The sequence below is a fragment of the Modestobacter italicus genome (genome assembly GCF_019799965.1).
Lineage (GTDB): Bacteria > Actinomycetota > Actinomycetes > Mycobacteriales > Geodermatophilaceae > Modestobacter > Modestobacter italicus_A.
The window spans coordinates 506424-619262 of sequence record NZ_JABGCJ010000001.1 but is presented as its reverse complement, the minus strand read 5'-3'; the positions used below and the strand labels follow the sequence as shown (position 1 = coordinate 619262).

Annotated in this window: 105 protein-coding genes, 4 tRNA genes, 1 other RNA gene and 1 pseudogene (2 of these 111 running past the window's edge); 55 read left to right on the top strand and 56 right to left on the bottom strand. The window is 74.7% G+C overall.

Features of this window, described 5'->3' with window-relative positions; genetic code table 11:
* Both HLA93_RS03100 and HLA93_RS03095 read left to right on the top strand, forming a co-directional pair.
* Nucleotides 1–138, top strand: the 3' end of a protein-coding gene (locus tag HLA93_RS03100) for a glycosyltransferase family 4 protein (protein WP_222192782.1). 948 nt of this gene lie to the left of the window's left edge; 138 of the gene's 1086 nt are visible here — the last part of the coding sequence; the start codon falls outside the window, past its left edge; it ends in the stop codon at nucleotides 136–138.
* Nucleotides 128–643 carry a hypothetical protein gene (locus HLA93_RS03095; protein WP_222192781.1) on the top strand — a complete coding sequence of 172 codons (516 nt, stop codon included), beginning with the start codon at nucleotides 128–130 and terminating at the stop codon, nucleotides 641–643. The genes HLA93_RS03100 and HLA93_RS03095 overlap by 11 nt, the downstream gene beginning before the upstream one ends.
* Before the next feature lie 4 nt (nucleotides 644–647).
* On the opposite strand, the gene HLA93_RS03090 is transcribed toward HLA93_RS03095, so the two are convergent.
* From HLA93_RS03090 to HLA93_RS03080, 3 genes are all read right to left on the bottom strand, one after another.
* Nucleotides 648–2198, bottom strand: a complete 1551-nt coding sequence (locus HLA93_RS03090; RefSeq protein WP_222192780.1) for a glycosyl hydrolase family 28-related protein — start codon at nucleotides 2196–2198, stop codon at nucleotides 648–650.
* A 468-nt stretch (nucleotides 2199–2666) separates the two neighbouring features.
* The gene (locus tag HLA93_RS03085) at nucleotides 2667–3902 is read right to left on the bottom strand and encodes a glycosyl hydrolase family 28-related protein (protein WP_222192779.1); all 1236 of its coding nucleotides are present in this window, start codon (nucleotides 3900–3902) and stop codon (nucleotides 2667–2669) included.
* Nucleotides 3899–5014 carry a glycosyltransferase gene (locus HLA93_RS03080; protein ID WP_222192778.1) on the bottom strand — a complete coding sequence of 372 codons (1116 nt, stop codon included), beginning with the start codon at nucleotides 5012–5014 and terminating at the stop codon, nucleotides 3899–3901. The genes HLA93_RS03085 and HLA93_RS03080 overlap by 4 nt, the downstream gene beginning before the upstream one ends.
* 347 nt (nucleotides 5015–5361) lie before the next feature.
* Between HLA93_RS03080 and HLA93_RS03075 the strand changes: the two genes are divergently transcribed.
* From HLA93_RS03075 to HLA93_RS03065, 3 genes are read left to right on the top strand one after another with little or no spacing between them, the layout of a single operon-like run.
* Nucleotides 5362–6864, top strand: a complete 1503-nt coding sequence (locus HLA93_RS03075) for a sugar transferase (protein WP_246625496.1) — start codon at nucleotides 5362–5364, stop codon at nucleotides 6862–6864.
* Nucleotides 6833–7135: a hypothetical protein gene (locus HLA93_RS03070; protein ID WP_222192776.1), complete on the top strand. Its 303-nt coding sequence runs from the start codon at nucleotides 6833–6835 to the stop codon at nucleotides 7133–7135. Before HLA93_RS03075 ends, HLA93_RS03070 begins: the two co-directional genes overlap by 32 nt.
* 16 nt (nucleotides 7136–7151) lie before the next feature.
* A complete protein-coding gene (locus HLA93_RS03065) occupies nucleotides 7152–7919 on the top strand; it encodes a 3'(2'),5'-bisphosphate nucleotidase CysQ (RefSeq protein WP_222192775.1) in 768 nt (255 codons plus the stop codon).
* On the opposite strand, the gene cysC is transcribed toward HLA93_RS03065, so the two are convergent.
* Both cysC and HLA93_RS03055 read right to left on the bottom strand, forming a co-directional pair.
* Nucleotides 7901–8929: an adenylyl-sulfate kinase gene (gene cysC / locus HLA93_RS20680; protein ID WP_246625495.1), complete on the bottom strand. Its 1029-nt coding sequence runs from the start codon at nucleotides 8927–8929 to the stop codon at nucleotides 7901–7903. The genes HLA93_RS03065 and cysC overlap by 19 nt on opposite strands.
* 44 nt (nucleotides 8930–8973) lie before the next feature.
* Nucleotides 8974–9114: a hypothetical protein gene (locus HLA93_RS03055; RefSeq protein ID WP_222192774.1), complete on the bottom strand. Its 141-nt coding sequence runs from the start codon at nucleotides 9112–9114 to the stop codon at nucleotides 8974–8976.
* Between the two features lie 272 nt (nucleotides 9115–9386).
* On the opposite strand from HLA93_RS03055, the gene HLA93_RS03050 reads away from it, so the two are divergent.
* A complete protein-coding gene (locus HLA93_RS03050; RefSeq protein WP_222192773.1) occupies nucleotides 9387–10079 on the top strand; it encodes a hypothetical protein in 693 nt (230 codons plus the stop codon).
* Between the two features lie 41 nt (nucleotides 10080–10120).
* Here HLA93_RS03050 and HLA93_RS03045 read toward each other — a convergent pair whose 3' ends face one another.
* Complete coding sequence (locus HLA93_RS03045; RefSeq protein WP_222192772.1) at nucleotides 10121–10264, bottom strand: hypothetical protein; 144 nt, start codon at nucleotides 10262–10264, stop codon at nucleotides 10121–10123.
* 47 nt (nucleotides 10265–10311) lie between these two features.
* Nucleotides 10312–11502: a hypothetical protein gene (locus HLA93_RS03040; protein WP_222192771.1), complete on the bottom strand. Its 1191-nt coding sequence runs from the start codon at nucleotides 11500–11502 to the stop codon at nucleotides 10312–10314.
* A gap of 100 nt (nucleotides 11503–11602) precedes the next feature.
* Between HLA93_RS03040 and HLA93_RS03035 the strand changes: the two genes are divergently transcribed.
* On the top strand, nucleotides 11603–12472 hold the full coding sequence (locus tag HLA93_RS03035; RefSeq protein ID WP_222192770.1) for an ATP-grasp fold amidoligase family protein: 870 nt from the start codon (nucleotides 11603–11605) through the stop codon (nucleotides 12470–12472).
* Here the strand turns inward: HLA93_RS03035 and HLA93_RS03030 are convergent.
* The 5 genes from HLA93_RS03030 to HLA93_RS03010 form a co-directional block, all read right to left on the bottom strand.
* Nucleotides 12437–13486, bottom strand: a complete 1050-nt coding sequence (locus tag HLA93_RS03030; RefSeq protein WP_222192769.1) for a PHP domain-containing protein — start codon at nucleotides 13484–13486, stop codon at nucleotides 12437–12439. The two genes, HLA93_RS03035 and HLA93_RS03030, sit on opposite strands and share 36 nt — an antisense overlap.
* A 9-nt stretch (nucleotides 13487–13495) precedes the next feature.
* Nucleotides 13496–14044, bottom strand: coding sequence for a DoxX family protein (locus HLA93_RS03025; protein WP_222192768.1), 549 nt, complete (start codon nucleotides 14042–14044; stop codon nucleotides 13496–13498).
* A gap of 110 nt (nucleotides 14045–14154) precedes the next feature.
* Nucleotides 14155–14340 (bottom strand): hypothetical protein, encoded by a 186-nt coding sequence (locus HLA93_RS03020; RefSeq protein WP_222192767.1) that lies wholly within the window; start codon nucleotides 14338–14340, stop codon nucleotides 14155–14157.
* Between the two features lie 57 nt (nucleotides 14341–14397).
* Nucleotides 14398–14580: a hypothetical protein gene (locus HLA93_RS03015; protein WP_222192766.1), complete on the bottom strand. Its 183-nt coding sequence runs from the start codon at nucleotides 14578–14580 to the stop codon at nucleotides 14398–14400.
* A gap of 170 nt (nucleotides 14581–14750) precedes the next feature.
* A complete protein-coding gene (locus HLA93_RS03010) occupies nucleotides 14751–14918 on the bottom strand; it encodes a hypothetical protein (protein ID WP_222192765.1) in 168 nt (55 codons plus the stop codon).
* Between the two features lie 272 nt (nucleotides 14919–15190).
* Between HLA93_RS03010 and HLA93_RS03005 the strand changes: the two genes are divergently transcribed.
* Entirely contained in the window at nucleotides 15191–15640 is a 450-nt protein-coding gene (locus HLA93_RS03005; protein ID WP_222192764.1) for a hypothetical protein, read from the top strand.
* A gap of 85 nt (nucleotides 15641–15725) precedes the next feature.
* Here the strand turns inward: HLA93_RS03005 and HLA93_RS03000 are convergent, their stop codons facing one another.
* The 5 genes from HLA93_RS03000 to HLA93_RS02985 all read right to left on the bottom strand — a co-directional run bounded on the left by HLA93_RS03000 (nucleotide 15726) and on the right by HLA93_RS02985 (nucleotide 18902).
* Entirely contained in the window at nucleotides 15726–16079 is a 354-nt protein-coding gene (locus HLA93_RS03000) for a hypothetical protein (protein ID WP_222192763.1), read from the bottom strand.
* Between the two features lie 548 nt (nucleotides 16080–16627).
* Complete coding sequence (locus HLA93_RS02995; protein ID WP_222192762.1) at nucleotides 16628–17200, bottom strand: DUF6318 family protein; 573 nt, start codon at nucleotides 17198–17200, stop codon at nucleotides 16628–16630.
* A 130-nt stretch (nucleotides 17201–17330) separates the two neighbouring features.
* Nucleotides 17331–17459 carry a hypothetical protein gene (locus tag HLA93_RS21375; RefSeq protein ID WP_281424997.1) on the bottom strand — a complete coding sequence of 43 codons (129 nt, stop codon included), beginning with the start codon at nucleotides 17457–17459 and terminating at the stop codon, nucleotides 17331–17333.
* Between the two features lie 229 nt (nucleotides 17460–17688).
* A complete protein-coding gene (locus HLA93_RS02990) occupies nucleotides 17689–18315 on the bottom strand; it encodes a phosphatase PAP2 family protein (RefSeq protein WP_222192761.1) in 627 nt (208 codons plus the stop codon).
* A gap of 56 nt (nucleotides 18316–18371) precedes the next feature.
* Nucleotides 18372–18902, bottom strand: coding sequence for a CGNR zinc finger domain-containing protein (locus tag HLA93_RS02985; RefSeq protein ID WP_222192760.1), 531 nt, complete (start codon nucleotides 18900–18902; stop codon nucleotides 18372–18374).
* 102 nt (nucleotides 18903–19004) lie between these two features.
* Here HLA93_RS02985 and HLA93_RS02980 point away from each other — a divergent pair, with 102 nt between their 5' ends.
* From HLA93_RS02980 to HLA93_RS20675, 5 genes are all read left to right on the top strand, one after another.
* Nucleotides 19005–20213, top strand: coding sequence for an MFS transporter (locus HLA93_RS02980; RefSeq protein ID WP_222192759.1), 1209 nt, complete (start codon nucleotides 19005–19007; stop codon nucleotides 20211–20213).
* 90 nt (nucleotides 20214–20303) lie between these two features.
* A tRNA-Ser gene (locus HLA93_RS02975) sits at nucleotides 20304–20392 on the top strand.
* Between the two features lie 23 nt (nucleotides 20393–20415).
* Nucleotides 20416–20488: transfer RNA gene (locus tag HLA93_RS02970), tRNA-Arg, on the top strand.
* A 134-nt stretch (nucleotides 20489–20622) separates the two neighbouring features.
* Nucleotides 20623–20856, top strand: a complete 234-nt coding sequence (locus tag HLA93_RS02965; RefSeq protein WP_222192758.1) for a hypothetical protein — start codon at nucleotides 20623–20625, stop codon at nucleotides 20854–20856.
* A 58-nt stretch (nucleotides 20857–20914) separates the two neighbouring features.
* Nucleotides 20915–22054: a glycosyltransferase gene (locus HLA93_RS20675; RefSeq protein ID WP_222192757.1), complete on the top strand. Its 1140-nt coding sequence runs from the start codon at nucleotides 20915–20917 to the stop codon at nucleotides 22052–22054.
* Here HLA93_RS20675 and HLA93_RS02955 read toward each other — a convergent pair.
* The 3 genes from HLA93_RS02955 to HLA93_RS02945 form a co-directional block, all read right to left on the bottom strand.
* Nucleotides 22003–23193: a glycosyltransferase gene (locus HLA93_RS02955; RefSeq protein ID WP_222192756.1), complete on the bottom strand. Its 1191-nt coding sequence runs from the start codon at nucleotides 23191–23193 to the stop codon at nucleotides 22003–22005. The two genes, HLA93_RS20675 and HLA93_RS02955, sit on opposite strands and share 52 nt — an antisense overlap.
* A complete protein-coding gene (gene asnB, locus HLA93_RS02950; RefSeq protein ID WP_222192755.1) occupies nucleotides 23193–25127 on the bottom strand; it encodes an asparagine synthase (glutamine-hydrolyzing) in 1935 nt (644 codons plus the stop codon). Before asnB ends, HLA93_RS02955 begins: the two co-directional genes overlap by 1 nt.
* 78 nt (nucleotides 25128–25205) lie before the next feature.
* Nucleotides 25206–26738 (bottom strand): right-handed parallel beta-helix repeat-containing protein, encoded by a 1533-nt coding sequence (locus tag HLA93_RS02945; RefSeq protein ID WP_222192754.1) that lies wholly within the window; start codon nucleotides 26736–26738, stop codon nucleotides 25206–25208.
* 68 nt (nucleotides 26739–26806) lie between these two features.
* On the opposite strand from HLA93_RS02945, the gene HLA93_RS02940 reads away from it, so the two are divergent.
* Nucleotides 26807–27349 carry a YdcF family protein gene (locus tag HLA93_RS02940; RefSeq protein WP_222192753.1) on the top strand — a complete coding sequence of 181 codons (543 nt, stop codon included), beginning with the start codon at nucleotides 26807–26809 and terminating at the stop codon, nucleotides 27347–27349.
* Nucleotides 27350–27374: 25 nt separating this feature from the next.
* Here the strand turns inward: HLA93_RS02940 and HLA93_RS02935 are convergent, their stop codons facing one another.
* The 6 genes from HLA93_RS02935 to HLA93_RS02910 all read right to left on the bottom strand — a co-directional run bounded on the left by HLA93_RS02935 (nucleotide 27375) and on the right by HLA93_RS02910 (nucleotide 35130).
* Nucleotides 27375–28451, bottom strand: coding sequence for a GNAT family N-acetyltransferase (locus HLA93_RS02935; RefSeq protein WP_222192752.1), 1077 nt, complete (start codon nucleotides 28449–28451; stop codon nucleotides 27375–27377).
* Between the two features lie 6 nt (nucleotides 28452–28457).
* A complete protein-coding gene (locus HLA93_RS02930) occupies nucleotides 28458–29777 on the bottom strand; it encodes a lipopolysaccharide biosynthesis protein (protein ID WP_246625493.1) in 1320 nt (439 codons plus the stop codon).
* A gap of 27 nt (nucleotides 29778–29804) precedes the next feature.
* The gene (locus tag HLA93_RS02925) at nucleotides 29805–30485 is read right to left on the bottom strand and encodes a sugar transferase (protein WP_308127911.1); all 681 of its coding nucleotides are present in this window, start codon (nucleotides 30483–30485) and stop codon (nucleotides 29805–29807) included.
* On the bottom strand, nucleotides 30482–31639 hold the full coding sequence (locus HLA93_RS02920; protein ID WP_222192751.1) for a DegT/DnrJ/EryC1/StrS family aminotransferase: 1158 nt from the start codon (nucleotides 31637–31639) through the stop codon (nucleotides 30482–30484). The genes HLA93_RS02925 and HLA93_RS02920 overlap by 4 nt, the downstream gene beginning before the upstream one ends.
* Complete coding sequence (locus HLA93_RS02915) at nucleotides 31636–33549, bottom strand: nucleoside-diphosphate sugar epimerase/dehydratase (RefSeq protein ID WP_222192750.1); 1914 nt, start codon at nucleotides 33547–33549, stop codon at nucleotides 31636–31638. Before HLA93_RS02915 ends, HLA93_RS02920 begins: the two co-directional genes overlap by 4 nt.
* Before the next feature lie 111 nt (nucleotides 33550–33660).
* The gene (locus tag HLA93_RS02910; protein ID WP_308127910.1) at nucleotides 33661–35130 is read right to left on the bottom strand and encodes a polysaccharide biosynthesis tyrosine autokinase; all 1470 of its coding nucleotides are present in this window, start codon (nucleotides 35128–35130) and stop codon (nucleotides 33661–33663) included.
* A 513-nt stretch (nucleotides 35131–35643) separates the two neighbouring features.
* Here HLA93_RS02910 and HLA93_RS21940 point away from each other — a divergent pair.
* Nucleotides 35644–37014: a hypothetical protein gene (locus HLA93_RS21940; RefSeq protein ID WP_222192748.1), complete on the top strand. Its 1371-nt coding sequence runs from the start codon at nucleotides 35644–35646 to the stop codon at nucleotides 37012–37014.
* The gene (locus tag HLA93_RS21935) at nucleotides 37011–38027 is read left to right on the top strand and encodes an NAD-dependent epimerase/dehydratase family protein (RefSeq protein WP_222192747.1); all 1017 of its coding nucleotides are present in this window, start codon (nucleotides 37011–37013) and stop codon (nucleotides 38025–38027) included. Before HLA93_RS21940 ends, HLA93_RS21935 begins: the two co-directional genes overlap by 4 nt.
* A gap of 84 nt (nucleotides 38028–38111) precedes the next feature.
* Here the strand turns inward: HLA93_RS21935 and HLA93_RS02895 are convergent, their stop codons facing one another.
* A complete protein-coding gene (locus HLA93_RS02895; protein ID WP_222192746.1) occupies nucleotides 38112–39710 on the bottom strand; it encodes an FAD/NAD(P)-binding protein in 1599 nt (532 codons plus the stop codon).
* On the bottom strand, nucleotides 39707–40417 hold the full coding sequence (locus HLA93_RS02890; RefSeq protein WP_222192745.1) for an acetyltransferase: 711 nt from the start codon (nucleotides 40415–40417) through the stop codon (nucleotides 39707–39709). The genes HLA93_RS02895 and HLA93_RS02890 overlap by 4 nt, the downstream gene beginning before the upstream one ends.
* A gap of 301 nt (nucleotides 40418–40718) precedes the next feature.
* Between HLA93_RS02890 and HLA93_RS02885 the strand changes: the two genes are divergently transcribed.
* On the top strand, nucleotides 40719–41483 hold the full coding sequence (locus tag HLA93_RS02885; RefSeq protein WP_222192744.1) for an MBL fold metallo-hydrolase: 765 nt from the start codon (nucleotides 40719–40721) through the stop codon (nucleotides 41481–41483).
* 6 nt (nucleotides 41484–41489) lie between these two features.
* Here the strand turns inward: HLA93_RS02885 and HLA93_RS02880 are convergent, their stop codons facing one another.
* The gene (locus tag HLA93_RS02880; protein ID WP_308127909.1) at nucleotides 41490–41909 is read right to left on the bottom strand and encodes a PaaI family thioesterase; all 420 of its coding nucleotides are present in this window, start codon (nucleotides 41907–41909) and stop codon (nucleotides 41490–41492) included.
* 252 nt (nucleotides 41910–42161) lie between these two features.
* On the opposite strand from HLA93_RS02880, the gene HLA93_RS02875 reads away from it, so the two are divergent.
* A complete protein-coding gene (locus HLA93_RS02875) occupies nucleotides 42162–44894 on the top strand; it encodes a penicillin-binding protein (RefSeq protein ID WP_222192742.1) in 2733 nt (910 codons plus the stop codon).
* A 244-nt stretch (nucleotides 44895–45138) separates the two neighbouring features.
* Here the strand turns inward: HLA93_RS02875 and HLA93_RS02870 are convergent, their stop codons facing one another.
* From HLA93_RS02870 to HLA93_RS02860, 3 genes are all read right to left on the bottom strand, one after another.
* Nucleotides 45139–46050 (bottom strand): universal stress protein, encoded by a 912-nt coding sequence (locus tag HLA93_RS02870; protein WP_222192741.1) that lies wholly within the window; start codon nucleotides 46048–46050, stop codon nucleotides 45139–45141.
* Complete coding sequence (locus HLA93_RS02865; RefSeq protein WP_222192740.1) at nucleotides 46047–47453, bottom strand: amino acid permease; 1407 nt, start codon at nucleotides 47451–47453, stop codon at nucleotides 46047–46049. Before HLA93_RS02865 ends, HLA93_RS02870 begins: the two co-directional genes overlap by 4 nt.
* A gap of 90 nt (nucleotides 47454–47543) precedes the next feature.
* Complete coding sequence (locus HLA93_RS02860) at nucleotides 47544–48830, bottom strand: alpha-hydroxy-acid oxidizing protein (protein WP_222192739.1); 1287 nt, start codon at nucleotides 48828–48830, stop codon at nucleotides 47544–47546.
* A 144-nt stretch (nucleotides 48831–48974) separates the two neighbouring features.
* On the opposite strand from HLA93_RS02860, the gene HLA93_RS02855 reads away from it, so the two are divergent.
* The 12 genes from HLA93_RS02855 to HLA93_RS02800 all read left to right on the top strand — a co-directional run bounded on the left by HLA93_RS02855 (nucleotide 48975) and on the right by HLA93_RS02800 (nucleotide 61790).
* Nucleotides 48975–50111 (top strand): alpha/beta hydrolase-fold protein, encoded by a 1137-nt coding sequence (locus HLA93_RS02855; RefSeq protein ID WP_222192738.1) that lies wholly within the window; start codon nucleotides 48975–48977, stop codon nucleotides 50109–50111.
* A 163-nt stretch (nucleotides 50112–50274) separates the two neighbouring features.
* Nucleotides 50275–50490, top strand: a complete 216-nt coding sequence (locus tag HLA93_RS02850) for an SEL1-like repeat protein (protein WP_222192737.1) — start codon at nucleotides 50275–50277, stop codon at nucleotides 50488–50490.
* A 36-nt stretch (nucleotides 50491–50526) separates the two neighbouring features.
* Nucleotides 50527–51804, top strand: coding sequence for an Nramp family divalent metal transporter (locus tag HLA93_RS02845; RefSeq protein ID WP_222192736.1), 1278 nt, complete (start codon nucleotides 50527–50529; stop codon nucleotides 51802–51804).
* A gap of 153 nt (nucleotides 51805–51957) precedes the next feature.
* Nucleotides 51958–53019 (top strand): hypothetical protein, encoded by a 1062-nt coding sequence (locus HLA93_RS02840; RefSeq protein WP_222192735.1) that lies wholly within the window; start codon nucleotides 51958–51960, stop codon nucleotides 53017–53019.
* Between the two features lie 63 nt (nucleotides 53020–53082).
* Nucleotides 53083–53598 carry a MarR family winged helix-turn-helix transcriptional regulator gene (locus HLA93_RS02835; protein WP_222192734.1) on the top strand — a complete coding sequence of 172 codons (516 nt, stop codon included), beginning with the start codon at nucleotides 53083–53085 and terminating at the stop codon, nucleotides 53596–53598.
* A 323-nt stretch (nucleotides 53599–53921) separates the two neighbouring features.
* Nucleotides 53922–55421 (top strand): HAD-IIIA family hydrolase, encoded by a 1500-nt coding sequence (locus HLA93_RS02830; protein WP_222192733.1) that lies wholly within the window; start codon nucleotides 53922–53924, stop codon nucleotides 55419–55421.
* A 26-nt stretch (nucleotides 55422–55447) separates the two neighbouring features.
* Nucleotides 55448–56500 carry a glycosyltransferase family 9 protein gene (locus HLA93_RS02825; RefSeq protein ID WP_246625492.1) on the top strand — a complete coding sequence of 351 codons (1053 nt, stop codon included), beginning with the start codon at nucleotides 55448–55450 and terminating at the stop codon, nucleotides 56498–56500.
* Nucleotides 56497–57462, top strand: a complete 966-nt coding sequence (locus HLA93_RS02820; protein ID WP_222192732.1) for a glycosyltransferase — start codon at nucleotides 56497–56499, stop codon at nucleotides 57460–57462. The genes HLA93_RS02825 and HLA93_RS02820 overlap by 4 nt, the downstream gene beginning before the upstream one ends.
* A complete protein-coding gene (locus HLA93_RS02815; protein WP_222192731.1) occupies nucleotides 57459–58727 on the top strand; it encodes a glycosyltransferase in 1269 nt (422 codons plus the stop codon). Before HLA93_RS02820 ends, HLA93_RS02815 begins: the two co-directional genes overlap by 4 nt.
* Nucleotides 58724–59419: a D-sedoheptulose-7-phosphate isomerase gene (locus HLA93_RS02810; RefSeq protein WP_222192730.1), complete on the top strand. Its 696-nt coding sequence runs from the start codon at nucleotides 58724–58726 to the stop codon at nucleotides 59417–59419. The genes HLA93_RS02815 and HLA93_RS02810 overlap by 4 nt, the downstream gene beginning before the upstream one ends.
* Nucleotides 59416–60777 (top strand): D-glycero-beta-D-manno-heptose 1-phosphate adenylyltransferase, encoded by a 1362-nt coding sequence (rfaE2, locus tag HLA93_RS21370; protein ID WP_222192729.1) that lies wholly within the window; start codon nucleotides 59416–59418, stop codon nucleotides 60775–60777. Before HLA93_RS02810 ends, rfaE2 begins: the two co-directional genes overlap by 4 nt.
* A 95-nt stretch (nucleotides 60778–60872) precedes the next feature.
* Complete coding sequence (locus tag HLA93_RS02800; protein WP_222192728.1) at nucleotides 60873–61790, top strand: glycosyltransferase family 9 protein; 918 nt, start codon at nucleotides 60873–60875, stop codon at nucleotides 61788–61790.
* 61 nt (nucleotides 61791–61851) lie between these two features.
* Here the strand turns inward: HLA93_RS02800 and HLA93_RS02795 are convergent, their stop codons facing one another.
* The 7 genes from HLA93_RS02795 to HLA93_RS02765 all read right to left on the bottom strand — a co-directional run bounded on the left by HLA93_RS02795 (nucleotide 61852) and on the right by HLA93_RS02765 (nucleotide 70114).
* Entirely contained in the window at nucleotides 61852–63531 is a 1680-nt protein-coding gene (locus HLA93_RS02795; RefSeq protein ID WP_222192727.1) for a VWA domain-containing protein, read from the bottom strand.
* Between the two features lie 171 nt (nucleotides 63532–63702).
* Nucleotides 63703–64695, bottom strand: a complete 993-nt coding sequence (locus tag HLA93_RS02790; RefSeq protein ID WP_222192726.1) for a UDP-glucuronic acid decarboxylase family protein — start codon at nucleotides 64693–64695, stop codon at nucleotides 63703–63705.
* A 210-nt stretch (nucleotides 64696–64905) separates the two neighbouring features.
* Nucleotides 64906–66237 carry an ABC transporter substrate-binding protein gene (locus HLA93_RS02785; protein WP_222192725.1) on the bottom strand — a complete coding sequence of 444 codons (1332 nt, stop codon included), beginning with the start codon at nucleotides 66235–66237 and terminating at the stop codon, nucleotides 64906–64908.
* Nucleotides 66238–66350: 113 nt separating this feature from the next.
* The gene (locus HLA93_RS02780; RefSeq protein ID WP_246625491.1) at nucleotides 66351–67517 is read right to left on the bottom strand and encodes a branched-chain amino acid ABC transporter permease; all 1167 of its coding nucleotides are present in this window, start codon (nucleotides 67515–67517) and stop codon (nucleotides 66351–66353) included.
* A 2-nt stretch (nucleotides 67518–67519) separates the two neighbouring features.
* Nucleotides 67520–68404: a branched-chain amino acid ABC transporter permease gene (locus HLA93_RS02775; protein WP_222192723.1), complete on the bottom strand. Its 885-nt coding sequence runs from the start codon at nucleotides 68402–68404 to the stop codon at nucleotides 67520–67522.
* Nucleotides 68405–68448: 44 nt separating this feature from the next.
* Nucleotides 68449–69219: an ABC transporter ATP-binding protein gene (locus HLA93_RS02770; protein ID WP_222192722.1), complete on the bottom strand. Its 771-nt coding sequence runs from the start codon at nucleotides 69217–69219 to the stop codon at nucleotides 68449–68451.
* Nucleotides 69212–70114, bottom strand: a complete 903-nt coding sequence (locus HLA93_RS02765) for an ABC transporter ATP-binding protein (RefSeq protein WP_222192721.1) — start codon at nucleotides 70112–70114, stop codon at nucleotides 69212–69214. Before HLA93_RS02765 ends, HLA93_RS02770 begins: the two co-directional genes overlap by 8 nt.
* A 172-nt stretch (nucleotides 70115–70286) precedes the next feature.
* Here HLA93_RS02765 and HLA93_RS02760 point away from each other — a divergent pair, with 172 nt between their 5' ends.
* Nucleotides 70287–71504: a PucR family transcriptional regulator gene (locus HLA93_RS02760; protein ID WP_222192720.1), complete on the top strand. Its 1218-nt coding sequence runs from the start codon at nucleotides 70287–70289 to the stop codon at nucleotides 71502–71504.
* Between the two features lie 67 nt (nucleotides 71505–71571).
* Here the strand turns inward: HLA93_RS02760 and HLA93_RS02755 are convergent, their stop codons facing one another.
* Both HLA93_RS02755 and HLA93_RS02750 read right to left on the bottom strand, forming a co-directional pair.
* Complete coding sequence (locus HLA93_RS02755; protein ID WP_222192719.1) at nucleotides 71572–71805, bottom strand: DUF2630 family protein; 234 nt, start codon at nucleotides 71803–71805, stop codon at nucleotides 71572–71574.
* An 83-nt stretch (nucleotides 71806–71888) separates the two neighbouring features.
* Nucleotides 71889–72833: a prephenate dehydrogenase gene (locus HLA93_RS02750; RefSeq protein WP_222192718.1), complete on the bottom strand. Its 945-nt coding sequence runs from the start codon at nucleotides 72831–72833 to the stop codon at nucleotides 71889–71891.
* A gap of 12 nt (nucleotides 72834–72845) precedes the next feature.
* On the opposite strand from HLA93_RS02750, the gene HLA93_RS02745 reads away from it, so the two are divergent.
* The 4 genes from HLA93_RS02745 (at nucleotide 72846) to HLA93_RS02730 (ending at nucleotide 74641) form a co-directional block, all read left to right on the top strand.
* On the top strand, nucleotides 72846–73370 hold the full coding sequence (locus tag HLA93_RS02745; protein ID WP_222192717.1) for a tRNA adenosine deaminase-associated protein: 525 nt from the start codon (nucleotides 72846–72848) through the stop codon (nucleotides 73368–73370).
* On the top strand, nucleotides 73367–74005 hold the full coding sequence (locus HLA93_RS02740) for an HAD-IA family hydrolase (RefSeq protein WP_222192716.1): 639 nt from the start codon (nucleotides 73367–73369) through the stop codon (nucleotides 74003–74005). The genes HLA93_RS02745 and HLA93_RS02740 overlap by 4 nt, the downstream gene beginning before the upstream one ends.
* A 70-nt stretch (nucleotides 74006–74075) precedes the next feature.
* A complete protein-coding gene (locus HLA93_RS02735; RefSeq protein WP_308127908.1) occupies nucleotides 74076–74546 on the top strand; it encodes a nucleoside deaminase in 471 nt (156 codons plus the stop codon).
* 10 nt (nucleotides 74547–74556) lie between these two features.
* A tRNA-Ser gene (locus HLA93_RS02730) sits at nucleotides 74557–74641 on the top strand.
* Nucleotides 74642–74746: 105 nt separating this feature from the next.
* Here HLA93_RS02730 and HLA93_RS02725 read toward each other — a convergent pair.
* On the bottom strand, nucleotides 74747–76513 hold the full coding sequence (locus tag HLA93_RS02725; protein ID WP_222192715.1) for a serine/threonine-protein kinase: 1767 nt from the start codon (nucleotides 76511–76513) through the stop codon (nucleotides 74747–74749).
* A gap of 35 nt (nucleotides 76514–76548) precedes the next feature.
* On the bottom strand, nucleotides 76549–76896 hold the full coding sequence (locus HLA93_RS02720; protein ID WP_222192714.1) for a hypothetical protein: 348 nt from the start codon (nucleotides 76894–76896) through the stop codon (nucleotides 76549–76551).
* Nucleotides 76897–77033: 137 nt separating this feature from the next.
* On the opposite strand from HLA93_RS02720, the gene HLA93_RS02715 reads away from it, so the two are divergent.
* Nucleotides 77034–77118 (top strand) — tRNA-Ser (locus tag HLA93_RS02715).
* A gap of 66 nt (nucleotides 77119–77184) precedes the next feature.
* On the opposite strand, the pseudogene HLA93_RS02710 reads toward HLA93_RS02715, so the two are convergent.
* Nucleotides 77185–77985, bottom strand: a pseudogene (locus HLA93_RS02710) (DMT family transporter); the annotation flags it as partial.
* An 84-nt stretch (nucleotides 77986–78069) separates the two neighbouring features.
* On the opposite strand from HLA93_RS02710, the gene ffs reads away from it, so the two are divergent.
* The 3 genes from ffs (at nucleotide 78070) to HLA93_RS02695 (ending at nucleotide 81352) form a co-directional block, all read left to right on the top strand.
* Nucleotides 78070–78165: signal recognition particle sRNA small type (ffs, locus tag HLA93_RS02705), an RNA gene on the top strand.
* Between the two features lie 72 nt (nucleotides 78166–78237).
* Complete coding sequence (locus HLA93_RS02700) at nucleotides 78238–78906, top strand: YceI family protein (protein WP_222192713.1); 669 nt, start codon at nucleotides 78238–78240, stop codon at nucleotides 78904–78906.
* Nucleotides 78907–78955: 49 nt separating this feature from the next.
* Entirely contained in the window at nucleotides 78956–81352 is a 2397-nt protein-coding gene (locus HLA93_RS02695) for a DNA polymerase III subunit gamma and tau (RefSeq protein ID WP_222192712.1), read from the top strand.
* A gap of 4 nt (nucleotides 81353–81356) precedes the next feature.
* Here HLA93_RS02695 and HLA93_RS02690 read toward each other — a convergent pair whose 3' ends face one another.
* From HLA93_RS02690 to HLA93_RS02680, 3 genes are read right to left on the bottom strand one after another with little or no spacing between them, the layout of a single operon-like run.
* Entirely contained in the window at nucleotides 81357–82538 is a 1182-nt protein-coding gene (locus HLA93_RS02690; protein ID WP_222192711.1) for a cation:proton antiporter, read from the bottom strand.
* The gene (locus tag HLA93_RS02685) at nucleotides 82538–83020 is read right to left on the bottom strand and encodes a cation:proton antiporter regulatory subunit (protein WP_222192710.1); all 483 of its coding nucleotides are present in this window, start codon (nucleotides 83018–83020) and stop codon (nucleotides 82538–82540) included. Before HLA93_RS02685 ends, HLA93_RS02690 begins: the two co-directional genes overlap by 1 nt.
* Nucleotides 83021–83076: 56 nt before the next feature.
* Nucleotides 83077–84327 (bottom strand): MFS transporter, encoded by a 1251-nt coding sequence (locus HLA93_RS02680; RefSeq protein WP_222192709.1) that lies wholly within the window; start codon nucleotides 84325–84327, stop codon nucleotides 83077–83079.
* A 78-nt stretch (nucleotides 84328–84405) separates the two neighbouring features.
* Here HLA93_RS02680 and HLA93_RS02675 point away from each other — a divergent pair, with 78 nt between their 5' ends.
* The 5 genes from HLA93_RS02675 (at nucleotide 84406) to HLA93_RS02655 (ending at nucleotide 88359) form a co-directional block, all read left to right on the top strand.
* Nucleotides 84406–84747 (top strand): YbaB/EbfC family nucleoid-associated protein, encoded by a 342-nt coding sequence (locus HLA93_RS02675; protein WP_246625489.1) that lies wholly within the window; start codon nucleotides 84406–84408, stop codon nucleotides 84745–84747.
* A 42-nt stretch (nucleotides 84748–84789) separates the two neighbouring features.
* Nucleotides 84790–85389 (top strand): recombination mediator RecR, encoded by a 600-nt coding sequence (recR, locus tag HLA93_RS02670; RefSeq protein WP_222192708.1) that lies wholly within the window; start codon nucleotides 84790–84792, stop codon nucleotides 85387–85389.
* A gap of 347 nt (nucleotides 85390–85736) precedes the next feature.
* A complete protein-coding gene (locus HLA93_RS02665) occupies nucleotides 85737–86843 on the top strand; it encodes a methionine ABC transporter ATP-binding protein (protein ID WP_222192707.1) in 1107 nt (368 codons plus the stop codon).
* The gene (locus HLA93_RS02660) at nucleotides 86840–87499 is read left to right on the top strand and encodes a methionine ABC transporter permease (RefSeq protein WP_222192706.1); all 660 of its coding nucleotides are present in this window, start codon (nucleotides 86840–86842) and stop codon (nucleotides 87497–87499) included. The genes HLA93_RS02665 and HLA93_RS02660 overlap by 4 nt, the downstream gene beginning before the upstream one ends.
* Before the next feature lie 38 nt (nucleotides 87500–87537).
* On the top strand, nucleotides 87538–88359 hold the full coding sequence (locus HLA93_RS02655) for a MetQ/NlpA family ABC transporter substrate-binding protein (RefSeq protein WP_222192705.1): 822 nt from the start codon (nucleotides 87538–87540) through the stop codon (nucleotides 88357–88359).
* Nucleotides 88360–88373: 14 nt separating this feature from the next.
* Here HLA93_RS02655 and HLA93_RS02650 read toward each other — a convergent pair whose 3' ends face one another.
* Nucleotides 88374–88727: a Rieske (2Fe-2S) protein gene (locus tag HLA93_RS02650; protein WP_222192704.1), complete on the bottom strand. Its 354-nt coding sequence runs from the start codon at nucleotides 88725–88727 to the stop codon at nucleotides 88374–88376.
* Between the two features lie 173 nt (nucleotides 88728–88900).
* Between HLA93_RS02650 and HLA93_RS02645 the strand changes: the two genes are divergently transcribed.
* From HLA93_RS02645 to HLA93_RS02620, 6 genes are all read left to right on the top strand, one after another.
* Nucleotides 88901–89659, top strand: a complete 759-nt coding sequence (locus tag HLA93_RS02645) for a VOC family protein (RefSeq protein ID WP_222192703.1) — start codon at nucleotides 88901–88903, stop codon at nucleotides 89657–89659.
* Between the two features lie 115 nt (nucleotides 89660–89774).
* The gene (locus HLA93_RS21365; protein WP_222192702.1) at nucleotides 89775–91889 is read left to right on the top strand and encodes a TPM domain-containing protein; all 2115 of its coding nucleotides are present in this window, start codon (nucleotides 89775–89777) and stop codon (nucleotides 91887–91889) included.
* A 183-nt stretch (nucleotides 91890–92072) separates the two neighbouring features.
* Complete coding sequence (locus HLA93_RS02635; protein ID WP_222192701.1) at nucleotides 92073–93713, top strand: ABC transporter substrate-binding protein; 1641 nt, start codon at nucleotides 92073–92075, stop codon at nucleotides 93711–93713.
* Nucleotides 93714–93830: 117 nt separating this feature from the next.
* Nucleotides 93831–94937: an ABC transporter permease gene (locus HLA93_RS02630; RefSeq protein WP_222192700.1), complete on the top strand. Its 1107-nt coding sequence runs from the start codon at nucleotides 93831–93833 to the stop codon at nucleotides 94935–94937.
* A 1-nt stretch (nucleotide 94938) separates the two neighbouring features.
* On the top strand, nucleotides 94939–96015 hold the full coding sequence (locus tag HLA93_RS02625) for an ABC transporter permease (RefSeq protein ID WP_222192699.1): 1077 nt from the start codon (nucleotides 94939–94941) through the stop codon (nucleotides 96013–96015).
* Nucleotides 96012–97700, top strand: coding sequence for a dipeptide ABC transporter ATP-binding protein (locus tag HLA93_RS02620; protein WP_222192698.1), 1689 nt, complete (start codon nucleotides 96012–96014; stop codon nucleotides 97698–97700). The genes HLA93_RS02625 and HLA93_RS02620 overlap by 4 nt, the downstream gene beginning before the upstream one ends.
* Nucleotides 97701–97797: 97 nt before the next feature.
* Here HLA93_RS02620 and HLA93_RS02615 read toward each other — a convergent pair whose 3' ends face one another.
* Nucleotides 97798–98763 (bottom strand): pirin family protein, encoded by a 966-nt coding sequence (locus HLA93_RS02615; protein WP_222192697.1) that lies wholly within the window; start codon nucleotides 98761–98763, stop codon nucleotides 97798–97800.
* A 271-nt stretch (nucleotides 98764–99034) separates the two neighbouring features.
* On the opposite strand from HLA93_RS02615, the gene HLA93_RS02610 reads away from it, so the two are divergent.
* Complete coding sequence (locus HLA93_RS02610) at nucleotides 99035–100354, top strand: glycoside hydrolase family 6 protein (protein WP_222192696.1); 1320 nt, start codon at nucleotides 99035–99037, stop codon at nucleotides 100352–100354.
* Nucleotides 100355–100471: 117 nt separating this feature from the next.
* Here HLA93_RS02610 and HLA93_RS02605 read toward each other — a convergent pair whose 3' ends face one another.
* The 7 genes from HLA93_RS02605 to HLA93_RS02575 form a co-directional block, all read right to left on the bottom strand.
* Entirely contained in the window at nucleotides 100472–101419 is a 948-nt protein-coding gene (locus HLA93_RS02605; protein ID WP_222192695.1) for a glycoside hydrolase family 88 protein, read from the bottom strand.
* Between the two features lie 71 nt (nucleotides 101420–101490).
* Entirely contained in the window at nucleotides 101491–102213 is a 723-nt protein-coding gene (locus HLA93_RS02600; protein WP_222192694.1) for an SDR family NAD(P)-dependent oxidoreductase, read from the bottom strand.
* Nucleotides 102210–103607, bottom strand: coding sequence for a GH1 family beta-glucosidase (locus tag HLA93_RS02595; protein ID WP_222192693.1), 1398 nt, complete (start codon nucleotides 103605–103607; stop codon nucleotides 102210–102212). The genes HLA93_RS02600 and HLA93_RS02595 overlap by 4 nt, the downstream gene beginning before the upstream one ends.
* Nucleotides 103608–103728: 121 nt before the next feature.
* On the bottom strand, nucleotides 103729–104826 hold the full coding sequence (locus HLA93_RS02590; protein WP_222192692.1) for an ABC transporter ATP-binding protein: 1098 nt from the start codon (nucleotides 104824–104826) through the stop codon (nucleotides 103729–103731).
* A 49-nt stretch (nucleotides 104827–104875) separates the two neighbouring features.
* Complete coding sequence (locus tag HLA93_RS02585; RefSeq protein WP_246625488.1) at nucleotides 104876–105784, bottom strand: carbohydrate ABC transporter permease; 909 nt, start codon at nucleotides 105782–105784, stop codon at nucleotides 104876–104878.
* A gap of 9 nt (nucleotides 105785–105793) precedes the next feature.
* On the bottom strand, nucleotides 105794–106786 hold the full coding sequence (locus HLA93_RS02580) for a carbohydrate ABC transporter permease (RefSeq protein WP_222192691.1): 993 nt from the start codon (nucleotides 106784–106786) through the stop codon (nucleotides 105794–105796).
* Nucleotides 106787–106958: 172 nt separating this feature from the next.
* Complete coding sequence (locus HLA93_RS02575) at nucleotides 106959–108278, bottom strand: extracellular solute-binding protein (RefSeq protein ID WP_222192690.1); 1320 nt, start codon at nucleotides 108276–108278, stop codon at nucleotides 106959–106961.
* Between the two features lie 201 nt (nucleotides 108279–108479).
* Here HLA93_RS02575 and HLA93_RS02570 point away from each other — a divergent pair, with 201 nt between their 5' ends.
* The 4 genes from HLA93_RS02570 to HLA93_RS02555 form a co-directional block, all read left to right on the top strand.
* Nucleotides 108480–109508: a LacI family DNA-binding transcriptional regulator gene (locus HLA93_RS02570; RefSeq protein WP_222192689.1), complete on the top strand. Its 1029-nt coding sequence runs from the start codon at nucleotides 108480–108482 to the stop codon at nucleotides 109506–109508.
* A 222-nt stretch (nucleotides 109509–109730) separates the two neighbouring features.
* On the top strand, nucleotides 109731–111401 hold the full coding sequence (locus HLA93_RS02565; protein ID WP_246625487.1) for a circularly permuted type 2 ATP-grasp protein: 1671 nt from the start codon (nucleotides 109731–109733) through the stop codon (nucleotides 111399–111401).
* Nucleotides 111395–112345, top strand: coding sequence for an alpha-E domain-containing protein (locus HLA93_RS02560; protein WP_222192688.1), 951 nt, complete (start codon nucleotides 111395–111397; stop codon nucleotides 112343–112345). The genes HLA93_RS02565 and HLA93_RS02560 overlap by 7 nt, the downstream gene beginning before the upstream one ends.
* Nucleotides 112342–112839, top strand: partial view of a transglutaminase family protein gene (locus HLA93_RS02555; RefSeq protein WP_222192687.1) — the 5' portion only. It continues 426 nt past the right edge of the window; 498 of the gene's 924 nt are visible here — the first part of the coding sequence; the start codon lies at nucleotides 112342–112344; its stop codon lies off the right edge, out of view. The genes HLA93_RS02560 and HLA93_RS02555 overlap by 4 nt, the downstream gene beginning before the upstream one ends.

Below are 112839 nucleotides of genomic sequence, written 5' to 3'. Positions count from 1 at the left end.
CGCCGACCGGAGGTCTGGGCGCGGGCGATCGTCGCCCACCTGCGCCGTACCCGCCCGGCCGCGGCGGTCCGGCCGGCCCGCCGCGGCTGGGACGACGTCGTCGAGGAGACCCTGGAGGCGGTGCGCCGTGCCGGTTGACGTGAGCGGGGTCCTGTCCACCCCGGTCTACGCCGAGACGCTGACCGTGGTGCACGTGGCCGCCGGAGCGGACGCGCCGACCGCCACCGCGACCGCCGCGGTGCAGACGGCGGCCGGCTGGCACGCCCGGGTGCACCCGCCGGCCGAGCTCGCCGGGGTCGACCTCAGCTACGTCGACGTCGTCGTCCTGTGGGGCGCAGCCGCCGCCGGACGCGACGTCGTGGCCGGTCGCCGGCCCACCGTGGTCGTGCTCGACGCCGCCGAGGTGCGGGCCGTGCTGACCCGCCCCGCCCGCTGGGCCGCCGAGCTGCGCCGGGCGGCCGACACCAACCTGCTGCTGGTGCCCGCCGGCCTCGCGGAGCGCTACACGCGCTGGGGCCCGCCGGTGCCGCTGGCCCACCGGCCCGAGGGCCTGCCCGGCGACGACGCCGTCACCGTGCTGTCGGCCTGGACCGCCAGGGCCTACGCGTTCGGACGCCGTCCGGCTGCGCAGCCCGCCGGCTGAGCCGTCACCAGCCGCTGCGGAAGGACGACGGCGCGCCGTCGTCCACCAGCCCGGTGACCCGGACGGCCGCGGGCGTGCTGGTGTAGATCGGCATCGCCGGTCCACCGGCGAGCGAGATCCGCGTCAGGCTGACCCGGCTGAGGCCCGCGCCCGGGTTGGCGAGCACGCCGATGTTCCAGGTCGCGCTGCTGCGGGTGTCCCGCACCGTCAGGTCCTGCAGCGTGACGTCGCTGGTCTGGGGGCCGGTGTTGCCGGAGTAGACCATCAGCGCGCCGTGGTCCTTGGCGGTGTTCCTGTTGGCGCCGGTCACCGTGCCGCCGCGGACCAGGACCCGCTGCGAGGGGTACGTGTCGTACTCGGCCTCGCTCCCGAGGTAGACCGCGGCGGCATCGGTGTCCCGGATCGTGACGTCGGTGTAGCTGATGTCGTTGCCGCCGACCACCGAGATGCCGCGGCCCCAGGTGGTGCCGTTGACCGTCGGCGAGGTGACCTGGATCCGGGCGCTCACGACGCCGTCGGACCTGTACGACACGACCGCGACCCCGTCGTCCCCGGTGCGGTTGGTGACCGGGGAGACCACCCGGCCGTCCCGCGCACCGTTGCTCATGTGGATGCCGTCGGCGCGGCTGTCGGACACGATGACCCGGTCCAGCAGGAAGCGCGCGGACCCGTCGATGAAGATGCCGGCGGCGGCTGCGCCCTCGACGCGCACGTCGCGCAGGACGACGTCGTTGCCCCAGACCCGGACCTTGTCCTGGGCTGGGGCGTCCCAGCGGCGGGTGGAGGAGGTCAGCGCGAAGGTGACCCCGGTGACCTGGACCCGGGAGCCGGTGACGTGGAACGACGACCGGGCCTCGCTGGTGGCCAGCAGGGTGGCGCCGGGCCCGGACACCGTGACGTCCGACCGGGTCAGGCGCAGCACGTCGGAGTGCAGGTAGGTCGCGCCGGCCTTGAGCTGCAGGACGCTGCCGACCGGCACGCTGTCCAGCGCCTTCTGCAGAGCGGCGGTGTCGTCGGTGCGCCCGTCGCCCGTGGCGCCGAACTTCTCGACGGGCAGGACGCCCCGGGCCGTGGACACGGCCTGCGGTGCGGTCGGGGCGGGCGCGGCCGGCAGGGCGGCGGTGCCGGCGGGGGCGACCGCGGCGGGCTTGGCCGGCGCAGGTGCGGCGACGGGCTGGACGGCGGCGGGCTCGGCGCCGGCGGCCGGGCTCACCACGGCCGGGGCGGCGCCGGTGGCCGTGGTCGAGGCGCCGGCGGACGCGGTCGAGCCGGTCGGGGGGACCGCGGAGGCGCTCGGGGCCTGCGCGGTGGAGGTCGGGGACGCGGCCTGCAGTGCGGCGGCGCGCGGCGAGGCGGTGACCACGTCCGGTGCCGGCGTGTCCGCCGTCTGCACACCCTGCACGGACAGCACGCCGACGGCGGTCAGGCACACGGCGAACGCGGTGCCCAGCACGGCCACCCGCCGGCTGCGACCGCGGGGCGCGGCCTCCTCCGGGGTCGGGTCGAGGAACACCAGCTCGTCGACGTCGGGGCCGGCGTTGTGGAGCGAGGTCATCGGGCCTCCAGGAGGCGGAGCGCGCGGCTGTGGGCTGAGCCGGCTGTGCGTCGGGGTGACACGGTCGCGGTCCGGGCGCGAGGCGCCCCGGTCCGGTCGACCGCGGAGGAGCCGACGGCGCTGTGCGGCGTCCCCACGCACCCAGGATGGGCGGCGTACGAAGACGCTCCGTGAACGACGCGCTACTTGCTGCACACAGTCAGCTCACTCGTCACACGAGTCCCAGCAACCCCTGGCGCACGGTCCTCGGCTCTGTCATCGGCAGCCCCGGCGCCCGGTGTGACCACCGGGACGCGACGTCCGCGACCGTCACCGGATCGTGCCGTCGGGGCTCCCCTGCCGGCGCCCGCCGGCCCGCGTCCCCCTGCACCGACGGCTGTCCCCCCGCACCGACGCTGGTGCAGGGGGACGGACGGTGATCAGGTCACCTGGTCCACGTACGGGACGGCGACGACGGGACGCGCCGGGTCACCAGCCGCCCTGGTCGGGCACCGCGGCGCCGTCGTCCTCGATCCCGGTGAGCCGTACCGCGGCGGGGTCGTTCGTGTAGAAGGGCACGGCCGGACCCTCGCTGATCCGGAACTCCTCGAAGGTGACCTGCTCGACCGCGGAGTCGGGGTCGAGCAGGACGCCGACGTCCCAGGGCGAGCTGGGGCGCGTGCCGCTGATGGTCAGGTCGCGCACGGTGACGTCGCTGGTCGTGGTGTCGTCGTTGCCGGCGTAGACCAGGACGGCGCCGTGGTCCTTGTCGGCGTTGGTGTTCGCGCCGGTCACCGTGCCGCCGTCGACGAGCACGCCGACCGAGGCGTAGGTGAAGTACGGGTCGCCCTCGCTGCCGACGTAGATGCCGGCCGCGTCGGTGTCGCGCACCGTGACGTCGGTGTAGGTGATGTCGTTGCCGCCGACCACGGACACGCCCCGGCCCCACGTCGTCCCGTTCACGGTGGGGGACTCGATGGTGATCCGCTCGGAGGGGCCGCCGTCCTTCATGTACGACACGACCGCGACGCCGTCGTCCCCGGTGCCGGTGGTGACGGGGGAGACCACCCGGCCGTCGTGGGCCTGGTCGGTGATGTGGATGCCGTCGGCCCGGCTGTCGGTCACGGTCACGCGGTCGAGCAGGAAGTCGCCGGCGCCGTCGGTGACCGCGATGCCGGCCCCGCCCGCGCCGCGCACGTGCACGTCGCGCAGGACGGCGGAGTCGGCGGCGACCCAGACCATGGTGGACTCGAAGGGGTCCCACCGCTGCGTGATGGTGGGGGTGGTGAGGGTCAGCCCGGTGACCGTCACGTCGTCGGCCACGATCTTCAGTGCGGAGGCGGTCTCGTCCGACGCCTCCAGCGTCGCGCCGGCGCCCTCGATCGTCAGGCCGGGGGTGCTCACGGTCAGGACCTGCGAGTACCGGTAGGTGGCGCCGTCCCGGAGGACCAGCGTCCCGCCCTCGGGTGCGGTGTCCAGCGCCTGCTGCAGGGCCGCGCCGTCGTCGGCGACGCCGTCACCCACCGCCCCGAAGTCTGCCACCGGCACCTCCCGGTCGCCGCGACCCACGATGGCCAGCACCCCGACCAGGACGGCGACGGCCACGGCGACGGCGCCCAGGACCAGGACGAGCCGGCGACGTCCGGGCCGACCGCCCGGACCACCGCTCGTCGCGCCGGCGTCCGGTCCGGTCGGCGCCGGCGGGCCGGCGGGCAGCGAGGTCATCCCGGCTCCAGGAGGTCCAGCAGGGCAGTGGCGGTGATCTCGTGGGAGGTGGCCGCGGCGAACCGGGTGGATGCGACGGTACGGCCGATCGCGGCCTCGTGGGCGGCGAGCGCCGGGTCGAGCAGCCGGGCGATGACCTCCCGGGCGAACCCGGCGACGTCGAACGGGGGCACCGCGGTGCCCGATCCGCCCAGGTAGGTCCCGATCCCGGCGACGTCGAAGGCGACGACGCTGCGCTCGCTGGCCATCGCCTCCATCGCCACCAGGGGCAGGCCGGCCTCCCAGCGGGAGGGGACGGCGACCACGTCGGCGGCGGCGTACCAGTCGGCCAGCCGCTCACCGGGGGCGAAGTGCACGCCGTCGCCGGCGGCGGCGCGCAGGGCCGCCTCGTCGGGCCCGCCACCGACCAGCACGAGCTGTGCGGTGGGGACCGCCCGGCGCACGGCGGTCCAGGCCTCCAGCAGCATGTCCTGGCCCTTCTGCCGGGCCAGCCGCCCGACGCAGACCACCGTCGGCGCATCGGGGGAGGCCAGGCCCAGGGCCGCACGGCTGGCCGCCCGGTCCCGCGGCGTCCAGGCGTCGGGATCGACCCCGTTCGGGATGACGACCGCGCGGCCGGTCAGGCCGGCTGCCCGGCCGGTGGCCAGCTCGGCCTGGCTGACGTTGAGCGTCAGGTCGGTCCAACGCTGGGCGGTCCGCTCCCAGAGCCGGGTGGCGACCTGGACCGGTCCGGTGACGGCCTCGAACGACCAGGCGTGCGGCTGGAAGACGGTGGGCCGGCTGCCGCGGAGCGCGAGCCGGCCGGCCAGGCCGGCCTTGGCGCTGTGCAGGTGCACGACGTCGGGGGCGACCTGGGCGATGACGCGGCGCAGCGCCAGCGTCTCGCGGGGCACCGTCGGGCCGGGGGAGCGGGTGGCCTGCCACGGGACCAACCGCGCACCGGCCTCCTGGACGACGCCGGCCAGCCAGCCCTCCGGCGGGCAGGCCACGGCCACGTCCCACCCACGCCGGCACTGGTCACCGACGAGGCCGGCGACCACCTTGGCGACCCCGGCCTCGACGGGCTGGCTCACGTGCAGGACGCGCACGGTCCGGTTGTCTGCAAGGCCCACGTCCCGAGCATGACCACATCGGCGGGCCCGGCGCTCGCTGACACCGGAAAGTGACTAAACGTGAGCCATTTCACGAAGAGTCCACCAGGTCGCCCACAATTGAACGGCATGTTGCGACCCCTGCGCGTCGCGACTGTCCGTGAGTGAGCGACCAGTCTGCCGTGGTCGCGGGTGGCGAGATACACACGGTGACGATCCGCGTCACCGTTCGCCACATGGACAGGGGGCAGCGCGTTGAGCTGCGAGACCGTACGTTCCCCAGGGTCGGTCGAACAGCGCGGTTCCTGACGGAAGACGACGAGAAGCCGGGGACGACGAGCCGGCTGGAGCGCACTGGGAGTTACACATTGTCACTGCTCGACTCCACTGACGAGGTCGCCGAGCTACGCACCGACGTGGTCGCCCGGCGCCGCTTCTGGTCCGTGGCCCGGCTCCGCGGCGAGGGCACGGCCGCGCGCCGCGCCTGGCGCAGCACCTACGTCCGCCGGGTCGTTGCGGGTGACGCGATCGTGGCCGTCCTCGCCGCCCTCGTGGGCCGCCTGCTCCCCGACACCGGTCCGCTCTCGGCGACCACGGTGCCCTGGCCGGTGCTCGTCATGCCCCTGGTCTGGGTCGGCGCCATGGCGATCGCCCGCACCTACGAGGAGCGCTTCCTCTGGGTCGGCCCCGAGGAGTTCCGGCGGGTCTTCTTCGCCGCCGCGCTGCTGCTGGCCGCCGTCGGCACCATCTCCTGGGCGTTCAAGCTCGAGCTGGCGCGCAGCTTCGTCGTGGTCGCCCTCCCGCTGGCCACCGTGCTGACCCTGCTGCTGCGCTACGCCCAGCGGGCCTGGCTGCACAGCCAGCGGGTGCACGGCCGGTTCCAGCAGACCGCCATCCTGGTCGGCCACCGCAACGGCACCGCCGAGCTGCACGCCCAGCTGGAGCGGCAGGCAAAGCACGGCCTGCGGGTCATCGGCGTCTGCCTGCCCGCCGCCGAGCCGGCCGGCACCGTCTTCGACGGCCTGCCGGTGCTCGGCAGCTTCGCCGACGTCGTGGACGTCGTCCGCCGGTACGAGGTCGACACCGTCGCCGTGCTCCCCTCGCCGGAGCTGGACGGGGCGAGCCTGCGCCGGCTGGGCTGGGACCTGGAGACCACCGAGGCCGAGCTGCTGCTGGCCCCCGCCGTCACCGAGTTCGCCGGCCCGCGGGTCGGCATCCGGCCGGTCAGCGGCCTGCCCCTGCTGCACCTGGAGCGCCCGGAATTCCGCGGCCTGCGCCGGGTGACCAAGGACGTGTTCGACCGCTCGGTCGCCGTCATCACCGTCGTCCTGCTGCTGCCGGTCCTGCTCGGCCTGGCGCTGGCGGTCAAGACCACCAGCCGCGGCCCGGTGTTCTACCGGCACGAGCGGATCGGCAAGGGCGGCGAGCCCTTCCAGGTGCTGAAGTTCCGCAGCATGGTGCCCGACGCCGACAAGCGGATCGAGGCCCTCATGGAGCTCAACGAGGGCAACGCCGTCCAGTTCAAGATGAAGCGCGACCCGCGGGTCACCCGCGTCGGCGCGGTCATGCGGCGCTTCTCCCTCGACGAGCTGCCGCAGCTGTTCAACGTCATCGGCGGTTCGATGTCGCTGGTCGGCCCCCGGCCGCACGTCACCCGCGAGGTCGAGCAGTACGGCTTCGACATGCGCCGCCGCCTGCTGGTCAAGCCGGGCATCACCGGCCTGTGGCAGGTCAGCGGCCGGTCGAACCTCTCCTGGGACGACTCGGTGCGCATCGACGTCCGCTACGTGGAGAACTGGTCGCTGGCGATGGACCTGATGATCCTGGGCAAGACGCTGGGTGCGGTGGTCCGCGGTTCCGGGGCGTACTGACCCCACGCCGGTCCGGCCCGCCGGCCGGGCCGGCACCCACCCGTTCTGGTCCGCGCTGCGCTGGCTGGGTGCGTCGGTCGCCCTCGGCGTGCTGACCGCCTTCGCCTGCCTGCTGGTCACCGGCCGGTACGCCGACGAGGGGCCGGTCCTCCTCGTGCTGCGGCCCGGACGGGGTGTGCACCGCGGCGACCTCTTCGTCATCGCCGGCTGGGCGCTCGGCGTGTGCGCGGTGCTGACGGCCGTGGCCTCGGCGGGGCGGCGCGAGCGGTGACTGGGACAGTGGTCCGGTGACCGCCCCCGCCGCCGACCCCCGCTCCGACGCCGTCCTCGCCGCCGAACTGGCCACCGCCGCCGGGGAGCTGCTGCTGCGCGTGCGGGGCCGGGACCTCCCTGACGCGGCCGCGCGCAAGGCGGCCGGTGACGCCGAGTCCCACGAGTTCCTGCTCGAGCGGCTGCGCGCCGCCCGCCCCGGGGACGCCGTGCTGTCGGAGGAGGGTGTCGACGACCGTGCCCGGCTGACGGCCGACCGGGTCTGGATCGTCGACCCGCTCGACGGCACCCGGGAGTTCGCCGAGCTCGACCGGCGCGACTGGGCGGTGCACGTGGCGCTGTGGGAGCGCGGTGACCTGGTCGCCGGGGCCGTCGCGCTCCCGGCGGAGGGCCGCACGCTGAGTACCGTCGCACCGTCGCCGGCTCCCGCGCGCCGGCCGGGACCGCTGCGCCTGGCGGTCAGCCGCAGCCGGCCACCGGCCCTCGTACAGGAGCTCGCCGCGCGGCTGGGGGCGGAGCTGGTGCCGATGGGCTCGGCCGGGGTCAAGGCGATGTCGGTGCTGGACGGCGTCACCGACGCCTACGTGCACGGCGGTGGCCAGTACGAGTGGGACTCGGCGGCGCCGGTCGCCGTCGCCCGGGCCGCCGGCCTGCACACCAGCCGGCTGGACGGCGCCCCGTTGCGCTACAACCAGCCCGACCCGTACCTGCCCGACCTGGTCGTCTGCCGCCCCGAGCTGGCCGGCCAGCTGCTGGCGGCGATCGCTCAGCTGCCGGTGAGGTAGTCGAGCACCAGCCGGGCGCTCTCGTCGACCGAGCTGCGCCGGGTGTCGATGGTGAGCTCCGCGTCGGTCGGCTCCTCGTAGGGGTCGCTGATCCCGGTGAACTCGGCGATCTCGCCCCGCCGGGCCTTGGCGTACAGCCCCTTGCGGTCCCGGGCCTCGCACTCCTCCAGCGGGGTGGCCACGTGCACCAGCACGAAGGAACCGGGCCCCGCCTGGGCCTCCACCAGCTGCCGCACCTCGGCGCGGGTCGCGGCGTAGGGCGCGATCGGCGCGCACACCGCCCAGCCGCCGTGCTTGGCGATCTGCGCGGCCACCCAGCCGATCCGCCGCACGTTGGTGTCCCGGTCGGCGCGGGAGAAGCCGAGCCCGGCGGAGAGGTGGGTGCGCACCTCGTCGCCGTCCAGCAGGGTCACCGTGCGGCCGGCCTCCAGCAGCAGCTCCACCAGCCGGCCGGCGATCGTGGACTTCCCGGCCCCGGACAGCCCGGTGAACACGACCACCCGCCCGCCGGTCGACAGCGGGTCCGGCTCGACCCGGCTGGCCACCGGGCCGGCGCCGTAGGCGGTGGCCAGCTCCGGCCAGCCGATCTCCGGGCCGGCCGCGGTCACCGGTACCGGCACGACCATCAGCTCGCGGCCGCCTGCCCGCTGTGCCCACGCCGCGGCGGTCAGCGAGATCTCCGCGGCGTCGGGGGCGGTGCCGGCGACCGGCAGCAGCACGAGCAACCGGTCGGGCAGCCCGCCGGCGTCCTCCGGGGGGCGGCCGACCCAGGCCGCCGGCTGCGCCCAGCCCCGGCGGTCCAGCTCGGCCCGGACCTCGGCCGGCGAGCGCCAGCGGGGGATCTCCCGGACGGCCAGGCCGTCGGTGCCGGTGCTGGCGACCAGCACGCCCTCGGCGTCCTCGAAGTCGGTGTCCGCCGGCAGGTCGGGCGGGGTGGGGCTCAGCCCGAAGGCGTGCCGGGCCAGCTCAGCCAACTGGGCGTGGGTGAGCCGGGTCCGGGTCTGCGCCATGGCAGCAGTCTGGCAAGCGCCGACCGGGCGCGTCGCGGGCCGGGTCAGAAGCCGGTTCGGACGACGCCGCACCGGCAGCCGTAGTGGCTCCCGCCGCTGAACGGGTCGTCACCGAGCCGGCGGAAGCGGTGCACGTGCAGCGTGCGCCGGCGGGTGTGACGCGAGGCGTCGGGGAGCAGCGGCACCCCAGCATGGTGCCCGCGGCACGTTCCACGGAGGTCCTGTCCTTGCTGCGCGAACGTGAACACTGTGCGGACAGCTGGCGTCGCCCGACGGGTCGACCTCAGCACGGACCGCAGTGCTCGCTGCACCGCCCCAGGATGCTGCCCTCCACGCCCAGCCGCCTCATGAGCCGCATGAACACCAACGGTGACGATGTCCCGCTGGGACGGGGCGGTTCGTCCGGTAGACACGTGCCGTGGCCACCAGTCGAACTCTGAGCGAGGTGCGTCGGCGTGTGCCCGTACCCCGCTTCGCCGTCGTCCTGGCCAGCACTGCGCTCGCCCTGGAGTTCGTGGGTCTGCTGACCCTCGCGTTAGACGCGCCACCGTCCATCGCCATACCGCTGTCGATGGAGGCACCCTTCTCGTTGGCGCGGCTGTTCGTCGCCGGGGTGTTCGTCGCTGCAGCCGTCGCCGCCGGTCTCGGTGCCTCGCGCATGCCCGGGCGGCGGACCTGGTGGACCGCGGTAGCGGCGGTCGCGGCCGGGATCGCCGTCGTGAAGGTCGGCGGCAACCTGCACGTCACCGTGCTCCGCGCAGTCGCAGGCGACGACCCGGTCCGTGGGCTGCTCCTCTCCGCCCCCCTCGCGCTGGCCACCGTCGGTTGGCTGTGGTGGCTCAGCCGACACGAGCGCCGCGACCGACGGCGGCTGCTGACCTGCCTCGGGGCGTACGCCGTCGCCGCGGTCGGCCTGTCGGCGGTGTCGACCGCCGTCACGCACATGTGGGGACTCCGGGCAGCGGCTCCCGCGATCTTCGTGGAGGAGAGCGGCGAGGCACTGGCCGGCGTGGCCTTCCTCGTCGCCGTCCTGATCGGTGTCGCGCCGCGCCTCGTGCTGCCGGCCGGCTGGACCCGCCGGGCCGCCGACGCCCACTCCCTCGAGCTGCCGGTCGTGCAGCCCGGCCGGGTCACCGAGACCGGTCGCTGAACTCCGGTCGCCCGGGGCGGTGGCCCCGGGCGACCGCTCGGTCAGGGGACGGCGGGGCGGCTCACCGGGATCTTGGTGCGCTGGTGGGCGGCCCGCTGGGCGGCGAAGCCGGCCTGGAGAGCGTCGGCCAGGGCGATGGCGGGGTCGGTGGACCCGGCGACCGGAGGAGTTGCGGTCTGCGTCATGCCGGAAAGCTAGGGCGACGCTGTGTCCCGACCCGGTCGACACACGGTCAGCCGGCGTTGCGAGTCCGTGACGCATGCACTCCTGTCACACCCACCGGTCGATTCCCCAGCGCAGCGTCCAGCCAGGCGTCGGTGCGCCGGTCCCAGGTGCGGTCGGCCGCCCACGCCGTCCGGGCCTCGGCGTACCCGGCCGGCTCGGCCGCGGCGGCCACCATCGCCTCGGCCATCTCCGCCGCCGAGCGGACGACGGCGGTGTGCGGTGGCACGTCGCTGGAGTGCTCCAGGTGGCCGGCGGTCGAGACCACCGGCACCCCGCGGGCGCAGTAGTCGTAGGTCTTCATCGACGACTGGCCCAGCGCCCGGCTGGCGACGTCGGGGATCAGCCCCACGGTGGCCGCGTCCAGCACCGCGGGCAACCGGTCGCGCCCGAGCAGCCCGGCGTAGGTGAACCGCCCGGGGAACTCCCGCTCCAGCGCCAGGAAGCGGTCGGCCGCGGCCTGCGCCCGCTGGGGGAACACCAGCTGCCCGTGCACGGTGAGCGTCCAGTCCGGCAGCGTGGTGAGCACCTGGCGGACCAGCTCCACGTCGAACCGCTCGGCGACGCTGCCGACGTAGACCGCGTGCCGCTCCCGCCGCGGACCGGTCCGCGGCGCGGAGAGCAGCACCTCGTCGGTGCCGTTGGGGACGACGACCGGCGTCCGGCCGGGGAACAGGTCGGCGAGCACCTGGTTGACCACGACCACCTCGTCGGCCTCGTCGGCGATCCGGCGCAGCTGGTCGGGCAGGCCGCGCGCCTGGGGGAGCAGCCGTGCCCAGTCGTCGGTGCAGTCGAAGACCACCCGGCCGCCCAGCGAGCGCGCCGCGCGCCACTCCCACGGGAACATCAGCACGGTCAGCGCCGGCGCCCAGTCCGAGCGCCGCAGGAAGCCGCCGAGCAGTGCCGCGTCGACCCGCTCGGCCACCGGGCCGCGCAGGCCGGGGACCAGCGTCGAGCGCTCGGAGACGGTGACGCCCGGCGCGGCCGGCAGGAAACGCCCCCGGAGCAGGTGGCGCCGCCAGTTGCCGGGATCGGTGCGCAGCCGGCGCCAGTCGCTGGGCGCCTGGACGAACCGCACCGGTGCGCCACGGTCGACCAGCTGGCCGGCGATCATGTGCTCGCGGCGGATCGCGGGGTGCCACGGGTCCTTCGCGACGAAGCCGACGCCGGCGGCCAGCTCGGGGTGGTCGATCGAGGTCAAGGGGCCGCTGCCGTGCTCACGCCCCGACCCTAGGAGCCGGTCGGTGCGGGCGCTGGCCCAGACTGTGTGAGCTGTGTCGATCGCACGAGGAGGCGCCCCGGTGGCCCCACTGCTGCCACCGGCCGCCGTCCGGCGGCTGCCGCTCCTGGCCAAGCGCGCCGTCCTCTACCGGCGGGCGCACGGCCGCTGGCCGGGTCGTCCCCCGCGGACGTTCACCGAGAAGGTGAACTGGCGGGTGGTGCACGACCGGCGTCCGCTGATCGGCCGGCTGGGCGACAAGCTGGCGATGAAGGATCACGCGTCGACCGTGCTGCCCTCGCTCAGCGTGCCCCGCGTGCTGTGGACCGGGACGGACGTCGCCGAGCTGGCGGAGGTGGCGCTGCCCGACCGGTGGGTGCTCAAGCCCAACCACGGGACGATGCGCGTGCACCTGGGCGCCGGCCGGCCCGACGTCGCAGCGCTGCGCCGGCTCACCACCGGCTGGCTGGACGAGCCGCTGTTCCGCGACCGCGGTGAGTGGGTCTACAGCCAGGCCCGCCGGACACTGCTGGTCGAGGAGTTCATCGGCTCGGCGGGAGAGGTGCCGGCCGACCACAAGCTGCTGGTCTTCGGCGGCCGGCTGGAGCTCGTCCAGGTGGACACCGGCCGGTTCGGCCAGCACCGACGCCGGCTGTACACCCCGGACTGGACGCCGGTGGACGTCGTCGAGGCGGTGCCGCCCGGCCCGGTGACGCCGCCGCCGGCGTCGCTGCCGGAGCTGACGAAGGTCGCCGAGGCGCTGGGGGAGGGGCTGGACTTCATCCGGGTCGACCTGTTCGACGTCGCCGGCGAGGTGTGGTTCGGCGAACTGACGCCCTACCCCGGGGGCGGGCTGGACCGGTTCGACCCCGACCTGGACCGCCGGCTCGGCGCCCTGTGGCAGCTGCCACCGCGGTCAGCGGTGCGTGCGGGTGAGCAGCTGCTCGGCTGACCGGGTGTTGATCACCCGGTCGGTCGGCACGCCGCAGTCCACGGCCCGGGCGCACCCGGCGTCCTGCCAGTCGAGCTGACCGGGGGCGTGGGCATCCGTGTCGATGGCGAAGTCGCAGCCGAGCTCCACCGCCCGGGTCAGCAGCCGGCGCGGCGGGTCCAACCGCTCCGGCCGGGAGTTGATCTCCACCGCCGTCCCGTGCGCGACGCAGGCGGAGAAGACGGCGTCGGCGTCGAACTCGCTCTCCGGCCGCGGCCGCTGGGTGCCGTTGCGCTGCCTGCGGCCGATGACCAGCCGGCCGGTGCAGTGGCCGAGGACGTCGGTGTGCGGGTTCTCCACCGCGGCGAGCATCCGCTCGGTCATCTGGGCCGCGGGGGCGCGCAGCTCGGAGTGCACGCTGGCCACGACGACGTCGAGGCGGCCGAGCAGCTCGTCGGTCTGGTCGAGGGAGCCGTCGACGTTGATGTCGCACTCGATGCCGGTGAGGATCCGGAACGGGGCCAGTTCCTCGTTCAGCGCCGCGACCACGTCCAGCTGCTGCTCCAGCCGCGCGGGGGAGAGGCCGTTGGCGACGGTGAGCCGGGGCGAGTGGTCGGTGAGCGCGAGGTACTCGTGGCCGATGGACATCGCGGCCTCGGCCATGTCCCGGATGGGGCTGCCGCCGTCGGACCAGTCCGAGTGCGCGTGCAGGTCGCCCTTGAGCGCCGCGCGCAGCGCCGCGGCCTCGTCGGCCAGCGGGGTCAGCTCGGCGTAGGACTCCTCGAGCCGCTGCAGGTACGCGGGGACGTCGCCGCGGTGTGCCTCGACGACGACGGTGGCGGTCTTGTCGCCGATCCCCTTGAGGTCGGTGAGCGACTTCGTGCGCACCCGGCGTTCGAGCTCTGCGTCGTCCAGGCCGGCGACCACGGCGGCGGCCGTGCGGAAGGCCTGCACCCGGTAGGACGGCTCGCGGGCGCGTTCCAGGAGGAAGGCGATCCTCCGGAGCGCGCCCGCGGGCGTGTGTGCCGTGCTCATGCGGTCAGATCAGTGCTTGAGCTTCTTCGTCTGCTTGGCGGCACGCTTCTGCGCCTTGGCGGCCTTCTTCGAGGCCTTCTCGTAGCTGGCCTCGGCCGCGGCGGCGGCTGCCCCGGCGGTGCGCTTGGCCCACCAGCCGACCGACGGCTTGCCCTCGGTGTCGACGGCGGCGATCAGCAGCCCGCCGAACATGCCGACGTTCTTCAGGAAGTTGCTGGTCTGCCCGAAGCGCTCCTTCGGGTCGGTGTGCTCCCAGAAGCGGTGCCCGGCCAGCGTGGTCGGCACCAGCGAGGTGGCCAGGGCCAGCGCGGAGAAGCGGGGGAACTTGCCGAGCGCGAGCAGGGTGCCGGCACCCACGTGCACGCCGGCGTTGATCTTCACCCACTGCTCGACGTCGTGCGAGACCTCGACCGGCAGCTGCTTCTCGGCGATCTCGGTGATCTGTTCGACGACCGGTGCTGCGCCAGGAACGCGCGACTGCGGGTTCCGGAGGGTGTCGACACCCCCGTAGATGAACGTGGCGGCGAGCATCGGCCGGGCGATCCGGCGGACCAACATCTGTGACCTCTTCCCATCGGTGACGTCAGCAGAGCAGTGCCCTGGTCAGTGCCAGGACAACCTCTGATCCGTGACCGTAGTGAGAAGCGACGATCATCGCTGGGCGAGCGTCAGGCGCTGTGCCGGCCGTCCTCCGGCTGGGAGTCCGGGGCGGCATCGTCCTGGGCGGCGCGCTCACGCTCCAGGCGACGGCGTTCGCCCTGGTCGGCGCGGCGCATCGCGGCTCCGACCCACAGTGCGGCGATGACCGCGACGATCACCCAGACGGCGGCGATGAGCAGCAGCGTCGTCGTCACTCCCTGGTCATCGACCAGGGGGGCCGGTTCCTTGAGTCCAGGGTGGGCCCGTGCGGGTCAGTGGCTGGGCTGGACCGGCCGGACGCCGAGCACGTCGTCGACGGTGAGGTCGGCCGGGAGCCCGGCGAGGTGGTCGGTGAACGGGGCGCGGCGGTCGGCGAGACGGATCCCGCCACCGACGGCCAGGGCGAGCCCGGCAGAGACGATGACCCAGCTGAGGGAGACCACGGCGACGACCACGAGTTGTTTTTAGTCGTCCAGGCTTGGTGTCCACGCCGACTTGCGTGGGCAACAGCTGACAACGTGTCGCACGACCGTTGGTTGATCATGGGCGATGTCAGCCAAGGTGATCGCTCGCTGGACACAGTTGATGTGGCAGTGGCTGATGTGACACGTGGGTCACCCGAAGCTCAGCCGGCGAGGCGGTGGTCGGCGGCAGGTTGCTCGAACGCGGCGATGTGCCGGTCGAGGTCCTTCTGCTCCTGGCGCTTGACCGCCAGGGCGGCCTGGCCGAGCCACAGCGCGCCACCTGTCGCGACCAGTGCCCACGCCACCAGTACCCATGCCCACCAGGGCATCTCGTCCACCTCCTCGTTGAGGTGGACGGGATCATGCCCGTGGCGAGGGGCTTGCGCAATGGCCGAGCCGGGCACTTCCCCGCGGCGACCGTCGGACCGGCGGCTCGGCGTGCCGGAACGCGAGCAGGTGGTGGCGGGCCGCCAGCTGCTCTCGCCGTGGGAGGTCGGTGGCGCGAGGGTGGCAGCGTCCGACATCCTCGGCCGTGTCCGGGTGCATCGACGCGCCCGGCGGCTCGTGGGTCGGCCTGAGCCCCGAGGTCAGGAGGTCTGGAGTGCCGCGAAGACGGGTTCTCCTCGGCTGGGGCGTGATTGTGCTGGCGCTGACGATCCTCGTGGCCGGGTGTGCTGATCGACTGCCGCACGTAGCCGCCTTCGGCCTGGGTGACGGCAGTCCGGAGGAGGAGCGGTTCCCACTCGGGTCGATCGCGGAGTCCGCGTTCTCCTATTCGGTGCCTGGCCCGACGGTGGCGTGGACCGAGGACGGTTCCCACCTCGTCGTCATCACCTTCGGCAGCAGCAGCTGTCCGAGCGAGCCGGACGAGGTCACCGTCGTCGACGAGCAGGAGATCGAGGTCGGCATCAGCGGGTCGTTCGAGCAGTCCGACTGCACCGCGGACATCAGTCCTCATGCGACCGTCCTGCACGTCCCCGACGGCATCTCCTCCGCCGACCCCCTGGTGGCCCACATCGGCGGCCAGCAGCTCACCTTGCCCCCGGCCTGAGCGGTCTCCGGACGTCACGTCCTACGACGCTCCCGGATGGCGTGCGTCCACGTGGAGGCGCGCTCGACGTCCCGAGACCTCGCGGTCAGTCGTACGGGTCGGTCAGGACCGAGCGGGCCTGCCGGACGGTGAAGGTGGCTGGGTCGCCTTGGGTGGTGGTCGTGCCGGGGACGTCGGCCTGCACGCCACCGTCGACGGAGTAGGTCGCGGCCCATGTGGTCGTCAATGACGCCGTGTAGGTGCCAGCGGCGTAGTCGTGGGTGATCGTGTGGTCCGGGTAGGGGGCGCCGGGTTGGGTCGTGGTGAGGACGGTGCCGTCGCCGGTGTCCCACGCATAGCTCTGCACCCTGGCGACGATGACGACGGAGAAGCCGCGGATGTCCACCGTGAAGGTCTGCGTCGTCGGGCTGTCGGTGAAGAAGACGACCGGCAGGCCCACGAGAGCCTCTCCAGGCGGCTGCTGGCGGGTGGTCAACTCGGGGAGAGGCAGCGTTTGGAAGTAGCGGAACACTTCCGCCGGCGACGGCGGCGGGTTCAAGTCCGTGACGTCGACGCACGTGCTGCCTTCGTTGACCCAGGTCCCATAGCCTTCGCCGATCGGAACTCCGGGGCTAGGGGCGATGCCATCGACTTCCGTCGCGCCTGGCTGGGCTAGTCGTTGACGTCCAACCTCGTAGAGCACGACCACGGCACCTGAAATCTCCGGACATGCTTGCGCCCCAGGCTGACACGCCCCCAAATCTTGATCGTCGGCCTGGCATGGGGTCCGGAGCCGCCACCGATAAGGGGCTGGTTGAGGCTGTGCAGCATAGGCCTTGCGGAGTCCGGATCCCGGGACGCCATCCACGAAACTGACCAGCAGTGCGCCAGTGCCAACCGAGGTAGTCGGCGTGGGCTCCGCCGGGCAGCCGTAACAGGGAGCCGCAAGGGCATCCTGCGCAGAGACTGCCAACAGGACGCCGACAATCAGTGCACAGAGAGTGGCTCTCAAGTGATGGTCAACTGGTTGACGAGCCAGGCTTGTAGGTCCGGACTCCAGGTCGCCGCAAGCGCAGTGAATGCGGTGAAGCTTGGCTGTGCACGTGATGCTATGGCTTCGTCGTCAGGCCCGATCACGGAAAGGCTAGTCTGCTCGACTGTGAACGCCGTTTCGGCGGTCTCGCCAGTTAGATAGGCCTGACCCGGGTCGGCGAACGATACATCGCCGCCGGTGATACGGTTCCCGGCCGCCTGATCCTCATTGACCGCATCGATCAGGGCTTCGCAGTATTCGCAGTCGCGACTAAGAGTGCGGACTGGTTCAGTGTCGCCTTGCTGATAGGCGCGAACAGTCAGTTGAATGAAGTACTGACTAGCAGCGATTGCGCCGGCTTGGGTCTTCTCGCGGGCTTCGATCGGCATGGGGAAGTCGGCTGGGCCGAGTGGGGGGAGCGACTCGCTGGCTTCCGTGGCTGACGACGACGCCGACGGCAGCGTCTCGTTGGCCGTCTGGCCGTTCGAGCAGCTGGTGAGCAGCGCGATGCCCACGGCCGTTGCGGCCGCCGTCCTGACCAGCCGCATCCGTCGTCCTCCTCGAGCCCTGAGCAGAGTCGTTGCGGAGACTACGCAGGTCAGCGGGCTGTCGCGTCCCCCGAAAGCCGTACCTGTGGAAGCTAGTGCTCTGCTGCCTGGGTGGCAGCAGAGCACTAGCTCACCGGGAGCAGTAGACGGTCAGCCGTTCGCGCTTGCGTAACAGGAATTCCGTCGCCGCCTCGCCGGTCTCGCCGTCGTAGGCGATCCGCTGGGCACCCGACAGCGCTGGCACCCGCAGTTCCGGCACCTGGGATTCGGCGTGGTACCGGCCTGCTCGCTGAGGCCGAACAGTGTCGCGAGCACCGCCCGGGTCCGGCTGGACAGCAGGTACTGCACGTCGAGCAGCCCGTCCTCCAGTCGCGGCCGTCACGTGGGAGAGACCCGCGCGGCACGTAGCGGCCGTTGTCGTCGGCGTCCTCGGTCGTCTCCAGGAGCTCGGCCCGCGGCAACAGCTCGGCGATGTCCGCGGCCGGGTCCTAGTCCTCCCGCCCTGACCGGGGGGCGACCGCGACGACCAGGCCGGCGGCGTCCGGCAGCGCGGGCGCGTCCCAGGCCCGCCACACCCGAGCCGGGCCGGTGGGCCGCACCCGCCACCAGTGCTGGGTGGCCAGCGCGACCCCGCTCCCGACGGCGATCCCGGCCAGTACGTCGCCCGGGTAGTGCACGCCCACGTGCACCCGGGAGTAGCCGACGCCCAGCGCCACCGGTGCGAGGAGCGCGCCGGTGAACGGGCTCTCCAGGGCCACCCCGGTGGCGAAGGCGGCCGCGGACGCCGAGTGCCCGCTGGGGAACGAGGCGGTGTGCGGCGCCCGCCGCAGGCTCCGGTCGCCCGGCACGCCGGCCAGGTCCGGCCGCACCCGGCGGAACGACCGCTTCAGGACGGCGTTCACGAGGGCGCTGGACACGAGCATCGACCCGGCTCCGCGCGCGGCGGCCCGTCGAGACCGACCCGGCCGTAGTCCGAGCAGGGCGGCCACCAACAGCCAGAGCTTGCCGTGGTCGGCGAAGGTGGACAGTTGGCGCAGCCAGCGGTCCACCCGCGTGGTGGGCAGCCGGGCGATGCGCGCGAGCAGCATCGCGTCCCAGTCGCGGGGGTGAGGCACCCGCGGAGGCTAGCTCCCTGTCGGCCCCTGTGAGTACGAAGAGGAGGGGGCCTCGCTCAGGTGCGCTGGCGGGCGCGGTAGGCCGCGACCGTCGAGCGGCTGGCGCAGGTGTTGGAGCAGTAGCGGCGGCTGGCGTTGCGGGAGGTGTCGACGTAGACGTGCCCGCAGCCCTCGGCGGCGCACACCCCCAGCCGCTGCCAGCCGTGCTGCACCACGACCTGGGACAGGCCCATGGCCACGGTGGTCGTCAGTTGCTCGACCGCGTCGGCGTCCGGACGTGCGTAGTGCAGGTGCAGATCGCCGTCGTGGGCGGTGGCGTACGGCTTGGGGGAGGCCAGGTCGAGCAGGGCGTTGAGCCGGGCCATCACCTCCGGCTCGCTGTCGGCCAGCGCGACGTCCCGCACGAGGGTCGCCGTCCGCTCGACCGACCCGGCGTCCGGAGCGGTCAGCCCCAGGGGCGTCCCGTCGGTGAACCACTCGACGTGGGCGTCGAGGAACACCTGCACCCACTGCGGGTCGTCACGGTCGGCGTTGGCCAGGTCGATGGCCAGCTCGACGGCGTTCGACCCGTAGGTGTCGTAGTCCATTTGACTCCCTACCGCCGTGATACCGTTCGGAATCTGTAGGGGGTCAACTGCGGTTGGCCACCTACGATTCCCTGTCTCGCACGTCCTGAAGTGAGTCCAGTCATGCGTTCGTACCTCACCGTGTGGCGGCTCCCGGCCGCCCCGGTGCTGCTGCTCTCCGGCTTCGCCGGCCGTCTGCCGTCCTCCATGGTGCCGCTCGCGCTGCTCCTCATGGTGCAGGACCAGACCGGCTCGTACGCGGTGGCGGGCGCTGTCTCGGCGACCTACGGCATCGCGACGGCAGTGCTGGCGCCGGTTCTCGGCCGACTCGCCGACCGGCGCAGCCCCCGCCGGGTGCTGATCGCCCAGTCTGCGATGTACCCGCTGCTCCTCGCCACGGTCGCCCTCGTGGTCCTCGCCGACGCCCCCGTGGCGCTGATGCTCGCCGCGGCCGGCGCGGTCGGCGCGAGCACCCCGCTGGTCTCGGGCACGGTGCGCGCCCTCTGGTCCCGGGTCGACCCCCGGGTTCGGCCCACCGCCTACGCCCTGGACGCGACCGCCACCGAGCTCGTCTTCGTCGCCGGCCCGACGCTGGTCGCCGCGCTCACCCTGCTGGCCAGCCCCGCGATCGCCCTCGCCGTCGCCGGCGTGCTCGGGGTGGGCGGCGCGCTCGGCATCGCCACCAGTGCGCCCATGCGCGCCTGGCAGCCGGTCGCCGCTCCGCGGCGCCCGCTGCTCGCGACCGTCACCACCCCGGGCATGCCGCGCATCCTGCTCAGCGGCACCGCCCTGATGTTCGGCATCGGTGGCCTGGAGGTCGCCGTTCCGGCCTTCGCCGACGCGGCCGGCTCGCCGGGCATGTCCGGCGTGCTCCTCGCGGTGTGGGCGCTGGGCTCGGCCGGCGGTGGCCTCTGGTTCGGTGCCCGGGTGGTCAGCGCCTCGCTGCCCCGGCAGTACCGCTGGTGCTTGCTCGGCGTGACGATCGGCCTGGCCCCGCTCGCCGCCGTGTCCAGCCCCTGGCTGCTCGGTGCCCTGCTCTTCCTCGGCGGGACGGCGATCGCCCCCACGCTGACCGTGCAGAGCTCGCTGGTCGGCTCGATCGCCCCGGCGTCGGCGGTGACCGAGGCGTTCACCTGGCTGTCCACGGTGACCTTCGGCGCCTCGGCCATCGGCGCGGCCGTGGGCGGCTGGCTCATCGAGAGCTCGGCCGGGGTGGCCGGGGCCCTGGTGATGGCCACCGCTGCCGCGGCGCTGGCCGTGGCGGTGACGCTGCTGCCCGGACGCCGTCCCGACCTGCCCGCGGCGTCCCGGCGCGACGTCGTCCCGGCCTGACCCGCTGGGCGGCTCCCGACCCCCGTTGGGAGCCGCCCAGCGGCGCTGGTAGCCTTCTCTCTCGGTGGTTCCGGGGAGACCCGGTCCCCGGGAGGCTTCGCCTAGTCCGGTCTATGGCGCCGCACTGCTAATGCGGTTTGGGTTAATCCCCATCCCGGGTTCAAATCCCGGAGCCTCCGCGCAACAACTGAACACGCACCACGCGCCCGTAGCTCAACGGATAGAGCATCTGACTACGGATCAGAAGGTTAGGGGTTCGAGTCCCTTCGGGCGCACGTCTGGTTGAGACAGCGCAACGGCCCCGCACTCCTGGTGAGTGCGGGGCCGTTCGTGTTCCTGGGGACCCTGTGCCGCACACGCACAGGCACGGCTCAGGTGTCCTCGGTCGCGGATGGGTTACACATGGGAGATGACCTGGGTGGTGGCCGGCGCGATCGCCTGTGCGGTGCTCGTCGTGCTCGCCGGCCTGCTGATCGGCCGGGCCATGCGCGCAGCCGACCGGCAGAGCGAGCGCGTGGGGCAGGCCGGGCAGTGCGGCAACGGACCGTCGACGGCGCGCCAGGGATGCGTCTGCGACCGGGGTGACTGCGCCTGGCGGGAGGCCGGTGCGCCCAACGGCGAGACCGGACGGGACGCTCACTGAGGATCACGGCGTGAAGCAGGTCTCACCTCGGGGCCCGGTGCGGCCCTAGGGTGGCGCGGTGGCCGTCCCGAGGCTGTCCCGCCGCCGCCCTGCCCCGCTGGCCGTCGCGTCGTCGTACGGTCCGTCCGGGGCGAGCACCCGGGTCCGGGTCCTGGACTGGCTGCGGCACCTCGACCTGGACGCCGAGGTGCACGACTACCTGGGCGCGGCCGACGTCCGGCCCCGCACGCTGGCCCGTGACCCGCTCGGCGTCGTCCGGGCCGAGGCCCGGCTGTACCGCTGGCGGGTGCGGCCGGCTCCCGAGCGGCTGCTGCTCTCCCGCTCCCTGGGCCCGCTCACCGGCGGCCACCTGGACGCCGCGATGCTCCGCCGCGCCGGGTGGGGCGTCTACGACTTCGACGACGCACTGTTCGCCGACCACCGGGGCGGGCTGCACCGCCACCTCGGGGAGGCGGCCGGCTGGGCCCGCGCGGTGCGCGCCGCCGACCTGGTGGTCGCCGGGAACGCGCACCTGGCCGAGGCGGCGGCCCGGCTCAACCCGCGGGTCGAGGTCGTGCCCAGCTGCGTCGAGCCGGACGCCTACCCCCGCAAGCGGGACTACGCCGTGGGCCCGGTGCCGCGGCTGATCTGGCTGGGGTCACCGTCGACCGAGCCCTACCTGCAGCCGGTGGCGCCCGCCCTGCTGGAGGTGCACCGCCGCACCGGTGCCCGGCTGACCGTGATCAGTGCCGGGCAACGCCCGCTGGGTGAGCTGACGGCGATGACCGATCGGGTCGCCTGGGCCGGCGCCCGCACCGACGCGCTGCTGGCCACCGCCGACTGCGGGCTGATGCCGCTGCCCGACACCCCCTTCACCCGGGGCAAGTGCGCCTACAAGCTGCTGCAGTACGGCGCCGCCGGACTGCCCGCCGTGGCCTCCCCGGTGGGCGTCAACGAGGGCGTCCTCACCCAGCTGGGTGGGCTGGCCGCAGCCGACCCCGGCTCCTGGGTGGACGCGGTGTGCCAGCTGCTGGGTGAGTCCGAGTCGGCCCGCCGGGCCCGCGGCCAGGCCGCCCGGGAGGGCGTCGAGCGGCACTACAGCTACGCCGCCTGGGCGCCGACGTTCCGCCGCGCGCTGCGCCTGCCGGCAGCCGCCGAGCCGGGTGCTCAGGCGGCACGCAGTGCGGGAGCCGGCGCTGCCGCGGAGCCACCGAGGTAGAGCGACTGCAGGCCGCTCCAGATCGTCTGCGGCCGGAAGTCGCTCAGCGCCCGGGCGCGGGCCGCCCGGCCCGCCGCGCGCACCCCCTCCCGGTCGGCCTCACAGGCCCGGATCGCGTCGGCCAGCTGCGGCACGTCGCCGGTCTCCACCAGCCACCCGGTCACACCCGGGACGACGGAGTCCCGCGCGCCGGTGGCCGTGGTGGTGATCGTCGGGACCTGCGCCAGCGCCGCCTCCAGCACGACGTTGGGGAAGCCCTCGCGCCGGGTCGGCAGGCAGAACACGTCCATCCCGGTGAAGACGTCGTAGGGGTCGGAGGTCCACTCCCCGCTGCTGACCACACGGTCGCCCAGCGCGGCGATCTCCGGTCGGAGGTCGTCGTCCTCGACCGGGCCGACCAGCACCAGCCGCACCGGCAGGTCGGTGAGCCGCTCGGCGGCGGCGAGCAGGTCCTGGACGCCCTTGACCCGGGCGATCCGGCCGAGGAACCCGACGACCAGCTCGCCCGGCGCCACGCCCCAGTCCCGCCGGACCGCCTCGCGGTCCACGCCGGCCAGCCCGGCGTCCCAGCGTCGGGGGTCGACGCCGTTGCTGCTGCCCCGGGCCAGCACGACCGGGTGGTCCCGCCGGCCGAACAGCCGGCGGCCAGCCGCCTCGTCGCGCAGGCTGTGGCTCACGCACACCACCTCGGTGGCCAGCGCGACGGTGAGCCGCTCGGCCAGCCACAGGACGGCGTACTGCAGCCGGCTGCGGGAGCTCTCCAGCCGCAGTCCGCGCATGACGTAGACCCGCACCGGCACCCGGGTGAGCCAGCCGGCCAGCACCCCGAGCAACCCGGCCTTGGGGGTGCCCACGTTGAGCACGTCGGGCCGCAGCCGCAGCAGCAGGAGCACCCAGCGCACCAGCGCCACCAGGTCCCGCAGCGGGCTGGTGTCGCGTTCCATCGGCAGCGGGTGGACGGTCACCCGTTCCCGCTCGGCCACCGTCCCCAGCTGGGCGCCGGGCGAGGTGACCAGGTGCACGTCCCAGCCCTGCTCGCGGAACCAGCCCAGCTGCCCGCGCAGCAGGGTGGCCGCCGACTGGGGCACGGTGATGCCGTACACCACCCGGCCCGGTCGCCCGCCGTCCGTTCCGGTCATCAGGACCCCCGTGTCTCGGCCAGCCAGGACTGGAACACCAGCAGGTTCCAGACCTCGGTCGTGTGGTTGCGCCGGCCGCTGCTGTGCGAGGCCCAGACCGTGCGGACCTGCTCGACGTCCAGGAAGCCCTGCCGGCGCAGCAGCCCGGCGTCCAGCAGGTCCTCGGCCCAGGGGCGCAGCGGGCCGCGCAGCCAGTCGGCCAGCGGTGGCCCGAACCCCGACTTGGGCCGGGCCATCAGCTCGGGCGGCAGCAGGGTGTCCACCAGCCGGCGCAGCACCAGCTTGCCCAGCCCCCCGGCCACCTTGTGCTCCAGCGGCAGCGACCAGGCCAGCCGGTAGACCGCCGGGTCCAGCATCGGCACCCGGGTCTCCAGCGACGTCGCCATGGCCGCCCGGTCGACCTTCACCAGGATGTCGTCGGCCAGGTAGCCGATCGTGTCGGCGAGCATGAAGGCCTCGACCGGGCCGTCGACCGCCGGCAGCCGCGGCGCGGCCGGTGCGACGTCGCCCAGCACGAACCGCCGTCCGGTCGAGGAGACCAGTCGGGTGTAGAGGTCGGCGACGTCGGTGAAGTCGGCGATCGCGGCGACCTTGTGCACCCGGGCGCCGAGCCCGCCGCCGGGGGAGCGCATGCCGGCGGCGTGCCCCACGGCGTCCCAGACGTCCGGGCGCACCCGCAGTGCCGTGCGACCGGCCAGCCGGCGCGCGGCACCGGGCACCCGGGACAGCGGCCGGTACAGCCGCTGCGAGGTGATGTGCCGGTTGTAGCCGCCGAACAGCTCGTCGCCGGCGTCGCCGGACAGCGCGACCGTGACGTCGGCCTGGGCGACCCGGGCCACCAGGTGGGTGGGCAGCTGGGAGGGGTCGGCGAACGGCTCGCCGTAGAGCGCCGCCAGCTGCGGGACGACGGCCAGCACGTCGTCGGCGGAGAGGGTGACCGCGGTGTGCTTGGTGCCGAGCTCCGCGGCGACGGCGGCCGCGTAGCCGGACTCGTCGTACCGGGGGTCGTCGAAGCCGATGGTGAAGGTGCGCACCGGCAGGTCGGAGGCCTCCTGCATCAGCGCGGTGACCAGCGAGGAGTCGATGCCGCCGGAGAGGAAGGCCCCCACCGGGCGGTCCGCGACCGTGGCGGCCTGGACGCTGGCGCGCAGGGTGGCGTGCACGGCCTCGACGGCGTCGTCCAGCGAGCCCTGGAACGGGGACATGCGGGCGTGCAGCGCCTCGCCGACGGCGTCCCAGTGCACGTGGTGGGTGACGTCGCCGGCGGTGACCCGGTCGCTCAGCTCGACGCAGACGGCGCCGCCGGGGGGCACCTGGTGGACGCCCTGGCAGATGGTGGCCGGCTGGGCCATCGCCCCGCGGGCGAGGAACGTGGCCAGCGAGCCGCGGTCGACGTCGGGGAGGGTGCCGGTGAGCGCGGTCAGCGCGGGCAGCTCGCTGGCGAAGGCCACCGTGCCGCCGGTGTGCGTCCAGTACAGCGGCTTCTCGCCGAACCGGTCGCGGACCAGCCACAGCCGGCCGCGCTGCCGGTCGGCGTAGGCGAAGGCGAACATCCCGTGCACCCGGCGGGCGGTCTCCAGCGGGCCCCACGCCCGGCAGGCGGTCAGCAGCACCTCGGTGTCGGAGCTGGTGGTGAAGCGGTGGCCGCGCCGTTCGAGCTCGGTGCGCACCGCCCGGTGGTCGTAGACCTCGCCGTTGTAGGTGAGGACGTGCGCGCCGTCCTCGGTCGCCATCGGCTGGGCCGCGGCCGACGACAGGTCGATGATCGCCAGCCGCCGGTGACCCAGCGCGACCGGCACCCCCGGCGCCGTCCAGGTGCCCTGCCCGTCGGGGCCGCGGTGACGCAGGGCGTCCAGGCTGTGCTCGAGCAGCCGGACGACTTCGTCGACCGGCTGCACGGCGAGCTGACCCGCGATCCCTGTGATGCCGCACACACGGCGGAAGCTAGTGCAGCGGGCAGGGCGCGACAATGCCCCGACCGGTCACCCAGCGTCACCGCCGGGCCGGGTGGCTCACTCGGTGACCTGGGCGGCCCGGTAGCCGGAGAACTCGTTGCCGCCCACGTCCATCCCCTCCACCGACTCGGTGCGCAGCCCCACCGGGTCACCGCAGCTGGGCCCCAGCCGCGTCGCCGTGTTGTCCCGCACCGTGACGTCCGAGGCGAGCCGCACCAGGATCGCGTCGGTCCGCGACCGGAGGCTGTTCCCGGCGATCAGCACGCCCTCGGCGGGGATCTTGCTGTCCCGGAAGCTGATCGCCGGCAGGCACTCGTCGGTCGCCGTCCCCGGCTGGGTCACCAGGTTGTCGGTGATCTCCACGTCGGAGAGGTCGTTGTCGAACGTCTGGAACGGCGTCCCGACCGAGACCGCTGCCCAGCCGTGCTCCTCCACGGTGTTGCCGCTGAAGGTGACCTCCCGCCCGGGCCGCCCGTCGCCCTCGATCTCCAGGTCGAAGGCGTGCAGGGCGACGCCGTTGAGCACGCTGCCGGTCACGCTCATCCGGTCGCAGGCCACGCAGGCGATGCCCATCCGGCCGATCGTGTCGGCCGAGACGTCCCGGATGGTGATGCCGGTGGGGATCGTCTCGCCGTCGGCGCCGTGCGCCACCGAGATGAAGTCCCCGTGGGCGTTGCGGCCGTGCACGTTCTCGATCAGCACGTCGGAGGTGCCGCGGATGAACAGGTTGTGGTCGAACTCCTGGTCCTCGTCGAACCGCACCTCGGGGTTCACCCCGACCAGGGTCATGTCCCGCAGGGTGATCCCCGCGCCCAGGTCCAGCCGCCACTGGGCGCGCTCGGTGGTGCGGGTGGGCACCCGGGTGGTGGCCCGGAAGGTGGCCCCGGCCCCGGACACCACCAGGTCGCTGCGCTCCTCCAGCCGCAGCGAGCCGTCCACCCGGTAGCAGCCGTCCCGGGCGAAGCGCAGCTCGCTGCCGTCCGGCACGCCCGCCAGCCAGCGGTTGAGCTCGTCGGTCACGTCCACCGAGCAGTCGGCGGCGATCTCCTCCGGCACGTCGAACCGGGGCAGCCCGGTGGGGGCCCGCTCCGGCGGCTCGGCCGGCGCGCCGGTCAGCGGCACCACCAGCGGCACGCCGGCCGCGTCGTCGGTGCCGACCCCGTCCGGGCCGGTGGCCGGTGCCGCACCCGCCGGGACGTCGAGCGCCTGCTCCTGCCGCACGTCCCCGGAGCTCGCCGACACCGCGACCTCCCCGGTGAAGCCGTCCGGTGGCCGCAGGACCAGGTCGAAGCCCCCGTCCTCACCGGTCGTCGTCCAGGCCGACCCGCCACCGCCGGCGGTGCGGGCGGAGAGCCGGACGGTCGCGGCCGGCGGGAAGCCCGCACCCGTCACCACCACCTCGCCCGCGCGGGCGGTCAGGTCCAGCGCCGGGCTGCCGGCCGGGGCGCTCCCGGACGCGTCCTCCCGGGCGATCGTCCAGCCCACCAGGGCGGCGACCAGGACGGCGACCCCGGCGAGGACCAGCGTCACCCGGCGGCGCGGCGCCCGGTGCCGGCCCGGTGCGGCGGGCGCCGTGGGCGGGGGCGTCACGGCCGGGCCCCGTCCACCCGTGCCGGTCGCCGAGGCGGGCGCGGGAGGGCCCTGCGGAGGGTGCTCCGGTGGCAGACTCGCCGACCGTGCGGAGGTGGCCCGTCGCGGTCCTGCTCGGCCTGGTGCTGCCCGCCGTCGTGGTGCTCCGCTTCTTCGTCTGGCCGATGCCCGCTCCGGTGCAGTCGCCCGAGGCCGTCGTCGTCCTGGCCGGTGACGCGTCGGCCCGGCTGCCCGCCGCCCTGCGGCTGGCCCGGGAGGGCGCTGGCGTGCTCGTCGTCTCGGTGGCCGACGGCGCGGACAACGCCGCGACCCGGGCGTTGTGCGACGAGCCGGGGGAGCTGACGGTGGAGTGCTTCACCGCGCCCGGCGGTGACACCCGGGCAGAGGCCCGAGCCCTCGGTGAGCTCGTCGCCGAACGCGGCTGGACCCGGATCGCGGTGGTCACCAGCAGCTACCACCTGGCCCGCGCCGGGCTGCTGGTCGACCGGTGCACCGACGCCGACGTCCAGCTGGCCGACGCGCGGGCGCCGATGTCCCTGGAGCGCTGGGGGAACGCGGTCCTGCACGAGCTGGGCGGCCTGGCCGCGGCCGTCGTCCGGCCGTCCTGCTGATCCCCGGCGCCGGCCCGGGCGCCGCTCAGTCGCCACGGCGCCACGGCGGGAAGAAGCCCGCCGTCGAGTCGGTGCCGGCCAGCTCCCGGTACCGCTCCCGGTCGTGCACCAGCTTGGCGACGTGGAAGGGCAGCGGCTCGTCGGCCGGGGCGAAGCGGTGCTTGAACACGAACAGCGGCGAGTCGGGGCTGCCGCCCAGGCCGCCCCCGAGGTGGAACACCGACACCCCCTCGGCCTGGCCCCAGGTCGCCGCGGCGAGGAAGCAGCGGTTGGAGGCGCCGAGGGTCCGGGCGACGTCCGCCGAGGCGCCCAGGTGGTAGTGCAGCCGGCGGCCGGCCCGGAAGCACAGCAGCGCAGCGACCAGCTCGCCGTCCAGCCGGCCCTCCACGAGCACGGGCTCCAGCGCGTCGCCGGCCTCGAGCAGGGCGTCCCAGTAGGCCTGGGGGAAGTAGAAGAACGGATCGGCGGACTGGCGCCGCATGGTGACCTCGTACAGCGCGCGGAACTCGGCGAGTGACGCCGGGCGCCGGACCACGTCCACCGTCAGCCCGGCCCGGTCGGCACGGCGGGCGGCGCGTCGGTGGTGCGGGTGCATCCCGGCCGCCAGGTCCTGGCCGGCCGAGACGTCCCAGGCCACCGTCGAGCCCACCGGCACCAGCTCCGCGCCGGACGGGACGGCGCCGGCGTTGCCCAGCAGCGGGTGCAGGCGCAGGAACGTGGCGACCACGCCGTTGACCCGGGCCCAGGAGTCCAGCGCCGCGCCGAGGCCGGGCACCCGCCGCCCGCCCCGGGAGACCGGCCCGCCGTAGCCGTAGGCGCTGAGGGCGTCCCAGCCCTCGCCCCCCGGCAACGGGCGCAGCAGCAGGGGGAGGGCGACCTCGCCGCCCGCGGCCCGGTGGTGCAGCAGCACCGGGCGGGTGCCCGGCGGCTCGAGCAGGGCGGAGACCGCGTGGTACGCCGAGCTGGTGTAGGTGTCCCGGCCGCCCAGCCGGGCGATGACCTGGTCCCAATCCACGGCCGGGACCACCCGCACGTCGCCCACCGGGACCAGCGGTACCGGCCAGGTGTCGTCGGGGAGGAGGGGGGCGCTGACGGTCGTCATGGCAGTTCAACGCCCGAGCAGCGCGTCGGGTTGCGCGTTCCGCCCGCGCGTCATCAGCGCCCGCACGGTCATCGCCATCACCAGGTACGTGGCGAGCACGCCGTAGGCGATGCCGACCGTGCCCGCCAGCCAGTGGCCGGCCACCGTCGCCACCACCAGGACGCCGCACCCGACCAGCGCGCCGAGCGCGCCGGAACGCAGGTCGCGCAGCCCGGCCCGGGCCGCGGTGTCCAGGTGGTAGCTGGCGTAGGGGACGGCGGCCGCGCACAGCACCGGCAGCACCTCGCGGCCGGCGGTGAACTCCGGGCCCAGCAGCACCGGGATGGCGATCCAGCCCAGCACCGCCACGATCACCGCCAGCACGCCGGTCAGCAGCAGCACGGGGACGTGCAGCCGGCGCCAGACCGCCAGCGACCCGTCCTCCGCCGTCCGCCGGGTGAGCAGTGCGGTCAGCGCCACCGGGGCCACCCAGGTCAGCTGCGCGAGCGAGGAGGCCGCGGCGTAGACGCCGACCTGCGCCGAGGTGCCGACCGCGCCCAGCAGCAGCCGGTCGCCGTTGACCACGAAGGACTGGCCCAGCGCGGCGACCAGGGCGAACCGGCTCACCCCGAGGAAGCCCCGGGCCCGCTGCCAGAACTCCTGGGCCCCCACCGGTGGGCGGCCCCGGTCCAGCACGTCGGTGGCCCGCCCGACCAGCACCTGGGTGGTGATCGCCGCGGCGTAGCAGCCCGCGCCGATCCACAGCGCGGTCGCCGGTGTCAGGTGGCCGGTGGCGTGCGCCGCGGCGATGCCCAGCAGCTGCACCGAGGCCGCGGCCACGTCGATCGCCATGGTGGTCCGGTGCCGGCCCAGGCCGTGCAGCCCCTCCCGCAGCAGATGGGCGCCGAGCGCCGTCGCCGAGTAGACGACGAAGGGGGCGACCACCGCCGGGCCGCTGCCGGACAGCTGCACCAGCAGGGCCAGCCCGAGGGTCGCGCTGAGCAGCACGTGCGGCACGGTCAGCACGGCGGCCAGGCGCACGTACCGCGACCAGGTCCACCACCGGCCGGGCTCGGCCAGCAGCACCCGGGAGGCCGCCCCCGCCCCCAGGCTGCTGACCAGCAGCAGCAGCGTGGCGATGGTGGTCGCCAGGACCAGGTCACCACGGTCGCCCGGCCCGAGCCAGCGGGCCGACAGCAGCGCGACCAGCATCTGCACCGCCACCTGGACCCCGGACCAGGCCGGCAGCTGGAGGCCGCGCAGCACCGGCCGCAGCCGGCTCACGCGCCGCGGCGGAGGCGGGGTCCCCGCCGGGGCGGGCGTCGTGCCGTCGGACACCGACGTCATGGCGCCGTCCCCGGTGCGGGTCCCGCCTCAGGCGGCATGGTGCTCGGCGGACGACGGCGTCCGCCGGTCGGGCACGGGAGCGGGGTCGACGGCGGGGTGCTCCTCACCGGTGAACAGGTGCATCGTCGCCACCCCCGGCGCGGAGATGCCCTGGCGGCGCAACACGGTCACGGCGGTGGCCAGCAGCACCCGCGCGTCGAGGGCCGGACCCAGGTGGTCGACGTACTCCACGTCCGCCGCGAACTTCTCCGGCCAGGTCAGCGCGTTGCGGCCGCGGACCTGGGCCAGCCCGGTGATGCCCGGCCGCACCTCGTGCCGGCGGGCCTGCTCCGGGGTGTACCGCGGCAGGTACTCCATCAGCAGCGGCCGCGGCCCGACCAGGCTCATGTCCCCGCGCAGCACGTTCCACAGCGTCGGCAGCTCGTCCAGGCTGGTGCTGCGCAGCCACCGGCCGAACGGGGTCAGCCGCTCGGCGTCGGTGGCCACGCCGTCGTCCGGGCCCAGGGACCGCATCGTGCGGAACTTGACCAGCTCGAAGGGCGCACCGCCCCGGCCGGGGCGCTGCTGGCGGAACAGCACCGGGGAGCCCAGGTCGCGGCGCACGGCGACCGCGACGGCGACCGTCACCGGTGCGGTGACCAGCAGGCCCGCGCCGGCGACCAGGACGTCGACGGCCCGCTTGACCCGCAGGTAGGCGGCCCGGCTCACCGGCGTGCCGCCAGGAACCCGAGGACGGCGTCGGTGACGACCTCGACCTGCTGGGGGGTCAGCGCCGATCCGCTGGGCAGCGCCAGCCCGGTGGCGAACAGCCGGTCGGCGGTGCCGTCCAGGAACGAGCGCGCGCCGGCGAACACCGGCTGCTGGTGCATCGGCTTCCACAGCGGGCGGGACTCGACGTCGGCGGCGTCCAGCGCGGCCCGCAGGTCGTCGGCTGACCACCCGGCGGTCTGCGGGTCGACCAGCACGGCGGTCAGCCAGCAGTTGTCGTCCTGGTCGCCGGGGTGCTGGAAGACCCGCACCCCCGGCACGCCGGCGAACAGCTGCACGTAGCTGCGGCGCAGCGCCCGGCGCCGGCCGATCATCTCGTCGAGCCGCTCGAGCTGGGCGATCCCCAGGGCGGCCAGCAGGTTGCTGAGCCGGTAGTTGTAGCCGACCTCCGTGTGCTCGTAGTGGACGGCGGGCTGCCGCGCCTGCGTGCTCAGGTACCGCGCGCGGGCGGCCACCGCCGGGTCGTCGGTCAGCAGCATCCCCCCGCCGCTGGTGGTCATGATCTTGTTGCCGTTGAAGGAGAGCGCCGCGCTCTCCCCGAACGAGCCAGCCGGCCGGGCACCGAGGGAGGAGCCCAGCGCCTCGGCGGCGTCGGAGACGACCGGGACGTCGAACCGCCGGCAGGTCCGCTCCAGTGCGGGGTAGTCCGCGCAGCGGCCCAGCAGGTCCACCGGCACGACCGCGGCGACCCGGGTGCCGGCCTCCCGCAGCTCGGTGAGCGCCCGGTCGAGCAGCTGCGGGTCCAGCGTGCCGGACTCCTCGGTCGCATCGACGAAGACCGGCTCGGCGCCGGTGTAGACCACCGCGTTGGCGGTCGCGGCGAAGGTCAGCGTCGGGACGACGACCGCCGTGCCCGGCCCCGCCCCGGCCTGCAGCAGCGCCAGGTGCAGCGCCGCCGTGCCCGAGGAGAGGGCCACCGCGTGCCGCCGTCCGCAGCGGTCGGCCACCCGGGCTTCGAACTCGTCGACCATCGGCCCGAGCGGGGCGATCCACCCCGAGCGGACCGCCTCGCCCACCAGCTGCTCCTCGCGGGGCCCGACGTCGGGGGAGGAGAGCAACACCCGGCCCCGGGCCGGCGCCGCGGTGACGGTCACCGGTTCACCGCGCCGTCGCCGACCACGTCGACCGGGACCCCGAGCGGCCGGGACTGGTGCACCACGACCTGCTCGACGGAGTTGGCCGGCAGCTGCTCCGCCGGGCGCGCAGGTGCGGCGTCGGTCGCGGGGGCCCGCACACCCGTCAGGCCCTCCACCGCCAGCGGCCCCTCCATGGCCGCCAGCACCGCCGGGTCCAGCGGGGGCACCGGGACGTGGCTGATCATCGGGTGGATGGGGCGGGCGTCGCCCTCCCCGGCGCCGAAGAGGTCCTCGTGCAGCTTCTCCCCGGGCCGCAGCCCGGTGTAGACGATCTCGATCGGCCGCTCCTCGAGGCTGACCAGGTGGGCCGCCACATCGGCGATCCGCACCGGTGAGCCCATGTCGAGCACCAGCGCCTCGCCGCCCACCCCGATGGCCCCGGCCTGGACCACCAGCTGGACCGCCTCCGGGATGGTCATGAAGTACCGGGTGACGTCCGGGTGGGTGATCGTGATGGGTCCGCCGCGGGCGATCTGGGCGGCGAACGTCTCCAGCACCGAGCCGCGGCTGCCCAGCACGTTGCCGAAGCGCACGGAGAGGAAGCGCCGGGCGCCGTCCTGGGCGTAGGTGGCGGTGAGCTGCTCGGCCATCCGCTTGGTGTGGCCCAGGACGTTGATCGGGTCGGCGGCCTTGTCCGTGGAGATGTTGATGACGTGGGTCGCCCCCACCGCCGCCGCCGCGGCCAGCACGTTGCGGGTGCCGAGCACGTTGGTCTTCCAGCCCTCGTCCGGGTACTGCTCGAGCATGTTGACGTGCTTGAGCGCGGCCGCGTGGAAGACCACCTCCGGCCGCCGCTCGGCGAACAGCGCCTGCAGCGCCGCCCCGTCACGGATGTCGGCCAGGATGGCCTGCGGCAGGTCGAGCCGGGCCTCGCCGAACATCGTGAGCTGCAGCGCGTGCAGGGCGGACTCGTCGCGGTCGAGCATCAGCAGCTCGGCCGGGCCGAAGCTGGCGATCTGCCGGCACAGCTCCGACCCGATCGACCCGCCGGCGCCGGTGACCAGCACCCGCTTGTCGCGCAGGTAACCGGCGATCTCGCCGACGTCGGTGTCGATCTGGCGCCGTCCGAGCAGGTCGGCCACGTCGATGTCCCGGACGTCGCGGATGCCCACCCGCCGGCTGAGCAGGTCGGCGACCCGGGGGAGCACCTTCACCGTCAGGCCGATCTCGCCGGCCCGCTGGGACAGGTCCCGGACCAGCTCGGCGTCGGCGGAGGGGAGCGCGATCACCAGCAGCTCGGCGCCGGTGGCCGAGACCGCCATCGGCATGCACCGGCGGTCGCCGTACATCCGGACGCCGCGGATCCGGGCGTGGCGCTTGGTGGGGTCGTCGTCGAGCAGGCCCACCGGCAGGTACTCCCCGGCCGGGTCGCCCAGCATCGAGCGGATCAGCTGCTCACCGGCGTCACCCGCGCCGAACACCAGCGTGCGCCGGCCGGTGCGGGGGCGGGCGGCCCCCTCACGCTGGCTGCGGATCGCCAGCCGGCAGCCGATCATCAGCACGAAGGCCAGCACGGCGGCGATCGGCGGCACGCTCAGCGGGAGCAGCCGCGGGGTGCCGGCGGCGGCGTCCAGGCCCAGCAGGGCCAGTGCGGTGAGCGCCACCGCCGCGCCGAGGGCCTTCACCTCGTCGGCGCTGCCGACGGCGTAGCGGCCCTGGTGCAGCCGGAGCGCCGTGGCGGCGACCGGGAAGACCACGGTGACCAGGGCCATGCCGAGCAGCAGGCCGGTGGTGTTCGCCTGGTCCAGCGCTCCGTCGTAGCGGGCGGTCGTGGCCAGCACGATGCCGGCGTGCAGGGCGGCCACGTCGACGGCGAGCACGGCTCCGCGCAGCAGCCTCCAGCGGGCAGCGGGGTCCTGGACGATCACGACGACCTCCTCGACTCGAATCGACCGATCAGTGGGCGGACGCGGCAGCACCGGGCGGCCGACCCGAGGCGGGTGGTTCGCGTGCGGAGCCGCATCCCGGGGGCCACCGGCTCACTCCGGGCCGGGCGTCGAGGACGCCACCGGGTCGGCCGAGGCGTCACCGTGGCCGACCGGCCGGACCTCGTCGCCCCGCCGGGCCGCGGCCGAGGACCGGTCGGGGTCTGCCCGGTAGACCGAGCCGCCCGACCGGGCCAGGGCGGCCGACCGGGGGAGCCGGTTGAGCACCACGCCCAGCAGCTCGGCGTGCACCCGGCCGACCGAGTCCACCGCCTCGGCCAGGTGCTCCCGCCGGGTCCGGTCGGCCCGGGCGACCACCAGCACGCCGTCGGTCAGCGGGGCCACCGCCGCGGCGTCGACCACCGAGAGCATCGGCGGCCCGTCCACGACGACCATGTCGTGCCGTTCGCGCAGCGCGGTGAGCACGGCGCGCATCCGCGCGGAGCCGAGCGCCTCGTCGGGCTCCTGCGGCAGCGGGCCGGCGGTCAGCACCGTCAGCCGGCCGTTGCCCCAGTGCTGCCCGGCCTCGCCGACGTCGACGCGACCGGCCAGCACGTCGGTCAGGCCGGGTGCGTCCTCGTCCAGGTCGAGGTACCGCGCCACCCGGGGTCGCCGCAGGTCGGCGTCCACCAGGGCCACCCGGCTGCCGTTCCGGGTCAGTGCGACGGCCAGGTTGACCGCCACCGTGCTAGCGCCGTCGTCCGGCAGTGCGCTGGTCACCAGGACCACCCGCGGGTGCGAGGCGCCGTCGAGGTGCTGCAGTCGCAGGCGGACCGCGCGCAGGGCCTCGGTCGCCTGGGACTGGTGGTCCCGGTGGCTGAGCACGTGCTCCCGGGCCAGGTGCCGGTTCTCCGGGACCAGGGCGACCGGTTCCGTCCCGGTCACCTCCCGGACGTCGTCGGCGGTGTGCACCGAGTGGTCCGCCCGGTCCCGGAGCAGGGCGAGGGAGAGCCCGATCAGCAGGCCGAGCGCACCGCCCAGCGCGAGGTTCCGGGCGACCAGCGGACTGACCGGCTCGGTGTCCAGGTCGGGTGCCTGGATGGTCTGGACGTCCACGGTGGAGCCGACCGCTCCCGGCGGGGTCTCCAGCTCCGTGACCCGGTCGGAGAACTCCTCGACCACCGCCGCGGCGATCTCCTGGGCCTGCGCGGCGCTGCGGTCGGTGACGACCACCTGCAGCACGACCGTGCCGGGCAGCGGGGTCGCGGTGATCGCCTCACCCAGCTCGCGCGGGGTCATCGACAGCCCCAGCTCGGCGGCCACCGCCTCGGCGAGCTCGGCGCTGGTGAGCACCTGCACGTAGGAGACGACCCGCTGCTGGGAGAACAGGTCGTCGTTGTAGGGGTCCTCGGGGCTGCCGGTCGTGGAGACGAACAGCTGGGTCGTCGAGGCGTAGGTCCGTGGAGTGGCCCAGCTGAGGAGGGCGGCGACCGCCAGACCCACCACCACACCCAGCACGACCAGCCGGCCTCGTCGCCGGATGACCCGGAGCACGTCGTTCAGTGGGATCGCCCCCGTTCGCACTCGGCCGGGCCCATCGGATGACCCCGGCCGTCCCGACGACCACCCGGGGACGGGCGGCCGATGACCACGGACCGTAGTGCTGAACGTCGGCCTGTCACCCCCCTTTACACTTGAAACCTGAAGCGACCGTGACCCCACTCACATCGTTGCGCCGAGGGAAACGTGCAGGTCAGAGGCGGTTTGACCGACTCGTGTCATCGTTCGGGCGCGAAGCGTGACCACGGCCTGTCGTCCCGGACGGTGAGACCCCGAACCACCCAGGGTGAGCGATTCGGCTCTCGAGGAGCCCGGTAGCCCACCCGGCCTCGGGCTCGCCGGGTGGACCTGGCACGGCGGTGACCAGGCATTAGGGCCAATGCCCCCATCGCGATCGCTCTGTGAGGGGGTGTTCGGCGTCCGGCGGTGGGAACGATCCCCTAAGGGCCGAGGCGGCATGGGGGTGCTTCCCCCTCTCCTGAGGTGACAGCGCGTAGTCCCTGTCGCCTCCGTCACACCCTCGCTAGCCTCCGCCGCGTGACCGGAGCAGGGCGGGGACCGTGGCGGTGGCTGGCGCTGCTGCTGTTCGGTTACGTGCTGGCCCGGCCGGTCTCCAACAACCACGTGCTCGTGCCGGTGCTCGGGCTGATCGGGCTGCTGGCGGCCGGCACGGTGCTGCTCTCGCGCCGCCGGCTGGACGCCGCGTTCGTCCCGGCGCTCCTGATCACGTTCCTGTTCGCGTTGGTCGGGCTGGCGGCCGGGCCGACCAACCCGGGGTTCACCGGGGCCGCGCTCGTCTTCGTCGCCGCGCCGCTGCTGTGGTGGACCTGCGCCGTCGCCGTCGACGAGCGGACGCTGCGGGGGCTGTTCACCACCGCCGCGGTGGTGACCGTCTTCGTCGGCGGGACGATCGCGCTGTACGTGGGCCAGAACACCGGCGCACTGCCCGCGCTGCTGCCCGGGTGGCTGCTGGAGCAGTACGGGGCCGGCTACGGCGAGCTCGCCGGCTCTGGGCTGGGCGGGGCCGACTACACCGAGGTGCGGTTCTACGCGCTGTCCACGCTGGTGGCGACCGGGCCGATGTGGATCGCCTCGCTGTTCGTCACCCGCGACCAGCTGCTCCCGCCGTGGTGGCTGCGGGCGTTCGCCGCCGCGGCCGCCACGGCCGGGACGCTGTCCGGGGGCCGTCGGGCCATCGCCCTGGTCCTGGTGCTCGCCCCCGTCATCCTCTGGGTCCTGCGCTGGGCGGTGACCCGGACCGGGGTCCCGACCACGCCCGGTCGCGGTGGGCCGCTGCTGCTCCTCGGCGGGCTGGCCGGCCTGCTCGCTCTGGTGTTCGACCCCGGGCTGCTCGGCCGCGGGGTGGTCGGGGCGGCGCTGCTCAGCCTGAGCAGCTTCGTCACCGGACGGGCCTTCGTGGGTGCCAGCGCCGGGGAGGACCAGATCCGCGCCCACGAGTCCGACGTCCTGCTGGAGGCCTGGGCCGAGTCCCCGGTGTTCGGGCACGGGCTCGGCGCCACCATCTCCGGTTACTGGCGGGACCCGGTCGAGCCCTGGCGCTGGGAGCTGCAGTACCACGGCCTCCTGCTGCAGACCGGCGTCGTGGGTGTGCTGCTGGTGCTGTTCGGTGCTGCCGCCACCTGCGCCGCGGTGCTCCGCGCCGTCCGGGCGCGACCCGAACTGACCCCCAGCCTCCTGGTCGCCTGCACCGGCGCGGCCGGGATGTTGATCGGCAACGCCTCCAACCCGTACCTGCAGGCGCCGGGTCACGTCTGGGCGATCTTCCTCCCGGTGGCCGTCGCCAACCTCATGCTGCGCAGCGCCCAGCGGCCGCCGGGAGCGGACCGCGATCTCCACCCCGCGCCGGTCGGCGCCGGGGTCCAGCACCGCGAGGGGAGTGCACCGTGACCGTGCTCGTCACCGGCGTCGCCGGTTTCGTGGGGAGCGCCATCGCCCGGCGTCTCATCGCCGCCGGAGAACGGGTGGTGGGGATCGACTCGTTCACCGACTACTACGACCCGGTGCGCAAGCGGGCCAACCTCGCCACCGTCCCCGCCGAGGGGCTGACCCTCGTCGAGGCCGACCTGATGACCGCCGACCTGGACGCGTTGCTGACCGGGGTGCGCGTGGTCTTCCACGAGGCCGGGCAGCCTGGCGTCCGCAGGTCGTGGGGGACCGACTTCGCCACCTACGTCGAGGCCAACGTGCTCACGACCCAGCGGCTCCTGGAGGCGGCGACCCGGGCCACGGACCTCCGCCGGCTGGTCTATGCCTCGTCCTCGTCGGTGTACGGGAACGCGGTCAGCTACCCGACGACCGAGCAGCACCTGCCCCGGCCGCACAGCCCCTACGGCGTCACCAAGCTCGCGGCCGAACACCTGTGCACGCTCTACGCGGACAACTTCGGCCTGCCGACCGTCTCCCTGCGCTACTTCACCGTCTACGGCCCCGGGCAGCGGCCGGACATGGCCTTCCACCGGTTCATCCGGGCCGCCCTGGCCGACGAGCCGATCCGGGTGTTCGGCAGCGGGGAGCAGGTGCGCGACTTCACCTTCGTCGAGGACGTGGTCACCGCCAACCTGCTCGCGGCCGAGGCCGACGTCCCGCCCGGCTCGGTGTTCAACGTGTCCGGCGGCGGCAGCATCACCGTCAACGAGGTGCTCGACGTGCTCACCGGCATCGCCGGCCGGCCGCTGCGGGTCGAGCGGGTCGACACCGTCGCCGGCGACGTCCGTCGCACGGGTGGGTCGTCGGAGGCGATCCGGGCGGCCCTCGGCTGGCAGCCGACGGTCGACGTACCGACCGGGCTGTCCGCGCAGTGGCACTCCCTGGCCGGCGTGCAGCAGCAGGCGCCGCTCGTCGTGCCGCAACCCGCGCCGGCCGGTGTCCGGCAGCCCTCGCTCGCGGCCGTCAGCGGCTGAACCCGCGCTCCCGGGCCGGCCCGAGCCGGCCCGGGGGTGGCCGGCCCGGCCGCGTCCGGAACCGGGGGCCGCTCGGGCGCCGGCTCAGTCGCCCAGCACCACCCGGGCCAGCTCCCGGCCGAAGGCCGTGCCGTAGGTGCTGATCCGGCCGCAGTGCTCCATGTGCCACAGCGGTGCGCCGTGCACCAGGTTGCCGGCCAGCAGCGGGCCCATCACGTACAGCCCGGGGGCGGCGGCCAGTGAGGCGTCGACCGCGATGCCGCCGCCCAGCGGCGTCGCCCGGCAGACCCCGTCGGTGACCAGCTGGGCCAGCAGCGGGGCGCCGGACCAGCGCAGCTCCCGGGCCGGTCCGCCGCAGTTCACCACCGCCGCGGCCGGGAGGTCGAGCTCCCGCTCGCCGGCGCCGTCCCGCACCCGCACGTGGACGGCGCCGTCGCCGGCCGCGCGCAGGCCGAGGTAGGTGCCGGCGACCAGGCGGAACCGGCCGGACGCGGTCAGCTCCTCGACGACCTCGTGGTACTCCCAGCCGGCCCGCCGCTGGTGGCGGCCCAGCTCGGTGCCCCAGCGGCCGGCGAACTCGACGGCCTCGGCGGGGAGGAGCAGGGGGAGCAGGCGGCCGACGGCGGCGGAGACGGGACGCAGGGTGTCGGCCGCGGACAGGCCGGCCCGGCGACCGCGGGCGATGTCCTCGAGCGCGGCGTGGTGCACGGCGGCGGCCGTGACCGGTGCTGCGTCGGCCAGCTCGCGCAGTCGCACCGGGTCGAAGGGCACGACGGGTGGGGGCTCCTGGTCGACCCGGGCCGGCAGCTCGCCCCGCGGGGCGAGCACGGTGACCACCGCCTCGGCGAGCTCGGGCGCGGCGCAGTCGTGCAGCTGGTAGAGCATGTCCATCGTCCCGGCGTTGCCGCCGATGAGCACCACGTGCGGCCGGTGCCGTCCGGCGGCCCGCCGGATCGCGCCGCACACCCGCCGTACGGCCGCCGCCATGTCGGCGAACGGGTCGTCGACCAGCCCGTCCGGCGCCGGGTCCGGGGTGCCGGGCACGTGCAGGCGGGGGAGCACCGGCGGGGAACCGGTCGCCAGCACGACGTGCCGGGCCCGGAGCGTCGCCTCGCCGCACCGCACCAGGTGCTGGCCGTCGTCCGGTTCGACGGCGAGGACCTCGTCCCGCACCACCTCGACGGTGGCCGCCCCGGCGGCCGCCGCGGCGGCGATCGCCGCCCGGGTCTGCTGCTGCAGGTAGGCGCCGAACACGTAGCGCGGCAGGTAGAGGGCCTCGTAGTCGTCGCGCTCGACGGCGGCGCGGTGCCGAGCCCACCACCGCCGGGACGCCGGGCCGCTGGCGGCGCGGTACTCGTCGAACACCCAGTGCCGGTTCTGGCTGAGCCAGGCGGTGAAGGCGGCGCGCTCCCCGTCGGGGAGGAAGTCCCGCAGCGGGGTGATGAGCAGCGACGTGCGGGCGGCCCGCCCGCCGTAGGCGACGCCGCCGAACGGGTCGGCGGCGCGTTCGACGACGCCGATGCGCACCGGGGTCGCGGGGGGCCGTTCGCCGAGCGTGGCGAGCAGTGACCGCAGGACGTAGGAGGTGGAGGCGCCGGCGCCGACGAACACCAGGTCGTGCTCGGCGGGCCGGGGGTGCGCACCGGCCGGCTGCGGCCGGCGGGCCAGAGCCGGGCTCGTCACCGGGCGACCCTCCCCAGCGGCGCGGCCGGACCCCGGGAGAGGACCCCGGGTCGCGGCGGGGGCTCACCGTGCCGGTCGGGCACGATGCGCGCCGGGTTGCCGACGGCGGTCACGTGGTCGGGCAGGTCCTGCAGCACGACGGCTCCCGCGCCGATCCGGCACCACCGGCCGATCGACACCTTCGGGACGACGACGGCGCCGGCCCCGACGTGGGTGCCCTCGCCCACTCGGACGTGACCGCAGAGCGCGACCCGGGGGCTCACGTGCGCGTGGTCGCCGACCACGCAGTCGTGGTCCACGCTGGCCGCGGTGTTGATCAGCACGTGCCGCCCGACCTGCGCGTTGGCCTGCACGATCGCGCCGTGCAGCACCACCGAGCCCGCACCGATGGTGGCCGTGGGGGCGATGATCGCCGAGGGGTGGACGGCCTGTCCCCACCGCGCGTCGAGCGCGGCCGACAGCTCGGCGCGTTCCCCGTTGCGGCCGACGGCGAGCACCACGGGCAGGTCGAGCGGCGGGAACGCGTCCGGCCCCACCCGCCGGATGCCCGGCCGCACGTCGCGGCTGGCCGGGTGCTGGTTGTCGGGTGAGTCGTTGTACGTCCACCGGACGGCGATGCCCTGGGCGCGCAGGACGTCGATCACCACCTGGCTGTGCCCGCCGGCACCGTAGACGTCGTACACGGGTGGCTCGCCGTAGGTCGCCACGGCACTCCTCCTCGGGCGGTGCCCTGCCTCGCCGGCGCCGGGTCGGCCGGGCTCGCGGTGTTGCGGAGGTTAGTGGTGACGCAGCGTCGCCAGAACCGTCACCGGCACCCTCCTGTGACCACGAGCACGCCAGCGACGTGTCGTTCCTCAACGTGCCGACCCGGGCACGGGACGGCGCCACCGGGGCGGGACCGAGCGGTGGGCACCCGGTCGCCAGCTCCTGGTGACCGCTGCCGTCGCCGGTGGCGCGAGGGCGGGGCCCCGGGCGCCGCGCCGGTGCCGTCTCGGGCAGCATCGGGGCATGCAGCGCAGCGACGTCCAGCAGGTCGCCGACGACGTGTTCCGCGTCGACGGCGGCATCGTCAACTGGTACCTGCTCCGGGACGGGCGGGACCTCACGCTGGTCGACGCCGGCTACCCGGGCAACGCGGCCGACGTCGAGGCCTCCATCCGGCTGCTGGGCCACCAGCCCGGTGACGTGCGGGCGCTGCTGATCACCCATGCGCACGCCGACCACATCGGCGCGGCGGTCCCGCTGCACGCCGGGCACGGCACCCCCGCCTACTGCAGCCCGGCCGAGGTGGCGCACGCCCGCCGTGAGCACCTGCAGCAGGTCACGCCCGTGCAGGTGCTGGCCAACGCCTGGCGGCCGGGCGTGCTGCCGTGGGCGCTGCACGCCGTCCGGCTCGGCGGCACCCGGCCGGTCGCCGTCCCGCATGCTCTTCCCTTTCCGGCCGCCGGCCCACAGCCCTTCCCGTCGGCCGGCGCGCTGGACCTGCCCGGCCAGCCCCTCCCGGTGCCCACGCCGGGGCACACCGACGGGCACAGCGCCTTCCTCGTCCCCGGCGCCGGGGCGGTGCTGACCGGCGACGGTCTGGTCACCGGGCACCCCACCTCCCGGCGCACCGGGCCGCAGCTGCTGCCCGGCTTCTTCTCCCACGACCGGACGGCGACCGCGGCGGCGCTGCAGCCGCTGGCGGAGCTGGACGCCGACCTGGTGCTGCCCGGCCACGGCGAGCCCTGGCGGGGGCCGGTCGCCGACGCGGTGGCGACCGCTCGGGGCTGACCGGCCTCAGCGGGGGCGCAGCACCGACTTGGTGACCTGACCGGTGCCGACCAGGACCCCGTCGACCGTCGCCTCCGACCGCAGGAACGCCACGGAGCGGCCCAGCCGCAGCAGCGTGCTGGTGAGCAGCAGGTCGGCGCCGGGCTGCACCGCCCGCAGCAGCGAGCTGGTGGCGTCGTGGGTGACCGCGTTCTCGCCCCGCTCCAGGTGGGGGAGCAGGTGCACGTAGGCGGCGACGTCGAGCAGGGCGGCCACGATCCCTCCGTGCAGCACCCCGCCGTTGTTCAGCGCCGGCTCCCGCACGGGCAGCACGAGGCCGGCGGCCGGGTCGCCCGGGTCGGCCAGTCGCAGGCCCAGCCAGGCGTGCAGCGGCACGTCCAGCACTCCGCGGACGCGCTCGGCCAGCAGGTCGTCGGAGGCGGTCACGCCGGCGACGGTACGGCCCGCCGGCCGGCGGTCGGCGGCGCGTCCGGCGTCCGGACCGCACATGACGATCGTGTGGAGAACCCCGGCCCGGTGGGTGGGTCGCGGATCGCGTGGCACCAAGGGAGCAGGAGACGTCCCCGGTCGGGGACGTCGGTGAGCTGTCCCGGGAGTGGTGTGGATGTCGACGTGGTCCTCCGGCGGTGTGCCGGCGACGAGGGAGCAGGCGCGTCGCCGTGACCACCGGGGCATGCGATGAGCGCCCCCGACGGCCCGCGCCGGCAGCCCTGGCTGCTGCCCGCTGCCGAGCCGGCGGCACCCCGGCGCCGGCGTCCCGCCGGGCTGGTGGCCCGGCTGGCACTGGCGGTCGTGGTGGCCGGCGCGCTGGTCGCCGGGGTGGCCGCGCCGTGGATCGGCGGCGCCGGCGTCGTCGCCGAACGCGGCGCGGCCCTCGCCCACCCGCTGGAGACCGCCGCCGTCGACACCCGGCTGCCCGGCAACACCCGGGTCCTGGCCGCGGACGGCTCGCTGATCACCGAGTTCTACCGCCGCAACCGCGAGCCACTGGCCCCCGACCAGATCGCGCCGGTGATGACCGATGCGCTGATCGCCATCGAGGACGCCCGGTTCCGCGACCACGCCGGCGTCGACTCCCGCGGCCTGCTCCGGGCGCTGGTGCGCAACCTGGCGGCCGGTGAGGTCACCGAGGGCGGGTCGACCATCACCCAGCAGCTGGTCAAGCAGCTGCGGCTGCAGACCGCCGGGACCGCCAGCGGGCGCGACGCCGCCACCGCCGACACGGTGGGCCGCAAGCTCCGCGAGGCGCAGATCGCCCTGGCGGTCGAGGAGCGCTACAGCAAGGACGAGATCCTCACCCGCTACCTCAACACCGTCTACTTCGGGAACGGCGCCTACGGCGTCGCGGCCGCCGCCCGCCGCTACTTCGACACCACGGCCGACCAGCTGACCGCCTCCCAGGCGGCAGTGCTGGCCGGCGTCGTCCGCAGCCCCACGTACTACGACCCGGTCACCGAGCCCGAGCACGCCCTCGCCCGCCGGGACCTGGTGCTCACCCGGATGGCCGAGGTGGGTCTGCTCGACCCGGCGGCCGCCGAGGCCGCCCGCGACGAACCGCTGGGCGTCGTCGACGGCGGCAGCCCGCCCAACGGGTGCACCGAGGCCACCATCGGCGGCTTCTACTGCGGGCACCTGCTGCGGGTGCTGGCCGAGCAGTACGGGCTCACCCGCGAGGACCTGCAGGACGGCGGGCTGACCGTGCAGACCACCCTCGACCCGGCGGTGCAGCGGGCCGGCGACGCCGCCGTGGTGCAGACCCTCGCCCTGGACGACCCCCGCGCAGCCGTGTACGTGAACGTGCAGCCGGGGACCGGCCGGGTGCTGGCCATGTCGGTGAACCGCACGTACGGCCTGAGCGAGACCGACCCGGCCCAGACGACCGTCGACCTGCCCGCGGTGGCCGGCCAGGGCGCCGGCTCGACCTACAAGGTGTTCACCGCGGCCGCCGCGCTGGAGCGGGGCTTCGGCCTGGACCTGGAGCTGCGCACCGCCGACCCGTACGTCTCGACCGTGTACCGCGACGGCGACGGCCCCTACGACGTGCAGAACGCCGGCCGGTACCCGCGCCGGCTGGACATGGAGGAGGCGCTCTACCGCTCTTCCAACACGTACTTCCTGGCGCTGGAGGACGCGCTGGGCAGCGTCGAGGGCCCGGTCCGGGCAGCCCAGCGGATGGGGCTGACCAGCCTCGACCCGATCGCCGACCAGGTGATCGCGGAGAACCGCGGGTCGTTCACCTTCGGAGCCGAGCCGACCAGCCCGCTGGCGCTGGCCAGCGCCTACGCGACGCTCGCGGCGCAGGGCACGCAGTGCCGGCCGCGGCTGGTCGAGACCGTGCTGGACCGGTCCGGGCAGCCGTTGACCGGTCCCGACGGGCGGCCGCTCGTCGGCGGCCCGCAGTGCACCCCGGAGGCGATCGCTCCGGGCATCGCCACCACGCTGACCCAGGCCCTGCGCAAGGACGTCGAGCCCGGGCACCGCGGCCAGACCGGCCGTCGCGCGTACGTGCCCGGCCACCAGATCGCCGGCAAGACCGGCACCACGCAGGACAACTACTCGGTCACCTTCGTCGGCTACACGCCGGAGTTCGCGGCGAGCGTGATGGTCTACAACCCGGTGCGCAACCAGGACGTCGGCGGCTTCGGCGGCGGCAAGGCCGCCACCGTCTGGCACGACGCGATGGCGCCGGTGCTCAGCGGCCGGCCCGCGGCGGCCTTCCCGCCCGCCGACGCGCGCTACCTGGAGGGCACCGGCAGCACCGTGCCCCGCGGCTGTGTCGGTGCCCGGCTGGACCGGTGCCGCACCCTGCTGGCCGGCGCCGGCCTGCAGGTCGAGCGGACGGCGGTGGACGGCGACGTGCCGGCCGGCCGGGTGGTCGGCCTGTCCCCGTCGGGCGGGACGACGGTCCCTGAGGGGCACCCGGTGACGGTGCTGGTCAGCAACGGGTCGCGCTGGACCCCGCCCCCGCCACCCCCGACCCGGACGCCGGAGCCGACCCCGGAGCCGCGGCCGACCCCCGAACCTGCCCCGGAGCCTGCCCCGGAGCCGCAGCCGGAGCCGGCCCCCGAGCCGTCCCCGAACCCGTCGCCGGACCCGCAGCCGTCCCCGGATCCGCAGCCGAGTCCCGAGCCGGTGCCGAGTCCGGAACCGGCGCCGAGTCCCGAACCGGTGCCGAGTCCCGGGCCGTCCCCGGAGCCCAGCCCGGAGCCCACCCCGGATCCCACCCCGGATCCCACCCCGGATCCCACCCCGGATCCCACCCCGGATCCGCAGCCGACTCCCGAGCCGTCCCCGGAACCTCTGCCGGAGCCCAGCCCGGAGCCGACCCCCGGACCGCCCCCGGCCCCGGAGCCCTCGCCCAGCCCGGACCCGTCTCCTGACCCGGCGCCTGCGCCCACCTCGGGGCCGTAGCGAGAGACGGTGCGCCCGCGGCCGTGACCCCGCCGCGAGCGCCGCAGCGGCCGTGACCTCCCAGCGGCCGTGGCTCCCGGAGCGGCCGTGGCTCCCGGAGCGGCGGGAGTGCAGGGGGAGGATGGCGGGCGGGGGGCCGGTCCTGACGGTCTGGCCGCGTTGGTCGGTCTCTCCAGCAGTGGAGAGCCACTCGTACCGGCTTCCCCCGCCCGGCCTTCACTGTGACTCAGGCCACAGCGCGGCGTCAAGAGGGCGTCGGCGAGCCCCCGGCGCCACGCGGGACGACCAGTACCGGCACGGTCGTGGCCCGCAGGATCTTCGTCGCCGTCGAGCCGACGAACACTCGGGTGAACGGCCCGACCCGGGAGGAGCCGACCACCAGCACGTCGCCCGGTTCCCATGGGACGGCGGCGATGGCCCCCGCCCAGCCGGCGCCGCGGGCCAGCAGCGTCTCCCGTGCCCGGCCCGGACCGGGCCAGCCGGCCACGACCTCGTCCAGCGAGCCCTGCACCTGTGCGGCCCACTCCTCGCTGACCACCTGCTCGATCCGCAGGCCGGTCTCCGAGGGCAGCATCGCCGCCCGCTCAGGCACGAAGGTGACCAGCCGGATCGGCACCCCCCACCGGTCGGCGAAGCCGCGGGCCGCGGCCAGCGCCTCCCGGGAACGTGCAGTCCCCGCCCAGGCGCAGGTCAGCCGCCGGGGTGCGGCCGGGGCCGACCACTCCCGGGGTGCCAGGGCCAGCGGCACCGGCGAGCTGTGCAGCAGCCGCTCGGCCACCGACCCGGCGGCGAACCGCCCGGCCGGGGCCTCGGCGGCGGCGCCGAGCACGAGCACCCGGGCGCGGTACCGGCCGGCGGCCTCCACCAGCCCGGAGGGCACCGACGACGCCGGGACGACGGCGGTGCGCACGTCGTCCACCCCGGCTGCGCGCAGTCCGGTGAGCGCCTCGGCCTGCCGGGTCGCGGTCAGCGCGGCCCGCCACTGCCGGTACTCCCGGTCGACCCGGGAGGCGATGGACCCGCCGGCGTCCGGGGGCACCACCGTGGCCACCACCACCGGTGACCGCTCGGCGCGGGCCAGGCCGGCGGCCAGCCGGAGGGCGGCGTCGTCCCCACCGCCGTGCTCGGCGGCCTCCCAGCCCAGCAGGACGGTCATCGGCCCGTCGTCCGCAGTTTGGAGTGGGTGCGGGCGTAGGTGACGTAGACGACGGCGGCGACCGCCAGCCAGCCGGCGAACAGCAGGTACGTCGTCCCGCTGAGCCCGGCGATCAGGTACAGGCAGAAGGCCACCGACAGCACCGGGACGACGGGGTAGCCCGGCACCCGGAAGCCGCGCTGCAGGTCGGGCTGGGTGCGGCGGAGCACCATCACCCCGATCGAGACCACGGTGAACGCCACCAGCGTGCCCATGCTGGTGAGGTCGATGAGGAAGTCCAGCGGCACGAACCCGGCGAGTGCGCCCACGAACAGCGCCACCGCGACGGTGCCGCGGACCGGGGTGAGGGTGCGCGCGTCGACCCGGCTGAACAGCGAGGGGATCATCCCGTCCCGGCTCATCGCGAACAGGATCCGCGTCTGGCCGTACATCGTCACCAGGGTGACGGAGAAGATCGAGACGACCGCGCCGGCGGCGAGCACGACGCCGGGCCAGGTCGAGCCGGTGACCCGTTCCAGGATCACCGCCAGCCCGGCCTCCTGGCCCTCGAACTCCGCCGCCGGTTGGGCGCCGACCGCGGAGACGGCCACCAGCAGGTAGACGACGGTGACGACGACCAGTGCGCCGACGATGGCCAGCGGCAGGGTGCGGCGCGGGTCGCGCACCTCCTCCCCGGCGGTCGACACGGCGTCCAGCCCGATGAAGGAGAAGAAGATCGTCGAGGCCGCGACGCTGATGCCGGCGACGCCCATCGAGGCGAAGGGGGTCAGGTTGCCGCTGCGGAAGCCGGTGAAGGCGATCACCACGAACAGCAGCAGGACGGCGACCTTGACCACCACCATCACCGCGTTGGCCCGGGCCGACTCGCTGGCCCCGCGGATCAGCAGCAGCGCGCAGAGGGTGACCAGCACGATCGCCGGCAGGTTGACCACGCCCCCGGCACCGGGTGCACCCGACAGCGCGTCGGGGATGCGCACGCCCAGGGTGTCGTCGAGCAGCTGGTTCAGGTACTCGCTCCAGCCGACCGACACCGCCGCGGAGCTGACCGCGTACTCCAGCACCAGACACCAGCCCACGGCGTAGGCGACGACCTCGCCGAGGGTGGCGTACGCGTAGGAGTAGGAGGACCCGGCGACCGGGATGCTGGAGGCCAGCTCGGCGTAGCAGAGCGCGGTGAACCCGGCGGTGACCGCGGCGATGACGAAGCTGACGATGACCGCCGGGCCGGCCTCGGGCACCGCGGTGCTGAGCACGAAGAAGATGCCGGTGCCGATGGTCGCGCCGATGCCGAAGCCCATCAGCTGCAGCGGACCGATCCGGCGCGCGAGCCCGCTGTCCTCGCGGGCGAACTCCGCGACCGGCTTCCGCCGCAGCAACTGGGACCTGGCCGATGGCGCGCTCACCCGGGGAACTGTCCCGCGATCACCGCGACCTGACCACCCGGCCCGGCCCCCGTGCGGCCGAGATCACGGTGCAGGGCCCGTTCGTGCAGGTCAGGGGCGGCGGCGGAGGACCTCGCGGGAGAGCTGGTGGACCGCGGTGTGCCCGGTCAGCCCGAGGGTCAGGTCGAACTCGCCGAGCACGTCCTCCACCACCTGCCGGACGCCGTCCTCGCCGGCCACCCCGAGCCCCCAGGCGTAGGGGCGGCCCAGCAGCACCGCGCGAGCGCCGAGGGCGACGGCGACCAGCACGTCGGCGCCGCTGCGCACCCCGCTGTCGAAGAGCACCGGCACCCGGTCGGCGACGGCCTCCACCACGTCGGGCAGTGCGTCGAGGGCGGCGATCGAGCGGTCGACCTGCCGCCCGCCGTGGGTGCTGACCACCAGCCCGTCGACGCCCTCGTCCACCGCGCGCCGGGCGTCGTCGGGGTGCAGCACGCCCTTGAGCACGATCGGCAACCGGGTGCGCTCACGCAGCCAGGCCAGGTCGTCCCAGGTGATCGAGGGCCGGGAGTAGATGGACAGGAACGTCTCGACGGCAGCGCGGGGGAGCGGGGAGCGCAGGTTCTCCACCAGCGGGCCGGGCCAGGCGCGCGCCATCCCCACCAGTGCCAGCACCGCGGCGAGGTTCGGCCGGGGCTGGGGGTCGCGCGGCGCGCCGGCCGCCGCGGCCCGCTGCTCGACCAGCCGGCGGAACACCGGGTCGGAGGTGTACTGCGCGATGCCCTTGCCCAGGGCGAACGGCAGGTGGCCCAGGTCCAGGTCACGGGGCCGCCAGCCGAGCATCGTGGTGTCCAGGGTGACGACCACGGCGTCGCAGCCGGTGGCCTCGGCCCGGCCGAGCAAGCTCTCCACCAGCTCGTCGGAGGTCGACCAGTACAGCTGCATCCACCGCGGGGCCTCGCCCATCGCGGCCGCGGTGGTCTCCATCGGCACCGAGGCCTGGTTGGAGAAGATCATCGGCACCCCGACGGCCGCCGCGGCGCGGGCGACGGCGAGGTCGGCCTCGGGGTGCACCAGCTCCAGCGCGCCGACCGGCCCGAGCAGCACGGGCGCGGGCAGCCGGCGTCCGAACAGCTCGACCGATGTGTCCCGGGCGCTGACGTCGCGCAGCACCCGGGGCACCACCGACCAGTGGTCGAACGCCGTCCGGTCGGCGCGCTGGGTCGCCTCGTCGCCGGCGCCGCCGGCGACGTAGCCGTAGGCGCGGGCGTCGAGCCGGCGCTTCGCCTCCCGGGCCAGCGCGCGGTAGACGGTGGGCACCCGGGGGTGCCGGCCGTAGACGCCCGCGCGGTAGACCGCGTCCTGTCGCCGCCGTCCGGTCCCTGCCGCTGAGGTCATCCGGTCACCGTAGTGACCGCCGTCTCTCTCCTGCACCGGCAGTGGGCGTGCACGTGACGGTCGCCACCGTTGTCCCAGCAGGTCCTCAGCGCACCCGCTGGAAGCCCTCAGCCGGAGCACAGCCGACGCCGTCAGGTTTGTGCCATGACGAACCGACGAACCCGGCGCATCGTGCTCGCCGGGACACTCGCCGCCCTGGTGGTGGGCACCGCGGCGTGCAGCACCGCGATGGACACTGCGTCGTCCTCGAACGCGGAGAGCACCGCCGGCGCGGCGGCCGACACCAGTGCGGACAGCCCCACGCTGGAGGAGCTGGTGGCGGAGGTGCAGGACCAGTTCCAGCAGTTCACCTACACCGACCCCACGACCGGCACGACGATGTCCTACAACCTGTACCTGCCGGCGGACTACGACGCCTCGCAGAGCTACCCGCTGGTCACCTACATCGCCGACTCCAGCCAGGTCGGCGACGACCCGACGATCCCGCTGTCGCAGTACGGGGCGCTGATCTGGGCCAGTGCGGAGCAGCAGGCCGAGCAGGAGAGCATCGTGCTGGTGCCGGCCTACCCGGAGGTGATCTTGGACGACCACGGCAGCTACACCACCACCGAGTACGTGGAGATGACCGCCGGGCTGATCGAGTCGGTGACCGGTGAGTACAGCGTGGACCCCGACCGGGTGTACGGCACCGGCCAGTCGATGGGCGCCATGACGACCATGCTGCTGGCCGCCGAGCACCCGGACCTGTTCGCCGCCGAGCTGATCGTCTCCGGGCAGTGGGACGTGAGCACGCTGGCGGACCTGGCGGGGGAGAACTTCATCTACACCGCTGCCGCCGGGGACGCCAACGCCTCCGGTGGCCAGACCGAGGTGCAGGCGATGCTGGACGCGGCCGGCGTCGACTACAGCGCCGCCACCGAGTGGGACGCGACCTGGTCGGCCGAGGAGCTGGAGGCGGCGGCCGCCGAACTGCTCGCCGAGGGCAGCAGCATCAACTTCGCCACCTTCGCCGAGGGCACCGTCCTGGAGGCATCCGGGTCGTCGTCCACGGACAGCAGCGACGCGGCGGACGGCGGCACGGGCACCGCGCCGTCCGGCGCGAGTGGCATGCCGGAGCCCCCGTCGGGCGAGGACGGCACGGGCACCCCGCCGTCGGGCATGAGCGGGCCGCCCGCCGGGGCGGCTGGTGGGGGCGGGTCCTCCTCCGAGCACATGGCGTCCTTCCAGCCGGCCTACCAGATCGCCGCGCTGCGCGACTGGCTGTTCGAGCAGACCGCCTGATCCAGCTCACCACCCGTGCCCGGCCGCCCCCGCAGGGCGGCCGGGCACTGCTGTCCCGGCGCCGAGCGGGTCCTCGGGATCATCCGCTCGAGGGCCTGGGCGGCAGCGCCGACCACGCCGCGGCGCTGCGGCCCAGCGGGAGGACCACGTCGGCGCCGCGGCGATGACCGGTCCCGGCCGGCTGTACGAGCGGGGGCTGGGGGTCACCCAGGACCTGTCGGTCGCCCAGGACCGGTACCGCGAGGCGATCGCGGCCGGCGACACCACCGCCCAGGTCGACCTCGACCGGGTGCTCGCCGCGCAGCAGCCGCCCGGTCGACGCCGGCCGAGCCGGTCGGGCGTCGTCCGGCTCGATGGGACGACCTGCCGCTCGCCGTAGGCTGCTCGGACCGCCACACCGACGGGAGCAGACACCGTGAGGGATCCGCAGACCGAGCGTGCCGACATCGCTCCGGACGGCGCCCAGCAGCCGGCGCGCAAGTGGCGGCTGGTCGGCCCTGGCATCGTGGTGGCCGCGACCGGCGTGGGGGCCGGCGACCTGGTGGCCACGCTGATCGCCGGCTCCGAGTACGGCTACGCGCTGCTGTGGGCCGTCGTCCTCGGTGTCGTGGTCAAGATCGCGCTGGCCGAGGCGGTCGGCCGCTGGCACCTGGCCACCGGCTCGACGATCTTCGCCGGCTGGCGCTCGCTGGGGGTGTGGACGTCGGTCTACTTCGCCGTCTACGTCGCCATCTGGGGCTTCGTCTACGGCGCCACCGCGATGACGTCGGCGGCACTTCCGCTGGCCGCGCTCTTCCCGGCGCTGCCCATCTGGGCCTGGGGGATCATCTGCGGCCTGGTCGGGCTGGCCTTCGTGTGGTTCGGCAACTACGCGGTGTTCGAGAAGGCGATGACGGCGCTGATCGGCGTCATGTTCGTCATCGTCGTGGGCCTGGCCGTCCTGGTGACCCCGAACCTCGGCGAGGTGGTCAGCGGGCTGGTGCCGCGGCTGCCCGAGGGGTCGGCGGTCTACACCCTCGGCCTGGTCGGCGGCGTCGGCGGCACGATCACCATGGCCGCCTACGGCTACTGGGTGAACGCCAAGGGCTGGCGGGACGCCTCGTGGATGCGGGTGATGCGGCTGGACAACCGGGTCGCCTACCTCACCACCGGCGTCTTCGTCGTCGCCATGCTGATCGTCGGGGCCGAGCTGCTGTACGCCAGCAGCATCGCCCTGGAGAGCGGCGACCGCGGGCTGCTGGACCTGGACGAGGTGCTCCGCGACCGGTTCGGTCCGGTCGTCGCCACGCTGTTCCTGGTCGGCTTCTTCGCCACCTCCTTCTCCTCGCTGCTCGGCGTCTGGCAGGGGGTGAGCCTGCTGTTCGCCGACTTCGTGCGGAACCGCCGGAAGGCCGAGGGGCAGCTGACCGGTGCGGTCGAGCGCAGCTGGCCCTACCGCGGCTACCTGCTGTGGCTGACCTTCCCGCCGATGGCGCTGCTCTTCCTCGGCCGCCCGTTCGCCCTGGTCGTCGCCTACGGCGCCTTCGGCGCGTTCTTCATGCCCTTCCTGGCCGGCACGCTGCTCTACCTGCTCAACGGACGGCGCACGCCGCGGGAGTGGCGCAGCGGGTGGCTGTCGAACACCCTGCTGACCGGCGCGGCCGCCCTGTTCGTCGTGCTGTGCGTCAACGAGCTGGCCGGGCTGATCGGCTGACCTGCGCGACACGCCCATTGCGACACGCCAGCGACACGGAAGTGACTGGTGGGACGGAGCGGCAAGTCCCCGGCGGGGCCGGGCATGGTGGGCGCAGTTCCTGGGCAGGGACGTCCGGACGCCGTCCACCGGGTGGGCGAGAACGGGGGAAGCGTGCTGCCGACGTCATCGTCTGCTCGCACCGGGCTGCCCCATGCCCTGACCACGACCCTGACCACGGCCCTGACCGCCGGGGTGCTGCTGGCGGCCGGGGTCGCCCTGGCCGCGCCGGCCGCCGCGCTGGAGGACCCCCGCCGGCCCACTGCGACGGTGACGCACGGGCCCAGCTGCGGCCCCGGCGTCGTCCGCGCGCTGGTCACCAACGGCAGCGAGCCGCACCGGGTCGCCCTGGTCTTCGATGGCTCCACCGAGCAGGACGCCGCCGTGGTCGGCCCGGGTGAGCAGGTCGAGCTGGTCAGCACCGACGTCGCCTGGGGCGTGACCGTCGCGGTCTCCGTGGCGGTCACCGACCAGGACGGCGCGGTCGAGCGGCCGCTGGAGCTCAGCACCTACACCCGGCCGAGCGCCGAGGACTGTGCCGCGGTCAGCGCCGCCCCGACCTCGACCACGACCTCCCCAGCGCCGAGCGGCCCCACCGAGCCCCCGACCAGCCAGCCGTCCACCGCCCCGTCGGCCGTGCCGGTGCCGTCGACGGCCACCTCGACCCCCGGCGGGTCGGCCCCGCCGCGCAGCACCCCGCCGCCGTCGTCCTCGAGCAGCCCGTCCAGCTCGTCCCCGGACGGCAGTGCAGCGGGCCGGTCGGGCGATGACCGGCCCAGCGGGTCGGCCGGCAGCGCCTCCGCGGCGTCGGTCTCCCCGGGCGGCGTCGTCACCGTGCGGGCCACCGGGTTCGCGCCGGGCGAGCCGGTCGCAGTGGGCATCGCCGGACTGGACGAGCCGCTGACCACGGTGGCCGCGGCCGCCGACGGCAGCGTGCAGGCCGTCGTGCAGATCCCGCGCGGCGCCGCGCTGGGCACCGCGACGGTGCAGTTCGTCGGCGGCGAGTCCGCCGCCACCGCCGGGCTGGACCTCCAGGTGGCCGCCCGGTCGGTGCCGGCGGCCGGGCAGACCGGCTCACCCGCGGTGGTCGCGGCCGGCCTGGCACTGGTCGGCGCGGCCGGCACGCTCGGACTGGTCGGGGCGAGGCGCACCCGCGGCCGGCACGGCACCCGCTGACCGGCCGCCCGGCCCACGGCATCGGCGACGAGGACTGACGAGATCGGCGACGAGGACCCAGACATGGACCAGCACGCAGACCGACTGCAGGACGCCGCACCCCCGCGCGGGGTGCCCCGGGACGTGCGCGGGCTGGCCGCCGCCGGCCCCAGCGCGCCGGAGACCTGGCTGCGGATCGTCCAGGTGCACGACCGGATCACCCGCCGCGTCGACTCCGCCCTGCACCGCCAGCACGGCCTGTCGCTCACCGGCTTCGAGGTGCTGCGCCGGGTCGCGGAGTCACCCGGGGAGCGGGCCTCGATGGGCGACCTGGCCGAGGCCGTCGGCCTGTCCCGGCCCGGGATCACCAGCACCGTCAACCGGCTGGTCGACGACGGGCTGGTCACCCGCGAGCGGCTGGACGGCGACCGGCGGCTGCTGCACGCCAAGCTCACCGACGTCGGCCGGGAGCGGGTGCGCGCGGCGACGGTCACCCACGACGACCTGGTCGCGCACCTGCTGACCCTGCTCGGCGACGACGCATCGGTGGTCACCGACGCCCTCGCCCGGGTCTCCTCCGCCGCCCGCCGCCCGCACTGACCACGGACGCCGTCCCGCACTGAGCCGGGCCCCTGCGATCCACCGGCTCCGCACCCCACGACGTCCGGCCCTGGCCGGGTGGAGCCGGACACGACGGGTCGAGCCGGTCACGTGAGGGCGGCCCGGGCGCGCCGGGGTCGACCCGCGCAATCCTCCGTCCGGCCATGTTGGCGAACATGGCCGTCGGCTGCGGTCGTGGTCGGCGGGAGCCGGGCGCGGTCGGAGCGGTCGCTGCGTCACCCGGCCGGGGGAACTCGGCGCGACCAGGAGAAACTTAAAGCCCGTAGTGTTTCGGGGGCGATCTTGTGGGCACCGTGGCGGGCATGAAGGGTGCTCTGGCCAACTGCACGGTGGTCGTGCCGACCATCGGCCGGCCGTCCCTGGACGTCCTGCTCGACGCGCTCGCCGGCGCGTCCGGCCCGCGTCCGGCGGAGATCGTGCTGGTCGACGACCGGCCCACCGGCGAACCGCTGCGGCCCGAGCGTCCGGGGCTCCCACCGGTCCGGGTGGTGCGCACCGGCGGTGGCGGCCCGGCCGTCGCCCGCAACCTCGGCTGGCGCACCGCCCGCACCGAGTGGATCGCCTTCCTCGACGACGACGTCGTCCCCGACCCCGACTGGTACGAGGCGCTGGCCGCCGACCTGGCCGCGCTGCCCGCCGACGCCGCAGGCACCCAGGGCCGGGTCCGGGTCCCGCTGCCGACCGACCGCCGCCCCACCGACTGGGAGCGCGGCACCGCCGGCCTGGCCACCAGCAGCTGGATCACCGCCGACCTCGCCTACCGCCGCAGCAGCCTGGCCGCGGTGGGCGGCTTCGACGAGCGCTTCCCCCGGGCGTTCCGCGAGGACTCCGACCTCGCGCTGCGGGTCATGGACACCGGCGCGACGCTGAGCCGCGGCCAGCGGTGGATCACCCACCCGGTCCGGCCGACCGACCGCTGGGTGTCCGCCCGGGTGCAGGCCGGCAACGCCGACGACGTGCTGATGCGCCGGCTGCACGGGCCGACCTGGCGCGAGCGCGCCGACGCCGCCGTCGGTCGGCGACCCCGCCACCTCGCCGTCACCGGTGCCGCGCTGGCCGCCGTCGGCCTCGCCGTCACCGGCCGGCCGCGAGCCGCGGCGGCAGCCGCCCTGGGCTGGGTCGCCGGCACCGCCGAGTTCGCCTGGGCCCGGATCGCCCCCGGCCCGCGCACCCGCGACGAAGTCACCACCATGGCGCTGACCAGCGCGGTCATCCCGCCGCTGGCCACCTGGCACTTCCTCCGGGGCGCCGTGCAGCACCGCACCGTCTCCCGCTGGCGCGGCCTGCCTGACCTGGTGCTGTTCGACCGGGACGGCACGCTGGTCCACGACGTCCCCTACAACGGCGACCCCGCACTGGTCCGGCTCGTCGACGGTGCCCGCGAGGCGGTCGACGCGCTGCGGGCGCGCGGTGTGCGGATCGGGCTGGTGACCAACCAGTCCGGTGTCGGCCGCGGCTTGATCACCCGCGCGCAGGCCGACGCGGTCAACGCCCGGGTCGCCGAGCTGCTCGGCGGGTTCGACACGGTGCAGGTCTGCCCGCACGCACCCGAGGACGGCTGCGACTGCCGCAAGCCGGCGCCCGGCATGGTCAAGGCGGCCTGCGCCGAGCTCGACGTCGACCCGGCCCGCTGCGTGGTCATCGGCGACATCTCCGCCGACGTGCTGGCCGCCGAGGCCGCCGGCGGGGTGGGCGTCCTGGTGCCGACCCCGGTCACCCGCCCCGCCGAGGTCACCGCCGCGGCACACCGCGCGCCCACGCTCACCGAGGCGGTCGACGACGTCCTGGCGGGCGCCTGGTGACCGCCTCCTCCGGCGCTTTCGCGCGGATGAGCGCGGGTGCTTTCGCGCGGAAGAGCGCGGGTGCTCTCGCGCGGGAGAGCGCGGGGACGGTGCTGGTCGCCCGGCTGGACAACGCCGGCGACGTCCTGCTCCAGGGGCCGCTCGTCCGTGCGGTCGCCGCCGGCGCCGACCGGGTGGTGTTCCTGGCCAGCCCGCAGGGCACCGCCGCCGCCGAGCTGCTGCCCGGTGTCGACGAGGTGCTGACCTGGCACTGCCCGTGGATCGACGGCGCCCCGCAGCCGGTCGACGCCGCCGACATCGCCGCCCTCGCCGACCGGGTGCGGGCCATGGGCGTCGTCGAGGCCGTGATCTCCACGTCGTTCCACCAGTCGCCGCTGCCGCTGGCGCTGGTGCTGCGCACCGCGGGAGTCGGGCGGATCAGCGCGATCAGCGTCGACTACCCCGGCTCGCTGCTCGACGTCCGGCACAAGGTGGACGACGACCTGCCCGAACCCGAGCGCGCCCTGTCGCTGGCCCGCGCCGCCGGGTTCGAGCTGCCCGACGGGGACGACGGGCGGCTCGCCGTCCGCCGTCCGCTGCCGGCGGTCGCCCACGAGCCTGGTTACCTGGTGCTGCACCCGGGCGCCTCGGTGCCGGCGCGCGTCTGGCCCGCCGAGCGCTGCGCCGAGGCGGTCGAGGCGCTGGCCGACGCCGGCCACCGGGTGCTGGTCACCGGAGGGCCGGGGGAGCGGGCGCTCACCGCGGCCGTCGCCGGCACCCGCGGCACCGACCTCGGCGGCGCCACCACGCTCGCGGAGATGGCCGCGCTGCTCGACGGGGCCGCCGCGGTCGTCGTCGGCAACACCGGCCCGGCGCACCTGGCCGCCGCCGTCGGCACGCCGGTGGTCTCGCTGTTCTCCCCGGTCGTGCCGGCCGTGCGGTGGGCGCCCTACGGCGTCCCGACCGTGCTGCTCGGCGAGCAGTCCGCCCCCTGCCGCGACACCCGGGCCCGCGAGTGCCCGGTGCCCGGCCACCCCTGTCTCTCGTCGGTGAGCGCAGCCGACGTCGTCTCCGCGGTCGAGGAGCTGGTGAGCGCATGAAGGTCCTGCTCTGGCACGTGCACGGCTCGTGGACGACGGCGTTCGTCCAGGGCCGCCATGACTACCTGCTGCCCGTGGTCCCGGACCGGGGTCCGGACGGCCTCGGTCGCGCCCGCACCTGGGACTGGCCCGCCTCGGCCCGCGAGGTGACGCCGGCGCAGCTCCGGGAGGAGCAGCCCGACGTCGTCGTCCTGCAGCGGGAGCGCGACCTCGAGCTGGTCCGCGAGTGGCTGGGCCGCGAGCCCGGCCGCGACCTGCCGGCGGTCTTCCTGGAGCACAACGCCCCCGACGGCGCGGTGCCCGACACGAGGCACCCGATGGCCGACCAGGGCGCCATCCCGATCGCGCACGTCACCCACTTCAACGAGCTGTTCTACGACAACGGGTCGGCACCGACCACCGTGATCGAGCACGGCATCGTCGACCCGGGCGAGCTCTACACCGGCGAGCTGGCCCGGGCCGGCGTCGTGGTGAACGAGCCGGTGCGCCGGGGCCGGTACACCGGCGGTGACCTGCTGCCGCGGTTCGCCGCCGAGGCCCCGGTGGACGTGTTCGGCATGGGCCTCGCCGGGCTGCACGAGCGCTACGGCCTCGACCCCGACCGGGTCGCGCTGCACGAGGACCCGCCGCAGGCCGCGATGCACGCCGAGCTGGCCCGCCGCCGGGTGTACGTGCACCCGGTGCGCTGGACGTCGCTCGGCCTGTCGCTGCTGGAGGCCATGCACCTGGGCATGCCGGTCGTCGCCCTGGCCACCACCGAGGCGGTCGAGGCGGTGCCGGCCGAGGCCGGGGTGATCTCCACCCGCCCCGACCGGCTGGCCGCGGCGGTCCGCGAGTTCGTGCACGACCCCGACCGGGCCCGGCTGGCCGGCAAGGCCGCCCGCGCCGCCGCGCTGGACCGCTACGGCCTGGCACGCTTCCTCACCGACTGGGACCGGCTGCTGGACGAGGTGACCCGATGACCAACGACCGGCTCAGCACCTCCCCGGCACTGCCCGACCCGCAGGGGACGTCGACGCTGCGGATCAGCCTGGTGAGCGAGCACGCCAGCCCACTGGCCGCCATCGGCGGCGTGGACGCCGGTGGGCAGAACGTGCACGTCGCCGCCCTCGCCGCCGGCCTGGCCACCCGCGGGCACGAGGTCACCGTGCACACCCGCCGCGACGACCCGGACCTGCCCGACCGGGTGACCACCGCCGACGGCTACGTCGTCTCCCACGTCCCCGCCGGCCCGCCGACCGCCCTGCCCAAGGACGACCTGCTGCAGCACATGGGCACCTTCGCCGACGTGCTGCGGGCCGAGTGGGCCGCCTCGCCTCCCGACGTGGTGCACGCCCACTTCTGGATGAGCGGCCTGGCCTCCGTGCAGGCCGCCGCCGGCCTCGGCATGCCGGTGCTGCAGACCTTCCACGCCCTCGGCTCGGTCAAGCGCCGGCACCAGGGCGACGCCGACACCTCGCCCGAGCAGCGCATCGACCTCGAGCGCGGGCTGTGCGCCGACGTCGACCACGTGGTGGCCACCTGCACCGACGAGGTGTTCGAGCTGCGCCGCCTCGGCCTGACCACCGACCGGGTGTCGATCGTGCCGTGCGGCGTCGACACCGCCGTCTTCACCCCGCGCGGGCCGGTCGCGCCGCGGTCGGACCGGCAGCGGCTGCTGGTGCTCGGCCGGCTGGTCGAGCGCAAGGGCCAGGAGGACGCCGTCCGGGCGCTGGCCGAGGTGCCCGACGCGGAGCTCGTCGTCGTCGGTGGCCCGCCCACCGACGAGCTGGACGCCGACCCGGAGGTGCGCCGGCTGCGCGGCATCGCCGACGCGCTCGGGGTCGGTGACCGGCTGGTGTTCACCGGGGCGATCGCCCGCGCCGACGTGCCGTCCTGGATCCGCTCGGCCGACGTCGTCCTGGCCGTGCCCTGGTACGAGCCGTTCGGCATCACCCCGCTGGAGGCGATGGCCTGCGGCCGCCCGGTGGTGGCCACCGCCGTCGGCGGGCTGGTCGACACCGTCGCCGACGGCGTCACAGGTGAGCTGGTCCCGCCCCGCGACCCCGACGCGCTGGGCCGTGCGCTGGCCACCCTGCTCGCCGACGAGGACCGCCGCACCGCCTACGGCGCCGCCGGGGTGAGGCGCGCCCGCACCCGGTACCGCTGGTCCCGGGTCGTCGCCGACACCGACGCCGTCTACCACCAGGTGCTCGCCGCCCGCGCCCCCGTGGAGGCAGCCCGATGAGCCCGTCCGCTGAGAGGAACGTCATGACCACCGCACCGTCGTCGGAGCTCGAGGTCGTCTCGCCCGACACCTGCACACACCTCACCGGGCACGACCACGTCACCTCGCTGACCGTCGCGCTGCGCAGCGTCACCGAGCAGGTCGACGCCCTCGACCGCTGGGGGCGGCTGCTGGCCGACGTGCTCACCGGTGAGTCCCGGGGCCGGCTGCTGGCCGCCGGCAACGGGGGCAGCGCCGCCCAGGCCCAGCACCTCACCGCCGAGCTGGTCGGCCGCTACCGGGCCGACCGGCCGCCGTTCTCCGCGATCTGCCTGACCGCGGAGACCTCCTCGCTCACCGCGATCGCCAACGACTACCCGGCCGACGAGCTGTTCGCCCGCCAGGTCGAGGCGCACGGCCGGGACGGCGACGTGCTGGTGCTGTTGTCGACGTCCGGCCGGTCGCCGAACGCCGTCGCCGCCGCCCGGCGGGCACGGGAGTGCGGGATCACCGTGCTGGCGATGACCGGCCCGGCCCCCAACCCGCTGGCCGCCGTCGCCGACGACGCGGTCTGCATCGACTCGCCGTGGACCGCCACGGTGCAGGAGTGCCACCTGGTCGCGCTGCACCTGCTCTGCGCCGCCTTCGACGCCGCGGTGCTGGCCGAGTCGCCGCGGGTCTCATCCACCAACCACGTCGAGGTGGTCAGGTGATCGTCGTCGTGGGGGACGCGCTGCTCGACGTCGACCTAATCGGCACCGCGTCCCGGCTCACCCCCGACGCGCCGGTGCCGGTCGTCGAGGACGTGGAGACCCGGGAGCGCCCCGGCGGCGCGGCGTTGGCCGCGGTGCTCGCCGCGCAGTCCGGGGCCGAGGTCGTGCTGGTCACCCCGCTCGGCGACGACGCCGGCGCCGACCGGCTGCGCGAGCTGCTGGCCGACCGGGTGCGCCTGATCGAGATCCCGGCCACCAGCGGCACCGCGGTCAAGCAGCGCATCCGGGTCGGTGACCACTCCGTGGCCCGGCTGGACAGCGGCGGCACCAGCACCACCTTCGGTGCGCTGCCGGCCGCCGCGGCGCAGGCCATCGGTGACGCCGCCGCCGTGCTGGTCGCCGACTACGGCCGGGGGACGACGTCGGCCCCTGACGTGCGGGCCGCGCTGTCGGCGGCCCGCGGGCCGGTCGTCTGGGACCCGCACCCGCGCGGCGCCGACCCGGTGCCGAGCACCCGGCTGGTCACCCCGAACGGCGCTGAGGCCGCCCGGGTGGCGGCCGCGACCGGCTGCGAGGTCACCGGCGACGGACTGGCCGCCGTCGGCGCCCGCGCCCAGGCGCTGATCGCCCACTGGGGCGTCGGCGCGGTCGCGGTCACCATCGGTGCCCGCGGCGCGCTGCTCTCCTACGGCGAGGGCGCCCCGATGGTCGTGCCCGCCACCCCGGTGGCCGGCGGTGACCCGTGCGGTGCCGGTGACTCCTTCGCCGCCGCGGTGACCGTGGCGCTGGCCGGGGGAGCGGTCACCGGTGAGGCCGTCACCTCCGCCGTCGCCGCCGCCGGTGCCTTCGTCGGCCGGGGCGGGGCCACCGCCTGGGACGCCGCGCCCGCTGCCACCGCTGGACCCGCCGCCCCGGACGTCGCCGCGCTGCTGCAGCGGGTGCGGTCGGCCGGGGGCACGGTGGTGGCCACCGGCGGCTGCTTCGACCTGCTGCACGCCGGCCACGTCGCCACGCTGCGCGCCGCCCGGGGGCTGGGTGACTGCCTGGTCGTCTGCATCAACTCCGACGACTCGGTGCGCCGGCTCAAGGGGCCGACCCGCCCGCTGGTGACCGCCGCGGACCGCGCCCGGGTGCTGGAGGCGCTGGAGTTCGTCGACGCCGTCGTCGTCTTCGACGAGGACACCCCCACCCAGGTGCTCGAGCAGCTGCGGCCGGACGTGTGGGCCAAGGGCGGCGACTACGCCGGCGCGGACCTGCCCGAGGCCGCGGTGCTGCAGACCTGGGGCGGGCAGGCCGTCGTCCTGCCCTACCTGGACGGCCACTCGACCACCGCCCTGGTCGAGCGCTCCCGGGTGTGAACGACCCCACCGCCGGCCGTGTTGGCCGACATGGCCGCCTCGCGGCCCCGCCCCCCGGCCGTGTTGGCCAACACGGCCGGGGGGACGGGCGGCCGGTGGCGGTCGTGCTGCGGCCGCTGGGGCTCGGGGACCTGCTGACCGGCGTGCCGGCGATCCGTGGGATCCGCGCGGCGGTGCCCGACCACCGGCTGGTGCTCGCCACGACCAGGGCACTCGATCCGCTGGCGACGCTGATCGACGCGGTCGACGAGGTGCTGCCCGCGGTCGAGCTGCAGCCGCTGGACTGGCCGGCGCCGCCACCCGAGCTCGCCGTCGACCTGCACGGGAAGGGCCCGGCCTCGCACGTCGTCGTCGCCGACCTGCACCCGCAGCGGCTGCTCACCTTCGACAGCCCCGGCTACCCGGGGCCGACCTGGTACGCCGACGAGCACGAGGTGCGGCGGTGGTGCCGGCTGGTCACCGAGGGCCTCGGCGTGCCCTGCGACCCGGACGCACTCGACCTCGCCGTCCCTGACGTCGACCCCCCGGTGCGGGACGTCGCGATCGTGCACCCGGGCGCCGCGTTCCCGGGCCGGCGCTGGCCGGTCGAGCGCTTCGCCGCCGTCGCCCGGCACCTGGCCGCGGCGGGGGAGCGGGTGGTGGTCACCGGCGGCCCGGCCGAGCAGGAGCTCGCGCAGCGGGTCGCCGCGCTGGCCGGGCTGCCCGAGGACGCCGTGCTGGCCGGCCGGACGACGTCGCTCGAGCTGGCCGCCGTGGTCGCCGCGGCCCGCGTCGTGGTCTGCGGTGACACCGGGGTGGCGCACCTGGCGACCGCCTACCGCCGTCCGTCGGTGGTGCTGTTCGGCCCGGTGTCACCGGCGCTCTGGGGCCCGCCGCCCCGGCCGCAACACGTGGTGCTCTGGCACGGCGACGGCACCGGCGACCCGCACGGCACCGAACTGGACCCCGCGCTGGCCCGGGTCACAGTCGCCGAGGTCACCACCGCCCTCCACGCCCTGCTCGACAGGGTCTGACGGCCCCCGTTCAGGGGCCCGCGCTGAGCTTGCGAAGCGTGGGGGGAACGGGGGTCCTCTGTCAGCTGCGGCGGCGGATGGCGTCGAACAGCACGCCCTGCAGGTCCTCCGGGTCGAGCGCCTGGTAGGCCGCACCCCCGGTCGCCTCGCCGATCTGCTCGAGGGCCCCGAGGTCGGCGTCCGGACCGAGCGCGATCCCGATGACCTTGACCGGCCGCGCCGGGTCGGCCTCGGCGCGCAGCGTGCTCAGCAGCTGCTCGAGCTGGAGCCCGGCCTCGTCGTCGTCGTTGTCGCCGTCGGTGATCAGCACGACGCTGTTCACCGCGTTCGGGTCGTAGGCGTCCCGGGCGGCGCGCACGGCGGCCAGGGTCGTGTCGTACAACCCGGTGCCGCCCGGGGCGAGCAGGCTCGGCAGGGTGTCGAACTGCTGGTCGATGAGCTGCCGGTGGGTCTGCCCGCCGACGTCTGTGCCGAAGGTGCGCAGCGGGGCCAACTCGACCCAGTCGCGCTCCCCGTCCAGCTGGTAGGCGAAGGCCCAGACGCCGCCGGAGTAGGAGTCGGGCAACAGGGTGAGCGCGCTCTTGGTCGCGTCGCGGGCCAGCGTCGCCCGCGTGCCGTTCCCGGCCGGGGCGTTCATCGAGGTCGAGACGTCGATGACGGTCAGCAGCCGGGAGGGCGTGGCCAGGCTGGAGAGCCGGCCGAGCAGGGCCTGCAGTGCCGCCGGGTCCAGCTGCAGCTGCTCCGGCGCTGCCTCCTGCACGCCCGTGCCGGCACCGGCGCCCTCCGGCGCGGTGCCGTCCTGGGCGCGGAAGCCGGCAGCGCGGGCCTCGGCGGCGGCCGAGTCGGAGGTCAGTGCGCCGACGACGGCGTCCACGGCGGCGGTCGCGTCGTCCTCTGGGGCCCCGACGCGGAGGACGGGGTAGTCCAGCGCGGGTGAGCCGTCGCTGGGGTAGACAGCGACCAGCGAGTCCGAGCCCGCCTCCTGGTTGGTGGTGAGCACCTCCTGCTCGCTGACCGGCACGAGCGGGGCGTCGGCCCCGCCGTCGGTGCCGGCCGCGAGGGCGTCGCCGACGGTCGGGACGTCGCCGCGACCGGCGGCGAGCACCGCCTGGACGACGGCGTTGTCGGCGTCCTCGTCCCCGCCCAGCGACTGGCGGACGGCGGCGAGCACGGACAGGCCCTCGGCGCTGGCGGCCAGGTCCGGGACGGCAAGCGGGCGGCCGGTGCCCAGCGCCTCGCCCCAGGTCGGCGGCGTCGCCGTCCAGCCGAGCTCCTCGGCGGCGGCGCGGCTGGTGGCCAGCACCAGCGGGGAGGTGGCCAGGGACCCGGCGGCCTCGAGCGCGGTGCTGCCGGCACGGGCGGCCCACAGCGAGGAGTCCGGCACCCACACCTGCGGGAGCGCGGCGGCGTCCAGCGAGCCCAGGGCGGCCAGCGTCTGCAGGGGCTCGGTGGCGGTCACCTCGGCCACGGCGCAGGAGGAGCCGTCCAGCGTCAGCGGGTCGGCCAGCAGCTGCTCGGCCAGCGCGCCGAGCTCGGGTGCGACGGTGACCCGCACCGTCTCGGGGTCGGCGCACTCGGCGGCCTCGGCGGTCGAGCCGTCGCGGCCGGAGACCCACCAGACCAGCGCGGCGACGACCACCGCGACCACCAGGGCGGACAGGCCGGCGAGCAGGGCCGGCCGGCGGCCGGGCGTCCCCGTCCGGGCCCGTGCGTGGGCGCGAGTGTGGGCGTGGCGCCCCATCTGGGTTCTCCGTCGTCTCGTGGCACCGTGCTGGTCCCCGCTCACGCGGGGCGCGCACGGGCAGCGGTCGGTCGGTCACTCTACCCAGAGAACTGCCCTCGTCGACCCCTCGTGCTGCGAGATCGACCCCACTCCCCGGCCGCCGCGGACGTGACTGCGACGGCCCCTGTCTCAGCCGGCCTGAGCGGCTGCTGTCTCCCGCTGGGCGGCGAACCAGGCGACCGTTCGGCGCAGGCCCTCCTCCGAGCTGACCGTCGGTGCCCAGCCCAGCGCCTCGGTGGCGAGGGTGGTGTCGGGACGGCGGACCTTCGGGTCGTCGACCGGCAGGTCGATGAAGCCGATCTCGGAGTCCGAGTCGGTGAGCGCGACGATCCAGCGGGCCAGGTCGAGCATGGACAGCTCGTCGGGGTTGCCGATGTTCATCGGCCCGGTCTCGGTGGAGAACGCCAGCGCCAGGATGCCGCGCACGGTGTCGTCGACGTAGCAGATGGAGCGGGTCTGCGAGCCGTCGCCGGCGACGGTCAGCGGCCGGCCGGCGAGGGCCTGGCCGACGAAGGCAGGGATGGCCCGGCCGTCGTCGGCGCGCATCCGCGGGCCGTAGGTGTTGAAGATGCGGACGATCGCGGTGTCGGTGCCCTGCGACGTCCGGTAGGCGGTGGTGAGCGCCTCGCTGAACCGCTTGGCCTCGTCGTAGACCCCGCGCGGCCCCACCGGGTTGACGTTGCCCCAGTAGTCCTCGCGCTGCGGGTGCTGCAGCGGGTCGCCGTAGACCTCCGAGGTGCTGGCCAGCAGGTAGCGGGCGCCCTTCTCCTTGGCCAGGCCCAGGGTGTGCAGGGTGCCCAGGCTGCCGACCTTGAGGGTCTCGATCGGCATCTTCAGGTAGTCCAGCGGGCTGGCGGGGGAGGCGAAGTGCAGCACCAGGTCGACCGGGCCGGGCACGTGCACGTAGTCGGTGACGTCGCAGCGCACCAGCCGGAAGCCGGGGTGCTCCATCAGGTGCAGCACGTTCTGCGGGGAGCCGGTGAGGAAGTTGTCCAGGCAGACCACCTCGACGCCGCGGTCCAGCAGCTGCTCGCACAGGTGCGACCCCAGGAAACCGGCGCCACCGGTCACCACCGCCCGCTTGATCTCCCGCGCGCCCCGCACCGGTCCCTCGACCGCCATGACCTCTCCCGTCTGCCCGGTCCGCGCGTCCAGCTCGCGGATCCCCGGTGCCCTACCCACTAGATCAACTCCGCACACACTTCGGGGCCGAAGTGTTCGCGGGCGGACGTGCGACGGGCCGTCGGCCTCCCGCGAGGGAGGCCGACGGCCCGTCCGTCCCCTCTGCAGGGTCCCGCGCCGAGCGTGGGGGCAGAGGGGGCCTCTCACCTGCTAGTCGACGACCGACTCCTCGTTCGGGATGCCGTTCTCCGGCACCTCGGCCGGCTCGCCGTCGTAGGACTCGATCTCGGCGTCGCCGATGTCGGTCAGCTGCACCGGCTCGACCTGCTCGGTCGTGGTGCCGGTGATCCGGCTGATCGACATGCCGGCGGTGCCCATGTGGCTGTCCGCGGAGTAGCGGAACGGTGCGAGCACCGGCCCCTCCCACTCGGAGCCGGCGGTCTCGATGGCCTCGACCAGGCCGTCGCGGGTCGGGTTCTGCCCGGCCGCCTGCAGCGCCTGGACGGTCGTGTAGGCCTGCGACATCCCGTAGATCCGGTAGTTGGTCAGCTCACCCTCGCCGCCGCACTCGTCCCAGATCCGCTGGAACTCCTGCACCCAGGGGTTGTCCGGCTCGTCGACCGTCGGCAGGTAGTCGGTGGTCAGCGCGCCGTCGAGCAGGCTGGCGTCGCTCACCTGGCCCTGCGAGAAGTTGTTCAGCAGGTTGCCGACCAGCGTCGGGTCCGACCCCACGTTCGAGTAGAACCACTGCGGGTCGTAGCCGAGCTGCAGGGCGGTCAGCTGGGAGAGCGCGGTGTAGCTGGGCACGTTGAAGCCGACGACGAAGTCGGCCCCGGCGGCCTGCAGCGCGGCGATCTGCGGGCCGACGTTGGTGTTGCCCGGCGTGTAGCGCTCGGCGGCCACGATCTGGTCGTCGATGTACTCCCGGATGCCAGCCTCGCCGTCCTCGCCGAAGTCGTCGTCCTGGAGGAAGAGCCCGACCTTGGCGTCCGGGAAGTTCTCGGCGATGTAGTCGCCGATGATCTTCCCCTCGCTCATGTAGTCGGTCTGCCAGCCGAACGTGTACGGGTTGGTCTCCGGGTCGTCACCCCACAGCAGCGAACCGGAGGAGACGAACAGGTCGGGCACGCCCTCGCTGTTCAGGAAGTCCAGGACGGCGCTGTGCGTCGGGGTGCCGAGGCCGCCGACGATGGCGAAGACCTCGTCCTCCAGGACCAGCTGGTTGACCACCTGGCTGGTGTTGGAGGGGTTGTAGGCGTCGTCGCGGTAGATGTACTCGATCTCCCGGCCGTTGACCCCGCCCGCCTGGTTGAGGCAGTCGAAGTAGGCCTGCGCGCCGGTCGGGATCTCGCTGTAGCCGGGGGCGGCCACGCCGGTGAGCGGGAAGTGGGCGCCCAGCTTGATCGAGGTCTCGGTGATGCCGATGTCGGAGGCCTCGTTGGCGCTGCTGTCGCCGCCACCGCTGCCGCCGCCGCTGTCGTCGCCGCCCCCGCCGCAGGCGGCGAGGGTCGAGGCGGCGGTGGCTGCGGCGATGACGGTCATGAGACGTCGGGAGGAAGTGGACAACTGATCTCCTCTGGTGCGGTCCGGGCGGCGTTGCCCGGGAGTGGGTGGGGAGTCGAGGGGCCGGGAGCGGCGGGCCGGTCGGGTCGTGCTCACCCCCCGCTCGAGCGGGCAGCCGACCGCTTCGCCCGGCTGGTGAGCCAGCGCATGCGGAGGGTGCCGATGAAGCCGGCGGGAGCGAAGATCATCGCGACGATGAGCACCACGCCGTAGACGAAGGGGGCCAGCTGGGCGGCCTCGGTGTTGTCCAGGCCCCAGCCGGCGCCCAGGTCGGTCACGAACGGCGGCAGGAAGACCAGCAGCGCCGAGCCGAGCAGGGCACCCAGCAGGCTGCCCAGCCCGCCGATCACGATCGCGGTGAGCAGCGACAGCGAGAGCACGAGGGTGAAGCCGCTGGGTGCCGCCAGCCGGACGACCAGGGCGAGCACACCGCCGGCCAGCCCGGCGGCGGCGGCGCTGACGGTGAAGGCGAGCACCCGCCAGGCGCCGAGGTTGATCCCGGCCAGCTCGGCGGCGACCTCCTGGTCGCGCACCGCCCGCCACGTGCGGCCGACCCGGCTGCGCACCAGGTTGGCCAGCAGGAAGTAGGTGATCAGCAGGCAGATGGCGCCGACGTAGGCCAGCCACTTGGTGTTGGTCGCGGAGTTGCCCGAGACCGTGCTGATGAACGAGTCGAAGGCCTCCGGCGCCCGGGGTGCCCGCACCCGCATGCCCTGCTCGCCACCGAGCCAGTCGTGGAAGTAGATGGCGAGCCCGGGCAGCCCGACCGCCAGGGCGAGGGTGGCCCCGGCCAGGTACGGGCCGTGCAGCCGGGCGGCGGCGACACCGACCAGCGCGCCGACCGCGGTGGCCACCACGATGGCGGCGAGCAGGATCAGCGGGAGCGGCGGCGGCTCCTCGGCGGAGAGGAACAGCGCGGTGGTGTACGCGCCGACGGCCATCAGGGCGCCGTGCCCCAGGGAGATCTGGCCGTTCATGCCGGTGAGCACGGTGAGCCCGCCGGCGGCGATCGCGTAGTAGCTCAGCGTCGCCAGTTGCGAGTTGGTGAACGGGTCGGTGATCTCCAGGATCACGACGGTCGCCACCGCGCCGAGCGCGAGCAGGAGGAGGTGCCGCAGCAGGGTCGAGCTGGGCAGCAGGCTGCGGCGTCGGGTCGCGGTGGGCTGGTCGCCCCCGGCGGTCGCCTCGGTGGGCGGGCTGGAGGTCGCCTTGCCCGGGGCGGTGGCGGTGTCGGTGGTGGGGCTCTGCAGGTCGCTCATCGTCATGCCCTCCGGGCGGTGCTGCTGGCGAACAGGCCACCGGGGCGGACGAGCAGGACCACCATGAGGATGACCAGGGCCGAGACGTTGACCAGGGCGCTGCCGCGCGGCACGTAGCCGCTGACGTAGCTGAGCGCCAGGCCGAGGATCAGCCCGCCGACGACGGCGCCGATCGGGGAGTCGAGCCCGCCGAGCACCGCGGCCACGAAGCCGAAGACGATCAGGCTGTCCATGTAGGCCGGGTAGATGAACTCGCCACCGGCGATGAGCAGCCCGGCCAGTGAGCCGACCACCGCGGCCAGCCCCCAGCCGAGGGTCAGCATCCGGCCGACCCGCACGCCGAGCAGCCGGGCGACCTCCTGACCGAAGGCCGATGCCCGCATGGCCAGCCCGACCCGGGTGAAGCGGAAGAGCGCGACCAGCAGCCCCATCGTGACCAGCACGGCGCCGATGACGTAGAGGCTGGTCGGGGTGAAGGCGATCCGGTTGTCGCCGACCTGGAATCCCTGCAGCCCGAACGGGGTGGGGAAGGACTGGAACGAGGAGCCGAACACGATCGCGATGCCGGCCTGGATGGCGACGAACAGACCGAGGGTGACGATCACCGCGTTGAGCTCCGGCCCGCCCTCGACCCGCCGGACGACGACCCGCTCGATCACCGCGCCCATGACGAAGCCGGAGACCAGGGCGACGACCAGCGCCGCCCAGTAGGACCAGCCGGCCTGGATCAGGGCCAGGGCGATGAACGCGGTGGCCGCGGCCATCGAGCCCTGGGCGAAGTTGACGATCCGGGTGGACCGCCAGATCAGCACCAGGGCCAGGGCGAAGGCCGCGTAGACCATGCCCTCGGTCAGTCCGGTGAGGGTGACGTTGATGAACTGCTGCACGACGGAGGCGCCTTCCTGGCTGTTCGGGTTCTCGGGAGGGCGGGTCAGAAGCCCAGGTAGGCGTGGCGGAGGTCCTCGTCGCCCATCAGCGTGCGCGCGGAGTCGGTCACCACCACGCGGCCCAGGTTGAGGACGACGCCGACGTCGGCGACCGACAGCGCACTGCGGGCGTTCTGCTCGACCAGCAGGACCGACAGGCCCTCGGTGTCGACCAGGTGCCGGAGCAGCCCGAAGATCTGCGCCACGATCCGGGGGGCCAGGCCCAGCGACGGCTCGTCGAGCAGCAGGATCCGGGGCTTGGCGATCAGCGCGCGGCCGATGACGAGCATCTGCCGCTCGCCGCCGGACAGCACGTGCGCCGGCTGGTCGCGGCGCTCGGCGATCCGCGGGAACAGGTCGTAGACGCGGTCGAACTCCTCCCGCCCGACCTTGCCGCGGAACAGCGACCCGACCCGGAGGTTCTCGTCGACGGTGAGCTCGGCGATGACGCCCCGGCCCTCCGGCACGTGCGCCATGCCCTTGCCGACCATCGCCTCGACCGGGGCGGAGGTGATGTCCTCCCCGCCCAGCGTCACCCGGCCCGCCGAGCAGCGCACCAGGCCGCTGACGGTGCGCAGCAGGGTCGTCTTCCCGGCGCCGTTGGCCCCCAGGACGGCGGTGATCCGGCCCGCCTCGGCGCTCAGCGACACCCCGTCCAGAGCGCGGACCGGGCCGTAGGAGCTGGTCAGCCCCTCGATCTCCAGCAGCGCCGGCGCGGTCGCCGTGCCACCGGTGGTGGTGACGGCGGTGCTGCCGTGGGTGCGTGCGTCAGTCACGGTGGCGTCCTCCCTCGCCGGCCGCCGAGAGCTCGGCGGCGTCGGCCTCGACGTCCACGTCGTCCCCGAGGTAGGCCTCGGTGACCGCGGGGTCGGCCTGCACCTCGGCCGGGGTGCCGGCGGAGATCTGCCGGCCGGAGTCCAGGACGGTGATCTGGTCGCAGACCCGCATGACGAGGTCCATGTGGTGCTCGACCAGCAGCACGCTCATCCGGCCGGACAGGGTACGGATCAGCTCGCCGAGTTCGTGCATCTCGTCCTCGGCGAGGCCGCTGGCGGGCTCGTCGAGGAGCAGCAGGTCGGGGTCGGCGACCAGCGCGCGGGCCAGCGCGACCCGCTTCTGCACCGGGTAGGGCAGCCCGCCGGGGTACCGGTCGGCGTACCGGGAGGCGCCCAGGTCGGCCAGCGCGGCGGCGGCCCGGGCGCGCAGCTCACGCTCGTCGGAGTCCGAGCGCGGCAGGGCGAGCAGCGCGGAGGCGAACCCGGCCCGGGCGTGCCGGTGGGCGCCGACCATCACGTTCTCCAGCACGGTCATCCCGGCGAACAGCCCGACGCCCTGCAGGGTGCGGGAGATGCCGAGGCCGGCGAGCTGGTGCGGGCGCAGCTTGCGCACCGCACTGCCCCGCCACGTCATCTCCCCGGCCGAGGGCCGGACGAGGCCGCAGGCGACGTTGAACAACGTCGTCTTGCCCGCGCCGTTCGGGCCGATGAGGCCGTGCACCTGGCCCGGTTCGACGACGAGCGAGACGTCGGACAGGGCGGTGACGCCACCGAAGGAGACCGAGATCCCGGTCATCTCGAGCCGGGCGGCCGGGTCCGGGCTCCGGTCCCGGCCCTGACGGTGGTCGGTCGCGGTACTGCCTGCGCTCGGGGTCGGCTGCGCCAACGGGCCCACGGCTCCTTTGCCTCGGGTGTCCCCGTCCGCCGGGCATGCCGCGGCTGACGAGCGTCGGGTGTTCCGACACCCCGAGCGTGGAGTGCCGTGAGAGCCGTCACAATGGGCGGCCAGCACAGTGATCAGTCCGGTCGCTTGTGCGTTGTGCCGTGTGTCACAGAGAGGTGGCGGTGTGCAACCGTTCCGACCCGAGGTCGCCGCGCGGCTGGCCGAGCTGGCTCCGCCGTTGCTGGAGCAGCTGGACGAGATGACGTCCCGGATGGTCAGCATCCTGGAGCGCAGCGAGGGTGCCTACACCGAACAGGGGCCGGTCGTGCGCGCCGAGCTCTTCGAGTCCGGCCGGGCCAACCTGGAACGCGGCGTCCGGACCCTGATGGGGGACGCCGACGACAGCGGCCGGGCCGGGATGGCCGCGGCGCGGGAGGTCGGTCGCCGGCGGGCCGCGCAGGGGGTTCCGCTGGAGACCGTGCTGCGGGCCTACCGGCTGGGTGGGCAGGTCACCTGGGAGGCGCTGCGGGCCGCGGCGCGGGCGGCGGAGGCGCCGGGGGACAGCGACGTCCTGCTCGAGGTGGCCGGCTCGGTCTGGCACGTCAACGACGTCCAGTGCGCGGCGCTGGCCGAGGCCTACCGGGCCGAGGAGCGGCGGCTGGCCGGCATCGACGACCAGGCCCGGCAGCAGGTGCTCGACGGCCTGCTCGGGGGTCGCGGCGGCGACCCGGTGTTCGTGCGCACGGCGTCGGAGCTGCTCGCGCTGCCGCTGGACGGCCGGCTGGTCTGCGCGGTCGCGCCTCCGGACGACGCCGGCAACCCGACCCTGACCGAGCCGGCGGCCCGGCTGCTCAAGCGCGGGGTGCGGTCGGTGTGGGGGTGGCGTTCCGGGGCCCAGGTCGGGGTGGTGGCGCTGGGCACCCGCCGCCTCGGGGACGTGCTCGGCTGGCTCGGGGAGCTCGCCGAGGGGCCGGTCGGGGTGTCGGCGGTGGTGGAGGGCGCGGCGTCCGTCGGGTCGGCGTGGCGGCTGGCGGACACCGCGGCCCGCACCCTGCCGGCCGGCGGGGGCCGCGTGGTCTCCATCGACGACCGGCTGCCCGAGGCGCTGCTGAGCAGCTCCCCGGAGATCACCCGCCGGCTGGTGGACCAGTCGCTGGGCCGCCTGCTGGACCTGTCCGGCGAGGAGCGGGACGTGCTGCTGGACACCCTGACGGCGTTCCTCGCCGCGGACGGCTCGCCCACCCGGGCAGCCGACCAGCTGTACTGCCACCGCAACACGGTCATGCACCGGCTGCGCCGGATCGAGCAGGTCACCGGCCGGTCGGTCACCGACCCCCGGGTGCGCCTGCTGTGGCAGCTGGCGCTCCTGGCGGCCGAGCACCGGCCGGCCACCCGACCTTGACGGCCCGGCCGGCGGCCGTGTTGGCCGACATGGCCGCTGGGTCGCCACGTGCCGGGCCGCCGGTCGGCTACTGGAGGTAGCTCTCCACCTGCGGCTCCGGGCGGGGCTGCGCCTCGTCGGGGTCCTCGCCGTACTGGCGCTTGGCGTCCCGCTGGCGGAGCAGGTCCCACAGCTGGTCCCGGTCCTCCTCGATCTGCTTGAGCCGGGCGCGCTGCTCGTCGGTGTGCTCGCTGGCGTTGCGGAGCGCGTGCTCCTCCTCGACCAGCGCCTCGATCTTGCTGCGGATGTCCTTGTCGTCCATGGTCTCCCTCTCCTCGTGCCTGGTGGTCCCTGGTCGGCCTGGTGATCACCTTGCCCGCTCGGGCGGCCTCCCACGCCTGCGGGTCACCGCCGATCGGGCACCCAGCCCTCGACGAAGGCGGCCAGCCGCCGGGTGACGGCCCCGCCGGCGCGGCCCAGTGAGAGCAGTGCCGACCGGTCCAGCGGCACCCGCACCGGACGTCGTCCCGGGGTCTCGGTGCGCACCGCATGGCCATCGGCGACCAGCTCGGGCACCGGCCGGTCCAGCTGGGCCCGCACCCGGTCCAGCGCCGCCATGGCCGGCCCGGCGTTGCCCTGCACGAGCGCCGTGACGAACGCCGGGTCGCTGGCGATCACCCGGGTGCCGTCCCGGAAGCTGCCGGCGGCCAGCGAGAGGGCCAGCGGGCCGGCCTGCCCGGCGGCGGCCGCCAGCGCGGCCGCCAGCAGGTGCGGGACGGCGCTGATCGCGGCGACGGCGTCGTCGTGCTCGGCGGCGGTCACCGGCACGACCTCCGCGCCGACGGCCAGGGCGATCTCGGCGACCCGCAGCCAGCGGCGCAGGTCGGTGTCGGGCTCCAGGCACAGCGCCCAGCGCGCGCCGCGGAAGAGCTCCGGGTCGACCGCGTCCGGCCCGGACCGTTCCGTCCCGCACATCGGGTGCCCGCCGACGAACCGGTCACCGTGCGCGGCGCCCAGCTCGGCGAGCACCGGGACCTTGACCGAGCCGACGTCGGTGACCGTGGCCCCGGGGTCGATCCGCAGCCCGTCCAGCGCGCTGCCGAGGGCCGGCAGCGGGACGGCGAGCACGACGACGCCGGTGAGCTCCCGGGTGACGAAGACCCCGTGCTGCTCGGCGACGGCGCGGGCGGCCGGGTCGACGTCCCAGCCGGACACCGCGCGCCCGGCGGCGGCCAGCGCGGCGGCCAGCGACCCGCCCAGCTGGCCCAGCCCCACCACTGACACCGGAGGCGCGGGCATCGTCGGCACCGGGAAGGCCGGCGCGCGGTCGTCGGGGGAGGCGTCGGCCATGATCTACAGGCTATGGCCCTCTCCCCGGACCCCGGCACCGCGCTGCGGCAGAGCTTCGCCGTCCGCGTCGGCCGCGCCGGCGGGCGGTGGCAGGTCGACCTGCTGGCCGCCGACGCCGACGACGAGCTCCCGGTGCTGGAACGTGCCCTCGGCGAGCCCGGCCCGGCGGAGTGGCCGGGCCCGTTCGTCCTCGTCGTCGACAGCCGGCTGTACTTCGTGGTGCTGCGGCACGGACCGGGCGGGATGGTCCGGGCGCTGATCTCCGACGCGTCGTTCCAGGAGTGGGTGCTGGCCGCCGAGGTGGTGGAGCGCTACGGCATCGAGGTGCAGACCGGGACGACGATCGACGACGCCTTCGACGACGACGAGCAGGGCTGGCCCGGCGGCGACCTGGACGTCTTCGCCGACGCCGGCCTGCCCGCCGAGGAGCTGGGCCGGCTGCTGGACGCCGACGACCTGTGGGCCGACGAGATGGTGCTGCGGATCGCCGAGCGACTGGGCTTCGCCGACCAGCTCCTCGCGGTGGCGACCCCGTGACCGTGCAGGCGGTCGTCTTCGACCTCGGCGGTGTGCTCACCGAGAGCCCGATGACCGCCTTCGCCGCCTACGAGGCCGAGGCGTCGTTGCCCGAGGGGCTGATCCGCCGGCTGAACAGCACCGACCCGGACACCAACGCCTGGGCGCGGTACGAGCGCCGGGAGCTCGACGAGGCCGGGTTCCGGGACGCCTTCGAGGCCGAGGCCGCCGCGGCCGGGTACACCCTGGACGCCGGCCGGGTGCTCGCCGCGCTGGCCGGTCAGCTGCGCCCGGCCATGATCGCGGCGGTCGGCCGGCTCAAGCACGCGGGAGTGCCGCTCGCGCTGCTGTCCAACAACGTCGCGCCGATGCCCCGCGCCGGGCGGCTGGGGGAGCTGCTGGGCTTGTTCGACGCCGTCGTCGAGTCCTCGGTGGAGGGCATCCGCAAGCCCGAGCCGGCGATCTACCCACTCGCCGTCCAGCGGCTGTCGGCTGCGGTGGGCCGGGTGATCGAGCCGGCCGACTGCGCCTACCTGGACGACCTCGGCATCAACCTCAAGCCCGCTCGTTCGCTGGGCATGCACACGATCAAGGTGGTCGACCCGGACGCCGCGCTCGCCGAGCTGTCCGGGCTGACGGGGATCGAGCTGCGGTGACCGCCCCTGCGGGAGCTCGTGCTCTGCGTGCGCCGGCGACGCAGAGCACGAGCGTCGGGGGAGCACCCCGGTGATCGGCTCCGCGACCATCGACGCGGCGATGCTGCGCGCGCTCGAGCTCGCCGCCGCGGCGCAGGAGTGGGGCGACACCCCGATCGGCGCCGTCGTCCTCGGGCCGGCCGGCGCTGTGCTGGCCGAGGCGGCCAACGAGCGGGAGAAGCGGGGCGACCCCACCGCGCATGCGGAGGTGCTGGCCCTGCGCGCCGCCGCGGCCGCGCACGGCGACGGCTGGCGCCTGACCGGCGCGACGCTGGTGGTCACCCTGGAGCCGTGCACGATGTGCGCCGGGGCGAGCGTGCTGTCCCGGGTGGCGCGGGTGGTCTACGGCGCCGACGACCCGAAGGCCGGGGCGGCCGGGTCGCTGTGGGACGTCGTCCGGGACCGGCGGCTCAACCACCGGCCCGAGGTCGTCGCCGGGGTGCGGGCCGAGGAGTCCGGCGCGCTGCTACGCGCCTTCTTCCGCTCGAAGCGGGGCCTGTAGTCTCTCCGGCGGTGGCGTGTCCGAGCGGCCGAAGGAGCACGCCTCGAAAGCGTGTGAGGTGCAAGCCTCCGTGGGTTCAAATCCCACCGCCACCGCCGGTCGAGGAGGCGGCGCCCCGTGCGGGCGCCGCCTCCTCGCGTTCCCGGGCCACGTCGTGCACCGCGCCGTGTTGCTGGTCGGCCCCACTGCGGGGGCCTCGATCAGACCGGCAGGTCGTAGTCGATCAGCAGCCGGCCGTCGTCGCCCCGGACCAGGGTGATCTCGTGCTGTTCGGCGCTCACGCTGCCGTCGCGCTCGGTGAACGTCACCGGCATCGAGGCGACCAGTGACCCGTCCTGTGCCTGCACCGGCCCGCGGCTGACGCTGCTGAACTTGTTCCAGAAGGCGAGGTAGTCCGCCCGGCTGCCGATCTCGGCCCGCAGCCGAGGCCCGGTGAGCTCCCAGGCCGCCGACGGGTTGCCCGGCAGCAGGGCGTAGTAGCTGCTGATCGCCTGCTCGATCTCGGCAGCCGAGCCCGGCGCCGGCCCGGCGGGGGTCGACGGCGCCGGTGGTGGTGTCGAGCTGGGCGGCGTCGGGGTGGGGGTCGGAGTGGAGGGGGCCGTCTCCTCGGTCGTCGGTGCCGTCGTCTCCGGTTGTGTCGTCTCCTGCTCCGTCTCCGACGGTGGGCTGGACGACGGGGTCGGGGGAGCGCTGCTGCCCGCGGCCGACTGGGTGCCACCGTCGTCGCCCCGGGTGGTCAGCCAGACGCCGCCGAGCGTGCCGACCAGCGCGAGCACCAGCAGCGCGGCCAGTGCGAGCAGCCGGCGCCGTCGGGGGGCGGCGCCGGTCGGGGAGGCGCTCGCGGCCGGGTGCGGGCCGGATCGCGTGTCCGCGGCGGGCACGGCCCGGGCCCCGGCGGGCGCGGCCGTGCCCCGGGCGTCCGCGCCGGCCACGAGCCCGCGGTCCGGCTCGGCCGGCGGGTCCGCCTCGGGGGACGTCGCGGGCGTGCCCGACCCGGCCGGCCGGCCGCCGGGGGAGGGAGCGGGCAGTTCCGCCGCCGTCCCGGGCCCGCCGGCGGCGGCCCCCGGCCGGAGGTCGGCGAGGGTGGGCGCCAGCGGGGTGCGGGCGGTCAGCACCTCGGTGACGTCCCGGTCCTTGCCGGCGGCCAGCTTCGCCAGCTGGTCCCGCACCTGCGCCATCGTCGGCCGCTTCGTCGGGTCGTTGTGCAGCATCCGCATCAGCGGGCGGCTGAGCGGACCCGCGCTGCGCGGCCGGGCGACGTCCCCGCCGGCGACCCGGTGCAGCATCTCCAGCGGGTTCTCCGTCATCCCGAACGGCGGGGTGCCCTCCAGGCAGGCGTAGACCGTCGCGCCGAGGGAGAAGACGTCGCTGGCCTCGTCCGGCTCGCGGCCGCGAGCGACCTCGGGGGCGAGGTAGGCCGGCGTGCCCTTGACCACACCGGTCTGGGTCAGTGAGACGTCCCCGCGCGCCCGGGAGATGCCGAAGTCGGTGATCTTGACCAGGCCGTCGCTGCGCGGCCCCTCACCGATCAGGATGTTGCCCGGCTTCACGTCCCGGTGGACGACGCCGGCGGCGTGCACCGCGACCAGCGCGTCGGCCACCTGCGCGCCGATCTGCGCGACCTGCCCGACCGGCAGCCGACCCCGCTCGGCCAGCACCGTGGCCAGGCTGCGCGAGGGCAGGTACTCCATGACCAGCCACGGCGTCCCGCCGTCGTCGACCATGTCGTAGACGGAGACCGCGTGCGGATGGGTGAGCCGGGCGGCGATCCGCCCCTCGCGCATCGCCGCCTCGCGGTGCCCGGCGGTCGCCTCGGGGTCGCTGCCCACGGGCACGATCACCTGCTTGACGGCGACGTCGCGCCCCAGCAGCTCGTCGCGAGCCAGCCAGACGGCGCCCATCGCGCCGCCACCGAGTCGCGAGCGCAGCAGGTAGCGCCCGGCGACCCGGGAACCGGGTGCCGTCACCGCACTCCCGTCCGCACGTCCGCCCCGGTCGTGGATCAGGCGGAGACCGGAGCCCCGTAGCGGCGCGCGTACTCCGCCTGGGCCCCCTCGGGCAGCGCGTCGTACAGGTCGCCGAGCTCGGCGACGGAGGACTCCGGCAGCTCGTCGAACAGGACCTGCCAGCTGGGCGGCTCCTGGTGGCCGCGGGTCAGCAGCAGCTCCCACGCACGGCTCTGCCGGTCGCGCTGGGCCCGGTCGGCGACCATGCCGGACAGGTACTCGTCCTTGGCCGCGTCCTTCTCGGCGCGGGTCGCGTCGGCCGGGAGGTTGCTGGGGTCGGTCTGCTGCAGGGCGGTGACGATCGCGGCCACCACCTCCGGGCGCACCTGCTCGGTCTCGCTCATGTCCGTCCTCCGGTCTGGGATCGCGGCGGGCGCCGTCCCGGGTGATCACTCAACCACCCCGGCGGCCCGGTGGCCGCTCGGGAAGGAGGGGAGCAGCGCACCGCCTCCAGGGTGCCCGGTACAGTGGCCACGCACTTGGAGGATTCGCCTAGTGGCCTATGGCGCTCGCTTGGAAAGCGGGTTGGGTGCAAGCCCTCGGGAGTTCGAATCTCCCATCCTCCGCAGGTAGAGCGCCGTCACGGCGCCGAGCATGAGCAGGCCCCCGGCCAGTGCGGTCGGGGCCAGCCGCTCGCCGAGCAGCACGGTGGCCAGCGCGGTCGCGGTGAGCGGCTCGAGCAGCGTCACGATCGAGGCGACCGCGGCCGGCACCGCCCGCACCCCGGTGAAGAACAGCCCGTAGGCCAGCGCGGTCGGCACCGCGCCCAGGTAGACCAGCAGGCCCAGGGCGGCCGGGTCGCCGGTCAGGTCCAGCCCGGCCACCAGGGCGACCGGGGTGAGCAGCACCGCGCCCACGGCGAAGCCCACGGTCGTCGTCGGCACGCCCGCAGGTGCGCCCGAGGAGAGCAGCACCACGCCGGCGTAGGCGACCGCGCACCCCACGGCGGCCAGTGCCCCGAGCAGGACGGCGTCGCCGTCGTCCCCGCCGGCGGACACCCCGACCAGCAGGACCAGGCCGAGGAGGGCGACCACCAGGGCGGAACCGGTCGCCCGGTCCGGGCGACCGTGGCCGAGCGCCGCGGCGCCGACCGCGACCAGCAGCGGGGCGAGGCCCAGGGCCACCAGTGTCGCGATGCTCACCCCGGCGGTCGCGACGGCCGCGAAGTAGGCGCTCTGGTAGACGGCCAGGCCCACGCCCACGGCGGCAAGCCGGCCGCGCAGCGGCCGGGTCCAGACCGTGCGCACGCCCGCCCGGCGACGGGAGACCAGGTGCACCGCGACCAGGAGGACGGCGCCCACCGCCATCCGGTGCCAGGCGACGTCCAGCGGGTCGAGGTCGGTGCGGTCGGCGACCAGGTCACCGGTGATGCCCGAGGTGCCCCAGCAGAGCGCGGCCAGCACGACCAGTGCGAAGCCCCGGGCGGGGGTCATGCCCTCAGCGGTGTGCCCGGTCATGCGGCGGGAGCGTACGGGGGCGGCCCGACGGCCCGGTCCGCGTCGTCCTCTACAGTGGAGGGCGACCCCTCGTACGGCGTCACCCTGTGAACCTCCCCAGGGCCGGAAGGCAGCAAGGATAAGCGGGCTCTGGCGGGTGTGCGGGGGGTCCCTTTCGTTCACGTGATCCACATGCTGCTCCCAGGTTCGTGCGCTTGACTGCATGAACCTTCAAGCAGGGGAGTGGTCATGCCCAGTCGCCGTACCTGGTGGATCACCGGCGGGGCCGTGGCGGTGGTCGCCGCGGCCGCCATCGGCGGGCCCCTCGTCTACGCCGCCCTCGAGGGCGACGCGCCGCCCGCGCCCACCGTGCAGGTGCAGCCCGAGGACGCCGAGCTCACGCCGGACACCGACGGCACCTGGACCGTCACCGACGCCTCCACCGCCGGCTACCGGGTCGACGAGGTGCTCAACGGCGCCGACGTCACCGTGGCCGGCACCACCGACCAGGTGACCGGCACCGTCGTCGTCACCGGCGGCGATCTGGCCGACGCCGACGTGACCGTCGACGTCGCCTCGATCACCACCGACAGCGACCGGCGGGACGGCTACTTCCGGGACAACGTGATGGACGTCGCGGCGCACCCGACCGCGACCTTCTCCGTCACCGAGGTCGCCGACCTGCCCGAGCTCACCGGCACCCCGGTGACCGTGCCGGTGACCGGTGAGCTGACCCTGGCCGGGGTGACCCAGCAGGTGCAGGCGGAGGTCTCCGTGGTGCGCACCGCCGAGGGGATCGACGTCTCCGGCTCGGTCCCGGTCACGTTCACCGACTTCGGCATCGAGCCGCCGGACCTGGGCTTCGTCCGCGTCGAGGACCAGGGCGCGGTCGAGTTCCTGCTGCACCTCACCCTCTGAGCGGGCCGGGATGTCCCGGAGCGTCGGTGCGGCCACGTAACCTCGCGGCGTGGCTCTGGCGCTCTACCGCAAGTACCGCCCGGCGACCTTCGCCGAGGTGGTCGGGCAGGAGCACGTCACCACCCCGTTGATGAACGCCGTCGACGGCGGGCGGATCAACCACGCCTACCTGTTCAGCGGGCCGCGGGGCTGCGGGAAGACCTCATCGGCCCGGATCCTCGCCCGGTCGCTGAACTGCGAGCAGGGGCCGACGTCGACCCCGTGCGGGGTCTGCGGCTCGTGCATCGCCCTGGCGCCCGACGGCCCCGGCTCCATCGACGTGATGGAGATCGACGCGGCCAGCCACGGTGGTGTCGACGACGCCCGTGACCTCCGCGAGAAGGCGTTCTTCGCCCCGGTGCACAGCCGCTACAAGGTCTACATCGTCGACGAGGCGCACATGGTCACCACGCAGGGCTTCAACGCCCTGCTGAAGGTGGTCGAGGAGCCGCCGGAGTTCCTGGTCTTCGTCTTCGCCACCACCGAGCCGGAGAAGGTCCTCCCGACCATCCGCTCGCGCACCCACCACTACCCGTTCCGGCTGGTGCCGCCGAGCACGCTGCGCGGACTGCTGGAGAGGACCTGCGCGGCCGAGGGCGTCACCGTCGAGCCCACGGTCTTCCCGCTGGTCGTGCGGGCCGGCGGCGGCTCGGTGCGCGACTCGCTGTCGATCCTGGACCAGCTGCTGGCCGGCGCCGGCCCGGAGGGCGTCACCTACCGCTCGGCGGTCGGCCTGCTCGGCGTCACCGACGAGGCGCTGCTGGACGAGGCGGTCGACGCGCTCGCCGCCTCCGACGCCCCCGGGGTCTTCCAGGCCGTCGACCGGGTGGTGGAGGCCGGGCACGACCCGCGCCGGTTCGCCACCGACCTGCTCGACCGGCTGCGTGACCTGATCGTGCTGGACGCCGTCCCCGAGGCCGGCGTCAACGGGCTGCTGGACTGCCCGCCCGACCGGCTGGACCTGATGACCCGGCAGGCCCAGGCGCTGGGGGCGGCCACGCTGTCCCGGCTGGCCGACACCGTGCACGAGGGCCTGACCGAGATGCGCGGGACGACGGCACCCCGGCTGCTGCTGGAGCTGGTCTGCGCCCGGATGCTGCTGCCCGGCGTCGACGGCTCGGCCGCGGGCACCCTGCAGCGCCTGGAGCGGCTCGAACGGCGGATGTCCATCGCCGGTGAGCACGCCGGCCGCCCGGAGGCCGCCGTCGCGGCGCCCGCCCCCGTGCGCGAGCCCGTGCGGGAGCCGGCCCGACCGGCGCCGGTCCGGGCTCCCGAGCCCGCTGCCGCTGCTCCTGCCCCCGCGCCGGCTGCTCCTGCGCCGGCGGCACGGCCCGCTGCCCCGGCCGGCGGTGACCGCCCGGCCTACGTGCGCCCGTCCCAGGCGCGCGCGGCGCAGTCGGCCCCGGCCGCGCCGTCCTCGCCTGCCGGCCCCGGCGCCGCGGCCTCCGACGACGGCTCCTCCGGTGACGGCTGGCCGGCCACCGCCCGGCCCGGCATGCCCCCGAGCCGGCCGGCGCCCGCGCCCGAGGGGGACGACGGCTGGCCGGTGACCGCCCGTCCCGGCGCGACGGCCGCCGCCCCCACGCCGCCCGCAGCGACCCCGGCCTCGGATGTCCCGGCCGGAGACGCCCCGGGGGCGGCCGAGCCCGGGCCGTCGCGGTCCGACTCGGCAGAGGAGCCGCGGCCCCGGCCGCAGGCGGCCTCGACCGAGCCGGACGTCCCGCTGCCCCCCGAGCCGACCGACGACGAGGACTGGCCGCAGCCCACCCGGCCGGCCGCACCGGCCCGTACCCCGGCCGCGGCGCCGGCTCCCGCACCGCGGGCGGCCGAGGAGTCCGCGCCTGCGCCGCGGGCCGCCGCGGAGTCGGCCCCGGCACCCCGCGGCGGTGAGCCGACGCCGCTGGTCTCAGCCACGCCGGCGGAGCCCGCCGGTGGCGACGGCGAGCTGACCACCGCGGACGTCCGGCGGATCTGGCCCGAGCTGCTCGGCGTCGTCAAGCGGCACAAGCGCACCACCGAGGCGCTGCTGCACAACGCCCAGGTGCACGAGCTGGCCGCCGGCACCCTGACGCTCACCACCACCTCACCGGCGCTGGCCCGCCGGCTCGGCGACGACCTGAACAAGGACGTGCTGCGCCAGGCGCTGCAGGAGCTGCTCGGCGTCCGCTGGAAGGTGCAGGTCAGCGTGGACACGCCCGGGCAGGCCCCGGCCGGTCCGGCCGTCACCCCGGAGGCCGCGCGGGCGGCGGCCCAGGCCGCGGAGAGCGCCGAGGCCGACGAGCTGATGGCCGAGCGCGCCGCCGACGTGCCGGTCGACGGCGCCGAGGCGCCTCCCGCGCTCGACCCGGAGGCAGCCGCGCTGCAGCTGCTGCGCACCCAGCTCGGCGCCCGCCCGATCGACAGCTGACCGGTCAGGCCGGCGCCCGCCGGGCCGGGCGGGCGGCGAGTCGGCGGACCCACGGGTCGGCCAGCCGGGGAGCGAGCGGCCCGATGACCGCCAGGATCAGCACGTAGGCCGCGACCGTCGGCCCGAACGCCGCCGGCACGCTGCCCAGCACCAGGCCGGCGATGATGATCGAGAACTCCCCCCGGGCGATCAGCGCTGCTCCGGCGCGCACCCGGCCGGGGGGTCCGACCCCGGCCCGCCGGCCGGCGACCCAGCCGGTGAGCAGCTTGGTGCCGACCCCCACGGCCGCCAGCGCCGCGGCGGGGAGCAGCGCACCGGAGAGCTCGGTCGGGTCGGTGGAGAGACCGAAGAAGACGAAGAACACCGCGGCGAACAGGTCCCGCAGCGGGGAGAGCAGGTCGCCGATCCGCTCGGCGACCTCGCCGGAGAGGGCGATGCCGAGCAGGAAGGCGCCGACGGCGGCCGAGACGTGCACCGCCTCGGCGGCCCCGGCGACCAGCAGCGCCAGCCCCAGCACGCGCAGCAGCAGGATCTCGTTCGACCGCGCCCCCACGAACCGGGTGACCGTGCTGCCGTGCCGGACGGCGACGACCAGCACCACCGCGAGGGTGGCCAGCGCCACCGCGACCGACAGCACCGCGTCCCCGGTGCTCGTGGCCGCGACCACGCCGGTGAGCACCGGGAGGTAGGCGGCCATCGCCAGGTCCTCGATGACCAGGACGCCGAGCACGGCGGGGGTCTCCCGGTTGCCGAGCCGGCCCAGGTCGGTGAGCAGCTTCGAGATGATCCCGGACGAGCTGATCGCGGTGACGCCGAACAGCGCCAGCGCCGCCGTCGGCCCCCAGCCCAGCAGCAGGGCCAGGGCGGCCCCGGGCAGGCCGTTGAGCAGCAGGTCGACCACCCCGACCGGAGCCTGCCGGCGCAGGTTGTCGACCAGGTCGCCGGCGGTGTACTCCAGCCCGAGCACCAGCAGCAGCAGGACGACGCCCACCTCGGCACCGGTGGCGAAGAAGCCCTCGGGCGCCTCCAGCGGCAGCAGCCCGCCGTTGCCGAACGCCAGCCCGGCCAGCAGGTACAGCGGGATGGGGGACAGCCCGACCCGGCCGGCGAGCGAGCCCAGCACCCCCAGGCCGAAGACGACGGCGCCGAGCTCCAGCAGCAGGACCGCGGTGTGCCCGGCGTCCATCAGCGGGAGTTCAGCAGGTCACCGACCGCCGCGACGCCGTCCGAGGTGCCGACCACGACCAGCCGGTCCTCGACCTGGAACCGGAAGTCCGGGGTGGGGGAGGCGATCATCTCCTCGCCGCGCACCACGGCGACCACCGAGGCCCCGGTGCGGGTGCGGATGGCGGCCTCACCGAGAGTGGCGCCGACCCAGGGTGAGCCGGGCTCGATCGGCAGGCCCTCGGTGGCCAGGCCCTCCACCTGCTCGCGCAGCCGGGACAGCCGCTCGGTGATCCGCGGCGCGCCCAGCAGCTCGGCGAGGACCTCGCTCTCCTCCGGCGTCAGCTCGATGGTGGCCGCGGCGGCGTCGGGGTCGGCCTCGTCGTAGAGGACGACGTGCCGGGCGCCGTTGCGCTGGGAGATCACCCCGACCCGGCGGCCCTGCGCGGTCACCAGGTCGTGCCGCAGGCCGATGCCGGGCAGCCGGGTCTCCTCGACGTCCATCGGTGTCCTCCAGTCGTGGTCCCTGCGCGGGCGGGCCCCATGATGCCGGGACGCCGTCAGCCGGCCGCGGCCCCCAGCCGCCGGAACCGGGCCAGGGCGGCGACCGAGAGCACCGGGCCGGCGGCGAGCAGCACCAGCGCCCACCGCCAGGTCACCGCCTCGGCCAGGTAGGGCAGCGCGCTGATCGTCACGGTGGTCAGCAGGAAGCCGGTCGCGGTCTGCACGGTGAGCGCCGTGCCGACCCAGCGCCGGTCGGAGACCTCGCTGAGCAGGGTGGAGAACATCGCCGAGTCGGCGATGACGCTGGCCCCCCACACGCAGACGAACACGGCGAGCAGCCCCGTCGGCCACGACCACGCCCACGGCGACAGCAGGCAGCAGACGCCGCTGGTGGCCACCGCGACCGTGGCGACCGGTGCCCGGCCCACGCGCCCGGCGGCCCAGCCGCCCAGCAGGCAGCCCGCGGCGCCGCAGACCCCGAAGGCGACCAGGGCCAGCAGGGCGATGCCGGCGGCGTCCAGGCCCGGGTCGTGCACGGCCCGGGAGGCGGTGAGCCAGGCCGACGCCCAGGCCCACAGCGCGTACAGCTCCCACATGTGGCCCAGGTAGGCCAGGTTCACCAGCCGCGGCCGGGCCGCCCGGAAGCCGTCGAGGGCCTGGGCCGCCCGCGGCCGCGCGCCGACGGACAGGTGCGGCCCGGTGCGCAGCGCGGCGAGGGCGAGCAGCCCGGCGACGGCGCCGCAGCCGGCGGCCGCGACCAGCACGGTGCGCCAGGAGTCGCCGAGCACCCCGACCAGCAGCTGCGGCAGCAGGGAGCCCAGCGTCAACGCGCCGACCAGCACCCCCAGGGCCAGGCCCCGGCCGCGGGCACCGAACCAGGAGGCCATCAGCTTCATGCCGATCGGGTAGACCAGCGCCAGCCCCGCGCCGGTGGCGAAGCGCAACAGGACGGCGACCCCCGGCCCGTCGGCGAGCACGGCGACCGCGAGGGTGCACCCGGCCGCGGCGCCGGCGCCGGTGGCGAACAGCCGCTCCGGCCGCACCCGGTCGGCCAGCCCGGTCGTGGCCGAGGCCAGCGCACCCACCACGAAGCCCAGCTGGACGGCGACGGTGAGGGCGACCGCGCCCCCGGTGCCCAGGTCCCAGTCGCGGCGCAGCACCGGGAGGACGGCGGAGGCGGAGAACCAGACGGCCAGCGCCAGCACCTGGGTCAGCGCGATCAGCGCCAGCTGTGGTCCGGGGGAGCGGAGCCCGTGGGCGGGTGCCCCCACCGCGGGGCCGGGCTGCGGCACGGCGGCATGCGGCATGGCGTCATCCTGCCCCGCGCGCCGGGCCGGGCCCGCTGGTGCGGCGAGCTGTCGGCACCAGCACCTACTCTCGGTGGCATGCCCGGACCCGGACGCCAGCCCGACATGCAGCAGCTGATGAAGCAGGCCCAGAAGATGCAGCAGCAACTGGCCGCTGCGCAGGAGGAGCTGGCCAACGCCGAGGTCACCGGCTCCGCCGGTGGCGAGCTGGTCACCGTCACGATGACCGGCAGCGGGGACGTCACCGCCGTCACCATCGCCCCGGCCGCCGTCGACCCCGACGACATCGAGACCCTGCAGGACCTCGTCCTGGCCGCCGTCCGGGACGCCCAGCGGGCCGTCAACGAGCTCGCCTCCACCACCATGGGCCCGCTGGCCGGCGGCCTCGGTGGCGGCGGCATGGGTCTGCCCGGCTTCTGACCCACCGGGGCGGCGCACCGCCGCCCCACCCGAAGGAGAACCGTGTACGAGGGCGCCGTCCAGGACCTCATCGACGAGCTCGGGCGGCTGCCCGGCGTCGGTCCCAAGAGCGCGCAGCGCATCGCCTTCCACCTGCTGGCCGCCGAGTCGGCCGACGTGGGGCGGCTGGTGGCCGCCCTGCAGCGGGTGCAGGCAGAGGTCCGCTTCTGCGTGACCTGTTACAACGTCGCCGAGGGCGAGCAGTGCCGGATCTGCCGTGACCCGCGGCGCTCGCTCGACGTCATCTGCGTCGTCGAGGAGCCCAAGGACGTCGTGGCGATCGAGCGCACCCGCGAGTTCAAGGGCCGCTACCACGTGCTCGGCGGCGCGATCAGCCCGATCGAGGGCATCGGCCCCGACGACCTGCGGGTCAAGGAGCTGATGACCCGGCTGATGGACGGCCAGGTCACCGAGCTGATCATCGCCACCGACCCGAACCTGGAGGGCGAGGCGACCGCCGCCTACCTGGCCCGGCTGGTCGGCCCGCTGGGGCTGGCGGTCTCCCGGCTGGCCAGCGGCCTGCCGGTGGGCGGTGACCTCGAGTACGCCGACGAGGTCACCCTGGGCCGGGCCTTCGAGGGTCGCCGCCGCATCGACGCCTGACGAAGGAGCCCCTTGCCCCCCACGCCTCGCAAGCTCGGGGTGGGCCCCTGCAGGGGGGCCGTTCCAGTACGTCATCGGCCCAGGCCGCTGGTTGAGCGTTCGATCACAACCGGCTGGCCGGAGGTGGCGGCTGCCGGGGCGGCGGGGCACTCTGGACGGGTGGTCGAGCCGGGTTCGTTGACGCGTCGTCGCGCCATCGACCTGATGCGCGTCGCCAGCACCCTCTGACGCGGCGTCGTCCCGCCCTTCCCGCCGAGGAGCTCCCGGGTACCGCGACGCCACGACCGTGGCACCGACGTCCGGGGAGCAGCGCCCGACCGCCCGCACCTGCCCGAGGACCCACGCCCATGATCGAGCTGTCCGACGTCCGCAAGGTCTTCCCCGCCCGCCGCGGCGCCGGCGAGGTGATCGCCCTCGACGGGGTCAGCATCTCCGTGGCCCGTGGTGAGTTCGCCGGCGTGGTCGGCCCGAGCGGCTCGGGCAAGAGCACCCTCGCCCGGCTGGTGAACCTGCTGGAGCGGCCCACCTCCGGCACGGTCACCGTCGACGGCCGGGTGCTCACCGACCTCGACGACACCGGCGTCCGCGAGGCCCGGCGCAGCATCGGGATGATCTTCCAGCACTTCAACCTCTTGGACTCGCGCACCGCGGCCGGCAACGTCGAGCACCCGCTGGAGCTGGCCGGCGTCGGCCGCACCGAGCGCCGCCGCCGGGTCGCCGACCTGCTGGACCTCGTCGGCCTGGCCGACCGGCACGCCGCCCGGCCCGGTCAGCTCTCCGGCGGGCAGAAGCAGCGGGTCGCGATCGCCCGCGCGCTGGCCGCCCGGCCGTCGGTGCTGCTCTGCGACGAGGCCACCTCGGCCCTCGACCCGGCCAGCACCGCCGGCGTCCTGGACCTGCTGCGCCAGGTGCGCGCCGAGCTGGGGCTGACCGTGCTGCTGATCACCCACGAGATGTCGGTGGTGCGGGCGGTGTGCGACAGCGCCGTGCTGATGAGCGCCGGCCGGGTGGTCGACGGCGGCCCGCTGACCGAGGTGCTCGCCCGGCCGGACTCCGCGCTGGCCGCCCAGCTGGTCCCCGCGCCGGCCGCCCCGGAGACCGCTGCCGGCGCGCTGGTGCAGGTCACGGTCACCGACGCCAGCCCGCAGGGCGTCGTCCTGCAGACCCTGGCCGGGGAGCTGGGGCTGTCCGTCGAGGTCGTCGGCGGCTCGGTGGAGACCGTCGCCGGCCGACGGTTCGGCCGGCTGCTGCTGCGGGTCGAGGGGGACGACGGCCGGCTGGACCCCGCGCTCGCCCGGCTGCGCAACGCCGGCGCCCTGGTCGAGCGCACCGTCGCCGGTGACCCCCGCCCGGAGGCCGCCGCCGAGGACGAGCCCCCCGCCGGGCAGGAGCCCCCCGCAGCAGAGGAGCCCATCGTGCAGCGCTTCGCCGACGCCCCGGACGTGCAGCGGTGAACGACTGGTCGCGGATCGCCCCGCAGCTGCTCGACGCCACCGGCGAGACCCTCTACATGGTCGGCGTCGCCACGGTGCTGACCGTGCTGCTCGGTGTGCCGCTGGGCGTCCTGCTGACCGTGACCGCACCCGGGGCCCTGGCCCCGCACCCGGTGCTGAACCGACTGCTGGGCCTGGTGGTCAACCTCGGCCGCTCGCTGCCCTTCATCATCCTGCTGGTGCTGGTCGCCCCGGTGACCCGCGGCATCGTCGGCACCACCATCGGGTCGACCGCGACGATCGTGCCGCTGACCATCGGCGCCGTCCCGTTCCTGGCCCGGCTGGTGGAGACCAGCCTGCGCGAGGTGGCGCATGGCAAGGTCGAGGCAACGCTGGCGATGGGCGCCCGCCGCCGGGACGTCGTCCGCACGGTGCTGCTGCCCGAGGCGCTGCCCTCGCTGGTCGCCGGCGTCACCGTCACGGTCGTGGCGCTGATCAGCTACTCGGCGATGGCCGGCGCGATCGGCGGCGGCGGGCTGGGCGACTTCGCCATCCGCTACGGCTACCAGCAGTTCCGCACCGACATCACCCTCGTCACCGTCGTCCTGCTGCTCGTGGTGGTGCAGCTCCTGCAGTGGGCCGGCGACCGCTGGGCCCGACGGCTCGCCACCCACTGACCGCCCGTTCCACCCTGTTCCGAGAGAGAGACCTGATCATGCGTGCGAAGAACCCCCTGGCGGCCGCTGCCGCCGTCGCGACCGCCCTGGTGCTGAGCGCCTGCGGTGGCGGCAGCGCCGAGCTGTCGGCCGAGGACGAGCCGTTGCGGGTGGGCGCCTCCCCGGTGCCGCACGCGGAGATCCTCCGGTTCGTCGACGAGGAGCTGGCCGCCGACGCCGGCCTGGACCTGGAGATCGTCGAGTTCACCGACTACGTCCAGCCCAACGTCGCCCTGGACGACGGCTCGATCGACGCCAACTACTTCCAGACCGTGCCCTACCTGGAGGAGCAGGAGGCCAACGCCGGCTACGACTTCACCGCCCTGGAGCCGGTGCACATCGAGCCGCTGGGCATCTACTCCGACTCGCTCACCGCCCTCGCCGACCTGCCGGACGGCGCCACGGTGGCGATCCCGAACGACCCGACCAACGCCGGGCGGGCGCTGCGGCTGCTGGCCGCCAACGACCTGGTCACCCTGGCCGACACCGGCGACGCGGCGCCGACGTCCCTCGACATCGAGGGCAACCCGAAGAACCTGCAGATCACCGAGGTCGAGGCCGCTCAGCTGCCCCGGTCGCTGGCCGACGTCGACGCCGCGGTGATCAACGGCAACTACGCGATCGACGCCGACCTGTCGCCGGCCGAGGACGCGCTCGCGCTGGAGGAGGCCGAGGGCAACCCGAACGCCAACCTGGTCGTGGTGCGCGCCGGCACCGAGGACGACGAGCGCATCGGCCAGCTGGAGGAGCTGCTGCACTCCGACGAGGTGCGGACCTTCATCGAGGAGACCTACGAGGGCGCGGTCATCCCCGCGTTCTGACGCACCGGCCGGGGTCAGGACTCGACGACGACGTCCTGGCCCCGCCGGACCGCCCGGCGCACCCGCAGCCGGGCGACCCGGCCGAACCAGCGCACCAGCGTCGTGTAGCCCGGGGTGGGTCCGTGCCAGCCGAGGAACCCGCGCGGTCCGGACACCATCTCCCCGGTGGAGGTGTCGTAGCGGGCCTGGTGCCACGGGCAGACCAGGCAGCCGTCGGCGTCGACGGTGCCCTCGGCCAGGTCGGCGAGCTGGTGGCGGCAGCGCCGGGAGACGGCGGACAGCCGGTCGCCGGTGTTGACCACCGCCCATGGTCCGGCGGGGCGGACGGCGCCCGGGGGCAGGTCGGCGGCAGGAACGCGGTGTGGCACGGGGTCTCCTGGTCTCGGTGGGTGCGTGGGTACCTACCCAGGGCAGCGACACGGAAGACTTGAACCGGGAGGTCGGTGCGCCGGGGGCAGCAGGCCCGGAAACCGTCGGACCCCAGCGGGACGGTCGTCGCCTCGGCCGTCCGACCGAGTGCAGTCCTTCCCGAGGAGGAGACATGCCCACTCGCGACACCGCCTGGCCCCCCGGCACGCCGTGCTGGGTCGATCTGGCCACCCCCGACGTCTACGCCGCCCGCGACTTCTACGCGGCGTTCCTCGACTGGGGGTACCTCGACCCCGGTCCCGACGCCGGGGGCTACCTGATGTGCTTGAAGGACGGGCGCGAGGCCGCCGGCCTCGGCCCGCAGCAGGACCCGGCCGACCCGCCGCGGTGGACGACGTACTTCGCCACCGACGACGCCGACGCGACGGCCGCCCGGGTGACGGCGGCCGGTGGCACAGTGCTCGCCCCGCCGATGGACGTCGGCCCGGCCGGCCGGATGGCGATCGCCGCCGATCCGCAGGGCAACTCGTTCGGGCTCTGGCAGGCCGGCACCACCACCGGGGTCCAGGTGTTCAACGAGCCCGGGTCGCTGGTCTGGAACGAGGCCGCCGTCGACGACCCGGCCGCGGCCCGGGAGTTCTACACGGCCGTGTTCGGGTTCGCCTGGGAGGAGGTCCCGGGCGAGGACGCCTACTGGACCTTCGCCACCGGTGACCGCCCGCTCGGCGGGCTCAGCGGCGCGATCGAGGGCCTGCCCCGGGGGTGGGGGACCTGCTTCGCGGTCGCCTCCACCGACGAGGCGGTGCAGGTGGTCGGGGCCGGCGGCGGGAAGGTGCTGATGCCCGCCGAGGACACTCCGTTCGGCCGGTTCGCCGTGGTCACCGACCCGTGGGGTGCGGCGTTCTCGGTGATGGAGGTCCCGGCGGGCTGAGCTCGCCGCGGCGGGGCCGTCGGTGCCCACCTGCCGTCGTCGGCGCTCGGGTCGGCCTTGTGGACGGCCGGGCGCCGGCGGCGCAGCGCACAGCCGGATCGGCGACGATGGGGGCATGCGTCACCTCCTGCGTTCCGCCGCCGTCGGCACCCTCGGCCTGGGGGTCGTGCTGCTCGGCGCCGGGCCGGCTCTCGCCGTCGACCCGTTCGTCCCGTCCGAGCAGCTGACCGACCAGGCCGACGTCCTCGACAGCAGCGAGGAGGGCGAGGTCGAGTCGGCGTTGCAGGAGCTGCAGGCCCAGGAGGGCACCCAGCTCTACGTCGTCTACCTCGACTCCTTCGACGGGGTCGACCCGGGCGTCTGGGTGGACCAGGCATTCGACGCGGGGTTGCCCGACAACGCCGTGCTGCTGGCCGTTGCCCCGCCCACGGCCACCACGGACGGGCAGGTCGGCTACCAGTCGGGGCCGGCGACCGGCATCGCGGACGAGGCGGAGCTGGAGCAGCTGGTCGACGCCGACGTCCGGCCGGAGCTCCGGCAGGGTGACTGGGCGGGTGCGGCCACGGCCATGGCCCAGGCGCTGCAGGACGACGGCGCCGGGACCGGGACGTCCGCCGGGACGGCCTCCGGCGGGGACGGCGGCGGTGGGGGAGCGCTGGCGGTACTGCTCGGGATCGCCGTCGTCGGCGGTGGTGGCTACGCCCTGATGAGCCGCCGGACCCGCAAGAAGCGTGCCGCAGCGCAGGCGCAGGCCGCCCGGGAGCGCGCCGAGGCGGAGGCCGCCGCGCGCGACCCGCACCACGGCACCTCCACCGAGCAGCTCATGTACCGGGCCAGCGAGCAGCTGCTGGCCCTCGACGAGGCGGTCAAGACCTCCGAGCTCGACCTGGCCTACGCCCGGTCGCAGTACGGGGAGCAGCCGGTGGCCGGCTTCCAGGAGGCGCTGGACCAGTCCAAGGCCGAGCTGTCCCGGGCGTTCACCATCCGCCAGGAGCTGGACGACGAGTTCCCCGAGGACGAGCCGACCCAGCGCCAGATGCTCACCGAGCTGCTCCAGCTGACCGGGGCCGCCGACGCCCGGCTGGCCGACCAGGCCGAGGCCTACGGGCGGCTGCGGCACCTGCAGGAGTCCGCGCCCGAGGCGCTGGCCGCCCTCGACCCGGCGATCGAGGCGGTCCGTCGCCAGGTGCCGGCGGCGGAGCGGTCGCTGCAGGACCTCGAGCAGCGCTACGCCCGCACCGCCTGGTCCGCGGTCGCCGACAACGTCACCGAGGCACGCTCCCGGATCGAGCTGGCCGAGCAGGCCGTCGCGCACGGCCGGACCGAGCTGGCCGAGGGCAGGCCGGCGGGCGCGGTGCCGGCGATCCGCGCGGCCGAGGACGCGCTGGCGCAGAGCCGCACGCTGCTGGAGGCGGTGGGCCGGGTCGCCGGCGACCTCGCCGCTGCGCAGAGCCGGTTCGACGAGGTGCGGGCAGAGACCGAGAAGGACATCGCCGAGGCCCAGGCGCTGCTGAGCCGCGGCGTCGACACCCCGGGGCTGCGGGAGCAGCTGGCCCGCGCGGAGAGCGCCCTCGCCGGGTCGGCCGCGCGGCTGCAGCCCCGGGACGGCGCGCTGCCCGACCCGCTGGCCGTCGTCCGCCAGCTCGACGAGGCGGACCTCGCGCTGGAGGCCGCGCTGGAGCCGGCCCGCGACGTGCGTCAGCAGCAGGAGCGGGCGGCGGCGCACCTGCAGCAGGCCTACCGCGCCGCGGACACCTCGGTGGCGGTGGCCGGTGACTACATCGCCACCCGCCGGGGCGCGGTGGGCAGCTCCGCCCGCACCCGGCTGGCCGAGGCCGAGCGGCTGCTGGACGACGCCGCCCGGCTCGGCACGTCCGACCCGATCGCCGCACTGCGCTCGGCCCAGCGGGCCGACGGCCTGGCGCAGCAGGCGCTCGCGGCGGCCCAGCAGGACGTGCAGACATACCAGGCGGGCGGCTACGGCGGTGGCTACGGCCCCGGGTACCGGCGCGGCTACGGCGGTGGCGGCTTCGCCGGTGGCCTGGCCGGTGGGGTCGCCGGTGGGCTGCTGGGCAGCGTGCTGCTGGGCGGGCTCGGCGGTGGCTACGGGGGTGGCTACGGCGGCGGAGGCGGCGACTTCGGCGGTGGTGGCGGCTTCGGTGGCGGTGGGGACTTCGGCGGCGGCGGGGGCTTCGGCGGTGGGGACTTCGGCGGTGGCGGGGACTTCTGACCGGCGGTCCGGATGCAGTCGCCGCGACCACCGCCCAGGGGTCACAACACGATCACAGCCTCGTCCCGGGTTCTCGCCCAGTGAGATCGATGTGTTAGTCATGCAGTTCCAATGGCCACAGGCGGCCGCGGTGGTGCGCCTCTCTGCGCCCGCGGCCCGCCTCCCATGAGAACGAGGTAACGGATGAACTCCCTGTCCAGGAGCGGCCGGCGCACGCTGGTCGCGACGGCGGGCATCGCGACGACGGCCCTGGTGCTGTCGGCGTGCGGCGGCGGCGACGGTGACGGCGAGGGTGGTGGCTCTTCCGGTGGGGCGCTGACCATCGGCACGACCGACAAGATCACCACGATCGACCCGGCCGGTTCGTACGACAACGGCTCCTTCGCCGTGATGAACCAGGTCTACCCGTTCCTCATGAACACCCCGATGGGCAGCCCGGACGTCGAGCCGGACATCGCCGAGTCGGCCGAGTTCACCTCGCCCACCGAGTACACGGTGACGCTGAAGGACGGCCTGACCTTCGCCAACGGCAACGAGCTGACCAGCTCCGACGTCAAGTTCACCTTCGACCGCATGGTGGCGATCAACGACGAGAACGGCCCGGCGTCGCTGCTGTACAACCTCGAGAGCGTCGACGCCCCGGACGACACCACCGTGGTGTTCAACCTGAAGTCGGAGAACGACCAGGTCTTCCCGCAGATCCTGTCCAGCCCGGCCGGTCCGATCGTCGACGAGGACGTCTTCGCCGCCGACGCGCTGACCCCGGACCAGGAGATCGTCGACGGCAACGCCTTCGCCGGCCCCTACGCGATCACCAACTACGACCAGAACAACCTGGTCTCCTACGCGGCCTTCGACGGCTACCAGGGCCTGCTGGGCGCCCCGGAGACCGACGAGATCAACGTCGCCTACTACACCGACGCCTCGAACCTGAAGCTGGACGTGCAGGAGGGCAACATCGACGTCGCGTGGCGGAGCCTGTCCGCGACCGACATCGAGGACCTCCGCGGCAACGACCAGGTCCAGGTCCTCGACGGCCCCGGCGGCGAGATCCGCTACATCACCTTCAACTTCAACACCCAGCCCTACGGGGCGACCACTGCCGAGGCCGACCCGGCCAAGGCCCTCGCCGTCCGTCAGGCTGCCGCCGACCTGATCGACCGCGAGGAGCTGGCCGACCAGGTCTACAAGGGCACCTACACCCCGCTGTACTCCCACGTGCCCGAGGGCCTGACCGGCGCGATCGAGCCGCTCCTGGAGCAGTACGGCGACGGTTCCGGTGGCGCCGACGCCGACAAGGCCGCGCAGCGGCTGCAGGCGGCCGGCGTGCAGACGCCGGTCGAGCTGAACCTGCAGTACTCCAACGACCACTACGGCCCGTCCTCGGGTGACGAGTACGCGCTGATCAAGAACCAGCTGGAGGAGTCCGGCCTGTTCACGGTCAACCTGCAGACCACCGAGTGGGTGCAGTACTCCAAGGACCGCGTCGCCGACGTCTACCCGGCCTACCAGTTGGGCTGGTTCCCGGACTACTCGGACGCGGACAACTACCTCACGCCGTTCTTCCTGACGGAGAACTTCCTGGCCAACCACTACTCGGACCAGGAGGTGAACGACCTGATCCTGCAGCAGGCCACCACCGCCGACCCGGCCGAGCGGCAGGCGCTGATCGAGGAGATCCAGATCAAGGTGGCCGAGGACCTGTCCACGCTCCCGTACCTGCAGGGCGCGCAGGTCGCCGTCACCGGCACCGACGTCTCCGGCGCACAGGACACCCTCGACGCGTCGTTCAAGTTCCGCTACGGCGCCCTCTCCAAGGGCTGACCCCGGCCGGACAGCGCAGCACGCAGCCCCGGGTGACCCGCAGCGCGGGTCACCCGGGGCTCGGCGCGTCCGGACCGGCGTGTCGAACGCACGAGCACACCTGATGGACTGGGAGCGATGACCACCACGACCACGGAGCCCACGACCGGCTCCACCGAGCCCGCCGGCGAGGCGACCCCGGCTCGCAAGCGCCGCAGCGGGGGTGGCGGGCTGGGCAGCTACGTGCTCATCCGCTTCCTGCTGATCTTCCCGACGATCTTCATCCTGGTGACGACCGTCTTCTTCCTGATGCGCGCCACCGGTGACCCGATCACCGCCGCGCTCGGTGGCCGGCTGCCCGCCGACCAGCTGGCCGAGCGGATCCGCGAGGCCGGCTACGACCGCCCGCTGTTCGCCCAGTACCTGGACTACCTGGGCAACCTGCTGCAGGGCGACTTCGGCACCACGCTCAGCGACCGCCGGCCGGTCAGCGAGGTGCTCACCACCTTCGGTGCGGCGACCCTCGAGCTGTCGGTCTACGCGCTGGTCGTCGCGTTCATCATCGGCATCCCGCTGGGCATGATCGCCGCCTACTTCCGCGACCGGACGCCGGACGCGCTGCTGCGGGTCTTCGCGATCCTCTGCTACGCCACCCCGGTCTTCTTCGCGGGTCTGCTGCTCAAGCTGATCTTCTCGGTCTGGCTGGACTGGCTGCCGGTCGCCGGCCGTGCCTCCACCATCGCCGAGATCCAGCTCCAGCGGGTGGACAACCCCACGGGCATCGCGCTCATCGACGCGATCCAGACCGGCGACGGCGAGGTCGTCAGCGACGTCCTGCAGCACGCCGTCCTGCCCTCGGTCGCCCTCGGCCTGCTCACCGCCGGGGTGTTCCTCCGGCTGGTGCGCACCAACGTCATCGGCACGCTGGGCACCGGCTACGTCGAGGCGGCCCGCTCGCGCGGCGTGGCGGAGTCCCGGCTGCTGCGCAAGCACGCCTACCGGCCGGCGCTGATCCCGATCATCACCGTCATCGGGCTGCAGATCGCCCTGCTGCTGGTGGGCGCGGTGCTCACCGAGACCACCTTCGAGTGGCGCGGCCTGGGCTTCCAGCTCTCCCAGTACCTGCAGGCGCGTGACTTCGTGGCGGTGCAGGGGATCGTGGCCCTGCTCGCCGTCATCGTCGCCGTCACGAACTTCATCGTCGACGTCATCGCGGCGCTCATCGACCCCCGGGTGAGGTACTGACATGGCGACCGCTGTCCCCACCCCCGAGCAGACCGGACGACGACGCTCCTGGCGCCGGCTGCCGGTCGTGCACCAGCTGCGGCAGAGCGTCGGCCTGCAGCGCGGCATGCTCATCGCCGGCCTGGTGCTGATGGGCCTCTTCGTCGTCACCGCGGTGTTCGCGCCGCTGCTCGCGCCCTACGAGTACGGCCAGCTGCGTGACGCGCAGGGCAGCTTCGGCGCCCAGCAGCCGCCCTCGGCCGAGCACTGGCTGGGCACCACCGTCGGCGGCTACGACGTGCTGTCCCGGGTCATCTGGGGCTCGCGCACCGCGCTCTACGTGATCGTCATCGCGGTGCTGCTGTCGATCGTGCTGGGCGTGCTGCTCGGCCTGGTCTCCGGCTACTTCGGCGGCTGGCTGGACCGCGTCCTGGTCGTCATCGCCGACGCCGTCTACGCCTTCCCGACGCTGCTGCTGGCGATCGTCGTCGCGATCGTGATCAGCGGCGGCCAGTCCCGGCTGTGGGGCGGCATCTTCGCTGCCGCCATCTCGATCACCGTCGTGTTCATCCCGCAGTACTTCCGGGTGGTCCGGGCCGAGACGGTGCGGATCAAGGCCGAGGCGTTCGTCGAGTCGGCCAAGGTGATCGGCGCCAGCAACCGCCGGATCATGACCCGGCACGTGCTGCGCAACGCCACCCGGACGCTGCCGCTGATCCTCACGCTGAACGCCTCCGAGGCGATCCTCACCCTCGCCGGGCTCGGCTTCCTGGGCTTCGGCATCCAGCCCACCGCGGCGGCGGAGTGGGGCTACGACCTGAACCGGTCGCTGTCCGACGTCTCCAGCGGCATCTGGTGGACCTCGGTCTTCCCCGGCGCCGCGATCGTGCTGACCGTGCTCGGGCTGACCCTGGTCGGGGAGAGCCTCAACGACCTGGCCGACCCCCGGCTGCGCACCCGCCGCCGGGCCGCCGACGTCCCGGAGGACGAGGTCGAGGACGCCCCGGCGGGCACCCCCGAGGTGTCGGCCGTCCCCGGTGGCACCCTCAGCGGCCCCGACGGGATCGGCGCCCCGCACACCGGAGGAACCCGAGCATGAGCGTCGTCGACATCAAGGACCTGCAGGTCACCTTCGCCACCGACGCCGGCAGCGTCGCCGCGGTCAAGGACGTCAGCCTCCAGGTGCAGGCCGGTGAGGTGCTGGCCATCGTCGGGGAGAGCGGCAGCGGCAAGACCGTCACCGCGCGCAGCATCCTCGGCCTGCTGCCGGAGACCGCCCGGGTGCGCGGCGCGGTGGTGCTGAGCAGCAAGGACGGCACCGACGAGCACGACGTCGTCCCGCTGCGCGGGTCGCAGCTGCGCGAGGTGCGCGGGCAGGACGCCGCCATGGTGTTCCAGGAGCCCTCCACCTCGCTGAACCCGGTCTACCCGGTGGGCTGGCAGATCGCCGAGGGGCTGCGGGCGCACGGGAAGCTCAGCAAGAAGGAGGCGCGGGTCAAGGCGATCGACGTGCTGCGCCGGGTCGGCATCCCCGACCCGGAGGAGCGCGTCGACCACTACCCGCACCAGTTCTCCGGCGGGCAGAAGCAGCGCATCGTCATCGCCCAGGCGCTGGTGCTCGACCCCGGCGTGATCATCGCCGACGAGCCGACGACCGCCCTCGACGTCACGGTGCAGGCCGAGATCCTCGACCTGCTGCGCCGCTGCCGGGACGAGTTCGGCGCCGCGATCGTGCTGATCACCCACAACATGGGCGTGGTCGCCGACCTCGCCGACCGGGTCGCGGTCATGTACCAGGGGCGGATCGTCGAGCAGGCCGACGTCCGCACGCTGTTCTCCGCCCCGCAGGACGCCTACACGAAGCAGTTGCTGGGTGCCGTCCCGCGGCTGGGCCAGGGCGTGGAGCGCACCCGGGAACGGGCGGCCGGCCGGCAGGCCGGCTGGGAGACGGCCACCCCGGTGGTCGAGGCCCGCGACCTGCGGATCGTCTACCCCGGCCGGCTGCGCCAGCCGGACTTCGTCGCCGTCGACGGGGTCAGCTTCGCCATCCGGCCCGGTGAGGTGCTGGGCCTGGTGGGGGAGTCCGGCAGCGGCAAGACCACGATCGGCCGGGCCATCGCCGGGCTGACCAAGGTCGGTGGCGGGTCGCTGCAGGTGCTGGGCACCGAGATGAACGGCATGAAGGAGCGGGCGTTCCGGCCGGTGCGCGAGCGGATCGGGTTCGTCTTCCAGGACCCGGCGTCCAGCTTCAACCCGCTGCTCACCATTGCCGAGGCGGTGGCCGAGCCGCTGGTGGTGCACAAGCGCGCCAAGGACCCGGCCGCGGCGCGGGCCCGGGTCGACGAGCTGCTGGAGGCGGTGCAGCTGCCGAAGGCGTTCGGTGACCGGTTCCCGCACGAGCTCTCCGGCGGGCAGCGGCAGCGGGCGAGCCTGGCCCGCGGGCTGGCGCTGGACCCGGAGCTGCTCATCGCCGACGAGCCGACCTCCGCTCTCGACGTCTCGGTGCAGGCCCGGGTGCTGGAGCTCTTCGACGAGCTGCAGCGCGAGCTGGGGTTCGCGGCGCTGTTCATCAGCCACGACCTCGCCGTCGTCGACCTGCTCGCCGACCGGATCGCGGTGCTCTACCGCGGCCGGCTGGTCGAGGAGGGCACCGGCGCCGAGGTGCTGGGCGCGCCCAAGCACCCTTACACGCAGCGGCTGCTGGCCTCCCTGCCGGTGCCCGACCCGGACGAGCAGGCCGCCCGCCGCACCCAGCTGCAGGCCCTCCGCGACGCCGACTGCTGAAGGGCCCCCTTGCCCCCCACCCCTCGCACGCTCGGGGCGGGACCCTGCAAGGGGGCCGGTGGGGCGGCCATGTTGGCGAACATGGCCGCCCCGGGGGTCAGCGGACGCGGCCTCGGGGCTTGAGGGGGAGCGGGGGCAGGGCCGGGGCGCCGAGCCGGTGGCCGTCGAAGCCGGGGACGTCGAGGAACCGGTCGCCCTCGGCCCACTCCCGGGCGTACTCGGCGATCTCGTCCCCGGAGCGTCCGACGAAGTTCCACCACATGACGATCCGCTCCTCGAACGGCTCGCCGCCCAGGAGCAGCAGCTGGGCCGGTGCCTCGGTGCGCAGCCGGACGGTGCGTCGCCCCGACCCCAGGTAGAGCATCGCGCCGGGGGTCAGCGGCACGCCCTCGACGTCGGCGGAGCCCGAGGCGGTGAGCAGGCCGTACTCGAAGTCCGGCTCCAGCGGCAGCTCGACGTCGGCACCGGCGGACAGCGCGAGGTCCACACCGACCAGCGGGGTGTGCGCCGTCCCCGGTGAGGTCGCCGCGCCCATGGTGCCCATCAACACCGTCGCGGTCACGCCGTCGGAGGTGAAGCCGGGCAGCGCGGTGTGGTGTTCGAACGCCGGGGCGACGTCGCGCACCGCGTCGGGCAGCGCCACCCACAGCTGCGCGCCGTGCAGGTACCGCGGGTGCACCGCCGGCGACTGCTCGGCGTGCGCGATCGCGTGCCCGGCGGTCATCAGCGCGAGCTCGCGCGGCCGGATCACCGCGTCGCTGCCGAGCGAGTCGCGGTGGTGCACCTCGCCGTCCAGCAGCCAGGAGACGGTCTGCAGGCCGGTGTGCGGGTGGGGGAGCACCTGCATGCCGTCGGCGCCCCACACGTCGTCCGGGCCGTAGTGGTCGACGAATGCCCAGGCGCCGACCAGCCGCCGGCCGAGGGTGGGCAGCAGCCGGCGGACGTGCGTCGCCTCGCCGAGCAGCACCTCCTTGCCCGGCAGCAGGTCCAGTGCCGGCCGGGGCGACGCGGCGGCCAGCCCACCGAGCTCGTGCGCGGCCGGCCGGGGCTCGAGGTTGCTCATGACCGTCTTCCTACTCGCTCGGACGCCGGGCGTCGTGCGCGACGCGTGCCGAGCCGGGAGCCGCTCGGGGCTCCCCGCGCCCGGCGTCGAGGGCGGCAGGCGCCGGGTCCGGTGGCCCTGCCCGGTTCCGGTACGAGGGCGTCTTGCGCACGGCCGCACAGCCGGGGCAGAGTGTGACCGCTCCCACACACCACGCCGCGGTCTCACCCGGCGTCCCGAGAGAGCGCTCTCACGGCGATCCCGCCGTGGTCCCCCCGACGACAGGACGACGATGTTCTCGACTCCCCGCCGCCGGCGTGCGTCGCTGCTGGCCGTCTCCGCGGTGATCGCGGTCGGCCCGCTGGGCCTGGCCGGGCCGGCCGCCGCCGCCCCACCCGTGGCCGAGGCGCCGGCTCCTGCCGCGCCGCTCGCCCCGGACACGCGCTTCACCACCCCGGTGCCCGACCCGGGCGCCGTCCGGCAGACCATCGACCTCGCCCGGCAGCAGCGCTTCGGGGACGCCGAGCTCATCGCCCGCGAGGCGGCCACCCCGCAGGCCATCTGGTTCACCGACGGGACGCCCAAGGAGGTGCGGCAGGAGGTCCGGCGGGCCTCGGCGCTGGCGGCGGCCACCCGCTCCGTGCCCACCTACGTCGTCTACAACGTCCCCGGCCGGGACTGCTCGCAGTACTCCTCCGGCGGGGCGGCCGACGACGCGGCCTACCGCGCCTGGGTCGACGGCTTCGCCGCCGGACTGCGGAAGGGCCAGCAGATCACCGTCGTCATCGAGCCCGACGGCCTGGCGCTGATGCCCGGCGACTGCCCGCCCGGCACCTACCCCGAGGGCACCGCGCCGACCGACGAGGGCCGGCTGGCCGACATCACCTACGCCGCCGCGGCGATCGAGCGGGCCAACCCGGCGGCGCTGGTCTACCTGGATGCCGGCCACGTCGGCTGGCACGCCGTCGGCGACATCGCGGAGCGGCTGGACGCCGCTCAGGTCGAGCAGTTCCAGGGCTTCGCCCTCAACGTCTCCAACTACCAGTACACGGCCAACCTGCAGCAGTACGGCACCTGGATCTCCTCTTGCCTGACGCTGATCACCGTGACCGCTCTGCCCTCGAGCGAGTGCGGCAGCCAGTACTGGAGCGGCGGGCCGGCCAACGACTTCCAGGGAGTGGCGCTGGACCCGCTCCAGCAGTGGAGCGACACCGCGGCCGATCCCACGGCGAACACCGCCGGGGTGAACAGCCGCTACGACCAGCAGCTCGGTGAGCTGGAGCCGACCGCGCACTTCGTCGTCGACACCAGCCGCAACGGCCGGGGCCCGTGGGTGCCGGACACCACGTACCCGGACCCGCAGACCTGGTGCAACCCGCCGGCCCGCGGTCTCGGCCCGCGCCCGGACGCCCAGCCGGCCGCGGAGTTCCCGCTGCTGGACGCCTACCTGTGGGTGAAGACGCCCGGCCAGTCCGACGGTCAGTGCAACCGCGGGATCGCCGGGTCCGCCACCGACCCGGAGTGGGGCGGCATCGTCGACCCTGCCGCCGGGGCCTGGTTCCCGGAGCAGGCGCTGGAGCTGGCCCAGCTGGCGGTCCCGCCACTGCGCTGAGCAGCCACCCGGCCACCCCGCGGCCATGTTCGCCGACACGGCCGCTTGCCGCCCGGGACCGAGCGGCCATGTTCGCCAACATGGCTGCTCGGTCTCGGGGGCGGGGAGCGGGGGTGGTCAGGGCGCGCGCCACCGGCGGTGGGCGGCGTCGGCCAGCAGGAGGAAGGCCTGGGCCTCGGGGGAGGAGCCGGGGCGGTCGAAGTGCGGTGCGGCGCTCGCGCCGGTCACCCGGCCGAGCTCGTCCACCCGGGCGGCCACCGCGCCCAGCAGCGACTCGCCGGTCGCGCCGTAGGACGGCGGCAGCCAGCCCTCGGCTGCCCCGGTGAGCGCCGCGGTCGCCAGCATCGCGGCCACGTTGGTGTCCGCGGGCCCGGCCGGGTCGTCGAGCACGTCGCCGAAGAGCCCGTCCGGACGGCGGTGCGCCAGGCAGACGTCCAGCAGTTCGCGCACCTGTACGGCGACCACCCGGGCGTCGTCCGCGGGGAGCCGGCCGACCGTGCGCGCCGCGCCGGCGGCGACCCAGCCGTTGCCGGTGCCCCAGGGGCGGGCGTCGGCGAGCGCGACGGCGTCCTCGTCCCACCGCGCCGCCCACAACCCGGTGCCGGGGTGGCGCAGCCGGGCCCGGTGGCCGGCGAGCTGGGCGAGGGCGGCGGCCGGCTCGCCGACCGCCGCCAGGAACGGCACCACCATGTAGACGGTGTCGGACCAGACCTGCCGGCTGCCGAGCAGGTGGAACAGCGTGCCGTCCGCGGCCCGGGGCGCCCCGCTGGTCAGCCAGGCCCGCTGCCCGGCCACCGCCGCGGTCAGCGCCGGGTCGCCGGTGCGGACGGCGAGGGCGTGCACGAGCTCACCGACCGCGCCGCTGTTCACCGCGCACGCCGGGTCCAGCTCGGCCAGCCGGCCGTCGGCCCGCTGCCGGGCCACCGCGTCGTCGACCAGCGCGCGCAGCGGGCCCGCCGCGCCGGCCTCGTCGAGCACGGCGGCGGTGAGCCCCTGGTCCCAGGAGTGGCGCTGGGCCACCAGCAGGCAGTCGAGCACGCGCCGGCGGGTGTCCGGATCGAGCACGGCAAGGTCCTCCCGGACGACTCGAGCCCCGGCCCGAGGTGCAGGCCAGGGCTCGAGCAGAGGTGATGAGGTCAGAACGAGATCTCGGCGCCGTCCTTGAAGATCCGGCCGGTCACCGACGGCGGCTCGCGCAGCAGCGCCAGCGCGCCGGTCGCGCTCTCCTCCGGGGTCCCCGGCGCCTCGTCGCCGCCGAGATCGGTGCGCACCCAGCCGGGGTCCAGGGCGTTGACCGCGACCTCGCCGGCGAGCTGGGCGGCCTGCATGAGCACCAGGCCGTTCAGCGCCCACTTGCTCACCCGGTAGCTGCCGATCCCGGCGTCCCGGATGAGCTCGGTGGTGCCCGCGCCGGAGCTGACGTGCACCACCTGCGGCTGGTCGCCCTTGCGCAGGGCGGGCAGCAGCGCCAGCACCAGCCGGTGCGGGACGACGCAGTTGACCAGCAGGCTCTCCTCGAGCGTGCCGGCCGGCTCGTCCTCGAAGCGGGCCTCGCGGGCGAGCATCACCCCGGCGTTGTTCAGCAGCACGTCCAGCGCACCCCACCGCTCGCCGACCGCCTCGGCCAGCCGTCCGGGCGTGGCCTCGTCGGTCAGCTCGGCGACGACGGCGGTGAACGAGCCGGGACCAACGGCCAGCTCCGCGGCCAGCCGGTCGAGGGCCGCGGCGTCCCGGGCGGTGCCGAGCACGTCGGCGCCGGCCGCGACCAGCTGCCGGGCGACGGCCGCGCCGACCCCGCGGGAGGCGCCGGTGAGCAGCACCCGGCGTCCCGCGAGGTCGGCGGTGGAGGCGTCGGTCACTCGCCGTCCTTGGCGCTGCGGATGACGTCGGCGTAGGCGCGGGCGCTGTCCTTCGGCGTCCGGACCTGGGTCTCGTAGTCGACGTGCACGATGCCGAAGCGCTGGTCGTAGCCGCGGGCCCACTCGTAGTTGTCCAGCAGCGACCAGGCGAAGTAGCCGCGCACGTCGGCGCCGGCGTCCATCGCCTCGGTCATCGCGGCCAGGTGCCGCAGCAGGTAGTCGACCCGCTCGGGGTCGTGCACCTGGCCGTCGGCGGAGACCTCGTCGGGCCAGGCCGACCCGTTCTCGGTGATGAACATCGGCAGGCCCGGCGCCACCCCGCTGATCCAGGTCAGCAGGTCGGTGAACGCCTCCGGGTTGATGCCCCAGCCCATCGTGGTGGTCGGGCCCTCGGGCTCCAGGTCCTCGACCAGCTCCGCGCCGATGAAGGTCGGGTGCTTGCCGCTGGGCTCGCTGAGCGCGCGCACGGTGGACTGGAAGTAGTAGTTGATGCCCAGCCAGTCGACCGGCGTGGAGATGATCTCCAGGTCGCCGTCCTGCACCGGCAGCGGCGCCCCGGCCGCGGCCAGGTCGTCGACGACGTCGGCCGGGTACTCGCCGGTGGCGATCGGCACCAGGAACATCCGGTTCTGCTGGCCGTCGAGCCGGCGGGCGGCGTCGACGTCGGCCGCGGAGTCGGTGGCGGGCTTCATCGGGGTGAAGTTCAGCGTGATGCCCAGGTGGTCGGCGCCCTTGTCGCGCATCACCTGGGTCGCCAGGCCGTGCCCGAGCAGCAGGTGGTGCACCGCGCGGGAGGCCTCGACCGGGTCCTGGTGGCCGGGGGCGTGCTGGCCGGCCATGTAGCCCAGCAGCGAGCTGCACATCGGCTCGTTCAGCGTCGACCAGTGCGGCACCCGGTCGCCCAGGGCGTCGTAGACCACGCCGGCGTACTCGGCGAAGCGGTAGGCGGTGTCCCGGTTCGTCCAGCCGCCCTGGTCCTGCAGCGCCTGCGGGAGGTCCCAGTGGTACAGCGTCAGCCAGGGCGCGATGCCGGCCTCGAGCAGCTCGTCGACCAGCCGGCGGTAGAAGTCCAGGCCGCGCTGCTCGATCGCGCCGGCCCCGGCCGGGAGCACCCGCGGCCAGGAGACGGAGAAGCGGTAGGCGTCCAGGCCGAGGTCCTTCATCAGGGCGACGTCCTGGGGGTACCGGGTGTAGTGCTCGACGGCGACGTCGCCGGTGTGGCCCAGGTGGGTCTTGCCGGGGGTGTGGCTGAAGGTGTCCCAGATCGAGGGCCCACGGCCGTCGACGTCGACCGCGCCCTCGATCTGGTAGGCGGCGGTGGCGGCGCCGAAGGTGAAGCCGGGCGGGAAGGACAGCCCGGAGGCGGTGTCCGGGCGCACGTCGGTCGATGTCATGGCGGTGCTGCTCCTTGCGAGGGCGTGGAGGGACCGCACGGCGAGGTCAGGCCGCGCGGAGGAGGAGGGGGCGGCCCCCTGCAGGGGCCCGCCGGGAGCTCGGGAGCGGTGGGGGTCTCCGTCAGTCGACCCGCTGCTGAGTCTGGGCGTCGAAGACGTGCAGGGCACCTCGGTCCGCGCTCAGCCACAGCTGCTGCCCGGTGGTGACGGGGGTGCGTGGCTCGGTGCGGACCACGAGGTCGGCGGAGTGCAGGACGTCGTCGGGGGCGTCGGCCAGGGAGGTGTAGAGGAAGGCGTCCGAGCCCAGCTGCTCCACGACGTCGACCCGCACCGGCAGGCCCTCGCCGGGGCCGGCCAGGCGCACCGACTCGGGCCGGAACCCGACGGTCACCTTCCCGTTGCTCGCCGCGGCCCGGGTCAGCTGGTCGCGGGGGACCGGCAGCACCGCGCTGCCGACCTGGACGCCGCCGTCCACGGCGTCGCCGGTGACCAGGTTCATCGCGGGCGATCCGATGAAGCCGGCGACGAAGACGTTGGCCGGGCGGTCGTAGAGCGCGCCGGGGGTGTCGCACTGCTGCAGGACGCCGTCCTTGAGCACCGCGACCCGGTCGCCCATGGTCATCGCCTCGACCTGGTCGTGGGTGACGTAGACGGTGGTGGTGCCCAGCCGGCGCTGCAGGGCCGCGATCTGGGTGCGGGTCTGCACCCGCAGCTTGGCGTCGAGGTTGGACAGCGGCTCGTCCATCAGGAACACCTGCGGGTTGCGCACGATCGCCCGGCCCATGGCCACGCGCTGCCGCTGGCCACCGGAGAGGGCCTTGGGCCGACGGGAGAGGTAGGGCTCCAGGTCCAGGATCTTCGCCGCCTCGCGCACCCGGGTGGCCCGTTCGTCCTTGCCGATGCCGGCCAGCTTGAGCGCGAAGCCCATGTTCTCCTCGACCGTCATGTGCGGGTAGAGGGCGTAGTTCTGGAACACCATCGCGATGTCGCGGTCCTTGGGCGGGGCGTCGGTGACGTCCTTGTCGCCGATGACGATCGACCCGGAGTCCACCTCCTCCAGCCCGGCGAGCATCCGCAGCGAGGTGGACTTCCCGCACCCGGACGGCCCGACCAGGACGAGGAACTCGCCGTCGGCGATCTGCAGGTCCAGCGAGTCGACCGCCGGCCGCTCGGCCTTGGGGTAGATCCGGCTGGCCTGCTGGAAGGACACGGTGGCCATGGTCAGGGCCTCTCGGGAGAAGGGAGGGGGGACGGAGCTGCGCAGTGGGTCATCCCTTCACCGCGCCCTGCATGATGCCGCCGACGATCTGCTTGCCCAGGATTGTGAAGACGACGAGGACCGGCAGCGTGCCGAGCAGGGTGCCGGCCATGATCACCGACTGCTGGGGGACGTAGCCGGAACCGAGTCCGGCCAGCGCCACCTGCACCGTCGGGTTGGCGGTGGTCAGCGCGATGAGCGGCCAGAAGAACTCGTTCCAGGCGGTCAGGAAGGTCAGCATCGCCAGCACGGCCATCGCCGGCCGGGCGACCGGGACGACGATCGACCAGAAGATGCGGAACGTCGACGCGCCGTCGACCCGGCCGGCCTCCAGCAGCTCGTTGGGCAGCGAGGAGATCAGGTACTGGCGCATGAAGAAGACGCCGAAGGCGCTGACCAGCGTGGGCAGGATGACCGCCTGCAGCTGGTTCACCCACTGCAGCTCGGCGATCATCATGAACAGCGGGATGACCGACAGCTGGGTGGGCACCATCATCGTGCCGATCACCAGGGCCAGCAGGACGCCCTTGCCGCGGAAGGCCAGCTTGGCGAAGGCGAACCCGGCCAGCGTGCAGAACAGCACGGTGCCGACGGTGATCGCGCCGGAGACCAGGATCGAGTTGAGGATCGCCTTGCCGATCGGCGCCTGCTCCAGCGCCAGCTTGAAGTTGTCGAACAGGCTGGCGTTGGGCAGGAACGGCGGTGGGGTGGCGGCGATCTCGGCGTTCGTGTGCGACCCCGCGACCAGGGTCCAGTACAGCGGGAAGATCGACACCAGCGTCGTCAGCGTGAGCAGCGTGTAGGTGACCGGGCCGGGCTTGCCGGCCCTGCGGCCGCCCCGGCGCCGGCGGTGGGCGGTCGGTGCGGCGGGGGAGGGGTCCCGACCGGCGTCGGGGACGGGGGGAGCGAGCGTCGCCATGCCGGTCTCCTACCGGTCGGCCCGGGCGCGGAGGCGGCCGATGACGGCGTTGACCCCCACGATCACCAGGATGATCATGAACATCGCCCAGGCGGTGGTGGCGGCCTGTCCGATGTGGAAGTTGCTCCAGCCCTGCTGGTACATCAGCAGGCCGAGCGTCTGGTACTGGCCCGAGGAGCCGCCGGAGGTCGTGCCGTTGCCGGCGAACAGCAGCGGCTCGCCGAACAGCTGGACCGCACCGATGGTCGAGACGACGACGGTGAACAGGATCGTCGGGCGCAGTGACGGGATCGTGACGTGCAGGAACTGCTTCCACCGGCTGGCTCCGTCGATCTCGGCGGCCTCGTAGAGCTCACCGGGGATCGACTGCATCGCGGCCAGGTAGATCAGCGCGTTGTAGCCGGTCCAGCGCCACGTCACGATCACCGCGATGGCGAACTGGCTGGTCCACGTGCCGGACTCCCAGTCGATCCGCTCCAGGCCGACGGCTTCCAGCATCGTGTTGATCAGGCCGTAGTCGCGGCCGAAGAGCTGGGCGAAGACGAGCGTGGCGGCGGCGATGCTGGTCGCGTAGGGCATCAGCATCGCGGTGCGGAAGAAGGTGCGGCCGCGCAGCTTGTAGTTGAGCAGGTGGGCCAGGCCCAGGGCCATGCACAGCTGCGGGACCGTGGAGAGGATCCCGATCGTGAGGGTGTTGCGCGCGGCGTTCCAGAAGAACTCGCTCTGCAGCAGGTTGCGGTAGTTCTCCAGGCCCACCCACGTGCCGCCGTCGATGTTCGACAGGCTCGTGCGGTGCAGCGAGACCCAGGCGGTGTAGAGGAACGGGTACAGGCTGAAGGCGCCGAAGACGAGGAAGAACGGGGCGACGTAGGCGTAGCCCCAGTTGTTGCGGGTCAGCTTGGTCCGGCGGCGCGCGGCCGGCGGGCGGTCGGGGTCGAGCTGGCTGACGACCGTGGGCGCGGCGATCAGCGCGTCACGGGGGCTCTGGCTCGCGATGGTCATGCGGGGCCTCGGGGTCTCGGGGACGGGGCGGATCCGGGGTGTCCCCGGGGGCCGGAGCGGGCCGGGGTGTCCAGGCGGCAGGGACGTCGTCCGGCCGCGGGACCGGTGCAGGTGCCCGGGAGCGGGGGTCGCTCCCGGGCACCGCGTCCGGTGGGTGCGCTGAGCCGGTGGCTCAGCCGCCGATGGCCTGCTCCGAGGCCTTGATCGCGTCCTGGAACGCCTCGTCCGGGTCGGTGCCGTTCGACGCGATGTCCGTCAGCGCCGTGGTGAACGCCTCCTGGATCTGCGTGTCGTACGGTCCGATCGGGGTGCGGCGGATGCCCTCCGCGGCGGCACCGAAGATCTCGCCGGTGGGGGCACCGCTGAAGTACTCGTTCACCGCGTCCTTGACCTGCGGGTCGTCGGCGGCCGTCGGGCTGGACGGGAAGTGGGCCGTCTCGGTGAACAGCTTGATCTGCTGCTCGGGGGCGGTCAGCCACTCGGCCAGGTCCTTGGCGGCCTCGACGTTGTCACCGTCCGCGGGGACGCCGAGGAACGAGCCACCCCAGTTGGAGGCGGACTCGCTGGAGCCGGGCAGCGGGGCGATGTCCCACAGGCCGGCGCCGGCGTCGCCCATCTGGGAGTTGATGTAGCCGAGCATCCAGGCCGGGCAGGCGATGGTGGCGAACGCGCCGTTGGAGAAGGCGGCGTTCCACTCGTCACCGAACTGCGACAGGTTGGCGGTCAGGCCCTCCTCGGCCGCCTGGCTGGCGAAGCCCCAGGCCCGCTCGACGCCGCTGCTCTCCTCGGGGATGGGGTTGCCGTCCTCGTCGTTGTAGGCCTCGTCGCCCTGGTAGACCGACGAGGAGAAGATGCTCGCCGGGCTGTCCAGGATCGGGTTGCCGGTCGTGGTCTTGTACTCGCGCGCCACGTCGAGGTAGGCGTCCCAGGTGGGCCACAGCTCGCCGACCTCGGTGCGGTCGGTCGGCAGCCCGGCCTGCTGGAAGAGGTCCTTGCGGTAGCACATGGCCTGGGGGCCGGAGTCGGTGCCGAGGCCGATCGTCTGGCCATCCTGGGTGGTGGCCTGGCCCCACTTCCAGTCGTAGAAGTTGCTCTCGAGCTCGTCGGCGTTCTCCTCGGCGGCGAAGTCGACGAACGCGTCGGCGTGGTTCGCGACGACGTCGGCGATGAAGCCGATCTCCAGGGCCTGGATGTCGTCGAGGCCGGAGCCGGCGGCCAGCCGGGTCTGCAGCGACTTGTAGTAGGCCGCGGACTGGGCGACGTTGTTCTGCTCGATGGTGACGTTCGGGTGGAGCTCCATGTACTCCTCGTAGAGCCCCGCGTTGTCGAAGTCCATCGTCCCGAACGTGCCGACGGTCAGGGTGACCGGGGCGTCCGGGTCGTAGTCGGCGGCGTCGGCGCTCGCGTCGTCCGAGCCGCCGCACCCGGCGGTCAGCAGGACCGCGGCCAGAGCCGCCCCCCACGCCGCCCTGCTCCTCGTGGAATGGAACATCTGACCTCCTGGGTCCTTCCCGGGACGGGTGCTCCGATGCACCGTCCGCCGGGGGCGTGAGAACGCTCTCACGGCCGTGGCGCACAGAGTGGTCTGGGCCACAAGCGACTGTCAAGTAACAGGTGGGTAACGCCCAGGGGCTGTCGGAGAGCGCTCTCACGGTGCACCATGTGCGCACCCGCCCGAGCACTGGAGACCCGCATGACCGACCTGACCTCGCGCGCCGCGTCGCCGACGCTGGACGAGGTCGCCGTGCTCGCGGGCGTCTCGCGTGCCACCGTCTCCCGGGTCGTCAACGACTCGCCGAAGGTGAGCCCGGAGGCCCGCCAGGCGGTGCTGTCCGCGGTGGCGGAGCTGCGCTACGTGCCCAACCGGATGGCCCGCAGCCTGGTCACCCGGCGCACCGACACGGTGGCCCTGGTGCTCAACGAGCCCAACACCCAGGTCTTCTCCGACCCGTTCTTCGCCAGCATCGTCCGCGGCGTCTCCGCGACCCTGGCCGACACCGACCTGAACCTCGTGCTGCTCACCGCACAGGACGAACGGGAGCAGCAGAAGATCGGCCGGTACGCCCGCCAGGGCCACGTGGACGGCGTGATCCTGATGTCGGTGCACAGCGACGACCCGCTGCCGGACATCCTGGAGGAGGCCGGCATCCCACTGGTGCTGTGCGGCCGGCCGTTCGACGACCGCGCGGTGGCCTTCGTGGATGCGGACAACCGCGGCGGCGCGCAGGAGGCGGCGGCCCATCTCGCCGCTGCCGGGCGCCGGCGGATCGCCACCATCACCGGTCCGCTGGACATGATCGCCGGGGTCGACCGGCTGGCCGGCTACCAGGCCGGGCTGCAGGCAGCCGGGCTGGAGGTGTGCTCGGACCTGGTCGCCGAGGGCGACTTCACCGAGGTCGGCGGCGCCCGGGCCATGGCGGAGCTGCTCGATCGCGCGCCCGACCTGGACGCGGTGTTCGTCGCCTCGGACCCGATGGCGGTGGGCGCGCTCCGCGCGCTGCGCGAGGCTGGCCGGCGGGTGCCCGAGGACGTCGCGGTGGTCGGCTTCGACGACGCGGCGATCGCTGAGCGCTGCGACCCGCCGCTGACCACCATCGCCCAGCCGCTCACCGACATGACGCCGCTGCTCACCGAGCTGCTGCTGCGCCAGATCGAGGGGGTGGGCGGGCCGGCCGAGTCCCGGGTCTGCCGCACCCACCTGGTCCGCCGCGCCTCCGCCTGACGGCGGTGCGCCCGGCGACCGCCCCGACGCCCTGGCCCGGCCACTGGTCAGGTGACCTGATCAGTGGCCGTCCTCCCGCAGCAGCGTTGGTGCAGGAGGACGGTCATCGGTGCGGGAGGACGGGCGGTCAGGGGCGCGCAGGGCGCGGGTCGCACACCGGCGCCGGTCGCCAGGTCGTCGCGCCGAAACGCGAGGGACACACGGTCTGTCTAGGTTCGTCGCATGGCGGACCTCTTCGACGGCTACCCGCTGGGGCAGCAGTGGGACGAGATGTTCGCGGCCCCCGGCCGCCCCCGCGCGCCCTACTCCGGCCTGTTCACCTCGCTGCAGCCGATGTCGGGGGAGGAGCTGGCCGCGCGGGCCGACGTCCTGTCACAGACCTACCGGGACGCCGGCGTGACCTTCGCGCACGCCGGCGAGGAGCAGCCCTTCCCGCTCGACATCGTGCCGAGGGTGATCGGACACCAGGAGTGGGCGGTGATCGAGCGCGGCGTCGGCCAGCGGGTCCGGGCGCTGGAGGCCTTCCTGGCCGACGTCTACGGCGCCGGTCAGGTGTTCGCCGACCGGGTCGTGCCGCGCAGCGTGGTCACCACCAGCGCGCACTTCCACCGGGCCGCGCACGGGCTGGTGCCGCCCAACGGCGTCCGGGTGCACGTCAGCGGCATCGACCTGGTGCGTGACGAGGCAGGTGACTTCCGGGTGCTGGAGGACAACCTCCGCTCGCCGTCCGGCGTCAGCTACGTCATCACCAACCGCGCGGCGATGAGCCAGGTGCTGCCCGAGCTGTTCGCCGACCACCGCATCCTGCCGGTCGCGGACTACCCGGGCCGGCTGCTGGCCGCGCTCAAGGCCTCCGCGCCGCCGTCGGTCGCCGATCCCACGGTCGTGCTGCTGACCCCCGGCGTCTACAACTCCGCCTACTTCGAGCACGCGCTCCTCGCCCGGCAGATGGGGGTGGAGCTGGTCGAGGGCCGTGACCTGGTCTGCTCCGGTGGGCAGGTGAGCATGCGGACGACGGACGGGCAGCAGCGCGTCGACGTCATCTACCGCCGGATCGACGACGAGTTCCTCGACCCGGTGCACTTCCGGTCCGACTCGGTGATCGGCTGCGCCGGCGTGCTGAACGCCGCCCGGGCCGGGCGGGTGACGATCGCCAACGCGGTGGGCAACGGGGTGGCCGACGACAAGCTGCTCTACACCTGGGTGCCCGACCTGATCCAGTACTACCTGGGCGAGCAGCCCATCCTGCAGAACGCCGACACCTACCGGCTCGACGAGCCCGACACCGTCGAGTGGGTGCTGGCCTCCCTCGACCAGCTGGTGCTCAAGCCGGTCGACGGCTCCGGTGGCAAGGGCATCGTGATCGGCCCGCGCGCCGACGAGCGGACCCTGGAGGAGCTGGCGGTCAAGGTGCGCAGCAGCCCGCGGGACTGGATCGCGCAGAAGCCGATCGGGCTGTCGACGTCCCCGACGCTGATCAACGGCCGGATCGCCCCGCGGCACGTCGACCTGCGCCCGTTCGCGGTCAACGACGGGGACGACGTGTGGGTGCTGCCCGGTGGGCTGACCCGGGTCGCGCTGCCCGAGGGGGAGCTGGTGGTCAACTCCAGTCAGGGCGGCGGCTCGAAGGACACCTGGGTGATCACCCCGCCGAGGCCGGCGGTGGAGTCCGCGCCCGAGCACGAGGTCACCCGGATCGAGTTCACCACCGCCGACCTGCCCGCCGACCCTCCGGCCCAGGACCCCGGCCCGCCGAACGACAACGCCGTGGCCCAGTCCCAGCAACAGCAGCAGACGGCCATGTTCGCCAACATGGCCGCTGGGCGGCGACGTGCGGAGCCGGGAGACGGCCATGTTGGCGAACATGGCCGGGGGGAGGGTGCGCCGTGCTGAGCCGGATCGCGGAGTCGCTGTTCTGGATCGGCCGCTACGTGGAGCGCGCCGACGACACCGCGCGCATCCTCGACGTGCACACCCAGCGGCTGGTCGAGGACCCGTGGATCGACGAGCGCCGGGCCTGCGCGAACCTGCTCGCGCTGATGGGCGCGCCCTGCGCTGACGACGAGGCGGACACCGAGCGGGTGCTGTCCACCCTCGCGTTCGACCGGGCCAGCCCCAGCTCGATCACCGGTGCGCTGTCCGCGGCCCGGGAGAACGCGCGCGGCGCCCGCGAGGTGCTGTCGGCGGAGATCTGGGAGTCGCTCAACGTCACCCACAACGCGCTGCCCCAGCAGCGCACCATGGCCCGCCGGTACGGCCCGCACTCGCTGTTCCGGTTCGTGCGCGAGCGGTCGGCGATGGTGTTCGGCCTGGCCGACGCCACGATGAGCCGGGACGAGAGCTGGCTGTTCCTCATCCTCGGGCGCTCGCTGGAGCGGGTCGACATGACCGCCCGCATGCTGTCCACCCGGGTGCTGGCCGGGGACGCCGCTCCGTCCTGGACGCTGGTGCTGCGCTCGACCGGCGCCTACGAGCCCTACCTGCGCACCTACCGCGGTGCGGTGAACTCCAGCCGGGCCGCGGAGTTCCTGCTGCTGGACCGGCTCTTCCCGCGCTCGGTGTTCGCCTCGCTGGAGCAGGCGGAGGGGTGCCTGGCCGAGCTGGAGCGGGCCAACGTCCGCGAGGGCCACCGGATCGGGGTCGCCGGCGAGGCGCACCGGATCGTCGGCCGGGCGCGGACGATGTTGGAGTTCATGCAGACGGACGAGATCCTGGCGAAGCTGCCGACCCGGCTCGACGAGCTGCAGCGCACCTGCTCGGCGGCCAGCGAGGCGGTCACCGGCCGGTTCTTCACCGAGCAGGCACCACAGGTCTGGGTGCCGGAAGGGGCGGCGTGATCGTGGTGCCCCAGTCGCAGCGGCAGACCGGTCCCACCCAGTTCCACGCCCAGACCGGACCCGTCCGGGTGCCGAGCGACCGCTGGCGGCTGCAGGTCGTGCACCGCAGCGAGTTCCGTTACGGCGGCCCGGTGCGCTCCTCCTACAACGAGGCGCGGATGACCCCGGAGAACAGCAGCCGGCAGACGACACTGCGCTCCCGGGTGGAGATCGAGCCGACGGCCACCGTGCACGCCTACCGCGACTACTGGGGCTCCACGGTCACCGCCTTCGACACCCACGGCCCGCACACCGAGCTGGTCGTGCAGGCCACCTCGGTGGTGGAGGCCGGCCCGGAGCCGGAGCTGCCCGACCCGGTCGACTGGGCCGAGCTGGCCACCCCCGACGTCCTGGACCGGTTCGGGGAGGTGCTGCGGCCGACCCCGCTGACCGCGATGGACGCCCCCGTCGTCCAGGACGTGCGCGAGCTGGTCGGGGACGCCGACCCGCGGGAG

Coding starts and splice junctions, on each gene's coding strand:
- HLA93_RS02955 (WP_222192756.1), bottom strand. CDS start 23,193: ATGACCGGAACGGACGGCGGGCGACCGGGCCGGGTGGTGTACGGCATC.
- HLA93_RS02610 (WP_222192696.1), top strand. CDS start 99,035: ATGTTCTCGACTCCCCGCCGCCGGCGTGCGTCGCTGCTGGCCGTCTCC.
- HLA93_RS02830 (WP_222192733.1), top strand. CDS start 53,922: ATGAAGGGTGCTCTGGCCAACTGCACGGTGGTCGTGCCGACCATCGGC.
- HLA93_RS03025 (WP_222192768.1), bottom strand. CDS start 14,044: ATGTTGGTCCGCCGGATCGCCCGGCCGATGCTCGCCGCCACGTTCATC.
- HLA93_RS02815 (WP_222192731.1), top strand. CDS start 57,459: ATGACCAACGACCGGCTCAGCACCTCCCCGGCACTGCCCGACCCGCAG.
- HLA93_RS02615 (WP_222192697.1), bottom strand. CDS start 98,763: ATGAGCAACCTCGAGCCCCGGCCGGCCGCGCACGAGCTCGGTGGGCTG.
- HLA93_RS02745 (WP_222192717.1), top strand. CDS start 72,846: ATGGCCCTCTCCCCGGACCCCGGCACCGCGCTGCGGCAGAGCTTCGCC.
- HLA93_RS02850 (WP_222192737.1), top strand. CDS start 50,275: ATGACCGGTCCCGGCCGGCTGTACGAGCGGGGGCTGGGGGTCACCCAG.
- HLA93_RS02810 (WP_222192730.1), top strand. CDS start 58,724: ATGAGCCCGTCCGCTGAGAGGAACGTCATGACCACCGCACCGTCGTCG.
- HLA93_RS02985 (WP_222192760.1), bottom strand. CDS start 18,902: ATGGACTACGACACCTACGGGTCGAACGCCGTCGAGCTGGCCATCGAC.
- HLA93_RS02655 (WP_222192705.1), top strand. CDS start 87,538: ATGCGTGCGAAGAACCCCCTGGCGGCCGCTGCCGCCGTCGCGACCGCC.
- HLA93_RS02885 (WP_222192744.1), top strand. CDS start 40,719: ATGCAGCGCAGCGACGTCCAGCAGGTCGCCGACGACGTGTTCCGCGTC.
- HLA93_RS02965 (WP_222192758.1), top strand. CDS start 20,623: ATGACCTGGGTGGTGGCCGGCGCGATCGCCTGTGCGGTGCTCGTCGTG.
- HLA93_RS02700 (WP_222192713.1), top strand. CDS start 78,238: ATGCCCAGTCGCCGTACCTGGTGGATCACCGGCGGGGCCGTGGCGGTG.
- HLA93_RS02595 (WP_222192693.1), bottom strand. CDS start 103,607: ATGACATCGACCGACGTGCGCCCGGACACCGCCTCCGGGCTGTCCTTC.
- HLA93_RS03030 (WP_222192769.1), bottom strand. CDS start 13,486: ATGAGCACGGCACACACGCCCGCGGGCGCGCTCCGGAGGATCGCCTTC.
- HLA93_RS02665 (WP_222192707.1), top strand. CDS start 85,737: ATGATCGAGCTGTCCGACGTCCGCAAGGTCTTCCCCGCCCGCCGCGGC.
- cysC (WP_246625495.1), bottom strand. CDS start 8,929: ATGGCGCAGACCCGGACCCGGCTCACCCACGCCCAGTTGGCTGAGCTG.
- HLA93_RS02980 (WP_222192759.1), top strand. CDS start 19,005: ATGCGTTCGTACCTCACCGTGTGGCGGCTCCCGGCCGCCCCGGTGCTG.
- HLA93_RS02580 (WP_222192691.1), bottom strand. CDS start 106,786: ATGACCATCGCGAGCCAGAGCCCCCGTGACGCGCTGATCGCCGCGCCC.
- HLA93_RS02870 (WP_222192741.1), bottom strand. CDS start 46,050: ATGACCGTCCTGCTGGGCTGGGAGGCCGCCGAGCACGGCGGTGGGGAC.
- HLA93_RS02875 (WP_222192742.1), top strand. CDS start 42,162: ATGAGCGCCCCCGACGGCCCGCGCCGGCAGCCCTGGCTGCTGCCCGCT.
- HLA93_RS02930 (WP_246625493.1), bottom strand. CDS start 29,777: ATGACGTCGGTGTCCGACGGCACGACGCCCGCCCCGGCGGGGACCCCG.
- HLA93_RS02645 (WP_222192703.1), top strand. CDS start 88,901: ATGCCCACTCGCGACACCGCCTGGCCCCCCGGCACGCCGTGCTGGGTC.
- HLA93_RS02820 (WP_222192732.1), top strand. CDS start 56,497: ATGAAGGTCCTGCTCTGGCACGTGCACGGCTCGTGGACGACGGCGTTC.
- HLA93_RS02785 (WP_222192725.1), bottom strand. CDS start 66,237: ATGACCGTCATCGCCGCAGCCACCGCCGCCTCGACCCTCGCCGCCTGC.
- HLA93_RS02690 (WP_222192711.1), bottom strand. CDS start 82,538: ATGGACGCCGGGCACACCGCGGTCCTGCTGCTGGAGCTCGGCGCCGTC.
- HLA93_RS03010 (WP_222192765.1), bottom strand. CDS start 14,918: ATGCCCTGGTGGGCATGGGTACTGGTGGCGTGGGCACTGGTCGCGACA.
- HLA93_RS02720 (WP_222192714.1), bottom strand. CDS start 76,896: ATGAGCGAGACCGAGCAGGTGCGCCCGGAGGTGGTGGCCGCGATCGTC.
- HLA93_RS02750 (WP_222192718.1), bottom strand. CDS start 72,833: ATGGCCGACGCCTCCCCCGACGACCGCGCGCCGGCCTTCCCGGTGCCG.
- HLA93_RS02565 (WP_246625487.1), top strand. CDS start 109,731: ATGGCGGACCTCTTCGACGGCTACCCGCTGGGGCAGCAGTGGGACGAG.
- HLA93_RS02995 (WP_222192762.1), bottom strand. CDS start 17,200: ATGCGGCTGGTCAGGACGGCGGCCGCAACGGCCGTGGGCATCGCGCTG.
- HLA93_RS02575 (WP_222192690.1), bottom strand. CDS start 108,278: ATGTTCCATTCCACGAGGAGCAGGGCGGCGTGGGGGGCGGCTCTGGCC.
- HLA93_RS03090 (WP_222192780.1), bottom strand. CDS start 2,198: ATGACCTCGCTCCACAACGCCGGCCCCGACGTCGACGAGCTGGTGTTC.
- HLA93_RS02935 (WP_222192752.1), bottom strand. CDS start 28,451: ATGACGACCGTCAGCGCCCCCCTCCTCCCCGACGACACCTGGCCGGTA.
- HLA93_RS02835 (WP_222192734.1), top strand. CDS start 53,083: ATGGACCAGCACGCAGACCGACTGCAGGACGCCGCACCCCCGCGCGGG.
- HLA93_RS02755 (WP_222192719.1), bottom strand. CDS start 71,805: ATGGACGACAAGGACATCCGCAGCAAGATCGAGGCGCTGGTCGAGGAG.
- HLA93_RS02860 (WP_222192739.1), bottom strand. CDS start 48,830: ATGACCTCAGCGGCAGGGACCGGACGGCGGCGACAGGACGCGGTCTAC.
- HLA93_RS02620 (WP_222192698.1), top strand. CDS start 96,012: ATGAGCGTCGTCGACATCAAGGACCTGCAGGTCACCTTCGCCACCGAC.
- HLA93_RS02780 (WP_246625491.1), bottom strand. CDS start 67,517: ATGAGCGACCTGCAGAGCCCCACCACCGACACCGCCACCGCCCCGGGC.
- HLA93_RS02795 (WP_222192727.1), bottom strand. CDS start 63,531: ATGGGGCGCCACGCCCACACTCGCGCCCACGCACGGGCCCGGACGGGG.
- HLA93_RS21365 (WP_222192702.1), top strand. CDS start 89,775: ATGCGTCACCTCCTGCGTTCCGCCGCCGTCGGCACCCTCGGCCTGGGG.
- HLA93_RS02570 (WP_222192689.1), top strand. CDS start 108,480: ATGACCGACCTGACCTCGCGCGCCGCGTCGCCGACGCTGGACGAGGTC.
- HLA93_RS03085 (WP_222192779.1), bottom strand. CDS start 3,902: ATGACCTCGCTGCCCGCCGGCCCGCCGGCGCCGACCGGACCGGACGCC.
- HLA93_RS02635 (WP_222192701.1), top strand. CDS start 92,073: ATGAACTCCCTGTCCAGGAGCGGCCGGCGCACGCTGGTCGCGACGGCG.
- HLA93_RS02855 (WP_222192738.1), top strand. CDS start 48,975: ATGACGAACCGACGAACCCGGCGCATCGTGCTCGCCGGGACACTCGCC.
- HLA93_RS02680 (WP_222192709.1), bottom strand. CDS start 84,327: ATGCCGCATGCCGCCGTGCCGCAGCCCGGCCCCGCGGTGGGGGCACCC.
- HLA93_RS02825 (WP_246625492.1), top strand. CDS start 55,448: ATGAGCGCGGGTGCTTTCGCGCGGAAGAGCGCGGGTGCTCTCGCGCGG.
- HLA93_RS02625 (WP_222192699.1), top strand. CDS start 94,939: ATGGCGACCGCTGTCCCCACCCCCGAGCAGACCGGACGACGACGCTCC.
- HLA93_RS02590 (WP_222192692.1), bottom strand. CDS start 104,826: ATGGCCACCGTGTCCTTCCAGCAGGCCAGCCGGATCTACCCCAAGGCC.
- HLA93_RS02585 (WP_246625488.1), bottom strand. CDS start 105,784: ATGGCGACGCTCGCTCCCCCCGTCCCCGACGCCGGTCGGGACCCCTCC.
- HLA93_RS02630 (WP_222192700.1), top strand. CDS start 93,831: ATGACCACCACGACCACGGAGCCCACGACCGGCTCCACCGAGCCCGCC.
- HLA93_RS02675 (WP_246625489.1), top strand. CDS start 84,406: ATGCCCGGACCCGGACGCCAGCCCGACATGCAGCAGCTGATGAAGCAG.
- HLA93_RS03045 (WP_222192772.1), bottom strand. CDS start 10,264: ATGACGCAGACCGCAACTCCTCCGGTCGCCGGGTCCACCGACCCCGCC.
- HLA93_RS02790 (WP_222192726.1), bottom strand. CDS start 64,695: ATGGCGGTCGAGGGACCGGTGCGGGGCGCGCGGGAGATCAAGCGGGCG.
- HLA93_RS02685 (WP_222192710.1), bottom strand. CDS start 83,020: ATGGACGTCGAGGAGACCCGGCTGCCCGGCATCGGCCTGCGGCACGAC.